Annotated in this window: 92 protein-coding genes and 6 tRNA genes (1 of these 98 running past the window's edge); 34 read left to right on the forward strand and 64 right to left on the reverse strand. The window is 63.5% G+C overall.

Translation table 11 applies throughout. The features are described 5' to 3' along the window. From BPHYT_RS12045 to ppsA, 3 genes are all read right to left on the reverse strand, one after another. A protein-coding gene (locus tag BPHYT_RS12045) for an SPFH domain-containing protein (RefSeq protein WP_012433429.1) crosses the window boundary here: on the reverse strand, window positions 1-715 show its 5' portion. It extends 218 nt beyond the left edge of the window; 715 of the gene's 933 nt are visible here — the first part of the coding sequence; its start codon is at window positions 713-715; the stop codon falls past the left edge of the window. 61 nt (window positions 716-776) lie between these two features. Continuing rightward, window positions 777-1,232, reverse strand: coding sequence for an NfeD family protein (locus BPHYT_RS12050; RefSeq protein ID WP_012433430.1), 456 nt, complete (start codon window positions 1,230-1,232; stop codon window positions 777-779). A gap of 166 nt (window positions 1,233-1,398) precedes the next feature. Beyond that, complete coding sequence (gene ppsA / locus BPHYT_RS12055; protein ID WP_012433431.1) at window positions 1,399-3,804, reverse strand: phosphoenolpyruvate synthase; 2,406 nt, start codon at window positions 3,802-3,804, stop codon at window positions 1,399-1,401. Window positions 3,805-4,318: 514 nt separating this feature from the next. Between ppsA and ppsR the strand changes: the two genes are divergently transcribed. After that, entirely contained in the window at window positions 4,319-5,134 is an 816-nt protein-coding gene (gene ppsR, locus BPHYT_RS12060; protein ID WP_012433432.1) for a posphoenolpyruvate synthetase regulatory kinase/phosphorylase PpsR, read from the forward strand. A 160-nt stretch (window positions 5,135-5,294) separates the two neighbouring features. On the opposite strand, the gene BPHYT_RS12065 is transcribed toward ppsR, so the two are convergent. From BPHYT_RS12065 to rpsB, 16 genes are all read right to left on the reverse strand, one after another. Beyond that, the gene (locus tag BPHYT_RS12065) at window positions 5,295-6,080 is read right to left on the reverse strand and encodes a TrmH family RNA methyltransferase (RefSeq protein ID WP_041758468.1); all 786 of its coding nucleotides are present in this window, start codon (window positions 6,078-6,080) and stop codon (window positions 5,295-5,297) included. 73 nt (window positions 6,081-6,153) lie between these two features. Further along, window positions 6,154-6,900: a ribonuclease HII gene (gene rnhB / locus BPHYT_RS12070; RefSeq protein ID WP_012433434.1), complete on the reverse strand. Its 747-nt coding sequence runs from the start codon at window positions 6,898-6,900 to the stop codon at window positions 6,154-6,156. Next, window positions 6,897-8,066, reverse strand: coding sequence for a lipid-A-disaccharide synthase (lpxB, locus tag BPHYT_RS12075; RefSeq protein WP_012433435.1), 1,170 nt, complete (start codon window positions 8,064-8,066; stop codon window positions 6,897-6,899). Before lpxB ends, rnhB begins: the two co-directional genes overlap by 4 nt. Before the next feature lie 3 nt (window positions 8,067-8,069). Further along, complete coding sequence (lpxA, locus tag BPHYT_RS12080; RefSeq protein ID WP_012433436.1) at window positions 8,070-8,858, reverse strand: acyl-ACP--UDP-N-acetylglucosamine O-acyltransferase; 789 nt, start codon at window positions 8,856-8,858, stop codon at window positions 8,070-8,072. 128 nt (window positions 8,859-8,986) lie between these two features. Continuing rightward, entirely contained in the window at window positions 8,987-9,451 is a 465-nt protein-coding gene (fabZ, locus tag BPHYT_RS12085) for a 3-hydroxyacyl-ACP dehydratase FabZ (protein ID WP_012433437.1), read from the reverse strand. A 209-nt stretch (window positions 9,452-9,660) separates the two neighbouring features. Continuing rightward, window positions 9,661-10,773: a UDP-3-O-(3-hydroxymyristoyl)glucosamine N-acyltransferase gene (gene lpxD / locus BPHYT_RS12090; RefSeq protein WP_012433438.1), complete on the reverse strand. Its 1,113-nt coding sequence runs from the start codon at window positions 10,771-10,773 to the stop codon at window positions 9,661-9,663. An 87-nt stretch (window positions 10,774-10,860) separates the two neighbouring features. Beyond that, the gene (locus tag BPHYT_RS12095) at window positions 10,861-11,382 is read right to left on the reverse strand and encodes an OmpH family outer membrane protein (protein WP_181916899.1); all 522 of its coding nucleotides are present in this window, start codon (window positions 11,380-11,382) and stop codon (window positions 10,861-10,863) included. 61 nt (window positions 11,383-11,443) lie between these two features. Then, a complete protein-coding gene (bamA, locus tag BPHYT_RS12100) occupies window positions 11,444-13,756 on the reverse strand; it encodes an outer membrane protein assembly factor BamA (protein ID WP_012433440.1) in 2,313 nt (770 codons plus the stop codon). Window positions 13,757-13,823: 67 nt separating this feature from the next. Beyond that, window positions 13,824-15,209: an RIP metalloprotease RseP gene (gene rseP / locus BPHYT_RS12105; protein WP_012433441.1), complete on the reverse strand. Its 1,386-nt coding sequence runs from the start codon at window positions 15,207-15,209 to the stop codon at window positions 13,824-13,826. Window positions 15,210-15,216: 7 nt separating this feature from the next. Then, the gene (locus tag BPHYT_RS12110; RefSeq protein ID WP_012433442.1) at window positions 15,217-16,422 is read right to left on the reverse strand and encodes a 1-deoxy-D-xylulose-5-phosphate reductoisomerase; all 1,206 of its coding nucleotides are present in this window, start codon (window positions 16,420-16,422) and stop codon (window positions 15,217-15,219) included. A 10-nt stretch (window positions 16,423-16,432) separates the two neighbouring features. After that, window positions 16,433-17,254 (reverse strand): phosphatidate cytidylyltransferase, encoded by an 822-nt coding sequence (locus BPHYT_RS12115; RefSeq protein ID WP_012433443.1) that lies wholly within the window; start codon window positions 17,252-17,254, stop codon window positions 16,433-16,435. After that, window positions 17,248-18,030, reverse strand: coding sequence for a polyprenyl diphosphate synthase (uppS, locus tag BPHYT_RS12120; RefSeq protein WP_012433444.1), 783 nt, complete (start codon window positions 18,028-18,030; stop codon window positions 17,248-17,250). The genes BPHYT_RS12115 and uppS overlap by 7 nt, the downstream gene beginning before the upstream one ends. Before the next feature lie 64 nt (window positions 18,031-18,094). Beyond that, window positions 18,095-18,655, reverse strand: coding sequence for a ribosome recycling factor (gene frr, locus BPHYT_RS12125; protein WP_012433445.1), 561 nt, complete (start codon window positions 18,653-18,655; stop codon window positions 18,095-18,097). A gap of 100 nt (window positions 18,656-18,755) precedes the next feature. Next, window positions 18,756-19,469 carry a UMP kinase gene (gene pyrH / locus BPHYT_RS12130; protein ID WP_012433446.1) on the reverse strand — a complete coding sequence of 238 codons (714 nt, stop codon included), beginning with the start codon at window positions 19,467-19,469 and terminating at the stop codon, window positions 18,756-18,758. A 219-nt stretch (window positions 19,470-19,688) separates the two neighbouring features. Beyond that, window positions 19,689-20,570 carry a translation elongation factor Ts gene (tsf, locus tag BPHYT_RS12135; RefSeq protein WP_012433447.1) on the reverse strand — a complete coding sequence of 294 codons (882 nt, stop codon included), beginning with the start codon at window positions 20,568-20,570 and terminating at the stop codon, window positions 19,689-19,691. Between the two features lie 204 nt (window positions 20,571-20,774). Further along, a complete protein-coding gene (rpsB, locus tag BPHYT_RS12140; protein ID WP_012433448.1) occupies window positions 20,775-21,527 on the reverse strand; it encodes a 30S ribosomal protein S2 in 753 nt (250 codons plus the stop codon). Window positions 21,528-21,990: 463 nt separating this feature from the next. On the opposite strand from rpsB, the gene map reads away from it, so the two are divergent. From map to BPHYT_RS36910, 3 genes are read left to right on the forward strand one after another with little or no spacing between them, the layout of a single operon-like run. Continuing rightward, window positions 21,991-22,800: a type I methionyl aminopeptidase gene (gene map / locus BPHYT_RS12145; protein WP_012433449.1), complete on the forward strand. Its 810-nt coding sequence runs from the start codon at window positions 21,991-21,993 to the stop codon at window positions 22,798-22,800. Between the two features lie 30 nt (window positions 22,801-22,830). Next, window positions 22,831-25,410 carry a [protein-PII] uridylyltransferase gene (locus BPHYT_RS12150; protein ID WP_012433450.1) on the forward strand — a complete coding sequence of 860 codons (2,580 nt, stop codon included), beginning with the start codon at window positions 22,831-22,833 and terminating at the stop codon, window positions 25,408-25,410. Between the two features lie 6 nt (window positions 25,411-25,416). Continuing rightward, window positions 25,417-27,681 carry a pseudouridine synthase gene (locus BPHYT_RS36910; RefSeq protein WP_063721780.1) on the forward strand — a complete coding sequence of 755 codons (2,265 nt, stop codon included), beginning with the start codon at window positions 25,417-25,419 and terminating at the stop codon, window positions 27,679-27,681. A gap of 128 nt (window positions 27,682-27,809) precedes the next feature. Here BPHYT_RS36910 and def read toward each other — a convergent pair whose 3' ends face one another. The 5 genes from def to BPHYT_RS12180 form a co-directional block, all read right to left on the reverse strand. After that, window positions 27,810-28,343 (reverse strand): peptide deformylase, encoded by a 534-nt coding sequence (gene def / locus BPHYT_RS12160; protein ID WP_012433453.1) that lies wholly within the window; start codon window positions 28,341-28,343, stop codon window positions 27,810-27,812. Next, on the reverse strand, window positions 28,340-30,406 hold the full coding sequence (gene ligA / locus BPHYT_RS12165; RefSeq protein WP_012433454.1) for an NAD-dependent DNA ligase LigA: 2,067 nt from the start codon (window positions 30,404-30,406) through the stop codon (window positions 28,340-28,342). The genes def and ligA overlap by 4 nt, the downstream gene beginning before the upstream one ends. Window positions 30,407-30,596: 190 nt before the next feature. Then, the gene (locus BPHYT_RS12170; protein ID WP_012433455.1) at window positions 30,597-31,886 is read right to left on the reverse strand and encodes a cell division protein ZipA C-terminal FtsZ-binding domain-containing protein; all 1,290 of its coding nucleotides are present in this window, start codon (window positions 31,884-31,886) and stop codon (window positions 30,597-30,599) included. Between the two features lie 116 nt (window positions 31,887-32,002). Beyond that, on the reverse strand, window positions 32,003-35,521 hold the full coding sequence (gene smc / locus BPHYT_RS12175) for a chromosome segregation protein SMC (protein WP_041758472.1): 3,519 nt from the start codon (window positions 35,519-35,521) through the stop codon (window positions 32,003-32,005). A gap of 148 nt (window positions 35,522-35,669) precedes the next feature. Further along, on the reverse strand, window positions 35,670-36,665 hold the full coding sequence (locus BPHYT_RS12180; RefSeq protein ID WP_012433457.1) for a DMT family transporter: 996 nt from the start codon (window positions 36,663-36,665) through the stop codon (window positions 35,670-35,672). Window positions 36,666-37,347: 682 nt separating this feature from the next. Between BPHYT_RS12180 and dapC the strand changes: the two genes are divergently transcribed. From dapC to cls, 6 genes are all read left to right on the forward strand, one after another. Further along, window positions 37,348-38,565 (forward strand): succinyldiaminopimelate transaminase, encoded by a 1,218-nt coding sequence (dapC, locus tag BPHYT_RS12185; RefSeq protein ID WP_012433459.1) that lies wholly within the window; start codon window positions 37,348-37,350, stop codon window positions 38,563-38,565. A gap of 70 nt (window positions 38,566-38,635) precedes the next feature. Continuing rightward, window positions 38,636-39,463 (forward strand): 2,3,4,5-tetrahydropyridine-2,6-dicarboxylate N-succinyltransferase, encoded by an 828-nt coding sequence (dapD, locus tag BPHYT_RS12190; protein WP_012433460.1) that lies wholly within the window; start codon window positions 38,636-38,638, stop codon window positions 39,461-39,463. Continuing rightward, a complete protein-coding gene (locus tag BPHYT_RS12195) occupies window positions 39,463-39,828 on the forward strand; it encodes an ArsC family reductase (RefSeq protein WP_012433461.1) in 366 nt (121 codons plus the stop codon). The genes dapD and BPHYT_RS12195 overlap by 1 nt, the downstream gene beginning before the upstream one ends. Window positions 39,829-40,071: 243 nt before the next feature. Further along, on the forward strand, window positions 40,072-41,211 hold the full coding sequence (dapE, locus tag BPHYT_RS12200) for a succinyl-diaminopimelate desuccinylase (protein ID WP_012433462.1): 1,140 nt from the start codon (window positions 40,072-40,074) through the stop codon (window positions 41,209-41,211). A 16-nt stretch (window positions 41,212-41,227) separates the two neighbouring features. Continuing rightward, window positions 41,228-42,112: a 50S ribosomal protein L3 N(5)-glutamine methyltransferase gene (prmB, locus tag BPHYT_RS12205; protein WP_012433463.1), complete on the forward strand. Its 885-nt coding sequence runs from the start codon at window positions 41,228-41,230 to the stop codon at window positions 42,110-42,112. 392 nt (window positions 42,113-42,504) lie between these two features. Beyond that, entirely contained in the window at window positions 42,505-43,956 is a 1,452-nt protein-coding gene (gene cls / locus BPHYT_RS12210; protein ID WP_012433464.1) for a cardiolipin synthase, read from the forward strand. A gap of 11 nt (window positions 43,957-43,967) precedes the next feature. On the opposite strand, the gene BPHYT_RS12215 is transcribed toward cls, so the two are convergent. Then, a complete protein-coding gene (locus BPHYT_RS12215) occupies window positions 43,968-44,447 on the reverse strand; it encodes a glutathione peroxidase (RefSeq protein WP_012433465.1) in 480 nt (159 codons plus the stop codon). Between the two features lie 134 nt (window positions 44,448-44,581). On the opposite strand from BPHYT_RS12215, the gene BPHYT_RS12220 reads away from it, so the two are divergent. Beyond that, entirely contained in the window at window positions 44,582-46,534 is a 1,953-nt protein-coding gene (locus BPHYT_RS12220; protein ID WP_012433466.1) for an ATP-binding cassette domain-containing protein, read from the forward strand. A 337-nt stretch (window positions 46,535-46,871) separates the two neighbouring features. After that, window positions 46,872-47,921: a CaiB/BaiF CoA transferase family protein gene (locus BPHYT_RS12225; RefSeq protein ID WP_274378465.1), complete on the forward strand. Its 1,050-nt coding sequence runs from the start codon at window positions 46,872-46,874 to the stop codon at window positions 47,919-47,921. 222 nt (window positions 47,922-48,143) lie between these two features. Here the strand turns inward: BPHYT_RS12225 and BPHYT_RS12230 are convergent, their stop codons facing one another. The 3 genes from BPHYT_RS12230 to alr all read right to left on the reverse strand — a co-directional run bounded on the left by BPHYT_RS12230 (window position 48,144) and on the right by alr (window position 51,103). Then, window positions 48,144-48,422, reverse strand: coding sequence for a DUF2866 domain-containing protein (locus BPHYT_RS12230; RefSeq protein ID WP_012433468.1), 279 nt, complete (start codon window positions 48,420-48,422; stop codon window positions 48,144-48,146). Window positions 48,423-48,565: 143 nt separating this feature from the next. Beyond that, entirely contained in the window at window positions 48,566-49,942 is a 1,377-nt protein-coding gene (radA, locus tag BPHYT_RS12235) for a DNA repair protein RadA (RefSeq protein WP_012433469.1), read from the reverse strand. A 90-nt stretch (window positions 49,943-50,032) separates the two neighbouring features. Then, entirely contained in the window at window positions 50,033-51,103 is a 1,071-nt protein-coding gene (gene alr, locus BPHYT_RS12240; protein ID WP_012433470.1) for an alanine racemase, read from the reverse strand. 221 nt (window positions 51,104-51,324) lie between these two features. On the opposite strand from alr, the gene lplT (BPHYT_RS12245) reads away from it, so the two are divergent. Both lplT (BPHYT_RS12245) and thiD read left to right on the forward strand, forming a co-directional pair. Beyond that, window positions 51,325-52,632: a lysophospholipid transporter LplT gene (gene lplT, locus BPHYT_RS12245; RefSeq protein WP_012433471.1), complete on the forward strand. Its 1,308-nt coding sequence runs from the start codon at window positions 51,325-51,327 to the stop codon at window positions 52,630-52,632. Window positions 52,633-52,691: 59 nt separating this feature from the next. Beyond that, entirely contained in the window at window positions 52,692-53,498 is an 807-nt protein-coding gene (gene thiD, locus BPHYT_RS12250; RefSeq protein WP_012433472.1) for a bifunctional hydroxymethylpyrimidine kinase/phosphomethylpyrimidine kinase, read from the forward strand. 246 nt (window positions 53,499-53,744) lie between these two features. Here thiD and BPHYT_RS12255 read toward each other — a convergent pair whose 3' ends face one another. Genes BPHYT_RS12255 through tsaB form a run of 4 tightly spaced genes read right to left on the reverse strand, consistent with a single transcriptional unit; the run spans window position 53,745 to window position 57,307 of the window. Then, entirely contained in the window at window positions 53,745-54,758 is a 1,014-nt protein-coding gene (locus BPHYT_RS12255; RefSeq protein WP_012433473.1) for a DUF1853 family protein, read from the reverse strand. After that, a complete protein-coding gene (locus BPHYT_RS12260) occupies window positions 54,755-55,999 on the reverse strand; it encodes a uracil-DNA glycosylase (RefSeq protein ID WP_012433474.1) in 1,245 nt (414 codons plus the stop codon). Before BPHYT_RS12260 ends, BPHYT_RS12255 begins: the two co-directional genes overlap by 4 nt. Further along, entirely contained in the window at window positions 55,986-56,480 is a 495-nt protein-coding gene (gene rimI, locus BPHYT_RS12265) for a ribosomal protein S18-alanine N-acetyltransferase (RefSeq protein ID WP_012433475.1), read from the reverse strand. The genes BPHYT_RS12260 and rimI overlap by 14 nt, the downstream gene beginning before the upstream one ends. After that, window positions 56,477-57,307, reverse strand: coding sequence for a tRNA (adenosine(37)-N6)-threonylcarbamoyltransferase complex dimerization subunit type 1 TsaB (gene tsaB / locus BPHYT_RS12270; RefSeq protein ID WP_012433476.1), 831 nt, complete (start codon window positions 57,305-57,307; stop codon window positions 56,477-56,479). The genes rimI and tsaB overlap by 4 nt, the downstream gene beginning before the upstream one ends. 560 nt (window positions 57,308-57,867) lie before the next feature. Between tsaB and BPHYT_RS12275 the strand changes: the two genes are divergently transcribed. From BPHYT_RS12275 to aceA, 3 genes are all read left to right on the forward strand, one after another. Beyond that, entirely contained in the window at window positions 57,868-58,137 is a 270-nt protein-coding gene (locus BPHYT_RS12275) for an acyl-CoA-binding protein (protein ID WP_012433477.1), read from the forward strand. Window positions 58,138-58,664: 527 nt separating this feature from the next. Further along, a complete protein-coding gene (locus tag BPHYT_RS12280) occupies window positions 58,665-60,293 on the forward strand; it encodes a DEAD/DEAH box helicase (protein ID WP_012433478.1) in 1,629 nt (542 codons plus the stop codon). Window positions 60,294-60,751: 458 nt separating this feature from the next. Beyond that, on the forward strand, window positions 60,752-62,056 hold the full coding sequence (gene aceA / locus BPHYT_RS12285) for an isocitrate lyase (protein WP_012433479.1): 1,305 nt from the start codon (window positions 60,752-60,754) through the stop codon (window positions 62,054-62,056). 249 nt (window positions 62,057-62,305) lie between these two features. Here the strand turns inward: aceA and BPHYT_RS12290 are convergent, their stop codons facing one another. Beyond that, a complete protein-coding gene (locus tag BPHYT_RS12290; protein WP_012433480.1) occupies window positions 62,306-62,740 on the reverse strand; it encodes a universal stress protein in 435 nt (144 codons plus the stop codon). Between the two features lie 182 nt (window positions 62,741-62,922). Further along, window positions 62,923-63,825, reverse strand: coding sequence for a LysR family transcriptional regulator (locus tag BPHYT_RS12295; RefSeq protein WP_012433481.1), 903 nt, complete (start codon window positions 63,823-63,825; stop codon window positions 62,923-62,925). A 151-nt stretch (window positions 63,826-63,976) separates the two neighbouring features. Between BPHYT_RS12295 and BPHYT_RS12300 the strand changes: the two genes are divergently transcribed. Together BPHYT_RS12300 and aceB are read left to right on the forward strand one after the other, a co-directional pair. Then, window positions 63,977-64,792: a haloacid dehalogenase type II gene (locus BPHYT_RS12300; protein WP_012433482.1), complete on the forward strand. Its 816-nt coding sequence runs from the start codon at window positions 63,977-63,979 to the stop codon at window positions 64,790-64,792. Window positions 64,793-64,875: 83 nt separating this feature from the next. Next, window positions 64,876-66,486 carry a malate synthase A gene (gene aceB / locus BPHYT_RS12305; protein WP_012433483.1) on the forward strand — a complete coding sequence of 537 codons (1,611 nt, stop codon included), beginning with the start codon at window positions 64,876-64,878 and terminating at the stop codon, window positions 66,484-66,486. 174 nt (window positions 66,487-66,660) lie between these two features. Here the strand turns inward: aceB and BPHYT_RS12310 are convergent, their stop codons facing one another. Together BPHYT_RS12310 and rraA are read right to left on the reverse strand one after the other, a co-directional pair. Beyond that, window positions 66,661-67,062, reverse strand: a complete 402-nt coding sequence (locus BPHYT_RS12310; RefSeq protein ID WP_012433484.1) for a gamma-glutamylcyclotransferase family protein — start codon at window positions 67,060-67,062, stop codon at window positions 66,661-66,663. A gap of 94 nt (window positions 67,063-67,156) precedes the next feature. Next, entirely contained in the window at window positions 67,157-67,651 is a 495-nt protein-coding gene (rraA, locus tag BPHYT_RS12315) for a ribonuclease E activity regulator RraA (protein WP_012433485.1), read from the reverse strand. A 169-nt stretch (window positions 67,652-67,820) separates the two neighbouring features. Here rraA and BPHYT_RS12320 point away from each other — a divergent pair, with 169 nt between their 5' ends. Further along, window positions 67,821-68,720 (forward strand): AraC family transcriptional regulator, encoded by a 900-nt coding sequence (locus BPHYT_RS12320; protein ID WP_012433486.1) that lies wholly within the window; start codon window positions 67,821-67,823, stop codon window positions 68,718-68,720. 176 nt (window positions 68,721-68,896) lie between these two features. On the opposite strand, the gene BPHYT_RS12325 is transcribed toward BPHYT_RS12320, so the two are convergent. The 7 genes from BPHYT_RS12325 to gltX all read right to left on the reverse strand — a co-directional run bounded on the left by BPHYT_RS12325 (window position 68,897) and on the right by gltX (window position 71,824). After that, on the reverse strand, window positions 68,897-69,361 hold the full coding sequence (locus BPHYT_RS12325; RefSeq protein WP_012433487.1) for a GNAT family N-acetyltransferase: 465 nt from the start codon (window positions 69,359-69,361) through the stop codon (window positions 68,897-68,899). Between the two features lie 142 nt (window positions 69,362-69,503). Continuing rightward, window positions 69,504-69,580: transfer RNA gene (locus BPHYT_RS12330), tRNA-Asp, on the reverse strand. A 94-nt stretch (window positions 69,581-69,674) separates the two neighbouring features. Next, window positions 69,675-69,750, reverse strand: a tRNA-Glu gene (locus BPHYT_RS12335). A 61-nt stretch (window positions 69,751-69,811) separates the two neighbouring features. After that, a tRNA-Asp gene (locus BPHYT_RS12340) sits at window positions 69,812-69,888 on the reverse strand. Between the two features lie 97 nt (window positions 69,889-69,985). After that, window positions 69,986-70,061 (reverse strand) — tRNA-Glu (locus BPHYT_RS12345). A 155-nt stretch (window positions 70,062-70,216) separates the two neighbouring features. After that, window positions 70,217-70,292: transfer RNA gene (locus BPHYT_RS12350), tRNA-Ala, on the reverse strand. Window positions 70,293-70,414: 122 nt separating this feature from the next. Next, complete coding sequence (gltX, locus tag BPHYT_RS12355) at window positions 70,415-71,824, reverse strand: glutamate--tRNA ligase (protein WP_012433488.1); 1,410 nt, start codon at window positions 71,822-71,824, stop codon at window positions 70,415-70,417. Between the two features lie 406 nt (window positions 71,825-72,230). Here gltX and BPHYT_RS12360 point away from each other — a divergent pair, with 406 nt between their 5' ends. Continuing rightward, a complete protein-coding gene (locus tag BPHYT_RS12360; RefSeq protein WP_012433489.1) occupies window positions 72,231-73,184 on the forward strand; it encodes a patatin-like phospholipase family protein in 954 nt (317 codons plus the stop codon). A 127-nt stretch (window positions 73,185-73,311) separates the two neighbouring features. On the opposite strand, the gene BPHYT_RS12365 is transcribed toward BPHYT_RS12360, so the two are convergent. From BPHYT_RS12365 to BPHYT_RS12385, 5 genes are all read right to left on the reverse strand, one after another. Beyond that, window positions 73,312-73,977 carry a C40 family peptidase gene (locus BPHYT_RS12365; RefSeq protein ID WP_012433490.1) on the reverse strand — a complete coding sequence of 222 codons (666 nt, stop codon included), beginning with the start codon at window positions 73,975-73,977 and terminating at the stop codon, window positions 73,312-73,314. A 137-nt stretch (window positions 73,978-74,114) separates the two neighbouring features. Further along, window positions 74,115-75,749: an ABC transporter ATP-binding protein gene (locus tag BPHYT_RS12370; protein ID WP_012433491.1), complete on the reverse strand. Its 1,635-nt coding sequence runs from the start codon at window positions 75,747-75,749 to the stop codon at window positions 74,115-74,117. Continuing rightward, the gene (locus BPHYT_RS12375) at window positions 75,746-76,852 is read right to left on the reverse strand and encodes an ABC transporter permease (RefSeq protein ID WP_012433492.1); all 1,107 of its coding nucleotides are present in this window, start codon (window positions 76,850-76,852) and stop codon (window positions 75,746-75,748) included. The genes BPHYT_RS12370 and BPHYT_RS12375 overlap by 4 nt, the downstream gene beginning before the upstream one ends. Then, window positions 76,852-77,889 carry a microcin C ABC transporter permease YejB gene (locus BPHYT_RS12380; RefSeq protein WP_012433493.1) on the reverse strand — a complete coding sequence of 346 codons (1,038 nt, stop codon included), beginning with the start codon at window positions 77,887-77,889 and terminating at the stop codon, window positions 76,852-76,854. Before BPHYT_RS12380 ends, BPHYT_RS12375 begins: the two co-directional genes overlap by 1 nt. Before the next feature lie 49 nt (window positions 77,890-77,938). Beyond that, window positions 77,939-79,900 carry an extracellular solute-binding protein gene (locus tag BPHYT_RS12385; RefSeq protein WP_083772051.1) on the reverse strand — a complete coding sequence of 654 codons (1,962 nt, stop codon included), beginning with the start codon at window positions 79,898-79,900 and terminating at the stop codon, window positions 77,939-77,941. 126 nt (window positions 79,901-80,026) lie between these two features. Here BPHYT_RS12385 and fabI point away from each other — a divergent pair, with 126 nt between their 5' ends. Then, window positions 80,027-80,818, forward strand: a complete 792-nt coding sequence (fabI, locus tag BPHYT_RS12390) for an enoyl-ACP reductase FabI (RefSeq protein ID WP_012433495.1) — start codon at window positions 80,027-80,029, stop codon at window positions 80,816-80,818. A gap of 145 nt (window positions 80,819-80,963) precedes the next feature. On the opposite strand, the gene BPHYT_RS12395 is transcribed toward fabI, so the two are convergent. Then, a complete protein-coding gene (locus tag BPHYT_RS12395) occupies window positions 80,964-81,311 on the reverse strand; it encodes a hypothetical protein (protein ID WP_012433496.1) in 348 nt (115 codons plus the stop codon). 778 nt (window positions 81,312-82,089) lie between these two features. Between BPHYT_RS12395 and BPHYT_RS12400 the strand changes: the two genes are divergently transcribed. Then, a complete protein-coding gene (locus BPHYT_RS12400; protein ID WP_012433497.1) occupies window positions 82,090-83,001 on the forward strand; it encodes an amidohydrolase family protein in 912 nt (303 codons plus the stop codon). A gap of 146 nt (window positions 83,002-83,147) precedes the next feature. Here the strand turns inward: BPHYT_RS12400 and BPHYT_RS12405 are convergent. The 6 genes from BPHYT_RS12405 to cysS form a co-directional block, all read right to left on the reverse strand. Continuing rightward, window positions 83,148-83,241, reverse strand: a tRNA-Ser gene (locus tag BPHYT_RS12405). A 182-nt stretch (window positions 83,242-83,423) separates the two neighbouring features. Continuing rightward, entirely contained in the window at window positions 83,424-84,674 is a 1,251-nt protein-coding gene (locus BPHYT_RS12410; protein WP_012433498.1) for an aspartate kinase, read from the reverse strand. A 385-nt stretch (window positions 84,675-85,059) separates the two neighbouring features. Beyond that, entirely contained in the window at window positions 85,060-86,505 is a 1,446-nt protein-coding gene (gene tilS, locus BPHYT_RS12415) for a tRNA lysidine(34) synthetase TilS (protein WP_012433499.1), read from the reverse strand. Between the two features lie 47 nt (window positions 86,506-86,552). Next, on the reverse strand, window positions 86,553-87,524 hold the full coding sequence (locus BPHYT_RS12420) for an acetyl-CoA carboxylase carboxyltransferase subunit alpha (RefSeq protein WP_007181378.1): 972 nt from the start codon (window positions 87,522-87,524) through the stop codon (window positions 86,553-86,555). Window positions 87,525-87,647: 123 nt separating this feature from the next. Then, window positions 87,648-88,697 (reverse strand): DNA-3-methyladenine glycosylase family protein, encoded by a 1,050-nt coding sequence (locus tag BPHYT_RS12425; protein ID WP_012433500.1) that lies wholly within the window; start codon window positions 88,695-88,697, stop codon window positions 87,648-87,650. A 47-nt stretch (window positions 88,698-88,744) separates the two neighbouring features. Continuing rightward, complete coding sequence (cysS, locus tag BPHYT_RS12430; protein WP_012433501.1) at window positions 88,745-90,142, reverse strand: cysteine--tRNA ligase; 1,398 nt, start codon at window positions 90,140-90,142, stop codon at window positions 88,745-88,747. 239 nt (window positions 90,143-90,381) lie between these two features. Between cysS and BPHYT_RS12435 the strand changes: the two genes are divergently transcribed. The 4 genes from BPHYT_RS12435 to BPHYT_RS12450 all read left to right on the forward strand — a co-directional run bounded on the left by BPHYT_RS12435 (window position 90,382) and on the right by BPHYT_RS12450 (window position 93,265). Then, a complete protein-coding gene (locus BPHYT_RS12435) occupies window positions 90,382-91,146 on the forward strand; it encodes a tetratricopeptide repeat protein (RefSeq protein ID WP_012433502.1) in 765 nt (254 codons plus the stop codon). Between the two features lie 48 nt (window positions 91,147-91,194). Then, window positions 91,195-91,776 carry a peptidylprolyl isomerase gene (locus BPHYT_RS12440; protein WP_012433503.1) on the forward strand — a complete coding sequence of 194 codons (582 nt, stop codon included), beginning with the start codon at window positions 91,195-91,197 and terminating at the stop codon, window positions 91,774-91,776. A 148-nt stretch (window positions 91,777-91,924) separates the two neighbouring features. After that, window positions 91,925-92,419 (forward strand): peptidylprolyl isomerase, encoded by a 495-nt coding sequence (locus BPHYT_RS12445; protein ID WP_012433504.1) that lies wholly within the window; start codon window positions 91,925-91,927, stop codon window positions 92,417-92,419. Window positions 92,420-92,467: 48 nt separating this feature from the next. Further along, complete coding sequence (locus BPHYT_RS12450; protein ID WP_012433505.1) at window positions 92,468-93,265, forward strand: UDP-2,3-diacylglucosamine diphosphatase; 798 nt, start codon at window positions 92,468-92,470, stop codon at window positions 93,263-93,265. Between the two features lie 147 nt (window positions 93,266-93,412). Here the strand turns inward: BPHYT_RS12450 and cysE are convergent, their stop codons facing one another. Both cysE and BPHYT_RS12460 read right to left on the reverse strand, forming a co-directional pair. Next, window positions 93,413-94,249, reverse strand: a complete 837-nt coding sequence (gene cysE / locus BPHYT_RS12455) for a serine O-acetyltransferase (protein WP_012433506.1) — start codon at window positions 94,247-94,249, stop codon at window positions 93,413-93,415. A 208-nt stretch (window positions 94,250-94,457) separates the two neighbouring features. Then, entirely contained in the window at window positions 94,458-95,291 is an 834-nt protein-coding gene (locus BPHYT_RS12460; RefSeq protein WP_041758477.1) for an RNA methyltransferase, read from the reverse strand. A 398-nt stretch (window positions 95,292-95,689) separates the two neighbouring features. On the opposite strand from BPHYT_RS12460, the gene BPHYT_RS12465 reads away from it, so the two are divergent. The 4 genes from BPHYT_RS12465 to BPHYT_RS12480 all read left to right on the forward strand — a co-directional run bounded on the left by BPHYT_RS12465 (window position 95,690) and on the right by BPHYT_RS12480 (window position 102,180). After that, window positions 95,690-96,493: an inositol monophosphatase family protein gene (locus tag BPHYT_RS12465; protein WP_012433509.1), complete on the forward strand. Its 804-nt coding sequence runs from the start codon at window positions 95,690-95,692 to the stop codon at window positions 96,491-96,493. Between the two features lie 201 nt (window positions 96,494-96,694). Then, window positions 96,695-97,993 carry a lysophospholipid transporter LplT gene (gene lplT / locus BPHYT_RS12470; RefSeq protein WP_012433510.1) on the forward strand — a complete coding sequence of 433 codons (1,299 nt, stop codon included), beginning with the start codon at window positions 96,695-96,697 and terminating at the stop codon, window positions 97,991-97,993. Window positions 97,994-98,150: 157 nt separating this feature from the next. Further along, entirely contained in the window at window positions 98,151-100,835 is a 2,685-nt protein-coding gene (gene mutS / locus BPHYT_RS12475; protein ID WP_012433511.1) for a DNA mismatch repair protein MutS, read from the forward strand. After that, complete coding sequence (locus BPHYT_RS12480; RefSeq protein WP_012433512.1) at window positions 100,822-102,180, forward strand: hypothetical protein; 1,359 nt, start codon at window positions 100,822-100,824, stop codon at window positions 102,178-102,180. The genes mutS and BPHYT_RS12480 overlap by 14 nt, the downstream gene beginning before the upstream one ends. On the opposite strand, the gene BPHYT_RS12485 is transcribed toward BPHYT_RS12480, so the two are convergent. Continuing rightward, on the reverse strand, window positions 102,160-102,702 hold the full coding sequence (locus BPHYT_RS12485; protein WP_012433513.1) for an FKBP-type peptidyl-prolyl cis-trans isomerase: 543 nt from the start codon (window positions 102,700-102,702) through the stop codon (window positions 102,160-102,162). The two genes, BPHYT_RS12480 and BPHYT_RS12485, sit on opposite strands and share 21 nt — an antisense overlap. A gap of 32 nt (window positions 102,703-102,734) precedes the next feature. Between BPHYT_RS12485 and BPHYT_RS12490 the strand changes: the two genes are divergently transcribed. After that, entirely contained in the window at window positions 102,735-103,985 is a 1,251-nt protein-coding gene (locus tag BPHYT_RS12490) for a cupin domain-containing protein (protein ID WP_041758479.1), read from the forward strand. A 232-nt stretch (window positions 103,986-104,217) separates the two neighbouring features. Then, window positions 104,218-104,493, forward strand: a complete 276-nt coding sequence (locus BPHYT_RS37255; protein ID WP_083772052.1) for a hypothetical protein — start codon at window positions 104,218-104,220, stop codon at window positions 104,491-104,493. Between the two features lie 144 nt (window positions 104,494-104,637). Here BPHYT_RS37255 and BPHYT_RS12495 read toward each other — a convergent pair whose 3' ends face one another. From BPHYT_RS12495 to BPHYT_RS12505, 3 genes are all read right to left on the reverse strand, one after another. Further along, complete coding sequence (locus BPHYT_RS12495; RefSeq protein WP_012433515.1) at window positions 104,638-106,905, reverse strand: ATP-dependent DNA helicase; 2,268 nt, start codon at window positions 106,903-106,905, stop codon at window positions 104,638-104,640. Window positions 106,906-106,969: 64 nt separating this feature from the next. Beyond that, window positions 106,970-107,188: a DUF465 domain-containing protein gene (locus tag BPHYT_RS12500; RefSeq protein WP_007181361.1), complete on the reverse strand. Its 219-nt coding sequence runs from the start codon at window positions 107,186-107,188 to the stop codon at window positions 106,970-106,972. A 127-nt stretch (window positions 107,189-107,315) separates the two neighbouring features. Beyond that, window positions 107,316-108,263 carry a hypothetical protein gene (locus tag BPHYT_RS12505; protein ID WP_012433516.1) on the reverse strand — a complete coding sequence of 316 codons (948 nt, stop codon included), beginning with the start codon at window positions 108,261-108,263 and terminating at the stop codon, window positions 107,316-107,318. Window positions 108,264-108,602: 339 nt separating this feature from the next. On the opposite strand from BPHYT_RS12505, the gene BPHYT_RS12510 reads away from it, so the two are divergent. Continuing rightward, window positions 108,603-110,951 carry a Tex family protein gene (locus BPHYT_RS12510; RefSeq protein ID WP_012433517.1) on the forward strand — a complete coding sequence of 783 codons (2,349 nt, stop codon included), beginning with the start codon at window positions 108,603-108,605 and terminating at the stop codon, window positions 110,949-110,951. A gap of 187 nt (window positions 110,952-111,138) precedes the next feature. Here BPHYT_RS12510 and BPHYT_RS12515 read toward each other — a convergent pair whose 3' ends face one another. From BPHYT_RS12515 to BPHYT_RS12525, 3 genes are all read right to left on the reverse strand, one after another. Beyond that, the gene (locus BPHYT_RS12515) at window positions 111,139-113,025 is read right to left on the reverse strand and encodes a potassium transporter Kup (RefSeq protein ID WP_012433518.1); all 1,887 of its coding nucleotides are present in this window, start codon (window positions 113,023-113,025) and stop codon (window positions 111,139-111,141) included. Window positions 113,026-113,316: 291 nt separating this feature from the next. Then, window positions 113,317-113,907, reverse strand: a complete 591-nt coding sequence (locus BPHYT_RS12520) for a phosphoribosyltransferase (RefSeq protein WP_012433519.1) — start codon at window positions 113,905-113,907, stop codon at window positions 113,317-113,319. Between the two features lie 3 nt (window positions 113,908-113,910). Next, window positions 113,911-115,257, reverse strand: coding sequence for an adenylosuccinate synthase (locus BPHYT_RS12525; protein ID WP_012433520.1), 1,347 nt, complete (start codon window positions 115,255-115,257; stop codon window positions 113,911-113,913). Window positions 115,258-115,343: the final 86 nt, after the last annotated feature.

The following is a 115,343-nucleotide window of genomic DNA, read 5'->3' on the forward strand; positions in this document are numbered from 1 at the left end:
AGTTGGCCTCGGCCACGGCCAGAATCGCCGACGCCTGACCTTGCGCCTGATTGATCGCTGCCTGCCGCTCGCCTTCGGACTTCTGGATCGCCGCCTCACGACCGCCGGACGCGATGTTGATCTGCTCCTGCTTGCGCCCTTCCGAAGCGGCGATCAGCGCGCGCTTCTCGCGCTCGGCGGTGATCTGCGCCTGCATCGCGTGGAGAATTTCCTTGGGCGGCGTCAGGTCCTTGATCTCGTAGCGCAGCACCTTCACACCCCAGTTCGTCGCGGCTTGATCGAGCGACGACACGATGCTGTGGTTGATGAAGTCGCGCTCCTCAAAGGTCTTGTCGAGTTCGAGCTTGCCGATCACCGAGCGCAGCGTGGTTTGCGACAACTGCGTGATCGCGAACACGAAGTTGCTCGACCCGTACGACGCCTTCATGGGATCGGTGACCTGAAAGTACAGCACGCCGTCCACCTGCAACTGCGTGTTGTCGCGCGTGATACAGACCTGGCTCGGCACTTCGAGCGGAATTTCCTTGAGGATGTGCTTATAGGCGATCCGATCGACGAACGGAAACGCAAAGCTCAACCCCGGTGTCAGCGTACGGTGATAGCGGCCGAGTCGCTCCAGAACCCACGCATGCTGCTGCGGCACGATCTTGATGGTCTGCGCCGCCAGTACGATCACGATGATCAGAAGCACCGCCCCGACGATGGTCGAATCCATTACTGCCCTCCGGTCCGTAGTTCGAATAGTTGTGTGTGATGCGCGTGTCCCGTGTTGATGCTCAGGCCGTAGTGGCCCGGGTGTTTGAACGACGCGCCGCCACCACGACGAGGCAACTGCCTCGCAACTCGGTAATTTCGTAGAGATGCGCGTCTTCCGGCTCGCCCGCGGCCAGTTCGACGTCCCAAGCCGCGCCGCGATAATCGGCGCGCGCTCGCCGCTCGTGCCACGCCGGCACGGCGAGCGTTTGACCGATGTCGAGATTGACGTCCGGGTTGCGCGACGCTTCCTTGCGCGTTCTGCGGCCGAACCGCGAACGCCTGAGCAGCAGCACCGCCGCCAGCGCCACCACGGCCGCGACCGCGAATTGCACGTCGGCTGGGGCGCCCGCGAGATTCGCGAGCGCGGCCGCTACGCAGCCCAACGCGATCATCAGCAGATAGAACGTGCCGCTGAGCAACTCCAGCACGACCAGCAAACCCGCCCCGATCCACCAGAACAATCCACCTGGCGCCACGTCGACCTCCACAAAGCAAAACACCCCGGATCTACCGGGGTGTTTATAGCACGAAGCAAGGGCGTTTAACGGGCGACACGGCAAGGTTTCACGTGCATTCAACGCGCGCTTGACCTACCGCATCGCACGTTATGCATGCCGTTTAGAAAACGGCACGCCGTTCGTGTTACTGCTTCGCCGACTTCGCCAGTTGCTGCCACGTCTCGACGATCGTGTCAGGGTTCAGCGAGATCGACTTGATGCCTTCATCGGTCAGCCATTGCGCGAAATCCGGATGATCCGACGGGCCCTGGCCGCAGATACCGACGTACTTGTCCAGTCGCAGACACGTGTCGATCGCGCGCTTCAACAGGAACTTGATTGCCGGATCGCGTTCGTCGAAATCCACCGCCAGCAGTTCCATACCGGAGTCGCGGTCGAGGCCGAGCGTGAGCTGCGTCAGGTCGTTCGAGCCGATCGAGAAACCGTCGAAGAATTGCAGGAATTCCTCAGCGAGAATCGCGTTCGACGGCACTTCGCACATCATGATCAGGCGCAGGCCATTCTCGCCGCGCTTCAGGCCGTACTTGGCCAGCAGCCCGACCACGCGTTCCGCCTGCTTCAGCGTACGCACGAACGGCACCATGATCTCAACGTTGTCGAGGCCCATCTCTTCGCGCACCTTCTTCAACGCGATGCATTCCATCTGGAACGCTTCGGCGAAATCGTCCGCGATGTAGCGCGACGCGCCGCGGAAACCCAGCATCGGGTTTTCTTCGTCCGGCTCGTAGCGCGAACCGCCGATCAGCTTCTTGTACTCGTTCGACTTGAAATCCGACAGACGCACGATCACGGGCTTCGGATAGAACGCCGCCGCGATCGTGGCGATCCCTTCGGTCAGCTTGTCGACGTAGAACGCGCGCGGCGAGGCGTGCCCGCGAGCGACGCTTTCCACGGCCTTCTTCAGGTCCTGATCGATGTTCGGGTACTCGAGAATCGCCTTCGGGTGAACGCCGATGTTGTTGTTGATGATGAACTCGAGCCGCGCGAGACCCACGCCTGCATTCGGCAGTTGCGAGAAGTCGAAGGCCAGTTGCGGGTTGCCCACGTTCATCATGATCTTCACCGGAATCGGCGGCAGTTCGCCGCGCTGCACTTCGGTAACTTCGGTTTCGAGCAGACCGTCGTAGATCCTGCCTTCGTCGCCTTCCGCGCACGATACCGTGACCAGCGCGCCTTCCTTCAGCACGTCGGTCGCGTCGCCGCAGCCGACCACCGCCGGCACGCCCAGCTCACGCGCAATAATCGCCGCGTGACAGGTCCGGCCGCCACGATTCGTGACGATTGCCGACGCGCGCTTCATGACCGGTTCCCAGTTCGGGTCGGTCATGTCGGCGACCAGCACGTCGCCCGGCTGCACACGGTCCATTTCCGACGGATCGTGAATCACGCGCACCGGACCCGCACCGATCTTCTGACCGATTGCGCGGCCGGTGGCCAGCACGTTCGACTGACCCTTCAGCTTGAAACGCTGTTCGGCCTTGCCCGCCGCCTGGCTCTTCACCGTTTCCGGACGCGCCTGCAGAATGAAGATCTTGCCGTCGCGGCCGTCCTTGCCCCACTCGATGTCCATCGGACGCTCGTAGTGCTTTTCGATGATGACGGCGTATTTGGCCAGTTCGATCACGTCTTCGTCCGTGATCGAGAAGCGGTTGCGCTGCTCGTGCGCCACGTCGACGGTCTTCACGCGGCCTTCTTCGCCCGCCTTGGTGAATTCCATCTTGATCAGCTTCGAGCCGATCGAGCGGCGGATGATCGGGTACTTGCCTTGCGCGAGCGTGGTCTTGTAGACGTAGAACTCGTCCGGATTCACCGCGCCTTGCACCACGGTTTCGCCCAGACCATAGCTCGACGTGATGAAGACAGCGTCCTTGAAGCCCGATTCCGTGTCCAGCGTGAACATCACGCCGGCCGCGCCGACGTCCGAGCGCACCATGCGCTGCACACCCGCCGACAACGCGACTTCAGCGTGCGTGAAGCCCTTGTGGACGCGATAGGAGATAGCGCGGTCGTTGTATAGCGAAGCGAACACGTGCTTCATGCGATCGAGCACGTCTTCCACACCGACCACGTTGAGGTAGCTTTCCTGCTGACCCGCGAACGATGCGTCCGGCAAGTCTTCCGCCGTGGCCGACGAACGCACGGCGAACGACAGCTCTTCAGGCGAGCTGTTTTGCAGGGTGTCGAAGCCCGCGCGGATATCCGCCTCGAGTTGTGGCTGGAACGGCGCGTCGACGATCCATTGGCGGATTTCCTTGCCCGCTTCGGCAAGCGACTTCACGTCGTCGACGTCGAGCGTCTCGAGACGTTTGGCAATGCGTTCGGTCAGGTTGTTGTGATGCAGGAAGTCGCGGAAAGCCAGCGCCGTGGTGGCGAAACCGGTCGGCACGCGCACGCCGGCCTCGGCGAGCTGACTGATCATCTCGCCAAGCGACGCGTTCTTGCCACCGACGATTTCCACGTCGGTCATCCGCAACTGCTCAAACGGAACTACATACGCCTTATCCTTTGCGACGGTAACTGCGTTAGTCATACAAGCCCCTAAGTGTGAAAGAAATTCACGGCTGTGCAAGTGGGCTCGAACACGAGACGCCCATTGGGAGCGTAACCTCGCGTCTTGCACAACCTGTTGGAGAAGCAATCGCTCGAAGCGCGAGGAAGAAGGCCAATGGACGGACTTACCGATCGATCCACCACGTTCCCGGCAACTTGACGACTAAAATACCGGCCAAAAGCGAGGCGTTGAACGACCGTTCGCGGTGAGTTAGACGCCAATCGCCTGCAATTGCTTATCCAACAGGTTGCCGCTATTCTACCGTGCCGACTTTGAAAATGTGACAGTCGGACGAGAATTGCGCCTCGAACCGCGCCCCGGACCGGCCAGCGGGCTTTTGCGAAGCCCCGCCGCCATCCGGGCGCAGTTGCGGTGCCCACGGCGCGCTGGTCGGACGCCGCTGCAGTTTCCGGTCAGCCACCGGGCAGCGTCGTCCAAACAGCGATGTTTCATTCGAGCGCTTTTTTTCGCTCACGTTCCCCAGCCCCCACTGATGCCGCCCACCGTATTCATCGTCTCCGACGGTACCGGGATCACTGCCGAAACTTTCGCGCATTCGATCCTCTCCCAGTTCGACCAGAAGTTCCGCCTGGTTCGCGTGCCCTTCGTCGACTCGACCGAGAAGGCCTACGCCACGCTCGAAAAGATCAACGAAGCGATCGTGCAGGACGGCCGCCGTCCGATCGTCTTCACCACGCTCGTGGACAGCGCGTCGAATCAGATCGTCAAAGGCTCGAATGCGCTCGTGCTGGACATGTTTCAGACCTTTGTCGAGCCGCTCGAACAGGAACTGGAACTGAAGTCGAGCCACGCGATGGGCCGCGGCCACCAGAACGCCGACACCGAGGAATACAAGAACCGGATTGAGGCGATCAACTTCTCGCTCGCTCACGACGACGGCCAATCGAACCGCAACCTGGCCGACGCCGACGTGATTCTGGTCGGCGTGTCGCGCAGCGGCAAGACGCCGACGAGCCTCTACCTGGCTATGCAGTACGGGGTGAAAGCGGCCAACTATCCGCTGATTCCGGAAGATTTCGAACGCGGCAAATTGCCCACGCCGCTGCTGGCGCATCGGCAGAAGATGTTCGGTTTGTCGATCGATCCGCAGCGGCTTTCGGAGATTCGCAACGAGCGCCGGCCCGGCAGCAAGTACGCCGCGCCGGAGAATTGCCGTTATGAGATCAACGAAGCCGAAGCGATGATGCGGCGTGAAGGGATCAAGTGGTTGTCGTCGACGCACAAGTCGATCGAAGAGATCGCGACGACGATCCTGCAGGAAATCAAGCTGGATAGGCCTTCCTATTGAGCCTGTGCGCATGGGTCGCGCGAGCCCGGCGTGCCTTGAACATGGGCACGTGCGGGGACTTGCATGTTGTCGTCGAGCCACCGCGTAAGCGCGATCTGAGCCCCGCAGCCTGAAACACGCTCCAGCGCTGACAAACGCCGGAACACGCACGTCCCCTGCGTCAACTACGGCCGCGCTGCTGCCGGCACTGCTCGAATACGCACACGGCCGCGGCGGCCGCTACATTCAGCGACTCCATGCCGCCCGGCTGTGGAATCGTCACCCGCAACGAAACCTTGTCGCGCCAGATCTGCGACACACCCGCGCCTTCATTGCCGAACACCCAGGCAAGCGGTCCGCTCAGGTCGCAATCGTAGATCGCCTCGGCGCCGTGCGAGTCCGTGATCACGATCGGCACCGCGAGGCGCTCGATCAGCGCCTGCGCTTCCGCGTCCTCGTGAATCTGCAGCAGGAAGTGCGCGCCCATGCCCGAACGCAGGACTTTCGACGACCACGCGTACGCCGTGCCCGGCGCGCAGAACACCTGCTGAATGCCGGCGGCGGCCGCGCTGCGCAGAATCGAGCCGACGTTGCCCGCGTCCTGTACGCCGTCGAGCACGAGGCAGGTTTGCGCGACCGTGTCGGGCAGCGGCGTATCGAGCTTTTCAACCAGCAGCAAAGTGCCCACACCGTGCACGACATTCGACAACTGCCCGAACAACGCATCCGGCAGCGTCACGACACGATGATCTTCGATGCGCGCAACGATCGCCTGCGCTTCGTCGTGGCGCAGCGCGCCATCGGTGACGATGCACATTTCCGGTTGCCCGGCGACGTCGAGATAGGCGCCCGCCAGATGAAACCCTTCGAGCAGCGCGTGGCCGCTTTTACGCTGTTGATGCGTCGAGCCGGCCAATGCCTTCAGGCGCTTGTAGAGCGGATTGTCCCGCGAGGTGATGGCTTTCACAGGCAGCGAAGAGACAGTGAGGATGAAGAAAAAGTGGGTCACACGCAGCGCTTATGAGGCGCCCGTGTGAAGCTCAGACGGCGCTGCCGCGTTCGCCGAAGGCGTCGTCGTCGAACATCACTTCGGATACGACGATCACTTCACCGGCCGGCAGCGGCATGCCCGTGCTCAGGCGCAGATGCGCCTCACGCACCGGCGCGAACGAACGCCGATGATGCTCGCAAGGTCCATGTTCGCGCAGCGCCTTGAGATGCTGCGGCGTGCCGTAACCGGCATGCGCGTTGAAGCCGTAGACGGGATGCGTCTGATGCAATTCGAGCAGCATCCGGTCGCGCGTGACTTTGGCGAGAATCGACGCCGCCGAAATGCTTTTGACGAGCGCGTCGCCGCCGATCACCGCTTCGCTGCGCACGCTCAGTGTCGGGCAGCGATTGCCGTCGATCTTGACGAGCGTCGGCACGACGGACAGGCCTTCGACGGCGCGCTTCATGGCCAGCATGGTCGCGTGCAGGATATTCAGAGAATCGATTTCTTCGACGGTGGCCGAAGCGATGCAGTAAGCGAGCGCGCGGTCGACGATCTTGTCGTACAGTTCGTCGCGCTTTTTCGCGGTCAATACTTTGGAATCGTCGAGGCCGCGAATCATCGGTTTGGACGGGTCGAAAATCACCGCCGCGGCCACGACTGGGCCGGCCAACGGGCCACGCCCTGCTTCGTCGACGCCGCAGACGATGTCATCCGGCGTCTCGAAGTTCAGGCCGACCTGTTGCGCCGACGCTCCTGCGACGGTTTTACGGCGCGGCGCGCGTGACAGGGTCACGGCCGCCCCTTGCGCTTTTCGATGACGCTCGCCACGACTTCCGCCGCACGCTGCGCGGTGTTTTGCTTCAGCACGTGATGCATCTCCGTGAAGATTTCCGTCAGCGTGCGCCGGTTGGTCTCGTCGCGCAACTGTTTCAGCGTGGCTTCGGCCAACGCCTGCGGGGTGGCGAAGTGCTGCAGGATCTCCGGCACCACGAAGCGCCCCGCCAGAATATTCGGCAGCCCAACATACGGCAGATAGCCCTGGCGGCGCATGATCTGGCCGGTCAGCCAGGGCACCTTGTACGAGATCACCATGGGCTTTTTCAGCAGCGCGGCTTCGAGCGTTACGGTGCCGCTCTTCACGAGGATCGCGTCGGCTGCGGTCATGGCGAGTTGAGCCTGGCCGTCGGTAATCGTCAGCGCAAGGCCCGGGTGCGAATCGACCAGCGGCCGCAGCATTTCGCGCAGCGCCGGCGTGGCCGCCGGCATCACGAAGCGCAGATTCGGCTCCTGGTGCTGCATCATTTCCATCGCGGCGAAGAACGTCGGGCCGATCAGATCGATCTCCGAGCGTCGGCTGCCCGGCAGCACCGCGATGATCGGACCGTCTTGTGCGAGACCGAGTGCCCGGCGCGCGCCGAGCGTGTCCGGCACGAGCGGAATTTCGTCAGCGAGCGGATGGCCCACATACGATGCCGCGACGCCCGCTTTTTCCAGCAGCGCCGTTTCGAACGGGAACACGCACAGCATGTGGTCGACCGCCTTGGCGATCTTCTTGATGCGGCCGCCGCGCCACGCCCAGATGGACGGGCACACGAAGTGAACGGTTGGAATCCCGGCCTCGCGCAACGGATGCTCGAGCCCGAAATTGAAATCGGGCGCGTCCACGCCGACGAACACCGACGGCGGCTCTGCCAGCAACTGCCTCTTCAGTTCGTTGCGAATGCCGAGAATGCCGGGAATATGCTTCAGCGCCTCGACATAGCCGCGCACCGAGAGCTTTTCCATCGGAAAGTGGGCGTCGAAGCCCGTCGCGATCATGCGTGGGCCGCCGATCCCGTAGTACTGGGTGCCGGCGGGCAGACGGCTCGTGAGGCCGTCGAGCAGCGAGGCCGCCAGCAGGTCGCCGGACGGCTCGCCGGCCACCATCGCGACGCGCAAGGGACTGGGTTGCAATGCCATCGCTTAGCGGATGATGCCGCGTTGCGACGCTTCGACGAACGCGAGCAGCGTCTGCACCGGCGCATCGCCATCGCCGCCCGCGGTCGCGAGTTCGCGCAACTGCACCTTCGCTTCTTCAAGCGAGAGGCCGTTCTTGTACAGCACGCGATACGCCGCGCGCAGCGCTGAAATCGCGTCCGGCGAGAAACCGCGGCGGCGCAAACCTTCCACATTGATGCCGTGCGGCTCGGCCTTGTTGCCGGCGGCGATCACGAACGGCGGAATGTCCTGCACCAGCGCCGAAGCGCCGCCCAGCATGGAATGCGCGCCGATGCGCACGAACTGATGCACGCCCGACATGCCCCCGACGATCGCGTGGTCGCCGATGGTCACGTGACCGGCCATCTGCGCGTTGCTCGACAGAATGACGTTGCTGCCGACGTGGCAATCGTGCCCGATGTGCACGTACGCCATGATCCAGTTGTCGTCGCCGAGCGTGGTGACGCCGGCGTCCTGCATCGTGCCGGTGTGGATCGTCGTGAATTCGCGGATCGTGTTGCGGTTGCCGATCACGAGCCGGGTCGGCTCGTCCTTGTACTTCATGTCCTGCGGACGGCCGCCGACCGATGCGTAGTGGCCGATCCGGTTGTCTTCGCCGAGCGTGGTGTGACCTTCGATCACGCTGTGCGACCCGACCGTGGTCCGCGCGCCGATCGTCACATGTGCGCCGATCACGGCATACGGTCCGACTTCGACGGACTCGTCGAGTTGTGCGCCCGGTTCGACGATCGCAGTGGGATGAATCCTGCTCATGCGTCCTCGCTTCTGATTCTGTTGCGTTGTCTGGATAGGCATCTGGCGGAAGGCCGGCGCGCGCATGACGCCGCCGGCCGCCCGGACGCTGGCTTAAGCGCCGCGCGCTCAAGTGCGCCTAAGCGCGTTTAAGCGTCCTTGTCCGTGTGCCGCACCGCGCACATCAGGTCGGCTTCCGCCGCTACCACGCCATCCACTTCGGCGCGCGCCTTGAACTTCCAGATGCCGCGCATATGACGTTCGAACGTGCAGTTCAGGATCAGCTGATCGCCCGGTTCCACCACGCGCTTGAAGCGCGCGTTGTCGATGCCGACGAACAGATACAGCGTGTTCGACGGATCGCTCGGCTCTTCCGAAAACGTCAGCAGGGCCGCCGTTTGCGCGAGTGCTTCGAGAATCAGCACGCCCGGCATCACCGGACGCGTCGGGAAGTGACCCTGGAAATACGGTTCGTTGATCGACACGTTCTTCAACGCTTTGATGCACTTGTGCGGCTCGAGTTCGAGCACCCGGTCGACCAGCAGGATCGGGTAACGATGTGGCAGCAGCGTGAGAATCTTATGAATGTCGAGATTGATTTTTTCGGTGCTCATGGTGTTTCTGCTCACGCATTGACTGCGCGGTGATGACTGCGGATGCTGGTGCAGGTGGATTGGTAAAGCGTGCTGCCGGCGCTCGCCGTGACCCGGCGGCCGCGCCACCCGGTCACGGCAACCGACTTTGCTTCCTGATGCTTGCCCGCCATTTTACGCGGTGCCGGCGGGGTTGCCCGGCGAAATGCTTAGCCAGTTGCCTCGATGTTTCAGACTTTGTCGCCTGTGGCCTTGCTTGCTGCGTTGGGCGCCGGGCCGTCCCGCTTCTCAGCCGCGGCGTTTTCAAGCGTCTTGATACGATCGCGGAGTTTGTCGATATTGCGCAGCAACGCCGCGCTCTTGTTCCAGTCTGCATGGTTCACGGCCGGGAAGGCACTGGTGTACATACCAGGCTTGAGCAGCGACTTCGAGACGCCCGACTTGGCGGTGACGATCACATAGTCGGCCAGCGTGACGTGTCCGGCGATCCCGACCGCGCCGCCGATCATGCAATGGCGGCCAATGGTCGTGCTGCCCGCAATGCCCGCGCAGCCGGCAATCACCGTATAAGCGCCGACTTTGCAGTTGTGGCCGATCTGCACGAGGTTGTCGATCTTCACGCACTCTTCGATGATCGTGTCCGCCATGGCGCCACGGTCGATGGTGGTGTTCGCGCCGATTTCGACGTCTGCCGCGATCGACACACCGCCGACCTGCGGAATCTTCACCCAGCTACCGGTACGCGCCTCACCTTCGCCGACGAAATCCGGCGCGAAGCCGAAACCGTCCGAGCCGATCACCGCGCCCGCGTGCACGATGACGCGCTCGGCAAGCTTGCAACCGTGATACACCGCGACATTGGGATAGAGATGCGACCCCGCGCCGATGCGCGTGCCACGGCCGATCACGACATTGGCGTCGAGCCGCACGTTGTCGCCGATCACCGCGCCCGCTTCCACGGTGACGTGCGGGCCGATCACCGCGCTCGCGGCGATCTGCGCCGACGGGTCGATAGTTGCGCTCGGATGCACGCCGGGCGCCGCCTTGGGCGCAGCGAGGTCGATGAAGGTTTGCGCGACGCGCGCGAAGTAAGCGTACGGATTGGGCGTGACGATGAAGTTACGATTTTCGCGGGAAGCGAGCTTGGCGAGGTCGTCGGCGTTAATCAACACCGCGCCCGCACGGGTCGTTTCGACCTGCGCCAGGTACTTCGGATTGGCGAGGAACGCCAGCTGGTCCGGGCCTGCCTGGTCGAGCGGCGCGAGACTGCCGACGCGCTGCGAACCGTCTCCGACTACTTCACCGCCGAACCGCTGGACGATGTCCTCGAGCGTAAATGCCATGCCTATCCTGTCTCCTGTGTCGATGGTTACTGCGCTCAGTCCACCGCGCCTGATTGACTATCGGACCATTCGGCCCGGCACCCGCATTCAGTTACCCGATGCCGCCAAAGCCTTGAGCACCTGATCGGTAATATCGATGCGCGGGCTCACGTACACCGCTTCCTGGACAATCAGATCGTAGTGCTGCGCCTCGGCAATCTGCTTGATCACCTTGTTGGCGCGGTCGAGCACCGCCGCCAGTTCTTCGTTGCGGCGCTGATTCAGATCCTCGCGAAACTCGCGTTGCTTGCGCTGGAAGTCCGTGTCCAGTTGCGACAGATCGCGCTGCTTCTGCGCGCGGTCGGCGGGCGACATGGACGCACCGTTCTTGTCGAGCGAATCGGACATCGACTTCAGCTTCTGCGCCATGTCGGCAAGGTCCTTGTCACGCTTGGCGAACTCGGCCTCGAGCTTGACCTGCGCGGCCTTCGCGGCAGCGGATTCGCGCAGGATGCGGTCGGAATTCACCGCCGCGATCCTCGCCTCCTGCCCATGCGCGACCCCGACACCCAAGGTCATTGCCAGCGCCAGCGCGCACGCCACACGTTTCGAAAACATACCGGTTAACAAAGTCATCCTCTCGATACTGTAGTTTGGCCGGACCGGCCGCCGGGCGCGTTCCGCCGCCCGATCAGAATGCCGTCCCGATCTGGAACTGGAATTTCTGGTACTGGTCGCCGGTGTGCTTCACAAGCGGGAAGCCCAGGCTCAGTTTCAACGGGCCGATAGGGGAAATCCATGCAAGGCCGATACCGTAGCCGTAGCGCAGACCGTTCGCGCCGGTCGACGTAGCGGCGCTGCTTGCATCCGCCCAGACGTTACCGGCGTCGAGGAACGTGAACACACGCAGCGTTCGATCGTAACCGGTGCCAGGCAACGGGAACGTCAACTCGATGTTACCCACGAGCAGTTTCGAGCCGCCAATCGGGTCGTTCGTCGTTGCATCGCGCGGGCCCAGCGAACTCGGCTCGTAGCCACGCACCGAACCGATACCGCCAGCGTAGTAGTTCTTGAAAATCGGATACGGCTTGCCGCCCATACCCTTGCCGTAGCCACCCTGGAAGTTGAAACCGAGCACGAAACCGCGCGCAAACGAGTAATAGTACTGCGCGTTGATGTCGGCCTTGTAGTACTGCGTACTGCCGATCGGCGTACCGTATTCCGCGTTGGCCTGCGCGAAGTAGCCGCGGCTCGGCACCAGCGCGCTGTCACGCGCGTCGCGCGACCAGCCGACGGTGATCGGCACGTTGTTCGACACGCGGCCGAAATCCTGCACGTACTGCCGGTAGGACGCCGGCGTATTCGCGTCGACATCCAGCTGGTTCTGCTCGAGGCCGGCACCGAAGTACACCGTGTCGACTTCCGAAAACGGAATACCGAATTTCAGATCGCCACCGATCGTAACGATCTTGAAGCTCGAGTCCGTCGAGTAGTACAGCGGCTGGTACGTGCGGTAGTAGACGTCGGTAATACGCTTGATGCCGTCGACCGTGAAGTACGGGTCGACCTGCGTGACCGTCAACGTACGGTACGTCTTGGCGGTATTCACGTTCACCGAGAGACTCGTGCCGGAGCCGAACACGTTGTCTTGCGACACGCCGGCCGAGAGCACCACCTTGTCCGTCGACGAGAAGCCCGCACCCAGCGTGATCGCGCCGGTCGGCTTTTCGGCCACCTTCACATCCACATCGACCTGGTCCGGCGTGCCTTCCACGGGCACCGTGGTCACGTCGACATCAGTAAAGTAGCCGAGACGGTTGATCCGGTCTTTCGACAGCGCGAGGCGATTCGAATCGAACCACGAGCTTTCGAGCTGGCGCATTTCGCGGCGTACCACTTCGTCACGCGTACGCGTATTGCCGACCACGTTGATGCGGCGCACGTAGACGCGGCGGCTCGGGTCCACCTGCAGCGTCAGGTCGACCTTATGGTTGGCCTGATCGATCTGCGGCTGCGCGTTGACCGTGGCGAACGCATAGCCGTATTCGCCCAGCTTGTCGACGATAGCCTTGGTGGTGGCCTGCAGCTTTTCAGCCGAGAAGCGGTCGCCCGGTTTGATCTTGATGAGCTTGGCCAGCTCCGGCTCGCGGTCGAGCAGATTGCCCGCCAGCTTGATATTCGAAATCGTGTACGGCTCGCCTTCATGCAGCGTGACCGTCAGATACATGTCCTTCTTGTCCGGCGTGATCGACACCTGGGTCGACTCGATGTTGAACTCGAGATAGCCGCGATTCAGGTAGTAAGAGCGAACGTTCTCGAGGTCGCCGGTCAGCTTGTCTTTCGCGTACAGGTCATTCTTCGTGTACCACGAGAACCAGTTCGGCGTGGACAACTGCATTTCGTCGCGCAGCGTACCCGTGCTGAACGCCTTGTTGCCGATGAAGTTGATCTGGCGGATCTTCGCGCTCGGACCTTCAGCCACCGCGAACAGCACCGACACGCGATTGCGGTCGATCGGCGTGATCGTGGTGGTGACTTCAGCGGCGTAGTAGCCGCGCGTCAGGTACTGGCGCTTCAGTTCCTGCTCGGCCTTGTCGACCAGCGCCTTGTCGTAATAACGGCCTTGCGACAAACCCACGGCGCGCAGCGCCTTGGTCAGGTTTTCCTTGTCGAACTCATGAATGCCGGCGAAGTCGATCGTGCCGATGGCCGGACGTTCCAGCACCTGCACGATGACGACGTTGCCTTCGGTCGCGATCTTGACGTCGTTGAAGAAGCCCGTGGCATACAGGGCGCGAATGGCCTCCGATGCCTTGTCGTCGCTGAAGGTGTCGCCTTGCTTGATGGGCAGATAGGCGAACACGGTACCAGGTTCGACGCGTTGCAATCCCTCGATCCGGATGTCTTGCACCACGAAGGGCGTCGTTGCGTGAGCAACCAGCCCATGCGCGGCGAATGCCGCGGCTATAACCGTCTTTGGAACAAAGCGATGAGGTTTAAACAACGTGCTTCCCCAGTGTGTATAGCTGCATCAGGTCGGGCGGTCGCCATCGTGAACGCCGCCGAACACTTTAAAAATGGATTAAACGAGCCAGATCGTTGAACAGCGCGATCGCCGACAATGCGACGATGCAGGCGAGACCCGCCCTCTGAAAAACGAGTTGCCAGCGATCGGAGACAACTTTACCGGTCACAGCTTCAACCAAATAATATAACAGATGACCCCCGTCCAATACCGGAATTGGTAACAGGTTCAGTACACCAAGGCTAATACTGACAAGGGCCAGGAACGACAGGAATGCAGAAGGACCTAGACGTGCGCTCTTTCCTGCGTAATCGGCGATCGTCACCGGACCGGAAAGATTTTTCAGCGATGCCTCGCCTACGATCATCCTGCCGAACATGCGCACCGAGTAAACCGCGAGATCCCACGTGCGGCGCGCACCCAACTGGAGGCTTTCAATCGGTCCGTAACGCACGTCGATCGACGGCACCTGCGTGGCCAGTTCCGCGCCGATGCGGCCGATCTGCTGCCCGGTCGTTTCATCGCGCTGTGCCTGCGGCACGATGTTCACGTCTTCGAGCTTGCCCGCCGCCTTACCGCCGCGCTCCACCTGCAGCGTCACCGCTTTGCCGGCGTGCGATTTTACATAAGCGATGAAGGCCGTGGCGTTATCGGTAGGAATACCATCAACGGCACGCAGACGATCGCCTGCGGCGAGACCCGCCTTTTGCGCCGCGCTACCCGGCTGCACACCCGCAACCGTCAGCTTGCCACCACCCGGTTCGAAACCGAGATGCGACATGAAGTCGTCGTCGACATCTTTTTCGGTGAGGCCGCGCAGATCGAGCTGGAAATCCGAGGTACCGTGTGCGTCTTTTGCACTCAGCACGACGCGCTTGTGATCGAATGCCGCACCGAGCAGCTTCCAGCGCAGGTCCGACCACGAACGCACCGGCTCGGATTCGCCGGCGTTCTCGGCACGCACGGCAACGATCGTTTCACCGCCGTCGAAACCGGCAACAGCCGCGGGCGTATTCGGCGCGGGCGCCGCGACCACCGCCGCAGGCTCCGTCACGCCGGTGGCGAAGACGAGCGCGAACAGCACGATGGCCAGCAGGAAGTTCGCGACCGGACCGGCCGCGACAATCGCAAAACGGCGCCACACGGACTGCCGGTTGAACGCGTGCGGCAGTGCTTCGGCAGGAATCGGTTCGGCGCTCGTTTCGCGCTCGTCGAGCATCTTCACGTAGCCGCCGAGCGGCAGCGCGGCAATGGTCCATTCGGTGCCCGTCTTCGGACTCACCCACTGGAATAGCGGCTTGCCGAAGCCGATCGAAAAGCGCAGCACCTTGACGCCGCACAGGCGTGCCACGCTGTAGTGCCCATATTCGTGGACGACCACGAGTACGCCAATCGCGACCGCGAAGGCGAGCAGTTCGATCAGCAGATTCATGAGCGCCTCACTGGACGGCGCGTTCCGTGCGACGGGCGCCGTCGGGCAGACGCGCGATGAATTCGGCCGCGGCGCGACGCGCGGCGGCATCGGCTTCGATCACGTCTTCGAGCGCGTGTGCGCTGCGGTTCGGCAACGCGTTGAGCACCGCGTCGACCACCTGGGCAATCGCCATGAAACCGATCTGGCGCGCGAGGAACGCTTCAACCGCAATCTCGTTCGCGGCGTTCAGTGCCGCGCTTGCCAAACCGCCTTCGGCCAGCGCCTTCACTGCCAGCGCCAGACATGGAAAGCGCGTGTAATCCGGCTTTTCGAACGAGAGGGACGCGACCTGCAGCAGATCGAGTTGCGCCACGCCCGAATCGACGCGATCCGGAAACGCCAGCGCATGCGCGATCGGCGTGCGCATATCGGGATTGCCGAGTTGCGCAAGCACCGAGCCGTCGGCGTAGGACACCATCGAATGGATCACGCTTTGCGGGTGAATCAGCACCTCGATGCGCTCGCCCGGCAGATTGAACAGCCAGTGCGCCTCGATCACTTCGAGGCCCTTGTTCATCATGGTGGCCGAGTCGACCGAAATCTTGCGGCCCATGACCCAGTTCGGATGCTTACAGGCTTCGTCCGGCGTGACCTCGACGAGCGTAGCCGGCTCGCGCGTGCGGAACGGGCCGCCCGACGCAGTCAGAATGATCTTGGAGACGCCGCCGTGCAGCGCGGCTTCGCGCGGCAGGCACTGGAAAATCGCGTTATGTTCGCTGTCGACCGGCAGCAGCACGGCGCCGTTGTCGCGCACCGCGTCCATGAAGATCGCGCCGGACATGACCAGCGCTTCCTTGTTGGCGAGCAGGATGCGCTTGCCGGCGCGCGCGGCGGCAAGGCTCGGCGCAAGGCCGGCCGCGCCGACGATCGCCGCGACCACCGTATCGCAGCCGTCGCTCTTCGACACGTCGACGAGCGCCTGCGGTCCATACGTGATCTCGGTCTTGCAACCCGCTTCGCGCAGTTTCGCCGCGACGCTCGCGGCCGTGTCGGCGTCGCCGACCACCGCAACTTCAGGCTGAAAGCGCAGGCATTGCTCGACGAGCTTGTCGCCGTTGCGATGCGCGGTGAGCGCATAAACCGAAAAACGCTCGGGATGACGCGCGACGACGTCGAGCGTGCTGTCTCCAATCGAGCCCGTGGAACCGAGCAATGTCAGACGTTTTTGCATATCTCTTTCTCTAGCCGAGCAGCAGCATGGCAAGCGGCAGCACCGGCAATAAGGCATCGATGCGGTCGAGCACGCCGCCGTGCCCCGGCAACAGGCCGCTTGAATCTTTCACACCGGCCTGGCGTTTCATCATCGATTCGAACAGGTCGCCCACCACGCTGAATGCCACCAGCAGGGTCAGCGCGAGTAGCGTGCGCACGGCGCCCCAATGCGCCAGCAGCGCAGAATACAGGGTCGGCTCGAACGCATGCAAAAACACCGCCGCCGCCGCGACGATCATCACCACCAGCCAGCCGCCGATCGCGCCCTCCCAAGTCTTACCCGGACTGATGGCAGGCGCCAGCTTGTGTTTTCCGAACGCTTTTCCGGAGAAGTATGCGCCGATATCGGCCAGCCATACCAATAGCAGCAGCGACAGCACGAACGGCACGCCCTGCATGCGCGCGGCGACGAGAGCATGCCAGCACGCGACGAATACCACAATGCCGGCAAGAAACAGGAAGGGACGCCAGACGCCCTGCGCGAGCGCGGGCTTGCGCAGCAGCACGAACGGACCGGCGATCCCCCAGAAAATAGCGGCCGCTTCAAAGAGCGGTCTGGCTTGTTCGATGCCGGTACCGAGACGCGTGCTGGCCACCAGCGCCACCGCGGCGATCAGCGCATAAATGACCGGGCCCGCGCCGCCCAGCTTGAGCAGGCGCGCCCACTCCCACGCGGCGAACACGACGACAAAAGCGATCAGCGCGCCGAACGCGCCCACCGGCGCGAACAACGTGACCGGCAGGAACACTGCCAGCAGGATGATCGCCGTGATGACACGGGTTTTTAGCATGGAAGCGAATCGACGTTTTGCGATTGCGGCTCGAGTTGAGCACTGGTGCGGCCGAAGCGGCGTTCGCGCTCCGCGTACGAAGCGATGGCATGGCCGAGCGCGTCGGCGTCGAAGTCCGGCCAGAACGTGTCGGTGAAGTAGAACTCGGTGTACGCGAGTTGCCACAGCAGGAAGTTGCTGACGCGGCGCTCGCCGCCGGTGCGGATGAAGAGATCCGGCTCCGGCGCATAAGCCATGGAGAGGTGTTCGGCGAACGAGTCTTCGGTCACCTCGACCGCCTTGCCCGCCAGCGCCGACTGTTCGGCGAGCTTGCGGGTGGCCTGCATGATGTCCCAGCGGCCGCCGTAGTTCGCCGCGATCGTGAGCGTAAGGCGGGTATTGCGCGCGGTCTTGGTCTCCGCGCGCTTGATCAGGTCGCGGATACGCGTATCGAAGCGGGCCAGATCGCCGACCACGCGCAAGCGGATGCCGTTCGCATGCAGCTTGCCGATCTCGCGTTCCAGCGCGGTCACGAACAGGCGCATCAGGAACGAGACTTCCTCGTTCGGACGGCGCCAGTTTTCCGAGCTGAAGGCGAACAGCGTCAGATATTCGACACCCTGACGGGCGCACGCCTCGACGGTCGCACGCACCGCGTCGACGCCGCGCGTATGGCCCGCCACGCGCGGCAAGCGCCGCTGGGTGGCCCAACGGCCGTTGCCGTCCATGATGATCGCGATATGTCGCGGCACCGCGGCGACATCAGGCACGCGCACGGTTGAGCTGGTATAGGTCATGGCCGTCGGGACAGTGACTGCAAATAAAAGAAGTGGAGAACGTGAGCAGCTGAGCCGGCCGGCCTCAGACCGTCATGATCTCGGCTTCTTTCGTCACGACGAGCTTGTCGATTTCGGCGACGAACTTGTCCGTCAGCTTCTGAACGTCGTCACCTGCACGACGCTCGTCGTCTTCCGAAATTTCTTTGTCTTTCACGAGCTTCTTCAGTTGCTCGTTGGCGTCACGGCGCAGGTTGCGCACCGCCACCTTGGCCGTTTCCGCTTCGCTCTTGACCACTTTGGTCAGTTCGCGGCGGCGTTCTTCGGTGAGCGCGGGCATCGGCACGCGGATCACGTCGCCTTGCGTGGCCGGGTTCAGACCCAGGTCCGATTCGCGGATCGCCTTTTCGACGACCTGCACCATCTTCTTTTCCCACGGCTGCACGCCGATCGTGCGAGCGTCGATCAGCGTCAGATTCGCGACTTGCGAAATCGGCACCGGCGAACCGTAGTAGTCGCACTGGATGTGATCGAGCAGGCCCGTGTGTGCACGGCCCGTGCGGATCTTCGACAGGTCGTTCTTGAACGCGTCGATGGAGCGCTGCATCTTTTGTTCAGCGCCCTTCCTGATATCAGCCACAGACATTTTTAAACCTCCGAACCTTCAAAACGGTGCGAGCCGGCCAGCACGCGCAAGATGCGGCGGCCCGGGCTCGCGCTAAAGCCCACGTTATGTGAACGAGAGTTTACACGTGGACGAGGGTACCCTCGTCATCACCTTGTACGATGCGCTTGAGCGCGCCCGGTTTGACGATCGAAAACACCCGGATCGGCAGCTTCTGATCGCGGCACAGCGCGAATGCCGTGGCGTCCATCACCTGCAGATTGCGGCCGATCGCCTCGTCGAAGCTGATCGTGGTGTAACGCGTCGCGCTCGGGTCTTTCTTCGGGTCGGCGGAATACACGCCGTCTACCTTGGTTGCTTTCAGCACGACTTCCGCACCGATTTCCGAGCCGCGCAAGGCGGCGGCCGTGTCGGTCGTGAAGAACGGGTTGCCGGTGCCGGCCGCGAAAATCACGACTTTGCCTTCTTCGAGCTGGCGAATCGCACGGGGCCGGATGTACGGCTCGACCACCTGGTCCATGCGCAGCGCCGATTGCACGCGCGCCTCGATGCCGGCGTGGCGCATGGCATCCTGCAGCGCCAGCGCGTTCATCATGGTAGCCAGCATGCCCATGTAGTCGGCCGTGGCGCGGTCCATACCCGCCGCGCCGCCCGCGACGCCGCGGAAAATATTGCCGCCGCCGATCACCACGGCCAACTGCGTTCCGAGACGGACCACTTCGGCCACGTCCGCCACCATTCGTTCGATGGTCGCGCGGTTGATGCCAAAGGCATCGTCGCCCATCAGAGCTTCACCGGAGAGTTTGAGCAGGACGCGTTTATAGGCAGTGGGCATAGAGGTATCCAGATCGCGCAGAACAGGGCAACAACAAGGGACTAATGTAGGGGTGAAATGCTGATTCGGGCAAGCGTCGCCAAATTGACGAACCCTGAAGTTCGCTGGCGGCGTGCGCCACGAGGGTCAACCCGCGCGCAGCCTTGCGACGCTGCCGACCGCGGCAAAGTCTTGCTCCGCCGCGGGTCCAACGATATTACAGTGAAGCTTGCGTGATACTTATTGTTGCTTTGCAGCAGCCACTTGCGCGGCCACTTCGGCTGCGAAGTCGTCCTGCTTCTTCTCGATGCCTTCGCCGACCACGAACAGCGCGAACTTCTGCACGCTCGAATTGCCAGCCTTCAGCATCTGTTCGATCGTCTGCTTGTCGTTCTTAACGAACGTCTGGTTCAGCAGCGACACTTCCTTCAGATACTTCTGCACGCTGCCCTCGACCATCTTGGCGACGATTTCAGCCGGCTTGCCCGATTCGGCGGCCTTCTGTTCAGCAATGCTGCGTTCCTTGGCGATCAGATCCGCCGGCACGTCGTCCGACGACAGCGAAACCGGCTTCATCGCGGCGATGTGCATTGCCACGTCCTTGCCGACCTGCTCGTCCGCGCCGGTGTACTCGACCAGCACGCCGATACGCGTGCCGTGCAGGTACGCTGCCAGCTTGTTCGAGGTTTCGAAGCGCACGAAACGGCGGATCGACAGGTTTTCACCGATCTTGCCGACCAGTGCCAGACGCACTGCGTCGACCGTCGAGCCGTCCAGCGGCAGTGCCGCCAGCGCTGCGACGTCAGCCGGATTTTGCGTGGCGACCAGCTCAGCGACCTTCTTCGAGAAACCCAGGAAGTCGTCGTTCTTCGAAACGAAGTCGGTTTCGCAGTTCAACTCGACCAGCGAACCCGCGTTGCCGCCGATGAACGAGGCGACCACGCCTTCAGCCGTCACGCGCGACGCTGCCTTGCTGGCCTTGTTGCCCAGCTTCACCCGCAGCAGCTCTTCAGCGCGCGCCATGTCGCCGTCGGCTTCCGTCAGCGCCTTCTTGCATTCCATCATCGGCGCGTCGGTCTTTGCGCGCAGTTCTGCAACCATGCTTGCGGTAATTGCCGCCATCATTTGCTCCTTGAGTTCCGTCTGTCACACGCCGCCCGGACTTCGATGCCGGCGGCAAGAATTCGTTTCAGCATTCCGCGTATTTTTTACGGAGAAGCTTCGAGCGCTGCTTCGGACACTACCGGCAGCGCCCCACTACAATGTCGCGGCTTAAAAAAAGGGGGCCTGTAGAAAGCCCCCTTTTTTGCCGGACACGGGGCAGCTTTACGCTTCCGAGTTGACCTCGACGAACTCGTCGCCGTCGCCACCACGTGCAGCTTGCACCACTTCGTTGACCGCGTTCGCACGGCCTTCGACGATCGCGTCAGCCACGCCAGCCGTGTACAGAGCGACAGCCTTCGAGGCGTCGTCGTTACCCGGGATCACGTAGTCGATGCCTTCCGGCGAGTGGTTCGTGTCGACCACGGCGATAACCGGGATGCCGAGCTTGTTCGCTTCGGTCACGGCAATCTTGTGGTAGCCGACGTCGACCACGAAAATCGCGTCCGGAATGCCGCCCATGTCTTTCACGCCGCCGATCGACTTGACCAGCTTGGCCATTTCGCGTTCGAACAGGAGCGCTTCCTTCTTGCTCATGCGTTCGGTTTCGCCTGCCTCCAGCGCTGCCTCCATGTCCTTCAGGCGCTTGATCGAGACCTTCAGCGTCTTGAAGTTGGTCAGCATGCCGCCGAGCCAGCGCGCGTTGACGAACGGCATGCCGGCGCGTTGTGCTTCTTCAGCGATCGTGTCGCGCGATTGACGCTTCGTGCCGACGAACAGGATCGTGCCGCGATTGGCTGCCAGTTGACGCGCGTACTTCAGCGCGTCGTTGTACATCGGCAGCGTCTTTTCGAGGTTGATAATGTGAATCTTGTTGCGATGACCGAAAATGAAGGGGGCCATCTTCGGGTTCCAGAAGCGGGTTTGGTGACCGAAGTGGACACCGGCTTCCAGCATTTGACGCATGGTAACTGCCATGAAAATCTCCGCGAGGGTTGGGTCTTAAGCCGGCTGCCGTATCGGCCGCGCTGCCATCTCTCTGGCTGAACGCGACGGACACCCTGGGTGCGCCGGCTTGCGAGTCTGCTGCTTTGTGTTGCCTTTTTATGCTTCCGCTTCGCTTCTGCATTACCTCATAGCGCAGGCAACCGGCGCCATGAGAAGCCATTTCTGCCGCTTTTTTGCCCGCATGGACAAATAATGCAAGACAGAGATCGACTTAGCCAAAGATTATAGCACGCGACTATGGCACGACTCAACCTGCCCGGTAGCCCTGAGGTAGTCCTGTTTATGGCCGGCGGGTTGCACCCTTGAGAACACCGGCCGCCTTGAACAAGCCCGCACGGGACTCAGCGAAAGCCGCCAGCCCGGTCGCAAAAGCCTGCGGCGGCGGGAATATGGTGCGATAATCCTGCAATAAATCGCATTTCAGGCCCGACTCATGGCTATTACGCTCAAAAACGAACACGATATCGCGCAGATGCGCGTCGCCTGCAAACTGGCAAGCGAAGTGCTCGACTACATCACTCCGTTCGTCACCGCCGGCATCACGACCGGCGAACTCGACCGTTTGTGTCACGAATACATGTTGAAGGAACAGGGCACGGTTCCGGCGCCGCTGAACTATCAGCCGCCCGGTTATCCGCCGTACCCGAAGGCCACCTGCATTTCCGTCAACGACGTGATCTGCCACGGCATTCCCGGCGACAAGACGCTGAAGAACGGCGACGCGCTCAATATCGACGTCACCGTCATCAAGGAAGGCTATTTCGGCGACACCAGCCGCATGTTCATTGTCGGCGAAGGCTCGATCATGGCGAAGCGGCTCGTGCAGACCACCTTCGAATGCATGTGGCTCGGCATCGACCAGGTGCGCCCGGGCGCGCATCTCGGCGACATCGGCTATGCGATCCAGAAACACGCGGAAGGCCAGGGCTACAGCGTGGTGCGCGAATACTGCGGTCACGGCATCGGCACGGTATTCCACGAAGACCCGCAAATCCTGCACTACGGCCGTCCCGGCACCGGGCTCGAACTGCAAACCGGCATGATCTTCACGATCGAGCCGATGATCAACGCCGGCCGCCGCGATATTCGCACCATGCCGGATCAGTGGACCGTCAAGACCAAGGACCGCAGCCTGTCGGCGCAGTGGGAACATACCGTCCTCGTCACCGAAACCGGCTACGACGTGCTGACCGTGTCCGCCGGCACGCCCGCGCGCCCGCCGGTCGTTGCGGCTACAGCCTGACCGACTTCCCACCTCTGCGCCTCCCTGCCAATGAGTAGTGTTCCAGCCGTCGCCCAATCCCCTGCCACGTCGCTCAAGGCGGAGTACAAAGTGGCCAAAGCCCAACTGCTGGAACGCTTCAGGACGGCCACCAACGTCGACGCGTTGATGGCCTCGCTGGCGCGCGCCACGGACGACTCCCTGCGCGCGGCCTGGAACACCTGCGAACTGCCGGCCGAGCTGGCGCTAGTAGCCGTGGGCGGTTACGGGCGCGGCGAACTGGCGCCGCATTCCGACATCGACATTCTGGTTCTGCTGCCCGACGCGCCGATCGAGCATCTCGAAGCGCGCATCGAACGCTTTATCAGCCTCGCCTGGGATTTGGGGCTGGAGCTCGGCAGCAGCGTGCGCAGCGTGTCGCAATGTCTCGAAGAAGCCGCCAACGACGTCACGGTGCGCACCTCGCTGCTCGAGGCACGGCGCATTACCGGTAGCGCCGAGCTGTTCGACGACTTCGCGAAGCGTTACCGCGAGGCGCTCGACCCGAAAGCCTTCTTCCAGGCCAAAGTGCTGGAAATGCGCCAGCGCCACGCGAAGTTTCAGGACACGCCCTACTCGCTTGAACCCAACATCAAGGAAAGCCCAGGTGGCCTGCGCGATCTGCAACTGATCCTGTGGATCACCCAGGCGGCCGGTTTCGGCAGTAGCTGGCGTGAACTCGAAGCACGCGGCCTGATCACCGAGCGCGAGGCGCGCGAACTGCGCCGCAACGAGAGTTTCCTGAAGGCATTGCGCGCCCGGCTGCATGTAATTGCCGGGCGTCGTCAGGACATCATGGTGTTCGACCTGCAAACGGCGGTGGCCGAGAGCTTCGGCTACAAGCCGACCGCGACCAAGCGCGCGAGCGAACAGCTCATGCGTCGCTATTACTGGTCCGCCAAGGCGGTCACGCAGCTCGCCACGATCCTGATCCAGAACATCGAAGCGCAGCTCTTCCCCAGCACGAGCGGCATTACGCGTGTGCTGTCGGACCGCTTCGTCGAAAAACAGGGCATGCTGGAAATCGCCAGCGACGACGTGTTCCAGCGCGAACCGAACGCGATTCTCGAGGCCTTCCTGCTGTACGAGCAGACGCCCGGCGTGAAGGGCCTGTCGGCGCGCACGCTGCGCGCGATCTACAACGCCCGTGACGTGATGGACCAGCACTGGCGGCGCGATCCGGAAAACGGGCGCCTCTTCATGGCCATCCTGAAACAGCCGGCGGGCATCACGCACGCGCTGCGTCTGATGAACCAGACCAGCGTGCTGGGGCGTTATCTGCTGAACTTCCGGCGCATTGTCGGACAGATGCAGCACGACCTGTATCACGTCTACACCGTCGACCAGCACATTCTGATGGTGCTGCGCAATCTGCGGCGCTTCGCGGTGGCCGAACACGCGCACGAATATCCGTTCTGCAGCCAGTTGATCGCCAACTTCGACCGGCCGTGGGTGCTGTACGTCGCAGCGCTGTTTCATGACATCGCCAAAGGCCGCGGCGGCGACCATTCCACGCTCGGCATGGCCGACGCGCGGCGCTTCTGCCGCAATCACGGCATCGAGGGCGAGGACGGCGAACTGGTGGTGTGGCTGGTTCAGCAGCATCTGACCATGAGCCAGGTCGCGCAAAAGCAGGATACGAGCGACCCGGAAGTCATCAAGCGGTTCGCCGAACTGGTCGGCACCGAGCGGCGCCTCACGGCACTTTATCTGCTGACCGTGGCCGACATTCGCGGCACCAGCCCGAAAGTCTGGAACACGTGGAAAGGCAAGCTGCTGGAAGACCTGTACCGCGCCACGCTCGCCGTGCTCGGCGGCGCGCGGCCGGATGCGCATTCGGAGCTGAAGTCGCGTCAGGAAGAAGCGCTCGCGCTGCTGCGCCTCGAAACCGTGCCGGAAGGCGCGCAAAAGGCGCTGTGGGATAAGCTCGACATCGGCTACTTCCTGCGTCACGACGCGGCGGATATCGCATGGCAAACACGTGTGCTCTACCGCCATGTGGAAACGCCGACGCCGATCGTGCGGGCCCGTCCGTCGCCGATCGGCGAGGCGCTTCAGGTGCTGGTGTACGTCAAGGACCAGCCCGATCTGTTCGCCGGGATTTGCGCGTATTTCGACCGCAACGGCCTGTCGGTGCTCGATGCGCGGGTCAGCACGACCCGTCACGGGTACGCGCTCGATAATTTCCTCGTCGCGCATACCGAAGAAGACGTGCATTATCGCGATATCGCCAATCTGGTCGAACAGGAACTGACCGCCCGCCTCACCGGTGACGGCACCCTGCTTCCGGGACCGTCGAAAGGCCGTTTGTCGCGGCTGTCGCGGACCTTCCCTGTGACCCCGCGCGTTGATCTTCGGGCCGACGAGCGCGGCCAATATTACATCCTGTCCGTGTCGGCGAACGACCGGCCAGGCCTTCTTTATTCGATCGCGCGCGTGCTGGCCGAGCATCGGGTCGGCGTCGCTTCGGCGCGGATCAATACGCTCGGCGAACGCGTCGAAGACGTGTTCCTGCTGGATGGACACGGTCTGTCGGACAACCGCCTGCAAATTCAGGTCGAGACCGAACTGCTGCGCGCGATCGCAGTGTGAGATTTCATGCGAGTCAAATTAACAGCCAAGCACCCGCGGCCGGCTTCGTCCGAACGCGCCCCTGTCCGTACCGGTAGCACGTCGGCACGTAAGTCGACGCGTCCGGCAGGACCCAGGCCGGCGACGCCGGCTCCTGGCGGGGCGCGGGGTGAACGCGCCGGCGCGGCCGGCGGCGGTAAGCGGCCGGCGGGTGCTGGCAAGCCAGCCGGTGCCGGTGCGCGTCCCGCAAGGGCTGAAGGGTCGTTTTCGCGCGAGCGGAACGCTGGTGGCGCACCGCGCGCGGCGTCGGATCGACCGCCGCGTCGCGAGGGCGCGGGTGGTGCGCCGCGTCGGTTCGAAGGCGGCGGCGAGCGTGCTCCGCGTCGGGATGATGGTGAGCGTACGGCGCGCCGGTTTGAAGGCGGCGCGGATCGTAGCGAACGCGCGCCGCGTAGAGCCGAGGGAGAACGGGCGCCGCGCAAGTTTGAAGGAAGCGGCGACCGTGCCCCGCGTCGGGACAATGCGGAACGCGCGCCGCGCCGGTATGAAGGCAGCACGGATCGCAACGAACGTGCGCCCCGCAGGGCCGATGGGGAGCGCAGCCAAGCCGCTCCGCGTCGGTTTGAAGGTGGTGGTGACCGTACCGATCGCGCGCCACGTCGCTTCGAAGGCGCAGGCGATCGTGGTGAACGGGCGCCGCGCCGGTTCGAGGGCGGTGTTGACCGCGCCGATCGCGCACCGCGCAGGTTTGAAGGCGCAGGCGATCGTTCCGAACGTGCACCGCGTCGCTTTGAAGGCAGTTCCGATCGCGGCGAGCGCGCCCCGCGCCGTTTCGAAGGCACGGCCGACCGCAATGATCGCGCGCCGCGTCGTGAAACCGGTGACCGGGCAGAACGCGCACCCCGCCGCTTCGAAGGCAGCACGGATCGCAGCGAACGCGCGCCGCGCAGCTTCAACGATCGCGCCCCGCGCCGCGACGACGGCGAACGCCGTCCGTTCAGTGGAGCGCGTCCGGGCGCAGGCCGTCCGTCGGAAGGCGCTCCGCGTGGCGAGCGGCCGGAACGCCGTGAACGCGACACATCCGACCGTCCGCGTTTCAGCAGCGACCGTGGCACGCCGCAAGACCGCCGCGGCGGCGAACGCGCGCCGCGTAGCGATAGCGCGCCGCGCCGTTTCGAAGGCGAACGCGGTTCATCCGAACGCGGCGAACGCATCTTCGCCAAGCCCGTCAAAACCGGCTTCGGCGGCCGCGCGGACCGCCCGGCACGCGCTCCGCGCGACGAGCGTGGCGAACGCGCCCCGGCCAAACGCGAATTTGGCGACCGTCCGGCGCGCAGCGCTGAGCGCAATGAACGTACCGAGCGTGGCGAGCGCCCGGCCCGCAGCTTCGACAAGACGCTGCCGGCCGCCGGCCGCCGCTTCGGCGACGACCGTCCCGCGCGCGCCGACAAGCCGCGTGGCGCGGCCCGAGCCGAGCGCGACAGCGAAATCGACGCCGCTCCGCGCAGCCCTCGTCGCGACTACGAAGACGCGCCGGGCATGCTGCGCCTGTCCAAGCTGATGTCCGAACTCGGCATGTGCTCACGCCGCGAAGCCGACGAGTGGATCGAAAAAGGCTGGGTGATGGTGGACGGCGAGCGCATCGACACGCTCGGCACCAAGGTCCGTCCGGACCAGCGCATCGAAATCGACCCCGCCGCCGAGGCCGCGCAGATGAGCCAGGTGACGGTGCTGATTCACAAGCCGGTGGGTCTGGTCTCAGGTCAGGCAGAAGACGGTTATCAACCGGCCATCACGCTGGTCACGCCGGAGAATCGCTGGGAAGGCGATCACGCGGACATCCGCTTTTCCGTCGCGCATTTGCGGCAGCTTGCGCCGGCCGGCCGCCTGGACATCGATTCCACGGGCCTGCTGGTGCTGACGCAAGACGGCCGGATCGCCAAGCAACTGATCGGCGGCCATTCCGAGATCGACAAGGAGTATCTGGTGCGCGTGGCATTCGGCGAGCACACCACCGACGTCGAAAGCCACTTCCCGCCAGAAAGCCTCGAACTGCTATGCCACGGCCTGTCGCTCGACGACGTGCCGCTGAAGCCCGCGCAAGTGAACTGGCAGAACGGCGAGCAGTTGCGTTTCGTGCTGCGCGAGGGCAAGAAGCGCCAGATTCGCCGCATGTGCGAGCTGGTCGGCCTCGAAGTGATCGGCCTGAAGCGCGTGCGCATGGGCCGAGTCATGCTGGGCGCATTGCCGCCGGGCCAATGGCGTTATCTGTCGCCGGACGAGTCGTTCTGAACCCGCTGCTTCGGGCCGACCGACGCTTCCAACAAAAAAACCCACGCAATCGCGTGGGTTTTTTTATCCCTGCGCTGCGCCAAGCCGAAAATCCCAGCGCCGCAGTGCCCGAAGCAGCACAAGCCGCCTTAATCGTCGCTATTCGGATCCATATCCGGAAACAGCACTTCCGTGAAGCCGAACTTCGCGAAGTCGTTGATCCGCATCGGATACAGCTTGCCGATCAGGTGATCGCACTCGTGCTGCACGACGCGCGCGTGAAAACCCTCGGCAACACGGTCGATCGGTTTGCCGTATTGATCGAAGCCGTGATACTTGATCATCGAAAAGCGGCTCACCGCGCCGCGCAGGCCCGGCACCGACAGGCAGCCCTCCCAGCCCTCTTCCATATCCAGCGAGACCGGCGTGATGGTCGGGTTGATCAGTACCGTCTCCGGCACCGGCGGCGCGTCCGGATAGCGCTCGTTGTGCCCGAAGCCGAAGATCACCACCTGCAGATTCACGCCGATCTGCGGCGCGGCAAGGCCCGCGCCGTTCGCGTCGTGCATGGTCTCGAACATGTCTTTGACGAGCTCATGCAGTTCGGGGGTGTCGAAGTGATCGACCGGATCGGCAATGCGCAAAAGGCGCGGATCACCCATCTTGAGAATTTCGCGGATCATAACTGCCCCTCCAGGAGCTTACGCATACCATCTTCGTCGAGTACGGGAACGCCGAGTTCCTCAGCCTTCGCCAACTTGCTGCCCGCGTCGGCGCCCGCCACCAGATAGTCCGTTTTCTTCGATACGGAGCCGGCCACTTTCGCGCCGGCCGCTTCCAGCATTTCCTTCGCCTCTTCGCGGGCCAGGCTCGGCAAGGTGCCGGTCAGTACGACCGTCTTGCCGGCCAGCACGCCTTGCGGCGCCTTCGGCGCGGGCGGGCCTTCGGGCCACGTGACTTTGCCCGGCGCGCGCAACTGCTCGATCACCGTGCGGTTGTGCTCCTCGGCGAAGAACTGATGGATCGATTCCGCGACCACCGGCCCTACGTCGTTGACTTCCAGCAAGGCTTCGACCGAGGCGTCCATGATCGGATCGAGCGAGCCGAAGTGCTTGGCGAGATCTTTCGCCGTGGATTCGCCCACATGCCGGATGCCGAGCGCGTAGATGAAGCGCGCCAACGTGGTGTGCTTGGCCTTTTCGAGCGAGTCGAGCAGATTTTGCGCGGACTTTTCGGCAAAGCGGTCGAGTTCGGCAAGCGTCGCAAAACCGATATTGAACAGATCGGCCGGCGTGCGCACGAGGTTCTGTTCGACCAGTTGATCGATGATTTTCTCGCCGAGGCCGTCGATATCCAGCGCGCGCCGCTGCGCGAAATGCCAGAGCGCCTGCTTGCGCTGCGCGGGGCAAAACAGGCCGCCGGTACAACGCGCGATCGCCTCGTCCGGCAGGCGCTCAATGCTCGAACCGCACACCGGACACTGCGTGGGCATCACGAATTCGCGTGCGTCGGAAGGACGACGATCGAGCAGCGCGCTCACCACTTCGGGTATCACGTCACCGGCGCGCCGAACGATCACCGTGTCGCCGATGCGGATATCCTTGCGGCGCACTTCGTCTTCGTTGTGCAGCGTGGCATTCGTGACCGTCGCGCCGCCGACGAACACCGGCTCCAGCCGCGCTACCGGCGTGATCGCGCCGGTCCGGCCGACTTGCACGTCGATCGCGACGAGTTTGGTCAGCGCCTCCTGCGCGGGGAATTTGTGCGCCAACGCGAAGCGCGGCGCGCGCGACACGAAGCCAAGCGCATCCTGCTCATCGCGCCGGTTGACCTTGTAGACCACGCCGTCGATGTCGTACGGCAGCTTCTCGCGTTTCTCGCCGACGCCGTGGAAAAAGCCCAGCAAGCCCTCGGCGCCCTGCACCACTGCTCGCTCGCTATTCACCGGCAAGCCGAGTTCCTTGTACCAGTCGAGCAGTTCGCTATGCGTGGCGGGCATCTCCATGCCTTCGAGCACGCCAATGCCATAAGCGAAAAACGACAGTGGCCGCTGCGCGGTGATCTTCGAATCGAGCTGCCGCAAACTGCCCGCCGCGGCGTTGCGCGGATTAGCGAATTCCTTCTGTTCCGCAGCCCGTTGACGCTCGTTCAGACGCTCGAAATCGCGCTTGAACATCAGCACTTCGCCGCGCACGTCGAGCACGTGCGGCACGCGTTTGCCCTTGAGCTTGAGCGGAATGGAGCGAATCGTGCGGACATTTTCGGTGACGTTCTCGCCAGTCGTGCCGTCGCCGCGCGTGGAGGCTTGCACGAACGCGCCGTCGACGTAACGCAGCGAGATGGCGAGGCCGTCGAATTTCAGTTCCGCCGCGTAGTCGACCGGCACCGGCGGCTCGCTCGCGTTCTTGCCGAGCGCGTCGCCGACGCGTTTGTCGAACGCGACGATGTCTTCGTCGGCGAAACCGTTGTTCAGCGACAGCATGGGCTGGTCGTGCACGACCGGCTCGAAGCCGCTCGCCGCCTCGCCGCCCACGCGCTGGGTGGGCGAATCCGGCACGATCAGATCCGGATGCTCCGTCTCGATACTTTCCAGCTCCTTGAACAGCTTGTCGTATTCCGCGTCGGGCAGGTCCGGCTGGTCGAGCACGTAGTACGCGTAGTTGGCGCGTTCGAGTTCCGCGCGCAGCCACGCGGCTCGCTCTGCCGGGGCGCTGGTTGCGGGATGTGAGGCGGAGGTTCGGGCCATGCTGTCGGAAGGTTCTTCAGTGAAGTTCAGACATTGGATTATCGCAGGAAGCGTGCCCCTTTACATCGGCCGAATGGCCAGTTTAGGCGCGTTGTCCGCCCGGTCCAAAGCAGAGCATGAAGCCGCGGCATGGAACGACAACGGCCGCACATCGTGCGGCCGTCGGAGATAATACTAAAACGTAGAAACTTTACTGGCTGAACAAGCGCCGCGTGGCCGGCGAGCCTGCCGGAATGCCCGCCTGTTCGAGCTTCGCGTAGAGCGTCATCAACTGCTTTTCGATGGCGAGCAGCGCGGTTTCCGGCAACGGACGGCGGCCGTCGTCGACCACTCGCCCACCGATGCGCTCGGCCAACGATTTCGCGTAGTCGCACATCAGACGGAACGGCAGAATGTCTTCATCGGCCACCGGCACGTCGAGCACCAGCGTGATCATCTGACCGCCCTTGTAGGTGAGGTCGTCGCGCAAAAAGTTGGTGTCGCCGAATTGCAGCATGAACACCGGGCTTTGCTTCGAGTCGAGCTTGACGAAACGCGTGCCGTCGCGCGAGAGCAGCAAGCCGTCTTGCGACGCGACCGCCTGCACGTAGTTGGCCGACCACGGCGCGCCGTCGGAGAGCACGTTGATCGACAACTGCGCGTCGCACTGCGCGGCAAAGCCGTCGAGCTCGCGCGCCATCGCCACCGTTTCGAGCATGTCCGGGAATTCCGGCGATGCATCCAGCGCGTCGGCGAACTGCTGCACGCCGGTCACGAATTCGGAAAACTCCAGTTCGTTGAGGGCACCGCTGCGATTGGCCAGTTGCGCGGCCGCGCGCAGTTCTTCGTAGCGCGCGCCGTTTTGCAGCAGCTCCCACGCGCCGCCTTCGAGCTTGCCCTCGATATGCACCGGCTTGCTGCCCGCGCGGCGCAGACGCTGCGCGAGCGGAATCACCTTGTCGCCCGCGACCGGACCGTTCAAACGGATCGGCACGATGCAGTCGATGCGGCGATCGACGATAGCCGGCGGCGCCGATGAGATCGTCGTGGCAGCGGGCAGAATCGGTTCGACGGGTTCGACGGGTTCGCCGGACTGGCGGGCCTGCGCGGTTTCGGCGCTCGCCTCGCGTTCGGCTTCGGCCACGCCCTCGGCTTCCGGATAACCGTTCGGCGTGGTCGTCTCGGCCTGAATATCGGCCGCCGTGTCGAGCGGCGCCGTGCCGGCCGCCTGGCCACCGAACGTTGGTTCGACGCGCGCCGCCGCGGGTTGCTCCGCGGTTTCGGCGCCCACCACCGGCTCACGGCGCGTGGTCGGCCGGGCCGGTTCGATGAACGGACTCTGTTCCTCCTGATCGTCCCGCGCGAGATTTTCGGCGGCGTCGGCCGGCATCGGCCGCGGCATCTTGCGGCGCACCTTCGCGCTCTGCCACGCGTTGTACACGACCACGCCCCCGACCACCACGGCACCCGCGCCGATCAAACCGAGTGTCAACTCGTCCATGCATGCTCCATCAGCAATTCTTTTATCTGCGCGGCTCTGCGCCCGCTCCACGTGTCGCGCGACCACCGGCCGCTGCGCTGAACGCGGACACCCGCGAGGCTCAATTCAAATCAAACTCAAACGATATTCTGGGCGAAACCAGCGGCCGACTCCATGTCGACGGCGACGATCCGCGACACGCCCTGCTCCTGCATGGTCACGCCGATCAACTGCTGCGCCATTTCCATTGCGATCTTGTTGTGCGAGATGAACAGGAACTGGGTTTTGTCCGACATCGCCCGCACGAGGTTCGCGAAACGTTCCGTGTTGGCGTCGTCGAGCGGCGCGTCCACTTCGTCCAGCAGACAGAACGGCGCGGGATTCAACTGGAACATCGCGAACACCAGCGCGGTCGCCGTCAGCGCTTTTTCGCCGCCCGACAGCAGGTGAATCGTCGAATTCTTCTTGCCCGGCGGTTGCGCCATCACCTGCACGCCGGCGTCGAGAATTTCGTCGCCGGTCATGATCAGCTTCGCCTGGCCGCCGCCGAACAAACGCGGGAACAGTTCGCCGAAATGATGGTTCACCTGGTCGAAGGTGCCCTGCAGGAGCGTGCGCGTTTCCGCGTCGATCTTGCGGATGGCGTCTTCGAGCGTTTCGATCGCGCTGTTCAGGTCGGTGGATTGCGCGTCGAGGAACGACTTGCGCTCGGTCGCCGCCTTCAGTTCGTCGAGCGCGGCCATATTGACCGGACCGAGCGCGGTGATGGCGTTGTTGATGCGCGTGACTTCGCCTTGCAGGTACGACGGCTTCATGTCCGGCGTGAGCTTGGCCTGCAATTGCGCCTCGTCGACACCGGCCGCGGCGAGTTGTTCGACGAACTGCTCGCCGTTCAGGCGCGCCGCCTGTTCCTTCAATTGCAATTCGTTGATGCGGTCGCGCAGCGGCTGCAGCGCGCGTTCGGCGGTCAGACGCGTTTCGTCGGCGGCACGCAGCTTGGCGGTGAGATCGTCCAGTTCGAGGCGTGCGGCGTGCAGCGCTTCTTCCTTGACGGCGCGAATGTCAAGCGCGTCCTGCAAACCGGTGTGCGCGGTCTGCTCGTTGATGGTTTCCAGCTCGGCGCGCGCATCTTCCAGCGACGCCGCGACACGCTCGCTCTGCTCGTGCGCGACCTGAATGCTGCGCTTCAGTTCGTCGATGCGGTTGGCCATGTTGCGCGCGGCAAAGCGCGCGTCGGTGGCGGCGCGGTCGAGGTCGCGCGCCTGGCCGCGAGCGGCGGTGAGTTGTTCGTCGAGCGCCTCGAAGGCCAGTTGATGATCTTCGAAACGCGCCTGCAATTCGGCGAGTTCGCCATCGTGACGCTCGAAGTTCGCTTCCGACTCCGCGCGCATGGCGCGCTGCTCTTCGATCTGCGCGGTGATCTCCGCGAGTTCCTCGCGAATCTGCGTGCTGCGCTGGGTGTAGCGCTCGTGCGCCTGCGTGAGTTTGAGCACGTCCATTTGCAGAGCGTGCACGCGCTGCGTAGCGCGCTCGGCCTGCTGACGCGCATCGGTCAGCACCTGGGCGGCTTGCGTGTGAGCGGCTTCGGCGCGGATCGCGGCGGCCTTCGCTTCGTCGGCGAGCAAGGCTTGCGCGCGAACCTGGCGGGCCAGATTTTCGATTTCCTGCTGACGGGCCAGCATGCCGGCCTGCTCGGAATCAGCGGCGTACAGTTGCACGCCGACGCGCGTCACCACGTGCCCCGCCTTGACGACGAACGAGCCGCCTTCCGGCAACTGCGAGCGCATGGCGAGCGCCTGCTGCAGATCGTCGGCGACGAACGAGAGGCCGAGCCAGTCGTTCAGCACCGCGCGGATGCCCGCGTCGTCGATCCGCACCAGCGACAGCAGCGGCCGCAATGCGGGCGGCGTGGCGGCGGGCTGACCGGCGACGGGCGGCGCGTAGAAGGCGAGCTTGGCGGGCGGCGCGTCGGTGGCGAAGGCCTTGACCCAGTCGAGGTTCGACACTTCCAGCGCGGCGAGCCGCTCGCGCAGCACGGCTTCGAGCGCGGCTTCCCAGCCGGCTTCGACATGCAGTTTTTTCCACAGACGCGGCAGGCTGCCCAACTCGTGCTTTTCGAGCCACGGCTGGATCTTGCCTTCGGTCTGGACGTTTTCCTGCAGTTGCTTGAGGGCGGCGAGGCGCGCGTCGAGCTGATGAATCTGGGCGCTTTCCGCCTGCACGCGTTCCTGCGCGGTGCGGCGTTCGCCGTCGAGGCGCGGCAGCGTTTCCTGCGCGTCGGACAAACGCGTTTGCGCGTCGTGCAGGATTTCCTCATGCTCGGCGAGCTGCATGCGCAGGTCTTCGAGCTGCGCTTCGTCGGGGGCGTCGAGACCGCCCGCTTCCGACTTCAACCGCTCGTGACGCGCCTGCAATTGCTGCAATTGCTGATCGGCATTGCGCTGATGCGCGGCTTCGAGCTTGAGCGCCTGTTCGGTCTGCGCGATACCGCCGCGCTCGGCGTTCAACTCCGTTTGTGCGTCGCGCCAGCGCGCTTCGAGCGCGGGCATCGCGTCGTGTTTGGCGGCGGCTTCGTCTTCGGCGAGCGCGGCTTTTTCTTCGGCGACGGCCAGTTGTTCCTCGGCGTCTTCGAGATCGTCCTGCGCTTTTTGCGCTTGCGATTGCCACTGCTCACGCTGCGCGTTCAGCGCGGCGATCTGCGCCTGCGCGCGATTGCGCGATTCGACGATGAACTTGATCTCGGCTTCGAGCCGGCTGACTTCCGAATTCGCCTCGTAGAGCGCGCCTTGCGCGCCTTGCATGGCGTCGCTGGCGGAGTAATGCGCGACGCGCAGCGTTTCGAGTTGCGCTTCGACTTCGCGCAGCTTCGCGGTGTGCGCTTCGAGATCGATCTGGGCCTGTTCGATCGCGCGTTGCTGGCGTTCCTGCTCGCTGCCGGCTTCGTTCTTGCGCAACAGCCACAGGAGGCGCTGCTTCTCTTCCCCGTCGGTCTGCAGTTCCTTGTAGCGCGTGGCGACCACGGCCTGCGCTTCCAGTTTCTCCAGATTCGAACTGAGTTCCCGGACGATATCTTCGACCCGCGTCAGATTTTCCCGCGTGTCGTGCAGACGGTTCTCAGTTTCGCGGCGACGCTCCTTATACTTCGACACGCCGGCGGCTTCTTCGAGAAACACGCGCAGCTCTTCCGGCTTCGCCTCGATCAGGCGCGCGATCATGCCCTGCCCGATGATCGCGTACGCGCGCGGCCCGAGGCCGGTGCCGAGGAAGATGTCCTGAATATCGCGGCGGCGCGCCGGCAGATTGTTGATGTAGTAGCTCGAGGTGCCGTCGCGCGTGAGCACGCGCTTCACGGCGATTTCGGCATACTGCCCCCACTGGCCGGCGGCACGGCCGTCGGCGTTGTCGAACACCAGTTCGACGCTGGCGCGGCTGCCGGGCTTGCGCGCGGTCGAGCCATTGAAGATCACGTCCTGCATCGACTCGCCGCGCAGCTCGGAGGCGCGCGATTCGCCGAGCACCCAGCGCACGGCGTCGATGATGTTGGACTTGCCGCACCCGTTCGGTCCCACCACGCCGACTAGCTGGCCCGGAACCTGGAAATGCGTGGGATCGACGAATGACTTGAAGCCAGCGAGTTTGATCGAGGTCAGACGCACGGCGATTTCGCTGTTTGAAAAGGGAAAAAATAGGTGGCTCGTGAAGGCCGCGCCAGCCGTTCGCCGACAGAGCGACACGGCCCGCGAACCCTCGCGCCTCGGGCGCCGGCTTCATGCGGTGAGGCATGCGCCGGCTAATGAGGGGCAATCATACCATCGCGCGTGGGCGGTTTTTGCCGTCCTTACGGTCGTCGAGCCCGGTATCGCGCTGGTCGGCGAGGCTGGCCTCCTGAATGGCCGGATCGGGCGGCATGGCCTTGGTCCGATGCACCCAGCTGGACAGCGCCGAAGCCAGCACGATGCACACGCCGCCCGCCCATTCGCGTGGACCGGGCGTCTCGCCGGCGAACAGCCACGCGGACAGCGCCGTGACCACGATCTCGAACAGCATGATGATCGACGCGCGATTGGCCGGCACGCGCGCGAGCCCGTACTGCACCAGCATATTGTTCGACGCCAGCAGAAAGCCGAGTCCTAGCACCAGCCAGACGGCCGTCCCGAGATGCGCGCCGGTGGGCGGCGCGGGCATCGCCTCGAACAGCGAGGCGCAGGCGCTGAACAGCGCCGCGCCGCCGAAGATCGTCGCGGTGCGCATTTCCGGCTTCATGTTCGGCAACACGCGGCTCGTCTTGAGAATCAGCACGTTGCTCATGGCGAAGCCCATGCCGCCCGCGAGACCCGCCCATTCGGCGAGATTGCCGGGCACTGGAATCCCGAGTTGCGGCGACCACAGCATGGTCATGGCGCCGGCCAGCGACAGCGCGGCGAGTGCCGCGCCGGCCCAGGTCAAGCGTTCATGCAGGATGAAGTGCGCGAAAAGCGCGGTCCACGCGGGGGTGAGATAGAACAGCAGCAGCACGCGCATCACCTGGCCGTGAATCGAGCCCCATACGAAGCCGAGGTTGGTGATGCCCGCTGCCAACGCGAGCGCCGGCAGCAGCCAGTGCCAGCGCACGGTCTTAAGCGCGCGATAGCGCACCAGCAGCACGAACAGGCAGCCGGCGCCGCTCGTCAGCGCGCTGGCCGCCGTGCCGGTCACGCCGAGCGCGTTCAGCATGCGCAACGGGTACCAGATCATCCCCCATACCGACGCGCCCAGCATGATCGCGAGCGTCGGCCAACCATTGCGAAGCCAGTTGCTCATGGTGCGGGGCTCCTTGCGGAGGTGATCGGGGTGTGTCTGTCGCGGGCCGCGATGCTTGTCGCGCGGGCGCTGAGGACAGCGCCGTTTCTCGCACATGCACTTGAGAAGTTGCGTTTGAGGACCCCAGCGTTTCCGGCGAAGGCGCTAGTGACGTTCCGGCCAAGGACTGCTGCGTTTCTCGCTAAGGTGCTGGTGGCGTTGCGGCCGAGAACTATGGCGTTTCTGGCAAACGCGCCGGCGGCGTTCAGGCCGTGGACCGCGGCGCTCCTGCGCCTGTTGTGTCCGGATGTCTCCAAGACTGCTGCGTACATTGCTGCTCCTGCTTCTTCTTTCGCGAACCGTCGGCGGCTCGCGTCGTTCCCGCTGCAGCGCATTGCCTGCGCCGCCTGGCGGGTTGCGCCGTCGCTCGACGGCGCGCTGTCCTTTATCTGCTCAACTGCTTCAACTTGCCTTCACCGACCAGCCGAGAATCGCCTGCGCTACGCCGCCGTGCCATGCTTACCCACAAACCGCCACGCCGCCGTATGCCCGCCATGCCAGGCTCGCCACGCTATAATCATCCGCTCGCCGCTGCTGCCGGCCGTTCAGCGTGTTTTACCGCCGCCGGCGCGTGCCCAGCTTGTCGCTGCATCCTTTTCCGCATCCGTCTCTCGCCCATCTTCGATCAGGCTCGATCCGCCCCGTGAATCCGCTACTCGACTCCCTTCAGCCCTACCCGTTCGAAAAGCTGCGCGCGCTTTTCGCGGACGTCACGCCGAGCGCCGGCCTCGCGCATATCAGCTTCGGCATCGGCGAGCCGAAACATCCGACGCCCGAATTGATCCGTGACGCCGTGGTGGCTTCGCTCGGCGGCTTGTCGTCGTATCCGGCCACGATCGGATCGCCGGCGCTGCGCGAGTCGATCGCGAAGTGGGTCACGCGGCGCTACAACCTGCCGCCGGTCGATCCGGCCACCCAGGTGCTGCCGGTGTCGGGTTCGCGCGAGGCGTTGTTCGCGCTCGCCCAGACCGTGCTCGACCCGAAAAAGAATGCTGACGGCGAGCCTGCGATCGTACTCTGTCCGAACCCGTTCTACCAAATCTACGAAGGCGCCGCGATTCTGGCCGGCGCGCAGCCGTACTTCGTGAATAGCGACCCGGCGCGCAACTTCGCCTGCGACTATTCTGCGGTGCCGGCCGACATCTGGGCGCGCACGCAACTGCTGTATGTCTGCTCACCGGGCAATCCGACCGGCGCGGTGCTCACGCTCGACGACTGGCGCGAACTGTTCGCGCTGTCGGACCGCTACGGCTTCGTGATCGCTTCGGACGAGTGCTACTCCGAAATCTATTTCGACGAAGCCAACCCACCGCTCGGCGGCCTGGAAGCGGCGCACAAGCTCGGCCGAGGCTTCGAGCGCCTTGTGATGCTGTCGAGCCTGTCCAAGCGCTCGAACGTGCCGGGCATGCGCTCAGGCTTCGTCGCGGGCGACGCGGCGATTCTCAAGGACTTCCTGCTATACCGGACATACCACGGCGCGGCCTTGTCGACGGTGTTCCAGAGTGCCAGCATCGTGGCCTGGAACGACGAGACGCACGTGCGCGAGAACCGCGCGAAGTACGTGCAGAAGTTTTCCACCGTCACGCCGATGCTCGCCGAGGTGCTCGACGTGCGCCTGCCGGACGCCGCGTTCTACCTGTGGGCGGACGTCTCGCGCACGGGCCTCACGGATACCGAGTTCGCCCAGCGCCTCTACGCCGACTATAATGTGACGGTTCTGCCGGGCTCGTTCCTCGCGCGCACTGCGCACGGCGTGAACCCCGGCCGCAATTTCGTGCGCATGGCGCTCGTCGCCGGCGTCGACGAATGCACACAGGGCGCGCAGCGAATCGTCGATTTTTGCCGCGCGCTGGCAGGTTGAGTTTTCGTCGATCGCAACCCCGCGCACCGCATCCCTTCTTCCGATTTCAACTCTTCGATAAAGCACGCATATGTCGCAACAACTTCAGCAGATCATTGACACCGCCTGGGAAAATCGCGCCGAACTGTCGCCCAAGGCCGCTCCGGCCGACGTGCGCGAAGCCGTCGCCCACGCCATCGAGCAACTGGACAAGGGCCTGCTCCGCGTCGCGGAAAAGAAGGACGGCGACTGGGTCGTCAATCAGTGGCTGAAGAAAGCCGTGCTGCTGTCGTTCCGCCTGGAAGACAACGCGCCGATGCCGGCTGGCGGTTACAGCCAGTTCTACGACAAGGTGCCCTCGAAGTTCGCGAACTACACCGCTGAAGACTTCGCCGCCGGCGGCTTCCGCGTGGTGCCGCCCGCCATCGCGCGCCGCGGCTCGTTCATCGCGAAGAACGTCGTGCTGATGCCGTCGTACACCAACATCGGCGCGTATGTCGACGAAGGCTCGATGGTCGACACGTGGGCCACCGTCGGTTCGTGCGCGCAGATCGGCAAGAACGTGCACCTGTCGGGTGGCGTGGGCATCGGCGGCGTGCTGGAGCCGCTGCAGGCGAACCCGGTCATCATCGAAGACAACTGCTTTATCGGCGCGCGTTCGGAAGTGGTGGAAGGCGTGATCGTCGAAGAAAACTCGGTGATCTCGATGGGCGTGTACCTCGGCCAGAGCACCAAGATTTACGACCGCGAAACCGGCGAAGTCACGTATGGCCGCATTCCGGCCGGCTCGGTGGTGGTGGCGGGCAACCTGCCGTCGAAAGATGGCACGCATAGTCTCTACTGCGCCGTGATCGTCAAGAAGGTCGACGCCAAGACGCGCGCGAAGGTCGGCCTGAACGAGCTGCTGCGAGGCGACTGATGGCGCGCGGCACCAAAACCGTCGTCTACGGCATCCCGAACTGCGACACCGTGAAGAAGGCCCGCGTGTGGCTGGAAGAACATGGCGTCGAGTTCGAGTTCCACGACTTCAAGAAGCATGGCGTGACCGAACCGCTCGTGCAGGACTGGCTCAAAGACGTGAAGCTCGACGCCTTGCTGAACCGGCGCGGCACCACTTGGCGCGCGCTGTCCGACGACATGAAAGCGGCCGCGGACACGCAGTCGGGCGCGATCGCGTTGATGATTCACAAGCCGTCGGTGATCAAGCGGCCGGTGCTGGTGGTCAACGGGCGCGTCAAGTCGCTCGGTTTTTCCGCGGACGAGTACACGGCGCTGTTCGCCTGAGAAAAGTATTGTTGCCTGAGCGCGGAGCTGTTTGTTCAGGCAGGGCGCGACTCGCCTGGTTTGGCGTGCAGTGCTGGATACTGGGGCTCGCGGCCAGTCCACGCGAGTCTCAGTGCATGCGCCGAACGCATCGCGCCATGTAGTAAAACGCGGCCCGGCCGCGTGACTCAAAAAGCTGTTGCCGGCTGCGGTGTTCAACCGCCAGCCGGCATTTTTTCATTTCAAAGTGGCTGTATCGAATCCATGTCCGGCACCCTCGCCCTTACCGAACAACTGATCGCGCGCGCGTCCGTCACGCCCGACGACCAGCATTGCCAGCGCCTCCTGATCGAGCGCCTCGCCGCACTCGGCTTCGAGCACGAGACCATCGAATCGAACGGCGTGACCAACCTGTGGGCCGTCAAACGCGGCGTCGACGGCACTGCGGGGAAGCTGCTCGCGTTCGCCGGCCACACTGACGTGGTGCCGACCGGCCCGCTCGAACAATGGCGCTCGGCGCCGTTCGAGCCGACCCATCGCGACGGCAAACTTTACGGCCGCGGCGCGGCGGACATGAAAGCGTCGATCGCGGGCTTCGTGGTGGCGAGCGAGGAGTTCGTCGCCGCGCACCCGGCGCACCGCGGCACGATCGCCTTCCTGATCACGAGCGACGAAGAAGGCCCCGCCACCGACGGCACCGTGAAGGTCGTCGAAGCCTTGCAGGAACGCGGCGAGCGCATGGACTACTGCATCGTCGGCGAGCCGACTTCGAGCGCGCAGTTCGGCGACATGGTGAAGAACGGCCGGCGCGGTTCGATGTCGGGCAAGCTGATCGTCAAGGGCGTACAAGGCCATATCGCCTATCCGCATCTGGCGAAGAATCCGGTGCATCTGCTCGCGCCCGCGCTGGCCGAACTGGTCGCCGAACGCTGGGACGACGGCAACGAATATTTTCCGCCCACCACATGGCAGGTGTCGAATATTCACAGCGGCACCGGCGCGACCAACGTGATTCCGGGCCATGCGGACGTGATGTTCAACTTCCGCTTCTCGACGGCGAGCACGGTGGAAGGTCTGCAAGCCCGCGTGCATGCGATCCTCGACAAACACGGCCTCGAATACGATCTGCAATGGACCGTGAGCGGGCTGCCGTTCCTCACGCCGCGCGGCGATCTGTCGAACGCGCTCGCCAAAGCCATCAAGGACGAAACCGGCCTGAACACCGAACTGTCCACCACCGGCGGCACTTCAGACGGCCGCTTCATCGCGCGCATCTGCAAGCAGGTGATCGAGTTCGGCCCGTTGAACGCCAGCATCCACAAGATCGACGAACATATCGAAGTCGCACACATCGAGCCGCTGAAGAACGTGTATCGCCGCGTGCTCGAACAACTGATTGCCTGAACCAAGGACTATTGCGATGACGCTCCCGTTTTCCACCGTTCGCGACCTGCTGCGTTTCGCTGTGTCGCGCTTCAACCAGGCCGAACTGTCGTTCGGCCACGGCTCGGCCAATGCCTACGACGAAGCCGTCTATCTGGTCCTGCACACGCTGCATCTGCCGCTCGATCTGCTGGACCCGTTTCTCGACGCGCGCCTGACCGCGGCTGAAATCGACGCCGTGCTGAACGTGATCGAGCGCCGCGCCACCGAACGCGTGCCGGCTGCCTACATCACGCAGGAAGCCTGGATGCACGGCTTCCGCTTCCACGTGGACGAGCGCGTGATCGTGCCGCGTTCGTTCATCGGCGAATTGCTGCAGGACGGTTTGCAGCCCTACGTGGAAGATCCCGAGCAGGTGAGCGCCGTGCTGGAGTTGTGCACCGGTTCCGGGTGCCTCGCGATTCTCGCCGCGCACGCGTTCCCGAATGCGGATATCGACGCCGTGGATCTGTCCGCGCCCGCGCTGGAAGTCGCCGCGCGCAACGTCGCGGACTACAAGCTCGATGACCGCATCGCCCTGTTCGAAGGCGATCTGTACGCGCCGCTCGCCGAGCGCCGCTACGACGTGATCATCAGCAACCCGCCGTACGTGAACGCGGCGTCGATGCAGGATCTGCCGGCCGAATACAAGCACGAGCCGAATATGGCGCTGGCCGGTGGCGTCGACGGCATGGACATCGTGCGCCGGATCATCGCCGACGCGCGCAACTGGCTGACCGACGAAGGCGTGCTGGTCGTCGAAATCGGCAACGAGCGGCAACACGTGGAAGCGGCATTCGGCGGGCTCGATCTCGTCTGGCTTTCGACCAGTGCCGGCGACGACAACGTGTTCCTGATTCAGGCGGCTGATTTGCCGGTTTGAGGTCTTGTCGCTTCTTCCGGACGCGGTGTGCATGGCGAGGTTGTTAAGCCGCGCGCACCGCGTCGGAGCGAAGCTGCTTTCCCGGTCGTTCGCAATCGCCCGTAATCGAAGCGTCTCGCGCTTCCGAGCAAAGCCGCCTTCACGAGCGCTGCATTCGAGCGCCCAGCTTGACCAGACTTCCCAAGGCCAACTCGGGGCCTTTTCGACGAGGCAAACGCAAAAAATGTTGCCACGTCGACCACGCCGTATTCACGCCCTCGCCCTCCAGGTCTGAGCGCAGCTCGACCATTCCCCACCCCCAACGCACGCACGTTCGGTAAGATGAGCGCGGTCAGCTGCCCGGCACTCATCGAGCCAGCCCAAGCAGCGCTTCGCCAACCCAACGCCTGCCTATGCAATTCGACCTGCTTCACATCGGCACGCTGGTCGCCCTCTGCCATATTCTCGGCGTGGCCGCGGCATGTCACGCGATTCTCAACACGCGCACTTCGCAAGGTGCGATTGCGTGGGCCGTGTCGCTGGTCGCGATGCCTTATCTGACGCTCGTGCCGTATCTGTTCCTCGGCCGCAGCAAGTTTGCCGGCTACGCGGACGCACGCCGCGTCGAAAACGAACTGCTGCGCACGCGCGCGCATCCGCCGGAATGGGACACGCGCGCTTCGTCGGCGGGACTGCCGACGCTGGAACTCGGCGGCCGGCTCGTGCATTCGCTCACGCACCTCGGCGGCATGCCGTTTCTGCCCGGCAACTCGGTGCGCACGCTGGTGAACGGCGCGGCGACTTTCGAGGCTATCTTCGACGCCATCGAGAACGCGCGCCGCTACGTCATCGTGCAGTTCTTCATCGTGCGCGACGATGCGCTCGGCGAGATGCTCAAGGACGCGCTGATCGCGAAAGCGCAACAAGGCGTGCGCGTGTACTTCCTGTACGACAGCATCGGCAGCTTCGATCTGCCGCACCGTTATGTGGCGGCGCTGCGCGCGGGCGGCGTGGAGACGCATCCGTTCGCCACCAATCGCCGCTTCGTCAACCGTCTGCAACTGAACTTCCGCAATCACCGTAAGATCGTCTCGGTGGACGGCGAACGCGCGTTTGTCGGCGGGCACAACGTGGGCGTGGAATATCTCGGCGGCAAGCCGCCGCTCTCGCCGTGGCGCGATACCCATATCGAGGTGCGCGGACCGGCGGTCGCAAGCATCCAGTTCGTGTTCACGGAAGACTGGCACTGGGCCACGCAGCAGTTGCCCGAGTTTGACATGCCGCCCGCCCCGGCCACCGGGTCCGCAGCGGGACACAACATGCACTGTCTCGTCGTGCCGAGCGGTCCGGCGGACAAGCAGGAGACCTGCTCGCTCTTCTTCGTCGAAGCGATCAACGCGGCGCGCGAGCGAGTCTGGATCACCTCGCCCTACCTGATCCCCGACGAGGCGGTGTTCTCGGCCTTGCGGCTCGCGGCGCTGCGCGGCGTGGACGTGCGCATTCTGATTCCGAGCCGGCGCGATCACCTCGTGGTGTTCGCCGCCTCGAAACTGTATGCGTACGACTCGCTACGCGCGGGAATCCGGATCTTCCGCTACCAGCCGGGTTTTCTGCATCAGAAGGTCGTACTGATCGACAGCGCGGCCGCGGCGATCGGCAGCGCGAATCTCGACAACCGCTCGTTCCGGCTGAACTTTGAGATCATGGTGCTGACCGTGGACCGCGGCTTCGCCAAAGAGGTCGAAACAATGCTGCTGGCCGACTTCGCCGAATCGCGCGAAATCGACCGCAACGAATACCGCAAGGCAACCGCCTTGAAACGCGTGCTCATGCATGTGGCGCGTCTCTTCTCGCCGATCCTCTAGCAGCCGCCGCTTTAAAGCAGTTTTTCGATGTCCTCGGTGATCGCCTCGGGCTTCGTCAGCGGCGCATAGCGCTTCACCACGTTGCCGTCGCGGCCGATCAGGAACTTGGTGAAGTTCCACTTGATCGCTTCCAGGCCGAGCAGACCGGGCGCCTCGCCCGTCAGATAGCGGAACAGCGGATGCGCGTTCGCACCGTTGACGTCCACTTTGTCGAACATCGGGAACGTCACGCCGTAGTTCTTTTCGCAGAAGCTGCCGATCTGCGCGGCGTCGCCCGGCTCCTGTTTGCCGAACTGGTTGCAGGGAAACCCGAGCACCGTCAGCCCGCGTGCGGCGTAGGTGTCGTACAGCTTCTGCAAGCCCGCGTACTGCGGCGTGAACCCGCATTCGCTCGCCGTGTTGACGATCAGCAGAACCTTGCCTTCATACTGCCCAAGGCTGACTTCCTCGCCGGCCAACGTGTGTGCCGAAAACGAATAAATCGATGTCATGTGCTCCCCCGTGAAAGCCGTCAGTCTATGCCAAAAGCCTCGGCGGTACAGTCGGCCGAATGGCCGATGCCCGTTGAGCGCCCGGTGTCAGTCCCGGCAGTCTAAAATAGAGGTTTTCTTCGGCCGGCCTCTTCGTGATCCGCTTTAACCAGTTCAGTCTCGCGCGCGGCACCAAGCCGCTCTTCGACAACACCACGTTCACCCTCAACCCCGGCGAGAAGGCCGGGCTGGTGGGGGCGAACGGCGCGGGCAAGTCGACGCTGTTCGCCGTGCTGCTCGGCGAATTGCACGCGGACGGCGGCGATTTTTCGATCCCGCCGAACTGGCAGATCGCCCACGTCGCGCAGGAAACGCCCGCCGCGGACAAAACCGCCCTCGCCTACACGCTGGACGGCGACGCCGCCTTGCGCGTGATCGAAGCGGCGATTGCCGCCGCCTCCGCCGCGCACGACGGCGCGGCTGAAGGCGAAGCGCACGCCGCGTTCGCCGACGCCGACGGCTACACCGCGCCCGCGCGCGCCGAAGCCCTGCTGCTCGGCCTCGGCTTCACGCTCGACCAGACCCGCGAGCCGGTCAGCAGCTTCTCGGGCGGCTGGCGCATGCGGTTGAATCTGGCGCAGGCGCTGATGTGCCGCTCCGATCTGCTGCTGCTCGACGAACCGACCAACCACCTGGATCTCGACGCGATCGTCTGGCTGGAAGACTGGCTGGCCCGCTACCCCGGCACGCTGATCGTGATCTCGCACGACCGCGAATTTCTCGATTCGGTCTGCAATGTCACGCTGCATCTGGAGCAGCAGCAGATCAAACGCTACGGCGGCAACTACTCGCAATTCGAAGTGCTGCGCGCGCAGCAGATCGCGCTGCAGCAAAGCGCGTACGAGAAACAGCAGCGCACGGTCGAGCATTTGCAGAGCTACATCAACCGCTTCAAGGCACAGGCCACCAAAGCGCGCCAGGCGCAGAGCCGCGTCAAGGCGTTGGAAAAGATGGAACTGATCGCGCCGGCGCACGCGTCCTCGCCATTCACGTTCGAATTCCGCACGCCCGATTCCGCACCGAACCCGATGATGGTGATGGAAGACGTGCGCTGCGGTTACCGTAGCGAGGGCGAACCCGTTGTCGAGATTCCGATCGTCGATCACGTCATGCTGTCGATCCAGAACGGTCAGCGCATCGGGCTGCTCGGCGCGAACGGCCAAGGCAAGTCCACGCTGATCAAGACGCTTGCCGGCACGCTCGAGGCGCTCGGCGGCCATGTGCGCGAAGGCAAGGGGCTGCGGATCGGCTACTTCGCGCAGCATCAGCTCGAAACACTGCGTCCGGACGACACCCCGTTGCAGCACCTCGCGCGTCTCGCACCGGACACGCGCGAGCAGGAATTGCGCGACTTCCTCGGCAGCTTCAATTTTTCCGGCGAGATGGCGACGTCGAAAATCGCACCCTTCTCCGGCGGAGAAAAGGCCCGCCTCGCGCTCGCGCTGATCATCTGGCAAAAGCCGAACCTGCTGCTTCTCGACGAACCGACCAACCACCTGGACCTCGAAACGCGTCACGCGCTGACCATGGCGCTCGCGCAGTTCGAGGGCACGCTGATTCTGGTGTCGCACGACCGGCATCTACTGCGCGCCACCACGGATCAATTCATGCTGGTCGCGAAACATCGACTGCAGGAATTCGATGGCGACCTCGACGACTATCGCGACTGGCTGCTCCAGCATGCGGCTGAGCAACGCGCGGCGCTCAAGGCGGGCGCGGCGTCGAGCGGCGCGAATGGCGGTGATGGCGCGGACAACGGCGTGAACCGCAAGGAACAGCGGCGCCTCGAGGCGGAAACGCGTCAGAAGCTTGCGCATCTGAAAAAACCGCTGCAAAGCCGGATCTCGAAGATCGAGAAGGAAATGGACGCGCTCAACGCGGAGAAGGCGACGCTCGATGCGTTCGTCGTCGATCCGGCGAGTTATGAGCCCGAGCAGAAAAGCAAACTGACGGAGGCGATTCGCCGTCAGGCAGATGTGAACGCGCGCCTCGAAGCGCTCGAAGCCGAATGGCTCGAGACTCACGAGGAACTCGAACAAATCGGCTAGCGGCACGCTGTTGCAGGTCCGCGCCGGCATCGACGGGAGCTTGGCTTTGTCATCCACGACATCATCGGTTTCAATGCCAGGGGCGTCGGCTGGGTCATTGGCGACGGGTTCGGCCGGGTCGTCTGCTAACCCGTCGGCGACGGCTTCGGCCGCGTCTCCGGCGGCTGCTTCGGCCGGGGGTTCGGCTGCCGCATCTTCGGGTACCCCTTCGGCCGCATCCTCGGGCACTTCACGGGCCGCATCTTCGGCTACTTCACGGTCCAAGTCTTCGGCCACTTCACCCGCATCGGGCTCGGCCGCTTCGCCGACCGCCTCCGCGCCGCCCGCGCTACAGGGTCTGCGCGTGCTCGACCTCACGCGCCTGCTGCCGGGCCCGGTCGCCGCCTTGCGGCTTGCCGAACTGGGCGCCGACGTGCTGAAGATCGAAGCCCCCGGCGCGGGCGACCCCACCCGCACGATGATGCAATCGTCGAGCGATCGCGTGGCCGGGCGGCCCGGCGCGTTTTACCGGCTGGTGAATCGCGGCAAGCGCGAGACGCGCCTCGACCTCAAGTCCGAAGCGGGACGCAACGTGCTGTGCGCGCTTGCCGCCGAAGCGGACGTGCTGATCGAGAGTTTCCGGCCCGGCGTGATGGAGCGGCTGGGCCTCGGCTACGAAACGCTGCACGCGCTCAATCCGCGGCTGGTTTACTGCGCAATCAGCGGATACGGCGCGAGCGGTCCATTCGTCGACCATGCGGGACACGATCTGAACTACATCGGCTACGCCGGCGTGCTCGATCAACTGGCGGGCCGTGACGGCGCGCCCATCCTGCCGAATTTCCAGATTGCCGACCTGCTCGGCGGCGCGCTGAGCGCGGTCACGCAGATCCTCGCGGCGCTGTGGCATGTTTCGCGCGGCGGCGAGGGCCGCTTCGTCGATGTCTCCATGACACATGTCACTTACGCGCACAACGTGGTGGCTCAGGTATCGCTCGCCAATGATGGCGTGGCGCCCGGCGTCGGCGCCGGGCTGCTGAATGGCGGCGTGCCCTGCTACAACCTGTACCGCACGCTCGATAACCGCTGGCTCGCGGTCGGCGCACTTGAACTGAAGTTCTGGGAAACGCTCTGCATGGCGCTCGACCGGCCCGAGTGGGCCACGCGCCATTGGAGTCTCGGCCAGGCGATCGGCGGCCCGGACGCCGCCGCGCTCACGCAAGAACTCGCCGATGTGATCGGCAAGCGTCCGCTGGAAGAATGGGTTTTGCTGCTGGAGCCGCTCGACTGCTGTGTGTCGCCGGTGCTGACGGCGGCGGAAGCCGCGCGTCATCCGCTGTTCAATCCGCAGGCTTACGAGACGGCGGGCGCGGACGGTGCAGACGAGAAAGACAGGTTGATCACCTAGGGCGCGGGTGAATTGGTTTCGCGGGCCGGCCGGGGCTCATCGGCAAACGGCGTTTGATATGAAGCGCATTTGCTCCCGTTAGCCTGACCGGGCTCACTCGTCGCGTTGGCGGAGTTGCCCACGTCGGACCATTTGCGGCATTGGCCTCAAGTGACATGACCGGCCACTTGGGCACAAAACCGATCACCAACCCCGCACCCGCAAGTGCACGCCCCGGAGCCGTTAGCGCCGCGCGACCGTCTGCCGCGGCAACGTCTGACGCGGTGTCTTTTCGTCGTCGTACAGCACATGCTTGCGGCCTTCCACATGACGGTTGATCGTCGCGCGGACTTCGGCGGGCGTGGCGTCTTCCGCCACCACGCGCCGGGATATCTGCCCCGCCGTGTCGATCCACTCGACAATCCGGCAAGCGCCGCCCCATGGCTGGTGAATAGGCGCGGAGACGCGGCAGCCGCGCACCTGTATCGGCCGTTCGGCTCCGGTTTCATGTGACTGTTTCAAGGCGCGATCCTTTTTCGGGCATCAGAAGGGATGCAAACCCTTGCAGCTTAGGAAAAAGGAATGTCGGGTAGGTTACAGCCAATATGGGGATATTTACCGCCCATTACGGAACGTCGGGCGCCGCCAGGACGCCCGAACCCCGTCTATTCAAGCGTGCGGACCCGGTCGATGGCCTGTTCGATCCGCTCGACCGCAACGACCTGTAAGCCTTCGATCGGCTGTTTCGGCGCATTGGCCTTGGGAATCACCGCAACCGAAAAGCCCAGCTTGGCGGCTTCCTTCAGGCGCTCCTGACCGCGCGGCGACGGCCGGATCTCGCCGGCGAGGCCCACTTCCCCGAACACCACCAGCCCCTTGGGCAGCGGCTTGTTGCGCATGGACGAATGAATCGCGAGCAGCACGGCCAGGTCGGCGGCGGGCTCGGTGATCTTCACGCCGCCCACCGCGTTCAGGAACACGTCCTGATCGAAACACGCAATGCCGGCATGCCGGTGCAGCACCGCCAGCAGCATCGCGAGCCGGTTCTGCTCCAGGCCGACCGCAAGACGGCGCGGATTCGGCGCGTTGGCCGAGTCCACGAGGGCCTGCACTTCGACCAGCAGCGGCCGCGTGCCCTCCTGCGTCACCAGCACGCATGAGCCTGGCACCGACTGCTCGTGCTGCGACAGAAACAGCGCCGACGGATTGGCCACGCCGCGCAAGCCGCGCTCGGTCATGGCGAACACGCCGAGTTCGTTGACCGCGCCGAAGCGGTTCTTGATCGCGCGCACCAGACGATACGAGGAATGCGTGTCGCCCTCGAAGTACAACACCGTGTCGACGATGTGTTCGAGCACGCGCGGCCCGGCCAGCGCGCCTTCCTTGGTCACGTGGCCGACCATGATGATGGTGGTGCCCGACTGCTTGGCAATGCGCGTGAGTTGCGCCGCGCATTCGCGCACCTGGGCGACCGAACCCGGCGCTGAAGTCAGCGCGTCGGAATAGACCGTTTGGATCGAGTCGATCACCGCGACATCGGGCCGCTGCTCGGAGATCGTCGCCTGGATTTTTTCGAGCTGGATTTCCGCCAGCAATTGCAGCTCGCTTGCCTTCGAACCCGGCTCCAGCAACGAAAGCCGTTGCGCGCGCAACGCAATTTGCGCAGCCGACTCTTCGCCGCTGATATAAAGCGCGCGTTTGTCGGCAGCGATTTCCGCGAGCGATTGCAGCAGCAGCGTCGATTTGCCGATGCCCGGATCGCCGCCGATCAGCACCACGCCGCCCGGCACGAGACCGCCGCCGAGCACGCGGTCGAACTCGCTCACCCCGGTGGAAAAGCGCGGCACATCGGATGCCTCGATATCGGCGAGACGGCGCACCGGCGCGCTCTTCGCGAGCGCCTGGAAACGGTGCGTGGACGGCGCTTCCGCCACCGACTCGACCAGCGTGTTCCACGCATTGCACGAGGGGCACTGGCCGGCCCATTTCGGCGATTGCCCGCCGCATTCACTGCAGATGTACAACGTTTTGGGTTTTGCCACGCGTTATTGCCTGTGTTGCTGTTCTTTGGATTGAAACGCTTGCTGCGGGGCCTGGCGCGCGCCCGGGTTGCGTGCCTCGGTTGCGGGCCTTTACTCCGCCCGCACCGGTACGCGCGGCGCCACGGCGCACATCAGCTCATAGCCGATGGTGCCGCACGCCTGCGCGACGTCATCGATCGGCAGCGAGGTACCCCACAGTTCGACGCGCGAGCCGACGTTGGCGGTCGGCACCGGCGTCAGGTCGACGGTGAGCATGTCCATCGAGACGCGCCCGACGACCCGCGTGCGCACGCCGTCGACGATCACCGGCGTGCCCTCCGGCGCGACACGCGGATAGCCGTCCGCATAGCCGCACGCCACCACGCCGATGCGCATCGACCCGCGCGCCTTGAACGACGACCCGTAGCCGACCGTATGACCTTCGCTGAGCGTCTGCACGGCGATCAGTTCCGAGGCGAGCGTCATGGCGGGCTGCAGGCCGGTGCCTTCGATCGCCGCCGTGACGCCGGACGGCGACGCGCCGTACATGATGATGCCCGGTCGCACCCAGTCGAAGTGCGTGGCCGGATGCCACAACGTGGCCGCCGAGTTGGCGAGGCTGCGCGCGCCGGCAATGCCTTGCGCGCCGCGCTCGAACGCCTGCACCTGATAGTCCACGCCGCGATCGCCGTCGGCGTCCGAGAAATGGGTCATCAACGTGATCTGGCCGACGCCTTGGGCAGCGCGCGCCCGTTCCCACGCGGCGCGGAACTTCTCCGGCGTGTAACCGAGGCGATTCATGCCGGTGTTCATCTTCAACTGGATATTGACCGGTTTGGACAGACGCGCCATTTCGAGCATGCGCAACTGTTCGTCCGAATGCAGCGCGGTGGTCAGGCTGTAGCGGTCGATCACGTCGATATCGGTCGGACGAAAGAAGCCTTCGAGCAAAAGAATCGGGCCGGCCCAGCCCAATTCACGCAACTTCACGGCTTCTTCGAGGTCCAGCAACCCAAAGCCGTCGGTTGCGCGCAGGCCCGGAAAAACGCGTGCAAGGCCGTGCCCGTAGGCGTTGGCCTTGACGACGGCCCAGATTTTCGATTTCGGCGCGTAGCGCCGGGCAACGGCGAGATTATTGGCGAGAGCGGAGGTATGAATCGTGGCTGAGAGCGGGCGCGGCATGGGATATTTTCGTAAAGACGCTTGCGAATCAGCGGCTTACAGGGCGTTTTCAGCGCTCCGTAGCCCGCTGGGCGGTGCGATCAAGGATTCTGCTAGTCCGAATCCATCTATTTTCATGATATAAAGCCGTGCGCACAACCCATTTCGACGAACGGCATAAGCCCGGACGCTCAACCAGCGGCCGGGGCGGACAGACCGCAGCGAGGACAGCATCGCATCAGATGAAAAAAGGTTTTTACACCATCATGGCCGCGCAGTTTTTTTCGTCGCTGGCCGACAATGCGCTTCTGATCGCTGCTATCGCACTGCTGAAAGATCTTCACGCCCCGAACTGGATGACGCCGCTGCTCAAGCTGTTCTTTGTGCTGTCGTACGTCGTTCTCGCCGCCTTCGTGGGCGCCTTCGCCGACTCCCGTCCGAAAGGACGCGTGATGTTCATCACCAACACCATCAAGGTGCTCGGTTGCATCACGATGCTGGTGGGCGCGCATCCGCTGCTCGCGTATGGGATCGTCGGCTTCGGCGCGGCGGCCTACTCGCCCGCCAAATACGGCATTCTCACCGAGCTGCTGCCGCCTGACCGGCTGGTCGCCGCGAACGGCTGGATCGAAGGCACCACTGTGGGCTCGATCATTCTCGGCACTGTGCTAGGCGGCGCGCTCATCAGCCCGCACATTGCCGCGCCGATCCTGCGGCACCACATTCCCTCGGTCAACACGCCCGCCGAAGCCGCGATGCTGGTCATCATGGCCATCTACGTGGTCGCCGCGCTGTTCAATCTGCGCATTCCCGACACCGGCGCGCGCTATCCGAAACAGGAACGCGGCCCGATCAAACTCGTCACCGATTTCGCCGACTGTTTCCTCGTGCTGTGGCGCGACAAGCTCGGCCAGATTTCGCTTGCCGTCACCACGCTCTTCTGGGGCGCGGGCGCAACGCTGCAATTCATCGTGCTGAAGTGGGCCGAAGTGTCGCTGAACATGTCGCTCTCCGAAGCGGCCATTCTGCAGGCGGTGGTGGCCGTGGGCGTGGCGGCCGGCGCGATTTTCGCAGCCTCGCGCGTGCCGCTGAAGAAGTCGCTCTCGGTATTGCCGGTCGGCATCATGATGGGCATTGCCGTGATGCTGATGGCGTTCTACACGCGCGACCTGTTCCCCGCGCATTGGGGCATCTATTTCGGCCGCTTGCATGTGCCGGGCTATCTGATCGTCGCGTACATTTTCCTGATGATCGTCGGCGGCCTGTCGGGCTTTTTTGTCGTGCCGATGAACGCGCTGCTGCAGCATCGCGGGCACGTGCTGCTGTCGGCCGGTCACTCGATCGCCGTGCAGAACTTCAACGAAAACCTCTCCGTGCTCGTGATGCTGTGCCTCTATGCCGTGCTGGTGTGGCTCGATGTGCCGGTCACGGCGGTGATCGTGCTGTTCGGGACCTTCGTCTGCGTGATGATGTGGTTCGTGATGCGGCGCCACCAGGCCAACCAGCGCGCGTTCGACTCGGTCGCGCTGATCGGCGAAGTCAAGCACTGATCCGCGGCGGGCTGTGCGCTCATGTCGCGGCCCGCGCCTTCCTCCTTCCTCGCTTTGCCATGACTCAACCGATTCCCAATGTGCTGACGATCGCCGGTTCCGATTCCGGCGGCGGCGCCGGCATTCAGGCCGACCTCAAGGCTTTCTCGGCGCTCGGCGCGTACGGCGCGAGCGTGATTACCGCGCTCACGGCGCAGAACACGCGCGGCGTCACCGCGATTCACGCGCCGGACCCCGGCTTCATTACCGCACAACTCGACACGGTGTTCGACGACATCCGCATCGACGCCGTGAAGATCGGCATGCTGGCGAACGCGCCGATCGCGCGCGCGGTCGCTGACGCGCTGCGCCGGCACAAGCCGAAGCACATCGTGCTCGACACGGTGATGATTTCGAAGAGCAACCACGCGTTGCTGCTGCCGGACGCGGTCGCTGCGGTGCGCGACGAATTGCTGCCGCTCGCCGATCTGCTGACGCCCAATCTGCCGGAAGCGGCCGCGTTGCTCGGCGTGCAAGCCACGACCGATGAAGCCGGCATGGTCGAGCAAGGCGAAGCGCTGCGCGCGCTCGGCGCACGCGCGGTGCTGATGAAGGGGGGCCATTTGAGCGCGACGGATAGTCCGGACTGGCTCGTGCAGGACAGCGGCACGCTTCGTTTAGGCGGGCCGCGGGTGCCGGTGAAGAATACGCATGGGACAGGCTGCACGCTGTCGTCGGCGATTGCGGCGCTGATTCCGCAGCGTGGGGATCTGGCGAGCGCGGTCGCCGATGCGAAGCTGTATTTGACCGGCGCGCTGCAGGCGAGCGATCGGCTGGACGTCGGCGGCGGCGTGGGGCCGGTGCATCATTTTTATCGGTGGTGGTGAGCGCGGCTGGGCGTAGTAGTGGTCTGGCTGCGTTCGCCTAGTCCAAGGGGCTTGGCCGATGTTTGTGCGGCGCTTGCGCGTAGTAGCGGGCCCGCGGCGTTGCCCGGCCCTAGTGCGTACTTTTATCGATGCTGGAGAGGGTTTTGTGCGTCTCAGCCGACAGGCTACGTTCGTCGAGCCTGCGCGTTGGCCTTGGCCTTTTCATCGCCTCTGGCCCTGGCCCGCCTCTTTCCCGTTCACCCACCGCTACTGCTGCGCGTAGCTTTGCGCCAACTCCGGCCACTCGTCCGGCACGATAAAGCCGCGCGAACGTTCCACTAGGTTGCCCACGCTGTCCTCGGTGAACGCGGCGACCATCGACGGTCCATGCTGACGCGACGTTTGCCCGGCGAGCGTTTCCGCATCGACGAACGCGAGTCCCGCGGTCTGCACTTCAAGAGACGTATGGCGTCGCGGCGCTAGCCACTCCAGCCGAGGCAATGTCCGCCATTTCTGCGCATGCGCCGCCGCGAACGCCGGCCAGTCACTGCGCGTCACCCACCAGCCGCGGCCATGCGCCGGATCGAGCTCGACCGGATCGAGCGGCGTCTCGCCATCCCGGTAAAACAGCCAGCCTTTGATGAACATCTGCGGCGTCCACGGACCCGCGTAGCCGACCGAAGCAAACTCCTCGCGCGCGCTCAACGGCAACTGATGATTCAGCACATGCGCCAGCTTGAGGTCGAAGCGGTCTTTTAAATTCGGGCCGACGTAGTCGGATAACCGAGCGGGTAACTGCGCGCGCCCTTCGCCGGCGTGCAAGTAGCACTTCACGGCCAGCTCCCAATGCAGCCGCGCGCCCTGTCGCGTCCGCACCAGAAAATCACATTCGCCGAGCGTGACGCCCGCTCGCCGTAACGGCACGCCTGCGGCCACCAGCCGCGCCGCCGGACCCTGTTGCAGGAACCAGCCGAGCAGCCGCTCAGCATAGCGGCCGAGGCGCGTGATGCGCGTCGCCGCGAGTTCCTGATGCAGGGCTTCGGGCGCGGCGTCCAGCGCGCGCAGCCAGTCACAGGTCGCCCGCGCTTCCTGAGGCGTGTCGAAGGGATTTGCCAGCGCGCCGACCGGTGGTTGCGGACGCAACAGATCGGCGCTCAGCAGCAGCCACGCGAGATCGCGCACGGCAGCGTCGTGCAAGGTATCGAGCAGCGTAGCGCGGCTCGCGGCATCGATGCCGGGCGCCGCGGCGGAACCGGCCGCCGGACCCTCCCCGGCCGTCACTTCGGCGCGTTCGACGGCGCACCGCCCGCCGCCCGCCACGTGTCGCGGGCGAGGCACAGGTCGGCCCAGGCCTTCGCCTTATCGGGCAGGCTGCGCAACAGATACGCCGGGTGATAGGTGACGATCACGGGCACGCCTTCGTATTCGTGCACGCGGCCGCGCAGCGACGAAATGCTCGCCTCGGTCTTCAGCAAACTCTGCGCCGCGAAGCGGCCGAGCGCGACGATCAGCTTCGGCTTGACCAGCGCGACCTGACGTTGCAGATATGGCTCGCAACGCGCGACTTCGTCCGGTTCGGGATTGCGGTTGCCGGGCGGCCGGCATTTGATCACGTTGGCGATATAGACGTTGGTGTCGCGCGCGAGCGTCAGCGAACGCAGCATGTTGTCCAGCAGCTTGCCGGCCTGGCCGACGAACGGCTCGCCCAGACGATCCTCATTCTCGCCCGGCGCTTCGCCGATCAGCATCCAGTCGGCGCCGCGATCGCCGACGCCGAATACGGTGTTCGTGCGCTTCTCGCACAGACGGCAAAGCTGGCAGGCGGCGACGCGCTCGCTCAGTGCGTCCCAGTCGAGCGTGTGGATTGCCGGCGGTGCGGGGGCTTCGAGGCGTGCGTCTGCGGGTGCTTGAGTCGGCAGATCGTCGAACCATGCGAAATCGTCGCTGGGTGGCGCGTCGAATGTCGGCGGCTCGGGGCTGCGGGGTTGCTGGGGACGCGATGACTGCGGTGTCTGCGGCTCGTTTGCCTCGACCGAGGCTTGCATCCGGGCTTGCGTCGGTGGTTGCGCTGGGCCTTGCGTTGGGACGCGCGTTGGGCCTTGTGAAGGCTGCCTTTGACCTTCAGCCTGTTCACCGTTCAGCTCGGAACGCGGCGACTCGTCTGAGCGCCTCTCTGCCGCCAACTGGCGATCAGCGAACCGGTCGCGTGCGCCGGCTACGGGCGATGCCTGATCCTGACGGCCAGACGTGCCGCGTTCGCCCGGCGCCGGCGCGGCGTTGGCTTGTTGAACGCCGGCCGCGCGCATCGCGGGCTGCGAGGTTTCCTGCGCGCGAGCAGCCGGCGGCATCGCTGATGCCACGCCACGCGCCTCATCACGATGCGCACCCGCACCCTGCCCGACCTCGGCTGCGGCTTGCGCTTGCGGTTGTCCAGCAACCGGCTCCGGCGCCGCTGCCATCCCACGACGCACCCACAGCGGTGTGAGTCCGAACTCTTCCAGAACCGATTCATGCAGCGCCATCTGCGCCCTCCGTGGCAAACGAGAAACGCATCACGATGGCGTCCTCCCGGCTGCGATGCCGCGCCGGATAATAGTTTTTGCGCCGGCCGATCGAAGCAAAGCCGAAGCGCTCATAAAGCCGGATCGCCCGATGATTCGACGGCCGCACTTCCAGCAACAGCCCCTCGAGTTTTTCAGCGCGGGTAATGCGTACGGCTTCGCGCAGCAGCGCGAGCCCGGCGCCGGCGCCTTGCGCCGCGGGCGTCACGCATAGATTGAGCAGATGCATTTCGTCGACGACCGGCATCAGCACGCAATAGCCGATCAGCGTGCCCGTGACATGGCGCAGACAGACGCCGAAGTAGCCGTTGCGCAGCGAGTCGCCGAAATTGCCCCGGCTCCATGGAAACTCATAAGCGATTTTTTCGATGGCGGCGACTTCATCCAGATCGCCTTCAGTCATCGGCGACATATAGCGGTCCGCGAGCAGCACGCCACTCATTGCCGGCCCTCGCCTTGCGCTGCGTCATGCGCGAGTCGGGCAGCCTGTTCGGCCCTGGCGGCTTTCTCCGCTTTTTCGGCTTTGTCGGCGACCCGCTCGGCGGTGGTCTGGGCAACCTTGTCGCGCACATATTCCGGCGCGGCCTGATCGGCGGGCACCGTGCGGCCCGCGCGCAACGCGCGCAGCGCGGCGTGCGCGAGCGGCACGGCGTGCGGCAACGCTTCGCTATCGACGCTGCGCGCCGCGGCGAGCGCCGGCAGCCGCGCACCGAAGGCAGCGGCGGCATTGCCTGCCAGCGTGAACGGGACGTCGGGCAAAACGAGCCGGTCCGGCGCATCGAGCGAAGCCGCCTGCAGCGTGCGCCATTCACCTTGCGCGTCGTCCCAGGCGTAGTCGGCCCAATAGATTTCGTCCATGCGGGCGTCGAGCGCGGCGAGCACGCGCGTCGCCGACGGATCGCGTAGACGGGCGCTCTCGGCACAGGCAAGCAGCGTACTGACCGGCACGACCGGCAGATTCAGGCCGAACGCGAGGCCTTGGGCGACGCCGGTCGCGGTGCGCAACCCGGTGAACGAGCCCGGGCCGGAACCGAACGCGATGGCGTCGCAGTCCGCCAGTGACAGGCCGGCTTCGTCGAAAAGTTCGCGGATGGCGGGGAGCAGGCGCGTGCTGGAAACCGCGCCGGTCTGCTCGTGGCGCACCCACAGACGCGGTTCGGCGCGTGCCTCTTCAGGTGTCGCGCCGGAAGCGTTGCCGGCGGCGGACAGAAGCGCTACCGAGCAGAATTCGGTCGAGGTATCGAGGGCGAGGAGCACAGTTTGAGTCATGGACCGTATTGTAATCGGCACGGCGCGCGCAAATGTGGTTTGGCATGCGCCAAGGATGGTTTGGTCGCGCCGGAATGGTTTGCCTTGAGCGAGGGCGGTTTGGGTCGCGCGAAGGTGGATTGTCCCGCGCCAACTGGATTGCCATGCTCCGAGGCGGTTGTCCCGCGCCAACTCGATAGGCAATGCGCCGAGGTGGGTTTGCCTGGAGCCAAGGCGGTTTGGGTCACGCGAAAATGGGTTGTCCCGCGCCAGGTGGCGCGGCATGCGCCAAGATGGTTTGCCTTGAGTCAAAAGTGGCTTGGGTCGAGCGAAGCGGTTTGCCGTGCGTCACGTGAGTTGCGTCGCGCGAAAGCGGTTTGCTGCACGCGAGGGGCATATGGCTTGCGTCTGCACGCGGTACGGTTTGCGCCCAAGCAATCCGCCTCGCGCCCGAGACCGTCCGTCTTGCGCCAGATCGCCGTCCGGTGTTTGGAATAAGCCCTCGGCCCCCGCGGCGGCATCCAGTTGTTATGATCGTCGGCCGAGTTCAATCCCGATCCCGCCCGGCGGGCACAACGACAATGACCGACATCGACACCCAGTTCACCCAAGCCCATGAAGACGTCCAGCAGTTGCCGGAGCGTCCGGGCAATCTCACGCTGCTGCGCCTCTACGCGCTCTACAAGCAGGCCACTCGCGGCGATGTTCAGGGCGACAAACCCGGCTTCACGGATATCGTCGGCAAGTACAAGTACGACGCGTGGGCCGCGCTCAAAGGCACCGCGCAGGACGCCGCGAAGCAGCAATACGTTGAACTGGTCGAATCGCTCAAGAGCGGCGCGTCGGCCTGACTCCCAGATCGACGGCGGCCGGCTGCAGTCGGCCGCTCCCGCCTGGCACCAGGCTACTGAGAAGCGGCCTGAGCCACGGCGGCGCTGCGATGGCCGACCGATACAGCCGTCCATCGAGCCGCCCGGGCTGCGCCCGGCACAATTTTTTCCGCCAGGAAAACTCCTAATAGTGGCGCAGTGCAACAAAAGGCTATACAATGCTGCCTGCGCTTCACTGCTTTGCCCGGCTTTCTTCTAGCGGCCTTTGCGGCGCAGCGCCTCGTAGCGTTTAGCTCCAATCCAGTTTAGAACCTGTCCCCTCCTGCCTAGCCCCCTACGGGCGATCATGTCCCAGGCTGGCGGCACGCCGTGTTGGCATGTCGCATCCGATACAGCTTCTAACGAAAAGCTCGCCTTCATTGTCGCGAGCTGCCCCCGTTTTTCGATTTGCTCGCTGCTTCTTTGCTCGCTGAATCCGACGACTTGGGTATGCCGATTGGCGCCGACGTTTTAATTCCGTGTGTACCAAGGATTTACCAAGGATTCTCATGACTTCGAGCAATACCCCCAGCAGCCCGTTGAACGCCATCGCCGATCAAGCCCTCGGTCTCGCCGACGCACCCGTACAAGCCGCAGCCGTTGCTGCCGCTCCGGAAGCCGTCGCCGCGGAAGCCGCAGCGCCCACCGGCCCGTCGTTCGCGTCGCTCGGTCTCTCCGCGGATGTCGTCTCCGCGCTGACCGCCGCTGGCTATCAAAACCCGACTCCGGTTCAGCAACGCGCAATCCCGGCTGGCATCGCCGGCCGCGATCTGATGGTCTCGAGCCCGACCGGTTCGGGCAAGACCGCCGCGTTCATGCTGCCCGCCATCGAGCGTTTCTCGCAGCTGCAAAAAGCACAAGCCAGCCAGCCGCGTGAACCGCGTCCGGCTGACGGTGCCCGCACGCGTCGTCCGCAACCGGTTGCCCGTCCGACCATGCTGGTTCTGACGCCGACCCGCGAACTCGCCATGCAGGTCACTACCGCCGCTGCCACGTACGGCAAGCACCTCAAGCGTCTGCGCACCGTCAGCATTCTGGGCGGCGTCGCTTATGGTCAACAGCTGATGCTGCTGGCCAAGAACCCGGAAATCCTGGTCGCCACGCCGGGCCGTTTGATCGACCACCTGGAACGCGGCCGCATCGATCTGTCGCAACTGCAGATCCTCGTGCTCGACGAAGCCGACCGCATGCTCGACATGGGCTTCATCGAAGACATCGAGACGATCGTCGCCGCTACGCCGGCTACGCGTCAAACCATGCTGTTCTCGGCCACGCTCGACGGCAAGATCACCTCGCTGACGGGCCGCCTGCTGAAGGATCCGGAACGCATCGAGATCGTTCAGCGTCTGGAACAGCGCACCAACATCGCGCAAACCGTCCATTACGTGGATGACCGCGATCACAAGGATCGTCTGCTCGACCATCTGCTGCGCGACGAAGGCCTCGACCAGGCGATCGTCTTCACGGCAACCAAGATGGACGCGGACCAACTGGCAGGCCGTCTGGCCGACGCCGGTTTCGAATCGGCCGCCCTGCACGGCGATCTGCCGCAAGGCGCGCGTAACCGCACGATCCGTGCGCTGCGCGAGCGCCGTGTGCGCGTGCTGGTGGCAACGGACGTCGCCGCTCGCGGTATCGACATTCCGGGCATCACGCACGTGTTCAACTACGACCTGCCGAAGTTCGCCGAAGATTACGTGCACCGCATCGGCCGTACCGGCCGTGCTGGCCGCTCGGGTATCGCGGTGAGCCTCGTGCATCACGCCGAGCAAGGCGCGTTGAAGCGCATCGAGCGTTTCGTGCGTACTCCGCTGCCGGTCAATGTCGTCGAAGGCTTCGAGCCGCGCAAGTCGGCTCCGTCGGGTAACGGCCGTCCTGGCTTTGGCGGCCGCGGCCGTCCGGGCGGCGGCAACGGCGGTGGCCGTCGCTTTGGCAGCGGTTCGGGCAAGCCGGCTGGTAGCGGCGGTGCGCGCAGCGGCAGCGGCAATGGCAGCAGCTGGGCCGGCAAGTCGGCTGGCGGCGGTTCGCGTGACGGCGGCTTCGGCGGCGGTTCGCGCGAAGGCTACGGCGGCTCGCGCGACGGCGGCTACGGCGCACGCCGCAGCGACGGCCCGCGTACGGCGCGTCGCGGCAGCTAAGTACTGAGACGGGCGTACTCTGCTTCAGGGCCTTCGGTCCGTTGCAGCGCCTATGCAGTACTGTCAGCAGTCAGCTTGAAAGACCCGAACGGCCTCGCGCCGTTCGTCAGTCGGAAAAAACCGGTGCTCTTGCGCCGGTTTTTTTTCGCCCTTCAGTCGGCGCGCCCCAAATTTCACGATGTGGAAAATTTTTTTGCGTCGTAAAAAATCGTGCTGCACGGCACAAGACGACCTATTGCAACATGGGAAAAATCGTTTCTTAATGTGAAACAAGCAACGTAATTAATTGATTTTAAACATAAATAAATATTCAAAAAGGCTGTTCGGGCGGCTGTTGCGCGATCATTGATTTGCCTAGACTCTTATACAAGACTTCACGAAACGAAACGCCTCAACCGGCTGGCCGCTTCGACGAAGAAAAGAGTCACCCATCCATACAGGCAACCAAGGAGCACACCATGTCCCGTCAAGAACAAGTCAAGCAACTCCAACAGCAATGGGAAACCGATCCGCGCTGGAAAGGCGTGAAGCGCACTTACACGGCGGAAGACGTGATCCGCCTGCGCGGTTCGGTGCAAGTCGAGCACACGCTCGCCAAGCGCGGTGCGGAAAAGCTCTGGGAAAGCGTGAACAACGAGCCGTTCGTCAACTCGCTCGGCGCGCTGACCGGCAACCAGGCCATGCAGCAGGTCAAGGCCGGCCTCAAGGCGATCTATCTGTCGGGCTGGCAAGTGGCGGGCGATGCGAACGTCGCCGGTGAAATGTACCCGGACCAGTCGCTGTATCCGGCGAACTCGGTGCCGCTCGTCGTGAAGCGCATCAACAACACGTTGACGCGCGCCGACCAGATCCAGTGGTCGGAAGGCAAGAACCCGGGCGACGAGGGCTACGTGGACTACTTCCAGCCGATCGTGGCGGATGCGGAAGCCGGCTTCGGCGGCGTGCTGAACGCGTTCGAACTGATGAAGGCGATGATCGAAGCGGGCGCCGCGGGCGTGCACTTCGAAGATCAACTGGCTTCGGTGAAGAAGTGCGGTCACATGGGCGGCAAGGTGCTCGTGCCGACGCGCGAAAACATCGCCAAGCTGACGGCCGCGCGTCTGGCCGCCGACGTCTCCGGCACGCCGACCGTGCTGCTGGCGCGCACCGACGCGGAAGCCGCCGACCTGATCACGTCGGACATCGACGAAAACGACAAGCCCTTCCTGACGGGCGAGCGCACGGTGGAAGGTTTCTACCGCACCAAGCCGGGTCTCGAGCAGGCAATCTCGCGTGGCCTCGCCTACGCGCCGTACGCCGACATGATCTGGTGCGAAACCGGCAAGCCGGACCTCGAGTTTGCGAAGAAATTCGCCGACGCGATCCACAAGGAGTACCCGGATCAGCTGCTGTCGTACAACTGCTCGCCGTCGTTCAACTGGAAGAAGAACCTGGACGACGCGACCATCGCCAAGTTCCAGCGCGAACTCGGCGCGATGGGCTACAAGTTCCAGTTCATCACGCTGGCCGGCTTCCATGCGCTGAACTACTCGATGTTCAACCTCGCGCACGGCTATGCCCGCAACCAGATGACGGCCTTCGTCGAAATGCAGCAGGCTGAATTCGCCGCGGCCGAAAAGGGCTTCACCGCGGTGAAACATCAACGCGAAGTCGGCACCGGCTACTTCGACGCGGTGACGCAAACGGTCGAACGCGAGGCTTCGACGACCGCGCTGCACGGCTCGACGGAAGACGAACAGTTCTTCGACAAGAAGGTCGCGTAAGCAACCGCGCGGTCTGATCGCTGGAACAAGGCAGATAGACGGTCTAAACGGCTCCGTCAAAGAGCCGCCGTCACAGGGAGGAGCAAGGCTGTCGGGGCGGGAATCGAACCGCACTCGACAGCTGAAGTCTCGCAGAGGAACTTGGGAGAGCTCGCAGCAGCAGTGGAGAGAAAGCCAGCACAACGAATTGTGCGGCGAACACAGCGCGCGCCGGCCTCACCGCCGGCGCGTTTTTTTTCGCTCGCGATTTCAGCGATACACGATCACCGGAATCTTTGTATGCGTGAGCACCCGCTGCGTTTCGCTGCCGATCAGCAGACTGCCCAGACCGCGACGGCCATGCGACGCCATGAAGATCACATCGCAGCCGCCCTGCTCCGCTGCTTCGATGATGCCGAGATATGGCGCCGGGTGCACGCTGGTCCGGCTGTCGACCGTGACGCCGACGCGGCGCGCCGCCATCTCCACTTCGCGCAGATGCACGCGCGCTTCACGCTCGCTGCGCTGCAGGAATTCCGAAGGCGGTTCGACCACGACGTCGGAGAACGGCGAGTACGGGTATTGCGGCAGACACGCGTAGGCGGTCACGTGGGCGTTGACGGCTTGCGCGAGATCGATGGCGCCGTCGATTGCCTTGCGTGACAGGTCGGAACCGTCGGTCGGAACCAGGATGTGCCTGAACATGATGCCATCCGTCGCCGGCTGCGCAGAGCGCGGCGTGAGCGTCCAACGAGGCTCGGCTTGCAAGCCGCTTGAATCGATTGTAGGTCGCGGAATTGAGCGCATGAATCCGTTGAGGGTCTGTCCGCATATCGGAAACCCCTTGTTCGCGGCGATGCCATCAGCTGCGCGCCTCGCCTCCGCATTCAACCCCAGTAGTCAGGGTGCCCATACGTATGCTTGAGAAAATCCAGAAACAATCGCACCCGCAGCGGCAAATGACGGCGCTGCGGAAACACCGCGTGAATGCCGATGGGCGGCGCGGCGAATTCGTCGAGCACGCTGACGAGCCGTCCGGCCGCGATGTCCGTGCCGACTTCCCACCACGAGCGCCACGCGAGTCCGTAGCCTTCGAGACACCATTCATGCAGCACCGCGCCGTCGGAGCATTCCATCGTGCCGGACACCTTGATCGACACGACTTTGTCGCCCTGCTGGAACATCCAGCCACGTTGCTGATTAGCGCTCGCGCCGAGCGCGAGACAGTTGTGATGCGCGAGATCGGCGAGGCTGTGCGGCGCGCCGCGCCGGCTCAGATACGACGGCGACGCCACGCAGACACGGCGGTTCTCGCCGAGCTTGAGCGACACCAGCGACGAATCCGGCAACTCGCCGAGACGCACCGCGCAGTCGAAACCCTCGTTGACCAGATCGACGAGGCGGTCGGACAGGTCGAGCGTGATCGACACGTCCGGATGCGCGACCGTGAACGCCGGCACCAGCGGCGCGACGTGCCGCCGGCCGAAGCCCGCCGGCGCGGACAGCCGCAAGTGGCCACTCGCCTTGACACCCCCCGCCGACACACTGGCTTCGGCGTTCTGCATGTCGTGAATGATGCGCTGGCAATCCTCCAGGAAGGCCGAACCTTCGAAGGTCAGCGTGATCTTGCGCGTGGTGCGCACCAGCAGCTTGACGCCGAGACGTTCTTCGAGCGCGTCGATGCGCCGTCCGATGATGGCGGGCGCGACGCCTTCGGCCGAAGCCGCGGCGGACAGGCTGCCTTTGGCCGCGACGGTCACGAAAGTTTCGATCTGCTTGAAACGGTCCATGAGCGATGGGCGCCGCGTTTAGGCGGGAAAGTGGCCGGTGCGCGTCAGATTAGGTGGATGAAAGTAAAAGATCAAGTGATGTTTAGGCTCTTTTTTAGCGCCCTGTGTCACTAATACAATCCATCCTGACCTCTGACAGGAGTGCACGGCAATGTCGGCCACAACGACACTCTCCCCTAAAGCGGTGATTTTCGACGCCTACGGCACGCTTTTCGACGTGCATTCGGTGATCGCTGCCGCAGAGCAAATGTTCCCCGGCCACGGCGACGCACTCTCGCAGTTGTGGCGGCAAAAACAGATCGAATACACGCAGCTGCGCACGCTCGCCGATTCCGCGGATGCAGCCGGCGCGCACTACCGACCGTTCTGGGACATCACGCTCGACGCGTTGCGCTTCGCCGCAAAAAAACTTCAGCTTTCGCTGGGGCGCGCGGCCGAGAAGCGTCTGATGGACGAATACGCGTGCCTCTCCGCTTTCCCCGATGCCGTGCCCGCGCTGCGCCAGTTGCGCGAAGCTGCCCCTGACCCGGCAGCGCGCGCGGGTGGCGAATCCGCCCCACGTCCACGCCTCGCGATTCTCTCGAACGGCAATCCGCAAATGCTCGACATCGCCGTGAAGAGCGCCGGCATGACGCGCCTGTTCGACCGCGTTCTATCCGTCGACACCGTGCGCGCCTACAAACCCTCGCCCGCCGCTTACGCGCTCGGCACGCAAGCCTTTGACGCGCAGCCGCGCGAGATCGTCTTCGTGTCGTCGAACGGTTGGGACGTGGCGGGCGCGACGTGGTTCGGCTTCACCACTTTCTGGCTCAACCGGCAAAACGCCCCAGCCGAAGAACTGGGCGTCACGCCGCACGGCGTGGGCGGAGGCATGGCCGATCTGCTCGCTTTTCTGAAGAACCCCGCGTCGTCCGGCCGCAGCAGCGGCGCCGGCGGCAGCCGCACGCGCCACAGCCCTGGCGCATGACGGTTACCACCCGCTAACGCGACGCATAGCAAACCGCATTTCAACATTGGCATCTTTGCAATCTGACCGACCAAGGAGAAAACATGGCAAGCCCGCAGTCCTCGCATTCATCGTTGCAGTTGCCGCAGGGCATGGAAATCACGGCTGAAATCAAGCCGGGCTATGACGCGATTCTCTCGCGCGAAGCGCTCGAACTCGTCGCCGCGCTGCATCGCACGTTCGAGCCGCGCCGCCAGCAGTTGTTGCAGGCGCGCGCGGAACGCACAAAGCGCCTCGATGCCGGCGAGCGTCCGGACTTCCTCGCCGAAACAAAAAGCGTGCGTGACGGCGACTGGACAATCGCGCCGCTGCCGCAGGACCTGCAATGCCGACGCGTGGAAATCACCGGTCCGGTCGAGCGCAAGATGATCATCAACGCGCTGAATTCGGGCGCGGATTCCTACATGACCGACTTCGAAGATTCGAATGCGCCGAGCTGGGATAATCAGATCACCGGCCATATCAATCTGAAGGACGCGGTGCGCCGCACGATTTCGCTGGAACAGAACGGCAAGTCGTACACGCTGAACGACAAGGTCGCCACGCTGATCGTGCGCCCGCGCGGCTGGCATCTGGACGAGAAGCACGTGAAGGTGGACGGCAAGCGCGTGTCGGGCGGCATCTTCGATTTCGCGCTCTTCATGGTGCACAACGCGAAGGAGCTGGTCGCGCGCGGCTCGGGCCCGTACTTCTATCTGCCGAAGATGGAAAGCCATCTCGAAGCACGTCTTTGGAACGACATTTTCGTGGCCGCGCAGGAAGCCGTCGGTGTGCCGCGCGGCACGATTCGCGCAACGGTGCTGATCGAGACAATCGTCGCCGCTTTCGAAATGGATGAGATCCTCTACGAGCTGCGCGAACATAGCTCGGGCCTGAATGCCGGCCGCTGGGACTACATCTTTTCGGCGATCAAGAAGTTCAAGGCCGACCGCGACTTCTGTCTCGCCGACCGCTCGCAGATCACGATGACCTCGCCGTTCATGCGCGCCTACGCGCTGCTGTTGCTGAAGACTTGCCATCGCCGCAATGCGCCGGCGATCGGCGGCATGAGCGCGCTGATTCCGATCAAGAACGATCCGGCGGCGAACGACAAGGCGATGAGCGGCGTGCGCTCGGACAAGGCGCGCGATGCCGGCGACGGCTACGACGGCGGCTGGGTCGCGCATCCGGGTCTCGTGCCGATCGCAATGGAAGAGTTCGTCAAGGTGCTCGGCGACAAGCCGAACCAGATCGGCAAGCAACGCGACGACGTACTCGTCACGGCCACCGACCTGACGGACTTCCGTCCGGAAGCGCCGATCACCGAAGGCGGTCTGCGCAACAACATCAACGTCGGCATTCACTACCTGGGCGCGTGGCTCGCAGGCAATGGCTGTGTGCCGATTCACAATCTGATGGAAGACGCCGCCACCGCGGAAATCTCGCGCTCGCAGGTGTGGCAGTGGATCCGCTCGCCGAAGGGCAAGCTCGAAGACGGCCGCAAGGTGACGGCGGAACTGGTGCGCGAGTTATCGGCGCAGGAGCTCGAGAAGGTGAAGCAGGCCGTGGGCGGCGATACCAAGCCGTATGAGCGCGCCGCGCAGATCTTCGAAGAGATGTCGACATCGGAGCAGTTCACCGACTTCCTCACGCTGCCGCTGTACGAAGAAATTTGAGGCTGGCGTCAGGCCTCGTGGATGCATGAGTTACGGACGACGCAGTAACAAGCCCGCTTTCGCGCGTCTTTAGCACGCGGCGTGAAGTGGCTTGAGTCGCAAGGCTGACCGACCGGACGGCCCGACAGGCGTATGCCTGCCGGGCCGTTTTTTTGCGCGCGTCGCGCGTTTTAGTCAGCGCGTGCTGCGGTACTCGATCCAGTCGCCCGATTTGATTTCGGGCAAGCCCTTCACCACATTCGGCGCAACCGGATAAAAGCGGCAGTTCACGACGTTGCCGTCGACTTTCACCATCACTTCGCGCGCGAGGAAACGATCCTCGACGCCCGGATAGACCGCCTCGATTTCGTCGAGCACGGCGACCAGTTCGTCGTCGATCTCGTAGACGTCGCCGATCACGTCGACGCCGGCTTCGTCGACCACGAGGCCCGGATACGAGCCGAAGTCGAACAGGTGGCCACGGACCGTGGCCGTGCCGAGCAGATTGGGCGCGGCGATCTCGTTGCGCGCCGCGGCGTGGCGGATGTCGTTCACTTCGCCGGCCCGCAATGTGCCGTATACAAAGACGGTCTGCATCGTCGTTTGCTCTCCTTGAATCAGGGTTTGGGTGGAGGTGTTGCTGGGTCTGTTTCTGGGTCTGTTCGAGTTCGAGTCGCCGCAGCGGTTCAGTTCAGTTGAGCGCCGCGCTTGCCACGAGCACGCCGTCGATATCCGCGTAGACCCATTCGCCAGGACGCACCAGCGCACCGGGCAAGTGCACCGCCACGTCGCGCTCGCCGGTGCCGAGCTTCTGGCCGCGCCGCGGCGAGGTGGTCAACGCCGCAATGCCGACGTTCACCTCGTTGAGTTCGAGCGCATCGCGCACGCAGCCGTTCAGCACGATGCCCGCCCAGCCGTTCTGTTCCGCAAGCTGCGCGAGGTTGCCGCCGACCAGCGCGCAACGCAGGCTGCCGCCGCCGTCGATCACCAGCACACGGCCCGCGCCCTTCTCCTCGAGCGTGGCCCGCACGAGCGCATTGTCTTCGAAGACCTTCAGCGTCACCGCCTCCCCGCTGAAACACTCGGCGCGGCTGAACAGGTGGAAGACCGGTTCGAGCACGCGCAACGTGCCCAGCGCCAGTTGATCCTCGTGCGCGTCGCACAAGTCGGCTGTGGCAAAGCTCATGGCGTTCTCCTCGGGTCCAGTAGTCGGGACATTATGCAACGCCCTGTCCCTTGCAACACCTACAATGAGAAGCCCGCGGCGGTTTGCCCGCCCGCACGGGGTTTTGCCTTGCGGCGTTTTCGGCGCACTTTTGGGAGCCCGCGTTCCGTTATCGGGATCGACTTTCACCATGACTTCGTCCACCGATTCAAATCTGTCGAGCCTCGTGCGCTTCGCCGATATTCCGCCCGAGTTCCAGCCGAACGACACGCATCCGATCCGTGTACGCTCGCGGCAAATGCCGTCGGGCTGGCGCATCGCGCGTCACACGCATGCGTGGGCGCAGGTGGCTTACGCGTCGCGCGGCGTACTGCGGGTCGCGACCACCGGCACGACGTGGATGGTGCCGCCCTCGCGGGCGATCTGGGTGCCGCCGCACGTGACGCACGAAGTGGTCGCCGTCGAAGACGCGTTCCTGCGCACGCTTTACATCACCGAAAGCACCGTGCCGGCCGGCCTCGATACGCCACGCGTGGTCGAAGTCTCGGATTTGCTGCGCGAAGTGATTGCCGCGCTCGACACGCCCGGCATCTCGGCTACGCGCGAGCAGTTGCTGGGCGCCCTCGCACTCGACGAACTGACTCGCTCGGAGCCGCTGCCGCTGTCGGTGCCGATGCCTAACGAAAAGCGTCTGCGCGCGCTGTGCGAAGCGGTGATCGCGGACCCGACGCATGGCGAGTCGCTCGAACAATGGGCGTCCAGTGTGGGCGCGAGCACGCGCACGATTGCGCGGCTGTTTCGTCAGGAATTGGGCGTGAGTTTTTCGCAATGGCGCCAGCAGGCGATTCTGGCGCGCGCTATTCCGCTATTGAGCCAGGGACGGCCGCTTTCGCATGTCGCCTTGGAACTGGGCTATCAAAGTCAGAGCGCTTTCTCCGCGATGTTCCGCCGTGCCTTCGGTGAAAGTCCGCGCGCGTTCATCGAGCGTGGCTCGGAACATCGGCCGGGGCATGGCGAGCACGGCGATACGGAACTGGACGACGAAACTGCGCGGGATCGCGCGGATGCGCAGAGCGATAGTGGGCGTTGAGTGAGCGTGGAAAACTGCGGCGTCAAGCGCGCGCTTCAGACGCGGCCCGCCCAGTTCGGCGCCGCAAACACTGCGGGTGAATCACCAGCGCCTCAGACCCCGCCGGTCAAACTCGACGCATCAAAACCAGCGTGCCGAACACCCGCGCGGCAGACTTCGCGTGTGTTCGGCACGCCTTAAACCCGCCGCGCCAAATGGCGAATCGCACCGAGTTGCGCAAGACGCGGCCCTGCCAGCTTGTAGCCTTTGCGCTGATAGAGCCGAGCCGCAGGGTTGTCGACGAACACGCGCAATTGCAACTCCCGCAAGCCGCGCTCACGCGCCCACTGATGCGAGACATCGAGCAGATACGTGCCGGCGCCGAGCCGACGATGGCCTTCGGCAATCTGCACGTCGCGGATATGCAGCGAATCGCCCTCTTGCGTGATGCGCAACACGCCGATCGGCGTGCCGTCCATTTCGAGAATGAAATTCTCCGACTCGCGCCAGCTGCCGAGAAACAGATCGCCACGCCAGACGAGATGATGGCGGCGGTAGTAACCGCCCATGTTGTTGCGAGTCAGCGCCTCGGCGAACTCGAAATCGTCCATGCTGGCTTTGCGCAGATGAAACGGCAACGGAGCTTCGGTGGGATCGAACATGGCGGGGCGACAAGGGAGAGTCGGGTCAACGGTAAAACAGGCCGCGCGCGCTGGCAATGGCTGTTTGTCCCGAGCATACCCAGGCGCGCTGGACAGTGGAATAAAAAAAGCCCACTTCTTTCGAAGTGGGCTTTCTCAAATCTGGCGGAGCGGACGGGACTCGAACCCGCGACCCCCGGCGTGACAGGCCGGTATTCTAACCAACTGAACTACCGCTCCAGATTTTTTTGCACCGCGGCTGATGAGACCGGCTCATTCACCACTGCGTTACCGCTGCACCGTTCAAACTTCCAACCGAACGACGCCGATGTGCTGGCGTCCCCTAGGGGATTCGAACCCCTGTACTCACCGTGAAAGGGTGATGTCCTAGGCCTCTAGACGAAGGGGACAACGTACTGCTTACACCTTTAATGAAAAAGCCCGTTCAAGTTCGTATGAACGGGCTTTGTCTGGCGGAGCGGACGGGACTCGAACCCGCGACCCCCGGCGTGACAGGCCGGTATTCTAACCAACTGAACTACCGCTCCAGTTTGCCTATCAATGACTTGCGAGCGTTGGTTTTCTCTCTGCAAGCTGCGCTGCTTACCACTCGAATAAATCGAACACTAAAGCGACGCTGATGTTTGGCGTCCCCTAGGGGATTCGAACCCCTGTACTCACCGTGAAAGGGTGATGTCCTAGGCCTCTAGACGAAGGGGACATAATCTTTTCAGATTTGTCTTTATCTTGCCGCTAACTCACGCTAACTTCTTTTTCGCCAGCAGCAAAGACCGATATTCTAACTACGTTACCGCTGTTTGTGAAGTCTTTTTTGCTACAAGTTCCAGACTTCGGAACAACTTCACTCTGCTCTGATGGTGGAGGTAAGCGGGATCGAACCGCTGACCTCTTGCATGCCATGCAAGCGCTCTCCCAGCTGAGCTATACCCCCCTTGCAGAACAGAAACGAGATTCTAGAGGCCAATTTGCGCTTTGTAAATACCCTTTGAGCAATTGCATGCGACTTTTTTCAGAAGCCGCATGCAATCCCGCTCAAGGCACGCGCGAACGCGCTCAGACCAGCGCTTTTTCGATACGGCCCACGACGACATCACGCCCGAACAGCATCAGCACGCTGTCGATGGACGGCGTATGAGTAGTGCCCGCCACCAGCAGACGCACCGGCATGGCCAGTTGCGGCATCTTGAGCTTGTGCGCGCCGAGCGTCGCCTTCAAGGCGGCGGCGATGGCTTCCTTGGTCCACTCCACGGTCTTGAGCGCGGCGGCCAGATCGGCGAGCGCCGGGCGCACCACGTCGGTCACGTGCTGCGCGAGGGACTCGGCATCCGGCGCGGGCGTGCGATAGAACATCGCGGCGTTCTCGGCGATTTCCTTCACCGTCGACGCGCGGTCCTTCAGCAAGCCCACCACCGCCGCCAGATCGGCGCCTTGGGCGAGTGCGGCTTCGTCGATGCCCAGTTCGGCGAAGAACGGCTTGGCCAGTTCTGCGAGACGTGCGTTATCCGCTTCCTTGATGTAGTGCGCGTTCAGCCAGGCCAGCTTGTCGTGGTCGTATTGGGCTGGGGACTTGCCCAGATGCTCCAGATCGAACCATTCCACAAACTGTTCGCGCGAAAAGATTTCCGCGTCGCCATGCGACCAGCCGAGGCGCGCCAGATAGTTGACCACCGCCTCCGGCAGGAAACCGGCGTCGCGATAACCCACCACGCTCATCGCGCCGTGGCGCTTGCTCATCTTCTCGCCCTGCTCGTTCAGCACGGTCGGCAAATGCGCGTAGACCGGCGGCTCGCCGCCGAGCGCGCGCAGAATGTTGATCTGCCGCGGCGTGTTGTTGACGTGATCGTCGCCGCGAATCACGTGCGTGATGCGCATGTCCAGATCGTCCACCACCACGCAGAAGTTGTAGGTCGGCGTGCCGTCCGGACGCGCGATCACGAGGTCGTCGAGCTCTTCGTTCGAGATCTCGATGCGGCCCTTCACGGCGTCGTCCCACGCCACTACACCCGTCAGCGGGTTACGGAAGCGCAGCACCGGCTGCACGCCAGCCGGCGGCTCCGGCAGAACCTTGCCCGGCTCCGGACGCCACGTGCCGTCATAACGCGGCTTTTCGCCGGCTTCGCGCTGACGCTCGCGCAGCGCGTCGAGTTCTTCCGTCGACATGTAGCACGGGTACACGAGCCCCGCGTCCTGCATCTGTTTGAGCACTTCGCGGTAACGGTCCATGCGCTGCATCTGGTAGAACGGGCCTTCGTCGAAATCGAGGCCGAGCCACGCCATGCCTTCGAGAATGGCGTCGACGGATTCGCTGGTGGAGCGCTCCACGTCGGTGTCCTCGATCCGCAGCACGAAGGTCCCTTTCATCTTGCGCGCGAACGCCCACGGATAAAGCGCGGAGCGAATGTTGCCGAGGTGGATGAAGCCGGTGGGACTCGGTGCGAAACGGGTACGAACGGAGGTGGTCATTAGCGGTTACTCGGAAGACAGGCGCCGGCGCTCGGGGCGGACATCACCCGCAAAGCGCGGCAGCGGAGCGCGCCCATTCGGCAAAACAGCGCCGTGCATGGGCACGAAGGAAATAAATGCGAGAGGCGAATTATACCTTCGGGAAGCGTCTTACCTGCCCTCGTCCGAACGGCCAGGTGCCGCGTGAGTGCGGCGCCGAACAGCGTCCGTGCGCTTCCTCTGCAACGTTTCATTACCGCGCCGCCGCGCGCGCGGAGCTTTGCATTATGATGTGCGCGCGCTGCGGCCGGAGATAGATCCACAGCGCATGGAATCGCCGCCGGCGATGCCGTCCGTCTGACTATCCGCCTGATCGCGGCCACCAGCGACGCCGACTGCGTTGCTCGCGCCGTTGCTGGAGAACTCGTTGAAGCCCTCATCGCCTAGCCTCGCCCGCCGCAACTTTTCACTGGCCGCCGCCTCCGCGGTGCTGGCCGCCTGCACCACGACCGGCGGCAAAACCGACTCTACGCCCGTCGCCGCCACGCCCGTTACGCCCACAGCCACACCGTCGCTCGACAAGCCGCAGCGGCCGTTGCGCGTCGCGCTCGCGCTGGGCGGCGGCGCGGCGCGAGGCTTCGCGCACATCGGCGTAATCAAGGGGCTCGAGGCGCGCAATATCCAGATCGATCTCGTGGCCGGCACCAGCGCCGGCTCGGTGGTGGGCGCGCTGTACGCGTCGGGCATGAACGGCTTTGCGCTGAACAAGCTCGCCCTGACCATGGACGAAGCGTCGATCAGCGACTGGGCCATGCCGTTTCGCACGCGCGGTTTTCTGCAAGGCGTCGCGTTGCAGAACTATCTCAACACGACGCTCAACAACCGCCCGATCGAGAAGATGGCCAAGCCGCTGGGCGTGGTCGCCACCGACCTGAGGTCGGGCCAGCCGATCCTGTTCCAGCGCGGCAATACGGGTATCGCGGTGCGTGCGTCGTGCAGCGTGCCGTCGATTTTCGAGCCGGTGAAGATCGGCGGCCGCGAGTATGTGGACGGCGGGCTGGTGAGCCCGGTGCCGGCGTCGTTCGCGCGCAAGATGGGCGCGGACTTCGTGATCGCCGTGGATATCTCGCAGCGCCCAGAAAGCGGTCTGACGGCCAGTTCGTTCGACGTGCTGATGCAGACCTTCACGATCATGGGCCAGACGATCAAGGCCTATGAACTCGACAAATACGCCGACATCGTGATCCGCCCGAATCTGGCCGCCATGAGCGGCAGCGATTTCTCGCAACGCAACGCGGCGATTCTGGCCGGCGAGGAAGTGGTGGCGAAGATGATGCCGGAATTGCAACGCAAGCTAGCGGCAAGCCGGGCCGCGGCCTGAGCGGACCTGAACGGACCTGAACGCCCCTGCGCGAGCCCTGAAGCCGCCTCGTCCGCTGCTCAAACGCAAAAAAGCCTGCTTCGAACGAAGCAGGCTTTTTTATGCGGGGAACCGCCGACTCAATCGCTTACTGATTGCCGCCGATCGTCGCGTTCACGCGCTTGCGCAGATCCTCGCCGTCCTGATACGACGTCTCGATCCGACGCGCGCCGGTGAAGCGCTTTTCCCAGTAGCCGTCATCCATGTCGTCGACACGGATCGTGCTGCCCGTGGAGGGCGAGTGCACGAACTTGTTGTCGCCGATATAGATGCCGACGTGCGAGAACGTGCGGCGCATGGTGTTGAAGAACACCAGATCGCCCGGCTTCAGGTCGCTCACGCGCACCTTTTCGCCGACGCGGCTCATTTCCTCGGCCCGGCGCGGCAGCGCCATACCGAGCGTGTCCTGGAACACATAGCGCACGAAGCCGCTGCAGTCGAGCCCCGAATCCGGGGTGTTGCCACCCCAGCGGTAGCGCACGCCGATCATGTTCAGCGCGCCGACGACCACGTCGCCCGCCTTGCCGGCCATGCCGGAGAGGAACGATTTGGCGCCGCTGTCGCTAGCTGGAGCGGTGGTTTGCGAACTGGGAGCGGACAAAGAATTCGACCCGTTGAGGGTCGAATATGAGGCATTCTGATTGAAACTGCTTACTTCGTCGGCGAACGCGCCGGGAGCTGCTGCCATCAAGACGCCAATGAACATCCCGGCGACGACGCGCGTGCAAGCCTGGGTTAGGTTTCTGTGCTGCATTGGTCGGTATTTTTTGCCTAAAAATCAGGGGTCTACGGAAAAAAGTTTGGTCGATACTAGCCAGTAAGTATTCACATGTCAAAAGAAATAGAAAAATACAATCGAGACACGCACCCAATTGGTGAAAAAGCGGTAAATCAATGGTCCAGCGCTGCTTTCAGCAGCTTTCGAGTGTACGGGTGGGCGGGTGTCGAAAAAATCTCCTCAACCTCGCCGCTTTCGACGATCGAACCGTTTTGCATGACCGCAACACGATGCGCCATTGCCCCGATGACCGCTAAGTCGTGGCTAATAAAAACGAAGCCAAGGTTGTACTTCTGTTGCAATCCGGCGAGCAGTTTCAGCACCTGCTGTTGAATGGAAACATCGAGCGCGCTGGTCGGTTCGTCGAGGATCAGGATGCGCGGTTCGAGCACCAGCGCGCGCGCGATCGCGATCCGTTGGCGCTGCCCGCCGGAAAATTCATGCGGATAGCGTTGCAGCACCGTGCGGTCGAGGCCGACTTCGCGCAACACCGAGATCACCTTGTCGCGGCGTGCTTGCGGCGTCATGGCCGGCCGGTGCAGCGCGAGCCCTTCGCCGACGATCCGCTCAATGGTCTGGCGCGGCGAAAGCGAACTGAACGGATCCTGGAAGACCACCTGCATGTTCGACCGTAAGGCGGTCTGTTCGGCGCCGCGATAACTGCCGAGCGCCCTGCCCTGAAACTCGATTTCGCCGTGCACGGTACGTTGCAGCCCGAGCAAGGCCATCGCCAGCGTCGACTTGCCTGAACCCGATTCGCCGACGATTCCGAGCGTCTCGCCCTGGCGCACGGACACATTCGCGTCCGCCACGGCGCGAAAGCGCCCCGAACGGAACCAGCCGCTGAAGCCCGGCAGCTTCGTTTTGAAATCGACCGAGATTTCGCGCGCTTCGAGCAGCACCGGCGAAATCGGCAGTACCGGCACCACCGTGCGCTGCGGGCGGCTCGCCAGCAGACGTTGCGTGTACGGATGCTGCGGCGATTCGAACACCTGCTCGACCGGCCCGCTCTCCACCAGAACGCCCTTCTCCATCACCGCGATGCGCTGCGCGAAATGGCGCACCAGGTTCAGGTCGTGCGTGATCAGCAGCACGGCCATGCCGCGTTTTTCCGCCTCGTCGCGTTGCAGCTCCAGCAGCAGGTCGACAATCTGCGCGCGGATCGTCACGTCGAGCGCCGTGGTCGGCTCGTCGGCGAGCAGCAGACGCGGCCGGCACGCCAGCGCCATAGCGATCATCGCGCGCTGCCGTTGGCCGCCTGAAAGTTGATGCGGATAACTGTTCACGCGCTTGCCCGGTTCGGCGATACCCGTGCGTCCCAGCAGCGCCACGGCACGCTTGCGCGCCTCGTTCGCGCTCACGCCGTCATGCACGACGATGGTTTCCGCGATCTGGTCGCCGACCGTGTAGAGCGGATTGAGCGCGGTCATCGGCTCCTGAAAGATCATCGCGATGTCCGAGCCGCGCATACCGCGCATCTCGCGCTCGGTTTTCCCGAGCAGGTCCTCGCCGTCGAAACGGATCGAGCCGCTCACCTGCGCGTCGCTCAGCAACCGCAGGATCGACAGCGCGGTCACGCTCTTGCCCGAACCCGATTCACCGACCAGCGCCACGCGTTCGCCGCGCTGGATCGCGAGCGTGACGTCGCTCACCGCGACGGTGTCGCCGAAACGCACGTGCAAATGGTCCAGTTCGAGCAGCGGCGGTGGCGTGGTCCGTGACGCCGTGTTTTGCAAGTTCGCGCTCATTGATTGCCTCCGGCGCGCATCGCATCGGAGATGCGCGTATCGAGCGCATTGCGCAGCGCGTCGCCCATGAACGTCAGCAGCAACAGCATTGCCACCAGCACGCCGAAGGTGGACAGAGAAATCCACCACGCGTCGAGATTCGCCTTGCCTTGCGCGAGCAGCTCGCCGAGGCTCGGCGTCGGCGACGGCACGCCCAGGCCGAGAAAGTCGAGGCTCGTCAGCGCGAGAATGGCGCCGCTCATGCGAAACGGCAGGAAGGTGATCACCGGCGTGAGGCTATTGGGCAACACATGCCGCCACATGATCTGCCAGTTCGACAGCCCCATCGCGCGTGCCGCGCGCACGTAGTCCTGGTGGCGATTGCGCAGGAACTCCGCGCGCACGTAGTCCGACAGGCCGATCCAGCCGAACAGCGAAAGCAGCACGATCAGCAGGATGAAGCCCGGCTCGAAGATCGATGAAAAGATGATCAGCAGGTAAAGCTCGGGCATGGCGCTCCAGATTTCGATCAGACGCTGTCCGACGATATCGGTACGTCCTCCGAAATAACCCTGCACGGCGCCCGCCGCGATGCCGAGTATCGTGCCGATCAGCGTCAGCACGAGTCCGAACTCCACCGACACCCGGAAGCCGTAGAGCAGACGCGCGAACAGATCGCGGCCGCGGTCGTCGGTGCCGAGCCAGTTGTCGCGTGACGGCGGCGCCGGGTTCGGCGCCTTCGAAAAGTAATTCAGCGTGTCGTAGTAGTAGCGATTCGGCGGATACAGCGCGAAATTACCCGGCGCGTCGAAACGATGCTTGATATACGGATCGAGATAATCTGCCGGCGTCGGAAAGTCGCCGCCGAAGGTGGTCTCGGCGTACGTCTTGAACATCGGAAAATACAGGCTGCCTTCGTAGCGAACTACCAACGGTTTGTCGTTCGACCAGAGCGGTCCGGCCAGACTCGCCGCGAATGCCACGACGAACACGATCAGGCTCCAGTAGCCCAAACGCTGCTGCCGAAAACGCTGCCACACACGGCGCGCCGGCGAAGGCGAGACGAACGCGCGCGCCGGTTCGGTGCGCGCCGACGCATCGGTGGAAAGACGGGCTCGATTCATCAGCGCTCCAGTTGTTCGAATTGGATGCGGGGATCGACCCACACATAGCAAAGATCGGAGATCAGCTTGGTCGCGAGCCCGATCAGCGTGAACAGATACAGCGTGCCGAGCACGACCGGGTAGTCGCGCCGCACCACCGATTCGTACGACAGCAGCCCAAGGCCGTCGAGCGAAAACAGTGTTTCGATCAGCAGACTGCCGGTAAAGAACGCGCCGATAAACGCCGCCGGAAAACCGACGATCAGCGGCAACAACGCATTGCGAAACACATGTTTCCACAGCACGCGCTTTTCGGACAAACCTTTGGCACGCGCGGTCAGCACGTATTGCTTGCGGATCTCATCGAGAAAAGCGTTTTTCGTCAGCATGGTGACGACCGCGAAACTGCCCACCACCGAGGCCGTGATCGGCAACGCGATATGCCACAGATAGTCGAGAATCCTGCCGGCCACGCTCAACTGCGCCCAGTTGTCCGAAGTAAGATTGCGCAGCGGAAACAGTTGCAGGAACGTGCCGCCGCCGAACAGCACGAGCAGCAAAACGCCCAGCACGAAACCCGGAATCGCGTAGCCGACCAGCACGACAAGGCTCGTTGCGACATCGAAGCGCGAGCCGTTGCGCACCGCCTTTGCAATGCCGAGCGGCACCGATATCAGATAGGTCAGGAAGAACGTCCACAAGCCAATGCTGATCGAGACCGGCAGCTTGGAGACGATCAGCGACCACACGCTTTGATGGCGGAAATAACTCTGGCCGAGATCGAAAGTCGAGAAGCGCTTGAGCATCAGCACATAGCGTTCGAGCGGCGGTTTATCGAACCCGTATAGCGCTTTGAGTTGCGCGATCTGCTGCGCGTCGACGCCGTTATGCGCGCGCAAACCGAACGGCGCGCCGTTTTCCGCGCCTTTGCGCAACTCGTGCTGCATCTGCTCGACCGGGCCACCGGGAACAAACTGGATCACGACGAAGGTCAGCGTCAGCACGCCGAGCAAGGTCGGGATCATCAGCAGCAGGCGTTTGAGGATGTAGCTCCACATGGCGGTGTTTCCGGTGCGAAGGCGGTGAATGAATGAGGCGTCAGCGGGGTTAAGGTTGCGCCGGCGGTTGCGATTGCGATGGTGGCTGCGCGAACCACCACATCGATGTAATCCAGCCTTCCGCTGAATAGTACAGGGGTAGCGTTTTCGGCCACGCAAGACCGCGCTTGAACGCCACCCGATGCGTGGCGCTGTACCAATGCGGCACGACATAGTAGCCATGCATCAGCACACGGTCGAGCGCGTGCGTGGCGTCGACCAGTTGCTCGCGTGTTTGCGCATGCACAAGCGCATTCAGGATCGCATCCACGACAGGCGACTTCAGCCCGATCATGTTATCGGAACCCTGCGTATCGGCCGCCTTGCTGCCGAATCGTTCGATCTGCTCGGAGCCGGGCACCTGCACGTCCGGCATGCGGATCGTGGTGGTGTCAAAGTCGAAGGCGTCCAGACGCTTCTGATAGACCGCGAAATCCGACACGCGAAACGTGGCCTGGATGCCCAGCTTCTGCAGATTGCGGATGAAGGTCGCGACGATCGGCTCCATCTGCGCGGACGAACCGGAGTCGTCGAGAATCTCGAAGCGGAACGGCTCGCCCTTGGCGTTGCGCAACGCGCCGTCGCGATAGGTCCAGCCGGCCTGCTGCAACAGCGCGCGCGCCTCCAGCAGATTGGCGCGCAGCGAGCCGGGCGGGTCGGTGTCCGGCTGCTTCGGCGGCGGACCGAACACGGCCGGGTCAAGCTTCGCGCGCCACGGTTCGAGCAAGGCCAACTCGCCCGGTGAAGGCAGACCCTTCGCCTGCAGATCGGTGTTGGCGAAGAAACTGTCGATACGCGTGTACTGATTGAAGAACAACTGGCGATTGAGCCATTGAAAGTCGAGCGCGAGATCGAGTGCCTTGCGCACGCGCACATCCTGAAACAAGGACCGCCGCGTGTTCAGCATGAAGCCCTGCATGCCGGTGCCGTTATGTTGAGGAAACACCTGCTTGATCAGTTCGCCGCTGTCGAATTTCTTGCCGACGTCACGCCGCACCCAATTGCGCGCGACGTACTCGACCAGTGCGTCGTACTCGCCTGCCTTGAACGCCTCCAGCCGCGCCGTGTTATCCGAATACAGCTTGTAGACGATGCGATCGAAGTTATTCATGCCGACGCGCACCGGCAGCGCCGCGCCCCAGTAATTCGGGTCGCGCCGATAGGTGATGGTGCGGCCGTTATCGTACTGCTCGATCAGATAAGGCCCGCTGCCGATCGGCTTTTCGAACGCGAGCTGGTCGAATGCAATGCGGCTGCCGTCCGGCTTCATCCCCCACTTGCGCGAGAACACCGGTATGCCGCCCGCGAGAAGAGGCAACTCGCGATTGCGCTGGTGAAACTCGAAGCGGATCGTATGCGGATCGACCACCACCGCGCGCGTGATTTCGCCGAAGATCGATGCGAATTGCGGCGCGGCCTGCGGGCTTTTCAGCGTGTCGAGCGAGAACTTGACGTCGTCGGCGGTGACCGGATCGCCGTTCGAAAAGCGTGCGAGCGGATTGATGTGGAACGTCACCGAGAGGCCGTCCGGCGCGATGCTGATGTCGTCGGCGAGCAGCCCGTAGGCGGACGCCACTTCGTCGCTGCTGCCGACGGTGAGGCTTTCGAACATCAGGTCGACACCGGGCGCCGTATTGCCGCGCAGCGTGAACGGATTGAATTTGTCGAAGCTGGTGAGGCGGCTCGGATTGGCTAGCACCAGCGTGCCGCCCTTGGGCGCATTCGGATTGACGTAATCGAAGTGCTTGAAATCCGCCAGATACTTCGGCTCGCCGTATTGCGCGATCGCATAGACCGCGTGCGCCCGCGGCGCCACGAGAAGACCAGCCACGGCCAGCACGCCGCACATCATCGCGGTGCTGGCGGCGCGCCATGCACGCGGCGCAATCGCGAGGCCGGCACGCGAGGGTCGATGAAGCACGCTGCACCAGAGTGCATGAGGCGTTGGAACCCGTCGCGAGCCAGTTGTCATAGGGGCCTTGTTGGTCAGGGGGCAAGTGCAGTGTGAGAGAATTCTACCCAATAAACCTGCGCGATCCGCACGTCTGTTGCGCACGACGTCGACGGGCGCGGCGTGCCGATCCGACCGGGAGATTCCATGGGCTTTCTTGCTGGCAAACGCATCCTGCTGACCGGCTTGCTGTCGAACCGATCGATTGCCTACGGCATCGCGCAAGCCTGCAAGCGCGAAGGCGCCGAACTGGCGTTCACCTATGTCGGCGAGCGCTTCAAGGACCGCATCACCGAGTTCGCCGGCGAGTTCGGCAGCGACCTGGTGTTCGCCTGCGACGTCGCCGACGACGCCCAGATCGACGCCCTCTTCGTCTCGCTCAGGCAACGCTGGGACGGCCTCGACGGTCTTGTCCATTCGATCGGCTTTGCGCCGCGCGAAGCGATTGCCGGCGACTTCCTCGACGGCATGACGCGCGAAAATTTCCGCATCGCACACGACATCTCCGCGTACAGCTTTCCGGCGCTCGCCAAGGCCGCGCAGTCCATGTTCACGCCGGACGCGTCGTTGCTCACGCTGACTTATCTCGGCGCCGAACGCGCGATCCCGAATTACAACACCATGGGTCTTGCCAAGGCTTCGCTCGAAGCCAGCGTGCGTTATCTGGCAGTCTCGCTCGGCGCGAAGGGCGTGCGCGTCAACGGTATTTCGGCGGGCCCGATCAAGACGCTGGCCGCGAGCGGTATCAAGGGCTTCGGCAAGATTCTCGAGTTCGTCGAACAGAACGCGCCGCTCAAGCGCAACGTGACGATCGAACAGGTCGGCAATACGGCGGCGTTTCTGCTATCGGATCTGGCGGCCGGTGTGACGGCGGAAATCGTGCACGTCGATAGCGGCTTTAGCGCGGTGGTGGGCGGCATGGCTGCCGTGGCGGAGTGAACGACTAATCTTGTGCGCGAACACGTGGCGCTTTGTTCAATGCGCGCCGCGCTATTTCGCGGGCTCGTTGCTGAAGCCCAACAAAAAACCGCCCGAGGGCGGTTTTTCTTTGACTCTGCGATTCGATCAACCGCAGCCTAGACGCTTAGTGCCAGCCGCGATGATTGTCGTAATGGTCGCGGCCGTAGTTGTAATGGCCCGGGGGATGGTGACGGTACCAGTCATCGCGAGCCCAGTAACGGCGGCCGTCCCAGTAACGGTCGCCGTGCCAGCCGATCACGATCGCCGGACCGCCGTAGTACACGGGTGCCGGTTGATAGACGACCGGCGGCGGAGGCGGCGGAGGCGGCGCGTAGACCGGTGCCGGTGCTACGTAAACTGGCGCCGGAATGCCGATGTTGACACCAATATTAAGGCCGCCGGCCATTGCAGCACCCGACGCGCCCAGCGCGAAAACCCCGATCAAAAGTGGAACAAGACGAGCGGACTTCATTGATCACCCTTTGGAAGAATGTGTTGTTGGCGGAAATATAGCGCAAGGCGTCGCACCGCGTATTTCAACTTTGTAATAACTGATGCATAACATCGCGCCGATACGCGCCTGGTTACGTCTCGTTACATTGGATAGGGTTTCGGTGAAAAAGCCGTGGCGTGGTAATCAAAGCAAGGTGCAATGGGAGACGGCTTTGCTCGCAGCGCGTTTATACAGCGGGGGATTCGGCATGCTGCGCATAGACACAGGCAGGCGCATGGTATTTGCGCAACTCACGTTGTACCGTGCCGTCGATAGACGTGCTCACCTATCTCAACAATCAGCGCGGTCGCCAGCTTCCACATGAGCCAGAGCAACCTGCAGGCGAGCACGCTCGGCCTGCCCGCAAACCACGCCCTACTTCCAGTTGGTCGACGCGCTCGGGACGGCCGGCGCGCAGCACGCGATGTCGACTCGTCCGACACCACGTCGCGCCTTAATAATTCGGTAACCTATCTATCGCCGAATGCCGTGGACGCGCGATTTAACGCATTGGCGTTGGTCGGGGATTCGCAGAATACAACCCCTTCGTCGGTGCCTTCGCAGTTTGTCGGAACGGTGGGGTTAAGGCTCGTATTTTAAGAGTGATCTGGAGGGGCAATTACTGAATGGCGGACCCGCTGGAGGAATCGACTGCGTGAAACCGCCAAGAGACTTCGAGGATGCACAAGCGAGTCGTGCTAACCTCACTGGACAAGCACTGCGCTTCAGTGCTGGCTCTCGTACGGAGACCTGGACGATGGACTGCGCCGCCCTGCCGATCCTTGACTGTCACCAACACTTCTACGACGCCCGACGCTTGCATTACCCCGTGTTCGCGACGCGCAGCGAAGGCTTTGAAGCGCTTGTCGGCGACTACGGCGCGCTCCCCCGCATCTATTTGCCCGAAGACTACGCGCGCGATACGAGCGCATTGAATGTCGTGGGCACAGTCTGGGCGGAATTTATTTCGACCGACCCGGTGGACGAAGCACGCTGGGCGCAAAAGCTTGCGAACGCCACAGGACGCCCGGACGGCATCATCGCTCTGGTCGATTTTTCGAGTCCTGATCTGCCAGCCACGCTGGAAGCGTATGCGTCAGCGCAACGAATCCGTTGCGTTCGCCAACATCTGGGCTGGCATCCGAAGAACCCGCTGCTTCGCTATGCGCCGAGGCCGGACCTCATGTCGGACCCGGCATGGCGACATGGACTCGCGTCGCTGCGGGGGCGTGGCCTGATCTGCGAACTGGAAATGTTCGCGCCGCAACTGCCCGAACTTGCGTCGCTGGCAAGTGCGTTTCCCGACATTCAGTTCGTGCTGCCCGTCATGGGTTGGCCACTCGATCTGACCAGCGATGGCCAGGCAGCATGGAAACGTGAAATGACCGCCGTGGGCGCGTGTCCCAATGTGGCGGTGAAAATATTCGGACTGGAGTGCATCTTCGGCATTCATTGGACGGTCGCTCAGGTCCGATCCTGGATACTCGAAACCATTGAAGTCTTTGGCCCCGATCGATGCATGTTCGCCAGTCATATGCCGATCAGCAAGCTAGCCTGCAGCTTCGAAAAACTGTATAGAGCGTACTTCGACGTGATCGCGAAGTTCACCGTAGCGGAGCAGCGAAGACTCCTGCATGACACGGCGGCGGCGATTTACAAGCTGAGCTAAATGTTGGTTTCGGGAGGACCGGAACGTTCATGCTCGCGCGAGCGAGGTTAAAGCGACCCATGTCAGTACAGACCCGCCCAGCTGCAACGCCCCAAAAAACAAAACCCCGCAGAGCCTAGACTCTGCGGGGTTCTCTCTACCACTTCTGGCGGAGACGGAGGGATTCGAACCCTCGATCCAGGTTTTGGCCCAGATGCTCCCTTAGCAGGGGAGTGCCTTCGACCTCTCGGCCACGTCTCCCAAACTTTCGGTCGCGCAGGGAGTCAGCGCGACGAAGCCAAGATAATAGCGGGCCGAACCGCGAAGGTCAATGTCTGGCGAACAGTTTTTGTGCCAGTTTCGTCATTGGCGACGCAATTTATTCACCTCGGCCACGCAAAACAAACGGGACGCTCTTGTACGCCCCGTTTATTCAAAACCACTTACGCCTGATCCAGTTCGAATGCCTTATGCAGCGCGCGCACGGCGAGCTCCATATACTTCTCGTCGATCAGCACCGAGATCTTGATTTCCGAGGTCGAGATCATCTGAATGTTGATGCCCTCTTCCGACAGCGTGCGGAACATCGTGCTCGCGATACCCACATGCGAGCGCATGCCGACGCCCACCACCGAGACCTTCGACACCTTCGGATCGCCCAGCACCTGCTCGGCCTGCACATGGCCCTTCACCTGGGTCGTGAGGATGTCCATGGCGCGCTGATAGTCGCCGCGGCCGACCGTGAACGTGAACGCCGTTTTGCCTTCCACGCTCTGGTTCTGGATGATCATGTCGACGTCGATATTCGCGTCCGCCACCGGGCCGAGAATCTGATACGCGATGCCCGGCTTGTCGGGCACACCCATCACGGCGATGCGAGCTTCGTCGCGCTGAAACGCGATGCCCGAGATGACTGCTTTTTCCATGGTCTCGTCTTCTTCAAAAGTAATCAGGGTGCCCGACTTCATTTCAGCGTCGAGCGGCATCAGCGGATCGGTCAGGCTCGACAACACACGTGTCTTCACCTGATATTTGCCGGCGAATTCCACCGAGCGGATCTGCAGCACCTTCGAACCCAGGCTTGCCATTTCCAGCATTTCTTCGAACGTCACGCGATCGAGCCGGCGCGCTTCTTCCACCACGCGCGGGTCGGTCGTGTAGACCCCGTCGACGTCAGTGTAAATCAGGCACTCATCGGCTTTCAACGCGGCCGCGACCGCGACCGCCGACGTATCCGAACCGCCGCGGCCGAGCGTAGTGATATGGCCGTCGGGATCGATACCCTGGAAGCCTGTGATCACCACCACCTTGCCCGCGTCGAGATCGCGCAGCACGCGCTCGCCGTCGATCTCGCTAATGCGCGCTTTGGTGAACGCGCTATCCGTTTTGACCGGCACTTGCCAGCCGGCGTAGCTGACCGCGTCGACGCCGGCTTCCTGCAGCGCGATGGCGAGCAGGCCCGAGCTGACCTGCTCGCCCGTGGCGGCGATCATGTCGAGTTCGCGCGGGCTCGGCTGACCCGTAATTTCTTTCGCGAGGCCGAGCAAGCGGTTGGTTTCGCCGGACATCGCCGACGGCACGACGACCATCTTGTGGCCAGCCTTGTGCCATTTCGCGACGCGCTTGGCGACGTTCTTGATGCGCTCGACCGAGCCCATCGAGGTGCCGCCGTATTTGTGTACGATGAGTGCCATTGTCGTTCTGAACTGGAGGAGAAACCGCGCTGGCGCGCTGGAGACGACCGCACAAAAGCACAGAAGCGCAACGTCTTGTGAACGACGGCAGAGTGTGTGGCGGCGTAAATGCAGCACGCGTGCAGCACGCGCGGATTTGCCCGGGAATGATCGCTGATGGCTTACCGGAAACGACGGATCACGATCGAAAACCGACTAATTCAACAAAAGCGAAGGCGAAATCGGGTCGGGCAAACAAGTTAACGTACCCGATCGAGCGCAAAAAGACAAGCCGGAAAGGCTATTGGAATGCGCTGAATAGGCGCTGCAAAGGGCTTCTTCGTGTGAGATTTGCGCCCTATTTCCGGATTCGCCGCACGGACACCCGAGGTGTCCGACCGGCCGGTCAGGCGATCAGCAGATCCTCACGCCAGACGATCCTGACACACGGTTCGGCCTCGTCGATCTGCTCCGGCAACGCCACGCGATTGACGCCAAGCCTTGGCACGAACAGCAGGTCGCCGCCTATGTAAAGCAGCGGAACATCGCGCTTCCACGCGGGAACGCCGCGCTCCTGAAACAGGTTTTTCAACGTGCGGCTCGGTGCGCGCGGCGCGTCGCTCGTGCGCATGCGTTCGCCGCCGCTGCGCGAACGCGCGCTCAACACGGCACGTTGCAAAACGCTCACGGGAATCATTGCGTCGCCCTCGCCAAAGGCGGCGTCGGCGTGGGCCTGGGCGAATACGAACGTGCCGCGCCATTGCGGCAAGCGCCAGATCGACTCGCCTTGCCACGCGAGTTCGCTGACTGCGCGCGCGGCGAGCGCGGTTTCATCGGCGGGATCGCTGCTGTCTCCCGCTTCCCAATAGACCAGGCCGCGATAGCTGCGCAACGCCTGGCCTGCGTGATCGATCCGCAGACCATGGCCCTCTCCCGCCGCGCCGGTCTCACGCAACTGACGCAGCGCATCGCCGAGACGCGCGCTCGATGCGGCGACGAGACCCAACGTACGCATCCAGTAACGCAGAAGATTGAGCGCGCGGTCGTCGTCGAATGCTAGCAATGCATCGTGCGAGAGAGCGCGTCCTTCGTCGCGTGACGCTTCTTGCATATCGATGCGCGCCAGCGCGTCGAGCAAACGCTGCGCCGACGCCGCGTGCGCCGCCGTGCGCGCGAGCGCGTCGCGAAAACCCGGAAAGTGGACGGCCAGCGCCGGCGTCACTTCGTGGCGCAACGCATTGCGCGCGTAGCGTGTATCGGCGTTCGACTCATCGTCGATCCAGCGTAACGCACGCCCGCTAGCGTATTGTTCGAGCTGCGCGCGCAGCAGATGAAGCAAAGGCCGCACGCGTGTTGCCAGCGCCCCCGCCGGCAAATACTCCGGCGCCATCGCGGCAAGTCCAGCGAGACCAGCGCCGCGCAGCAATTGCAACAATACAGTCTCAGCCTGATCGTCCGCGTGTTGCGCGAGCCACAGCGTGGCGACACCACGCGAAGCGCACATGTCGTCCAGCGCGCGATAACGCGCATCGCGAGCGGCGGCTTCGACGCTCACGCCCGCGTCACGCGACAGCTCGACGCGCTCTGCCGCAAACTCGACGCCACGCTCCCGCGCGAACGCCTCGCAGTGCGCGAGCCACGCATCGGCATGCGCGCTCAGCCCGTGATGCACGTGCAACGCAATACAACGCGACGCGCCCGCGACACGCACTACGGCATCGAGCAGCACACTCGAATCCACGCCGCCACTGAAAGCGACCGCGATACGCGCGTTAGCTGAAAGCGTAGATAAAGAAAAGCCGACCGCCTCAAGTACGAGGCGGTCGGCTGGCGTTTCGGCGGAGAGAGTCACGTCGCTAGCGCGTTAAGCGCTGAAGGCGAAAGAGAACGCGCGCGGGCTTAAGCACCCGGCGTCGTTTCCTTGAACTTGCCATACGACATGAGCCGTTCGAAACGACGCTGACGCAGGTCGTTGATGCTCATGCCCTGGAACTGACGCAGCGAATCGGCGAGCGCGCGGCGCAACATGGCGGCCATGCCCTTCGGATCGCGATGCGCGCCGCCCAGCGGCTCGTTGACGATCTTGTCGATCAGGCCGAGCGCCTTCAGACGATGCGCCGTCAGACCAAGTGCTTCCGCGGCTTCCGGCGCTTTCGCGGCGCTCTTCCAGAGAATCGACGCGCAGCCTTCCGGCGAGATCACCGAATAGGTCGAGAATTGCAGCATCAGCACGCTGTCGCCGACCGCAATGGCCAACGCGCCGCCCGAACCGCCCTCGCCGATGATCGTCGCGATCAGCGGCGTCTTCAGCTCGGCCATCACGTACAGATTGCGGCCGATCGCTTCCGACTGGCCGCGCTCTTCCGCGCCGATGCCCGGGTACGCGCCCGGCGTGTCGATGAACGTAAAAATCGGCAAGCCGAATTTTTCGGCGAGGCGCATCAGACGCTCAGCCTTGCGATAACCCTCCGGACGCGGCATGCCGAAGTTGCGCAGCGCGCGCTCCTTGGTATCGCGGCCCTTCTGATGGCCGATCACCATGCACGCCTGGCCGTTAAAACGCGCGAGGCCACCGACGATAGACAGGTCGTCCGCATAGTTGCGGTCGCCATGCAGTTCGTGGAAATCGGTGAACAGCTCGTTCACGTAGTCGAACGTGTACGGACGTTGCGGATGACGGGCGATTTGCGAAACCTGCCACGGCGTGAGGTTCGCGTACAGATCTTTGGTGAGCTGTTGACTCTTCTTGGACAGCCGCTCGATCTCTTCCGAAATATCGACGGCCGAATCGTCCTGCACGAAGCGCAATTCTTCGATCTTCGCTTCGAGTTCAGCGATCGGCTGTTCGAAATCCAGAAACGTGGTCTTCATTGTTTGTAATCCTTGGACTTACCGGCAGCGCGTATTCTAACCGCGCGCGCCGATGTCAAAACCATCTCGCAACTATCAATTCTTAATAATTGATAGCTTTTGGAATGGTCCCGTTTCTTTTTCTCAGTAGTCGACCGGCAACGGGTCGAGACTACGCCACATATACCAGGTGGCGACGGTGCGCCACGGCTCCCAGTTGGCGGCGACTTCGCGCGCTTCGCTGCGTGTGACCGGCTCGCCACTGAAGTAGTTGACGCTGATCGCACGAATCAGGCCCAAATCGTCGAGCGGCAGGACGTCGGGGCGCGACAGGTTGAAGATCAGGAACATCTCCGCTGTCCAGCGGCCGATGCCGCGAATCTGCGTGAGTTCGGCGATCACCGCCTCGTCTTCCATCGACGTCCATTTGCCGACGTGCAGCGCGCCCGAAACGAAATGCTGCGCGAGATCGAGCACGTATTCGGCTTTGCGCTTGGACAGCCCGCACGTGGTCAGCTTTTCGAGACCGAGCTTGATGAACTGCTGCGGCACGAGCTTCGGACACGCGGCCTCGACCTTCGCCCAAACGGCTTGCGCGGACGCGACCGAAATCTGCTGCCCGACCACCGACCGCGCGAGCGTGACGAACGGATCGCCGCGACTCAGCAGATGCACCGGGCCGAACTTCGGAATCAGTTTCTTCAGAATGCGATCGCGCTTGACGAGGTCGGCACACGCCTTGTCCCAGTAGGCCGGACGCGTGACTTCAGGCGTGAGGCCAGCGATCTGCACCGGCACCGCGACTTCGCTCGCGCTCGCCGCTTCGCCGCCCGCGGTTGCCGACGCGCGTGTCTTGCGCACGACTTCGCCTTCGTGCCCCTCGACGGTGATGCGGGCGAGTTCCTGCACGTCGCCGGGCAGTTCTGCCGGCAACGCGCCATTGCTCTTCGCACGCGGCGCCTTCGCGCGTTTCGCGACAGGCGCATGCGCCGACGCGCCGTTGAGCGCGCGCTTCGCGGCAGATTTTTTCGCTGCGCCCGCTGCGGTCTTGGCCGCCACCCCGGCGACTTTCGACGATGCTTTCCTTACCGCGCCGCTGCCCGTGCGAGCCGACGTGCGTGTCGACTTTGCCGCGGCTGACGCGTTTGTTTGAGACGCGGCTCGTTTAGCCGGCGTCTTCGTGGCCGTTGCCATCCTGCCTCCTGCCTGGCGAGTCGATCAAAGGGTAAGTCGAGGTGCGCTCACACGCGCCGCCACTCGGTCGACCCGCCGGGTTTGTCTTCAAGTGCAACGCCGGCCTCGAGCAATTCAGCCCGGATCCGGTCTGCTGCCGCATAGTCCTTCGCCTGCTTGGCGGCCACGCGCGCCGCGATCTTCGCTTCGATCGCGGCGGGCTCGAGCGCGCCCTCAGCTGCAGCCCCCGCTGCCTGCTGCAGGTATGCACGCGGCTCGCGGCCGAGCAGTCCGATCACCGCGCCTAGCGAGCGCAATTGACGGGCCAGCGCGGGGTCGCGCGTGCGGTTCACTTCTGTTGCCAACTCGAACAACACCGACACTGCAACCGGCGTGTTGAAGTCGTCGTTCATTGCTGCCTGAAAACGCTGTGCATGCGCTTCGTTCCAGTCGAGTTCGGCGGCGTCCGGCGTGACGTCTTTCAGCGCGGTGTACAAACGCGCGAGGGCGTTGCGGGCGTCGTCGATATGCACGTCGCTGTAGTTCAACGGCGAGCGGTAGTGCGCGCGTGCGATAAAGAAACGCACGACCTCGGCATCGTACTGCGCCAATACTTCGCGGATCGTAAAGAAGTTGTTCAACGACTTCGACATCTTCTCATTGTCGATCTGTACGTAGCCGTTGTGCATCCAGAAATTGACGAAGGTTTGACCGGTAGCAGCTTCACTTTGCGCTATTTCGTTTTCGTGGTGCGGAAACTGCAGGTCCTGGCCGCCGCCGTGAATGTCGAAATGTTCGCCGAGCAATGTACAGCCCATTGCGGAGCATTCGATATGCCAGCCGGGACGGCCGCGCCCATACTTCGAATCCCAGCCTGTATCCGCCGGCTCGTCCGGCTTGGCCTGTTTCCACAGCACGAAGTCGAGCGGATCCTGCTTCGCGTCGTTCGCCGCGACGCGTTCGCCCGCGCGCAGATCTTCGAGCGACTTGCCCGACAGCTTGCCGTAGTTCGCGAACTTGCGCACCGCATAGTTCACGTCGCCGTCGCTCGCCTGATAGGCGTAGCCGTTTGCTTCGAGCTGCTCGATCATGCCGAGCATCTGCGGAATGAAATCCGTGGCGCGCGGTTCGAGGTCGGGCCGCTGGATGCCGAGCGCGTCCGCGTCTTCGTGCAATGCGTCGATGAAGCGATCGGTCAGCGCCTTGATGGTCTCGCCGTTCTCCACGGCGCGCCGGATGATCTTGTCGTCGATATCCGTGATATTGCGCACGTAGGTCACGTCGTAGCCGAGCGTGCGCAACCAGCGCTGCACGATGTCGAACACGACCATCACCCGCGCATGACCGACGTGACAATAGTCGTACACGGTCATCCCGCAGACGTACATCCGCACGACGCCTTCTTGCAGCGGCACGAAAGTTTGCTTGTCACGCGCGAGCGTGTTGTAGATGCGCAGTGATTCCATAGAGAACGGTGCGTGGGCCGAAAGAAATCCGCAATGTGTTTCATGCGCGGCGCGCCCCGCCAGTCAAGAACCGGACGGCGGGCGTGTCGCATACAGCAAAACCGGTGCACCTGGTGCGGCGGTCAGGCTGCGATCAAGGCGGAGACGACCACGAGTGGCGAAAAGACAGTTTGCGGTTCGACGGAACGCGCAGACCTTTTGTTAGAATGGGTCGGAGTATAACATCCAGACCTGAGCCTATGAAACCTTCAAGCGGCCGCGCGCGCAGCGCTGCGACCCTCGCCGCGACGGCCTTCGGTAGCGCCACGCGGGCCCTCACCTTGCGCGTCACCGTGGCGCTCGCCCTCGCGGCCGTGCCGGCCGCGGCCGCCTTTGCGCAGAAGACCGCCACGCTGCCACAGGGCCCCGCCGTGCGCGACAACACGCCGGAGATCGACGCGTCGATCGCGCAGAAAAACTGGGCGGCCTCGCTGACCCAGCTCGACGCGCGCATCGCCTCGAATCCGCGCGACGCGCAAGCCAAATTCAAGCGCGGCACGGTGCTCGCCCATCTGAATCGCGACGACGAAGCCATCGCCGCGTTCACCGAACTCACGCAGACATACCCCGAGTTGCCCGAGCCTTATAACAACCTCGCCGCGCTTTACGCGAAGCATGGTCAATATGCCGAAGCGCGCGCCGCGCTCGAAACGGCGACCAAGGTCAACCCGGGCTACGGCCTCGCCTACGAGAATCTCGGCGACCTGTATCTGCGCATGGCCAACGAGGCCTATCGCCGCGCGCAGAGCCTCGGCAAGGTGAGCCCTACCACCACGCAGCGTCTCGCGGACATTCAGAAAGTCATCTCGCCGGTCAGGACCGCGGGCCAGGCGAAACAGGCCGCCAGCGCGGAAGACGACTACACCGCCCGCGCCACCTCGAACATGACGCAAACGCCGAGCTTCCAGTACGGCGGCGCGAATGGCTCGCTGGCCATGCCGCCCTACATGGCGCCGTCGAAGTAAAGCCATTACGTCTCGCGCAATACGTTTTTTCCAACCCTGAGGATCTTCATGAAATGGTTGATGTTGGCGCTCGGCAGCGCCGCCCTGATCGCAAACGCTCCCGCATTTGCCCAGTCCGGTTCGCAAGCCGCGCATCCGTCCGTCCTCTTCAAGACATCGGAAGGCGACATCCGCGTCGAGTTGTATCCTGAGAAGGCGCCCAAGACGGTCGCCAACTTCCTCGACTATGTGAAGTCCGGCCAGTACAGCGGCACGATTTTCCATCGCGTGATTCGTGGCTTCATGATTCAGGGCGGCGGCTACACGCAGAGCTTCGCGGAGAAGCCGACGCGCGCGCCGATTCCGCTCGAAAGCCGTAACGGTCTGAAGAACATGACGGGCACGCTCGCCATGGCGCGCACCAGCGACCCGAATTCGGCCACCGCGCAATTCTTCATCAACACGGTGGACAATGCCGGCCTCGACTATCCGAATCCGGACGGCAACGGCTATGCGGTGTTCGGCAAGGTCACGAGCGGCATGGACGTCGTGAAGAAGATCGAAGGCACGCCCACCACCTCGCGCGGCCCGATGGGCGACGTGCCGCAAAAGCCGGTCGTGATCGAGTCGGCCACGGTCGTCGGCAAATAATTGCAGGACCAGCGCGCCGTAGTCAGGCGCGCGAGAGAAAAAGCGTCAGCGCTCAATCCACGCCCCGGCGCGGCTGAAAGTCAGATCATGACAAATCATGACGACTGGCCGCGCCTTTTATCCACCCTGTTCATCAAAGGATTCCATCATGGTTGAACTGCATACGAACCACGGCGTCATCAAACTCGAACTGGACGCTGAAAAGGCGCCGAAGTCGGTTGAGAACTTCCTTAACTACGTGAAGGCCGGCCACTACGACAACACGGTGTTTCACCGCGTGATCGACGGCTTCATGATCCAGGGCGGCGGCTTCGAACCCGGCATGAAGCAGAAGCCGACGGGCGAGCCGATCACCAACGAAGCGAACAACGGTCTGAAGAACGTCAACGGCTCGGTCGCCATGGCGCGCACGAACGACCCGCACTCGGCCACGGCGCAATTCTTCATCAACGTGAACGACAACGACTTCCTGAACCACTCGTCGCCGACGCCGCAAGGCTGGGGTTACGCCGTGTTCGGCAAGGTGGTCGAAGGCCTCGACATCGTCGAGAAGATCAAGAAGGTCAAGACGGGTTCGAAGGGCTTCCATCAGGACGTGCCGGCGGACGACGTGGTGATCGAAAAGGCTGTGATCGTCGACTAAGTGTCGTAGCGAGCATCGATTCGTTCGAACTGATATCAGGCACCTTCAATGCTGCAAGAAACGCCGCTGCGAAGCGTCGCCGCGGGCGTGCCTGGCGAGGGCAAACGCCCGCACGCCGCACGCCCGTTTTTTTTCCTCTCCGATATTCATCTGAGCGAGGCGATCCCGCACACGGTCGCCGCGTTCGAGCATTTCATCCGCTTCACGGCCGAGCAGGCCGATTCGGTGTTCATACTCGGCGATCTGTTCGAGTACTGGATCGGCGACGATATGCTCGTCGAACCGTTCGCCGCGCGCATGGCGGCGCTGCTGCATACGTTGTCGGAGCGCGGCATCGCGCTCTACATCATGCACGGCAACCGCGATTTCCTGCTGGGCAAGCGCTTCATGAAAGCAGCCGGCGCGATCTGGCTGCCCGACCCGTTCGTGATCACCGCGTTCGGCACGCGTCTCGTGCTTGCGCACGGCGATGCCTTGTGCACGGCGGATCGTGGCTATCAAACATTCCGGCGTTTTGCGCGCAACCGTTTCGCGCAGATGCTGTTTCTCGCGTGGCCGTTGCGCTGGCGTCAGAGGCTCGCCGAAAACATGCGCTCGAAAAGCGAGCAAGGCCGCGCGCGGCCGGTTTCGCCGAAGTACGACGTGACGGCGGCAGCCGTGGCTGCGTTATTCAAATCGTCGAAAACGGCGACGCTCATTCATGGGCACACGCACCGGCCGGCGCGGCATCGCGAGCCGGGCGGCACGCGCTGGGTTCTGCCGGATTGGGATCTCGACCACGGCGAGCGCCGTGGTGGATATTTGCGTATCGACGCTGAAGGGATTCGGGCGTTGCCGTTGGGTTGAAGGTGATGGCGGTTGATTGCGCCCGTGTCGATGGATCACGTGCGCAAGGTAGTTCGGCACTGCTACGAGCCACGCGTGTCAGCGTTGTGGCTGGCCTCGCTCTACGCCGCGTTTAGCGCCGGCCTCGACGGCGCACACGAATAACTTTCACCGCTCCGCTGCCGCCGCTTCCACTTTCCCTGCAATCGCCGCAGACAACCGTCGCAGATCGAGCAACGCCGCATCCGCCCCTTGCAGTCCTTCGAGACTCGTACCCAGCCGCTCCAGCGCATCGACGATTTCGTCGATGCGTTTAGCTTGCGTCGCGGCGTGATCGATCAGCCCATGAATCGCCAGCGACACCGGATCGTCCGCGTTCGGCGTGATGCCATAGGCGCAGAAGCCGCTGCTTGCGGCGGTGCGTTTGACGTCGCACGCGGCGCCGTTGGAAACGGCGTTGACCGCCGCTTCCGGAGCCACCGCGGCCGCCGCCGGCACGATGATCCGCGCCGGATTGCCCACCGCCGTGCCACGCGCCGGCACGGGCTTGGTCACCACCGCGTTCGAGCCGATCTTCGCGTCCGCGCCGATCGTGAAACCGCCGAGCACCTTCGCGCCCGCGCCGACGATCACGCCGCGCTCGAGCGTCGGATGCCGCTTCGCGCCGCGCGTGAGCGAGGTGCCGCCGAGCGTGACGCCCTGATAGATCGTGCAGTCGTCGCCGATCTGCGCGGTCTCGCCGATCACCACGCCCATGCCGTGATCGATAAACACGCGCCGCCCGAGCGTTGCGCCCGGATGGATTTCGATGCCGGTCATGAAGCGCGCCATCTGCGAGACGAAACGGGCGAACCAGCGGCGTTTGGCTCGCCAGCACGCATGCGCGAGCCGGTGCAGCACGAGCGCGTGCAGACCCGGGTAACACGTGAGGACTTCCCAGGCGCTGCGGGCGGCGGGGTCGCGCTCGCGGATCGTGGCGATGTCTTCGCGAAGTCTCGTGAACATGGCAGGGACTGTGTTGTGGGAGAAAGCGCCGCACGCGCAACCTGGCGCGCACGACGGCGTGGCTCGCCGCATAGCACGGCGGCAGCTTTGCTTAGAACGTCCTAGGGATTGTAGGGGGATTGCGGAAAACCTGCCGGAAGTCCACGCTGCCGGCGGGGTCGTCGCCGGCCAGCGGGGAAGCATTCAGTTCAGGTACGACACGCAGCATTCAGGACGCGTCGTCTTTGGACTTGCTCTTCAACAGAATGTGCTTGGCGATGCCGCGCACGATATTCACTTCCTCGCGCTCGAGACCCGAGCGCGCAAAGAGACGCCGCAGGCGCGACATCAGCTTCTTCGGATTCGCCGGATCGAGAAATTCGAGCGCGACGAGCGCGCTTTCCAGATGCGTGAACATGCTTTCGATTTCGTCGCTCGCGGCGCGCGCACCGACGGCTTCGCCCTCGCCCGCTGCCGCCTGAGGCGCGGTTTGCGCCGCAGCGGCGCCGCTCCCGGCCGACAGATACATCGTGCGCAGTTCATACGCCAGCACCTGTACGGCCTGCGCGAGATTGAGCGAGCTATAGGCCGGATTGGCGGGAATATGCGCGAGCGCGCTGCATCGCTCGACGTCCTCGTTCGACAAACCCGTGCGCTCATTGCCGAACACCAGTGCGATCTCGCCATGCAACGCCTGTTCACGCGCAATGCCGGCCGCGGCACGCGGCGTCCATTGCGGCGGCCCGTATTCGCGCAACCGCGCGGTCAGCGCGATCGACCAGTGCACGCCGCTCAAGGCATCGGCGAGGGTCGGCACGACGTGCGCGGACGCCAGCACGTCGTCGGCACCGCTTGCCATGGCGATGGCTTCCGGGTCGCTTTGCACGTGCGGCACGCGCGGCGACACCAGGACGAGCCGCGAGAAACCCATGGTTTTCAGCGCGCGCGCCGCGGCGCCGACGTTGCCCGGATGGCTCGGCTCGACCAGCACGAAGCGCGTCGAGGTGAAGCCGCCGCGCAGTTCGGCTACGGCAGGATCGGAGGAATGGTGGGTGTGGTCCACGATGGAATTCTGCAAGCTAAAGACGCGTATGGTAGCGCCAACGCCGCGGGCGGTCCGAAATCGGCGCAGATGCGCATGCCGATGCGTACGGCAATGCGCCTGCGAGTGCCGGGCCGAGCCGCGTAAAACTTCGGCAGGCTGGCCGCGGGCCCCGCAAACGCTGCCGCGGCGTCCGGACTCAGGTAAAATAACGAAATTCGCGTCCTGCTTTGCCGTCCGGCACTGCATGAACGCCTCGTTCTTATCCAATTCGTCTCCGTCGGCGGAATGCGCACCGGTTGTACCGGGCGAGCGTTCCGTGCTGTTTTTCGCGCCTCTTAGAGGGCGCCCAATTAGCGCAGGTTAGCGCTCATTTACCGGCCAGCAGCCGTGCTGCCCCGGCACAAGGATCCAGTCTCATGCATCCCATGCTCAATATCGCTGTGAAAGCCGCGCGCCGCGCTTCACAGATCATCACCCGCGCCTCGCTCGATCTCGATCTGGTTCAGGTCAGCAAGAAACAGCACAACGATTTCGTCACGGAGGTCGACAAAGCGTCTGAAGCGGCGATCATCGACACGCTCAAGACCGCCTACCCCGATCACGCCATCCTCGCCGAAGAATCCGGCAAGTCGGATAACGAATCCGAGTACCAGTGGATCATCGATCCGCTCGACGGCACCACCAATTTCATTCACGGTTTTCCGTACTACTGCATCTCGATCGCGCTCGCTCACAAGGGCATCGTGACGCAGGCCGTGGTCTACGATCCGACCCGCAACGACCTGTTCACCGCCTCGCGCGGCCGTGGCGCGTTCCTCAACGATCGCCGCATCCGCGTGGCCAAGCGCGACCGTCTGGCCGACGGCCTGATCGGCACCGGCTTCCCGTTCCGCGAAAAGGACGGCCTCGAAGCGTACGGCCGCCAGTTCGCTGAAATGACCGAAGCGTGCGCCGGCCTGCGCCGTCCGGGCGCCGCCGCGCTCGATCTGGCGAACGTCGCCGCCGGGCGCATGGACGGCTTCTTCGAGCAAGGCCTGAATGCGTGGGACGTCGCCGCGGGCAGCCTGCTGATCACGGAAGCCGGTGGCCTGGTGGGCAACTACACGGGCGATTCGGATTTCCTGCACGTCGGCGAAATCGTCGCGGGCAACGCGAAGGTCTACGCGCAGATGATCCCGATCCTGTCGCGCTACAGCCGCACTCGTCAGCAAGCGGCATAAGCCCTGCGAGGGCGGCGCCGGCAAGCGGAACATGAAAAAGCGGCTTCGGCCGCTTTTTCGTTGGCGCGCCTGCATGCAGCGGGCGTTCGTGCTACAAAGCGGGAGGCCGCGCCGGCCTACGTCATTGCCGGCTGCGTTTCGCGCGTTTTTCGCTGCGCCCTGCTTTGCGCCTGACCTCTCGCGCAGCTTCCAATCCGCTTCATGAAAAAAGGCTTCTACACAATCATCGCGGCGCAGTTTGTTTCGTCGCTGGCGGACAACGCACTGTTGATCGCGGCCATCGCGCTGCTCTCCGTGATTCGCTCGGCCGCGTGGGTCACGCCGCTGCTGCAGATTTTCTTCACCGTTTCGTACGTGCTGCTCGCGCCGTTCGTCGGCGCTTTTGCCGACTCGATGCAAAAGCGGCACGTTATGTTCATCTCCAACGCGTTGAAGGCGAGCGGCTGCCTGATGATGATCGCGGGCGTTCATCCGATGATTGCCTACGGCGTGGTCGGCTTCGGCGCGGCCGCGTATTCGCCGGCCAAATACGGCATCCTTACTGAACTGCTGCCCGCGGAAAAACTCGTCAAGGCCAACGCGTGGCTCGAATCGGCCACCGTGCTGTCGACCATCGTCGGCACGATGGTGGGCGGCGCGTTGATCAGCACCTTCGCCGACAAATTCGTCGCGCACGCGCATCTGCCGCTGATCCGTTCCTCCGCCGATCTCGCCATGTTCGCGACGATGGTGACCTATGCGATCGCCGCCGCGATCAACATCTTCATTCCCGACACGGGCGCGCGTTATGAAAATCGCCTGAGCGAACCGAAGAAACTGGTCGGCGATTTCTATCATTGCTTCAACGTGCTGTGGGCCGACAAACTCGCGCAGATCGCACTGTGGGTGACGACCCTGATGTGGGGCGGCGCGGTCACGCTGCAATTGCTGGTGCTCAAATGGGCCAACGTGAATCTCGGGCTGTCGCTCTCGAAGGCGGCGATCATGCAAGGCGTCACGGGGCTCGGCATCGCGGTCGGCGCAGCGGCGGCGGCTGCGCTGATCCCGTTGCGCAAATCGCTGCGCGTGTTGCCGATCGGCATACTGACCGGCGCGGTGGCGATCGCCATGGCCTTCTACAACAAGGATCTGTTCCCGCCGGGCTCGGGCATTCGTATCGGCACATACGTGCTGCCGTTTTACATTCTGCTCGCCTATCCGCTGATGATTCTGCTCGGCGCGCTGTCAGGCTTTTTCATCGTGCCGATGAACGCGATTCTTCAGCATCGCGGCGCGACGCTGCTCTCCGCGGGGCATTCGATCGCGGTGCAGAATTTCAACCAGAACCTCGCGGTGCTGCTGATGCTCGGCGTCTACGCGCTGCTGCTTACGGCGAAGATGCCGGCGCAGTGGATCATCGTCGTGTTCGGCACGTTCATCACCTTCATGATGTGGCTTGCAAAGCGGCGTAGCGCGGTGAATGAACGCGCGGTGGATATGCGGGCCATGGTGGAAGAATGACGCCTTCATGCCGGTGAAGCGGGCACGGCGCGGCGTAGGGCTGCAATGCGCTGCAATGCGGACTAGCAGCGCAGATTGGCCATCCGGCCAGGGTCCGCTCGCCGCGCCGGCAGGTTAAACTCACGCCCTGAACAGCTAACGCAAGAAGATACCGAGGATGGGCATTCAAACCGCAGCGGCCAACGACGTCGCACAGCACACGCCGATGATGCAGCAGTATCTGCGCATTAAAGCGGACCATCCGGGCACGCTGGTGTTCTATCGGATGGGCGACTTCTACGAACTCTTTTTCGAAGACGCGGAAAAAGCCGCACGTCTGCTCGATCTGACACTCACGCAGCGGGGCGCGTCGGCGGGCAATCCGATCAAGATGGCCGGCGTGCCGCATCACGCGGTCGAACAGTATCTCGCCAAGCTCGTGAAGCTCGGCGAATCCGTCGCAATCTGCGAGCAGATCGGCGACCCGGCTACGTCGAAGGGCCCGGTCGAGCGCAAGGTGGTGCGCGTGGTCACGCCGGGCACGCTCACGGACGCAGCGCTCCTGTCCGACAAGAGCGATGTCTATCTGCTGGCCATGTGCGTCGCGCATAACCGGCGCGGCGTGGCGACCAGCGTCGGCCTTGCATGGCTGAATCTGGCGAGCGGCGCGCTGCGCCTCGCGGAGGTCGCGCCCGACCAGGTGGCGGCTGCGCTTGAGCGCATTCGTCCTGCGGAAATTCTGGTTGCCGACACGCCTAGCGACTCGGCGAGCTGGACGCCGCCGGTCAATGCGGGCGCGCTCACCCGCGTGCCGGTCTGGCACTTCGACGTCACCTCGGGCACGCAACGCTTGTGCGATCAGCTGGAAGTGGCGGGCCTCGACGGCTTCGGCGCGCATTCGCTGACCTGCGCATGCGGCGCGGCCGGCGCGCTGCTGCTGTATGCCGCGGCCACACAAGGTCAGCAGTTGCGTCATGTGCGCAGCCTGAAGGTCGAATACGAATCCGAATATATCGGCCTCGACCCCGCCACGCGCCGCAACCTCGAACTCACGGAAACACTGCGCGGCACTGAATCGCCCACGCTGTGTTCCCTGCTCGACACCTGCTGCACGACCATGGGCAGCCGGCTGCTGCGTCACTGGCTGCATCATCCGCCGCGCGAATCGGCGGTGGCGCAGGCGCGTCAGCAGGCGATCGGCGCCTTGCTCGACGCGCCGCCGGGCGCGAGCATCGATTCGTTGCGCGGCGCGTTGCGGCAGATCTCGGACATCGAGCGCATCACCGGGCGTCTTGCGCTGCTGTCCGCGCGGCCTCGCGATCTGTCGAGCCTGCGCGATACCTTCATTGCATTGCCCGAGTTGCGCACGCAAGTCGCAGCCGTTGCGCCGAATGCGGATTCGCTGGCCCGCATCGACGCATCCCTTGAACCGCCGCAAGCCTGCGTCGAACTGCTCAAGCGCGCGGTTGCGCAGGAACCGTCGGCCATGGTGCGCGACGGCGGCGTGATCGCGCGCGGCTACGATGCGGAACTGGACGAACTGCGCGATATTTCGGAGAACTGCGGGCAGTTCCTGATCGACCTCGAGACACGCGAGCGCGCACGCACGGGCATCGGCAATCTGCGCGTCGAATACAACAAGGTGCATGGCTTTTATATCGAAGTCACGCGCGGCCAGACCGACAAGGTGCCCGACGACTATCGCCGCCGGCAGACACTGAAAAATGCCGAACGCTACATCACGCCGGAACTGAAAACGTTCGAGGACAAAGCCCTGTCCGCGCAGGAACGCGCCCTCGCCCGCGAACGCTCGCTCTACGACGCGCTGCTGCAGGCGCTGCTGCCCTTCATCCCGGATTGTCAGCGGGTCGCCTCGGCGCTCGCCGAACTCGATCTACTGGCGGCCTTCGGCGAGCGCGCCCGCGCGCTCGATTGGGTCGCGCCCACGTTTTCGGCAAATGCCGGCATCGAAATCGAACAGGGGCGGCATCCGGTTGTCGAGGCGCAGGTCGAGCAGTTCATCGCCAACGACTGCTCGCTCACGCCCGAACGCAAACTGCTGCTGATCACCGGCCCGAACATGGGCGGTAAATCGACCTTCATGCGCCAGACCGCGCTGATCGCGCTGCTCGCTTATGTGGGCAGTTATGTGCCCGCGCGACGCGCCGCCTTCGGGCCGATCGACCGCATCTTCACGCGCATCGGCGCAGCGGACGATCTCGCCGGCGGCCGCTCGACCTTCATGGTCGAGATGACCGAAGCCGCCGCGATCCTGAACGACGCCACGCCGCAAAGTCTCGTGCTGATGGACGAGATCGGCCGCGGCACGTCCACGTTCGACGGGCTCGCGCTGGCGTGGGCCATCGCGCGGCATCTGCTCGCGCACAACGGTTGCCATACGCTATTTGCCACGCACTACTTCGAATTGACGCAGTTGCCCGCGGAATTTCCACAGGCGGCCAACGTGCATTTGTCGGCGGTCGAGCATGGGCACGGCATCGTGTTCCTGCACGCGGTCAGCGAAGGCCCGGCGAATCAGAGCTACGGCCTGCAGGTTGCGCAACTCGCCGGCGTGCCGAACGCGGTGATTCGCGCGGCGCGCAAGCATCTTGCGCATCTGGAACAGCAGTCGGCCGCGCAACCCGCGCCGCAACTCGATCTGTTCGCCACGCCCATGCCGATGCTGCTCGAAGACGCAGACGACGAGCGCGATGCGAAGGCAGAGCCCGCGGTGCCACCTGCCATGCAGGAGCTCGTCGAGCGTCTGCGCGGCATCGATCCGAACGATCTGCGACCGCGCGAAGCACTCGATCTGCTGTACGAATTGCACGAACTGGCCGCCGCGCCGGATGCGGATCATTGACTCACACAAGCCCCCGCAACGTCCGCGCAAACTCCGCGCGGCGCTGACCCTCGCCCTCACACTCTCGGGCGGCGGCGTGCCGCTCGCGGGACTGTTCGCGGGCTTGTCAGGATTCGCGCCGGCGGCGTACGCCGATACCTCGCGCTACAGCTTCGCGGTCATCGCCAACACGATGCAGAGCGTCGCCGACGAAGCGCCCACGCAGCGGTTGATCGAAGCGATCAGCCGCGAGCGCGACATGTCGTTCATCGTGTACGACGGCAATCTGAAAGGCGCGAAAGAGGCTTGCCGCGACGCACTTTACGAACGCCGCCACGCGCTGCTCGAAACCTCGCGGCCCGCCCTCTTCTTCATTCCCGGCCAGCACGACTGGGCCGATTGCGGCACGGCCGAAGCCGGCGGCTTCGATCCGACCGAACGGCTCGATCAGTTGCGCCAAACGCTTTTTGCCGACGCTACCTCCATGGGCCAGAACCCGATCGCGTTGACGCGCGAAAGCGAAGTCTCGCGCTTTCGTCCGTATCGCGAGAACGTGCGTTGGCAAATGGGCGATACGGTGTTCGTCGGCCTGAATGCGCCGAGTCCGAACAATCACTATCTGACCGCGGGCGGACGCAACGGCGAATTCGAAGACCGCGTGATCGCCAATGCATTCTGGCTGGAACATGCCGGCGAATACGCGAAACGCCGCGACGCGCGTGCGATCGTCGTGTTCATCCAGGGCGATCCGGACCCCGAGCGTTACGAACGGCCCGACCGTTTCGCGTGGCTGCGCTTTGCGCGCAACACCCGTCGCGACGGTTTTCTGGAATTCAAACGCAGCCTCGTGAAGCTCGCGCAGATTTTCCGTGGACCGGTGCTCGTGATTCATTGCGACGACGAACGTGCAAGCGCCGGCTTCGTGATCGATCAGCCGCTACGCAATGACAAAGGAATGCTGGTGACGAATCTCACGCGCGTCGCGCTCGCGCCGCATGATCGTCTTAACCAGTGGATTCAGGTGGATGCGGATTTCGGCAGGAAACCACCGTTCCGCGTCAGTGTGCGCGATGTGCCGAAGCAAATGCCGATGCCCACCGCGCAACCCGTGCTGCCGCGCGACGAACCGGCTGCTTCGATGCCGGCTGTGCCCGCGCTCGGACCCGCGTCGGAACTGCCGCCACTGTTGCAGACGCCCGGAGAGTCGCAACTGGATCAGCAACCGCGCATACCGGCGGATCAGGGTGGCGGCGGTTACGGGCCGGCCACGTCGACGCCGCCCGCCTCGGCCACTCAACCACGCATGCCAGGCGTTTCTTCAAGCGTGCCCGGCATGCCTGCAAGCTCAGTGCAGCGTGGGCCCTGACTTGCCCTCTTCTTCGTCGTCCTCGTCTTCGTCGAGAACTTCGAGGCCGTCGGCGCCATGCGCGTGCTCGTGCTGGATTTCGTCTTCAGTAGCCGGACGCACGTCTTTCACCGTCAGCGCGAAACGCAGCGCCATGCCGGCAAGCGGATGGTTGCCGTCGAGCACGACTTTGTCTTCGGCGACGTCGGTCACCACGTAGACGAGCGAGTCGAGATCCTCGTCGCCTTCTTCCGGCGTGCCTTCGAATTGCATGCCGACTTCGAGCGGTTCCGGGAAGCGATTGCGCGGCTCGATCTTCACGAGATCAGGGTCGTACTCACCGAACGCGTCTTGCGGCTCGAGCTGGATCTGGGTCTCGAAGCCGGCCTCGTGGCCGTCGAGCTCTTCCTCGATCTTGGGGAACGTGCCATCATAGCCGCCGTGCAGATAGACCATCGGCTCGTCGCTTTCTTCAATCAGATTGCCCTGCGCATCCGACAGCTTGTAAGCGACCGACACGACGGTGTTCTTTGCGATTTTCATTCGATTCTCCAGAATACAACTCACATTATACGATGCCCAAGCGGCCCACTGACCACCCGGCCGACGCAGCTTCGGCACGGAATTCGTCGCCGGCTTCAAAGCCGGCTGTTCCGGTTCTCCCGCCTTCGCCAGACACGCCCACACCGCTGCTCGGCAATCTGACGCCGTCGCAATTCATGCGCCGCTACTGGCAAAAAAAGCCGCTCCTGATTCGCCAGGCGATTCCGAACGTCGAGGCGCCGCTCTCACGCGACGAATTTTTCGAGCTGGCCGATCAGGACGAAGTCGAAGCGCGCCTGATCACGCATTTCCGCAATAAATGGCAGCTCGAACACGGGCCGTTCGCGCCTGACGAACTGCCTTCGGTCAAGCAGCGCGCATGGACGCTGCTCGTGCAAGGGGTCGATCTTCACGACGATCGCGCGCGCGCCCTGCTCGACCGTTTCCGCTTCGTGCCGGACGCGCGTCTCGACGACTTGATGATTTCCTACGCAAGCGACGGCGGCGGCGTAGGGCCGCACTTCGATTCCTACGATGTGTTTCTTTTGCAAGTAAAAGGCAAGCGCCGTTGGCGCATTAGCGCGCAGAAAGATCTGACACTGCAACCCGGCTTGCCTTTGAAAGTTTTACAGAATTTCCAGCCCGAAGAGGAGTGGCTGCTCGAACCGGGCGACATGCTTTACCTGCCGCCGCACATCGCGCACGACGGCATTGCCGAAGGCGAATGCATGACCTGTTCGATCGGTTTTCGCGCGCCTTCGGCCAGCGAACTGACTGGCCAGTTCCTCTACCATCTGGCCGAGCGCGGCGATGCGGCGGATCGGCCGGGCGCACTTTATCGCGATCCGCAGCAACCTGCCGTGGAGCGCCCCGCCGAGCTCCCGGCGGCGTTAGTCGAAAGGGTTGGCGCGATCCTTGCTCGCATCAAATGGAATGAGCAGGATATTGCGTCGTTCCTTGGCACGTATCTCAGCGAACCCAAGCCGAGTGTCGTCTTTGATCCGCCGCAAAGGCCGCTTAATGAAGCCCGTTTCATCAGTCAGGCTTCGAAGTCAGGTATTCGGCTGGACCGCAAGACTAATTTGTTGTACAACCGCCGTTTTTTCTTCGTAAATGGAGAGGAAACGTCATTTGATGGCGCAAAAAAGTGGTTGTTTGACCTCGCAAATCACCGCTGCATGAGTGCGAAACGCTTTGTAACACTCTCACACGATTCGTCGGTGACAGCACGGCTGCACGAGTGGTATTGTGCGGGCTGGATACAAGTGGGCGAGCTTGCGTAACTCTGCCTGCCTGCTATACCGTACAGTGAAATTTTGTATGAGAAAGACAACGTATTGACCCCGGATTTATGGATTGTCAGTACGAAAGTGCATATAATTTCCGCCCAAGCCGTAGGGAAGATTCGAGCTCGTCAAAAGAGCTTCTCCACCAGCGGCCCAGGTCGGTGTTGGAGCACATTACCGGTTTTATTTTGCGCTGTTGCTTACCTTTAAACCATAAAAGGACGTGATCATGAAGAAATCCCTCCTCGTAGCATCCCTGTTGGCAGCTGTGGCACTGGCTGCATGCAACAAGAGCAACGACCAAGCCGCTGCCCCGGCTAGCGACGCAGCTGCTGCTTCGGCACCGGCTGCTGCTGCTTCGGATTCGGCTGCTGCTGCTTCGGGTGCTGCTGCTGCTGCGAGCGACGCTGCTGCTTCGGCTACGACCGCTGCTTCGGACGCAGGCGCTGCTGCTTCGGACGCTGCTGCTTCGGCTGCTGCTCCGGCTTCGGGCGCAAGCCAGTAAGCTGTCGCATAGGGTTCGCCTCTGGGCGAAAACTGTATCGGAAAATCATCGCGATTTTCCGGGCAGTAAAGCAAAACGCCACGGATTCACATCCGTGGCGTTTTGTCATTTAAGCGCCGCCTTTTACAGCGGCACTGACTCATTTTAATCAGCCCGATCAGCCTCTTGCGCCGGCGTGGCGCTCTCTTCAAAAAACTCCCGCACCACCTCGATCTCACGCGTGCGTTTGAAAGGCGGCAGGCTCTGCCAGATACGGCGCCCATACGGTTTGTCGACGAGTCGTGTGTCGCAGATCATCAGCACGCCACGATCGGTCTCAGCGCGGATCAGACGGCCTGCGCCCTGCTTCAGGGTGATGACGGCCTGCGGCAACTGATGCACGGCGAATGGGCTCAAGCCCTTCTTGGTGAGCGCTTCGAGTCGAGCTGACAAAACCGGATCGTCGGGCGGCGCGAACGGCAGCTTGTCGATCACCACCAGCGACAAAGCGTCGCCGCGCACGTCCACGCCTTCCCAGAAGCTCTGGCTGCCCACCAGGATTGCGTTGCCATATGAGCGGAAGCGATCCAGCAATTCGGTGCGGCTCGCATCGCCCTGCACGAGCAGTGGATAGTCCCAGCCGCGCGCTTCGATCGTGTCGCGCAGCTTGGCCGAGATGCGGTCCACCGCGCGCAGCGTCGTGCACAGCATGAAGACGCCGCCGCCCGATGCTTCGATCGCAGGCAATGCGGCGTCGAATACGGCGTCGGTGAACATCGGCGAAGATGGCTGCGGCAAATTGCGCGGCACGTAGAGCAGCCCCTGCGTCGGATAGTCGAAGGGACTGGGCAGCGTCATCGAGCGCTTCGCGTTCAGGCCCATCTGCGCGGCATAGTGCGTGAAATCGCCGCGCACCGACAGCGTGGCCGACGTAAAGATCCACGCGCGCGGCACACCGGCGCGCTGTTTCGCGAAGATCGGCGCGACCGACAACGGCGTTTCGTGCAGCTGCACCGTATGCGAGAAGACTTCGATCCAGCGCACCTTTTCGTTCGGATCGGCGCGCTCTGTTTTGCCGTCAGTAGAGGCGACGTCAGCGGCTTCGCGCTCGGTCGGCGTGGGTGGCGTGGTCCAGCCGGCCAGCACGCCTTGCAGCTCGCGTGCGCGGCGCAGACACGCACCGATCGATTCGGCGCGCTCAGCTTGACCGGCCAACGCGGACGCCAATGCATCGAGTTCGGTTTCGAGGGTTTCGAGCGCGGGGAACAGCGGATGATCGTCAGCCAACTGGCCGATCGACAAACGCACCGAATCTTCCTTGAAGGCGAGCCGCACATCGCGCGCCGCGCGCTCGAGCGTGGCGCCGAGCTTGACCCAATCGACCGTTTCACGCGCATGGCCCAAACCTTCGGCGACCGAATCGCGCGCGAGCTCGAGAAACTGCGTAGTCGAGAGCGTTTCGCCGAAAAACAGCGTAGCTGTCTCGGGCAATTGATGCGCTTCGTCGAAAATCACGGTGTTGGCGGTGGGCAGCAACTCGGCCATGCCCGTATCGCGCAACATGATGTCGGCGAAAAACAGATGGTGATTCACCACCACGATATCCGCCTGCTGCGCCTCGCGGCGCGCCTGCATTACAAAGCAGTCCTTGTAATGCGGACATTCCTGGCCGAGACAGTTTTCGCGCGTGGACGTGACCATCGACCACACCGCGGCCGTTTCCGGCACGCTCGCCAGTTCGGCCTTGTCGCCGGTGCGCGTGATCTTGGCGAAGCGCACGATATCCTGCAGGTACGAGGTTTCCTGGCGCGACGGCAGACGGCCGTTATCCGCAGTGCGCTGCAGATAGTAGTGGCACAGGTAATTCGCACGGCCCTTGAGCATAGCGACCGAGACCGGCACCGCGAGCGCATCGCGCACGGTCGGAATGTCGCGCTGAAAGAGCTGATCCTGCAAATGTTTCGTGCCGGTCGAGACGATCACTTTGCCGCCCCACAGCATGGCCGGCACCAGGTACGCGTAGGTCTTGCCGGTGCCGGTACCAGCTTCGACGATCAGCGTGTTTTCGCTGCCGTCGAGGCCGCCCGCTTCGACGCCCTCAGCGGCCTCGGCGGCGGTATCGGCTGCGCCCTGCAGACGCCGCGCCGGACGCTTCTGCGCCTCGAACATGGCGGGCTCGGGCATTGCGCGACCCGACGCCTCCATGGCGGCAGCCACGGCGCGCGACATTTCGATCTGCGACGCGCGCGAGCGGTAGCCGTCGATCTGACGGGCCAGCAAACCATTGGCGGCGAAAATCTCGTCCAGTTCGGCGACGCGGCGTGGATTCAGCGACGCGCTCAGTGCGGACGCGGCAGGACGCGGCGCCGGTGCGACGGCTCCAGATGCGTCGCCCGGCGTGGCACGGGATGAAGTTTCAAGCGGTGAATTCAAGGCAAGCGTTTCCTGCAAAGTCCGGCTCGCGCGGCGCGCGCCCGGCGCCTGCCAGGCCGCGAACTCAGGCGCGTGCGTCCGGTTCGAGCTGCAATTGCAGCAAGATGATGGTGTCCTTGACTTTGAGTTTGCGCTTTTTCAGGCGCTGCAACTCGAAGTCGTCGATGCCGGGCTCATCCGACATTCGGTCGATCAAGCGATCGAGCCCACTATGCTCCGATTCCAGTTGCAGAATGCGGTCGCGAAGTGTGTCCGCGTTGATGACGTGATGTTGATCGCGCATGCTCGCCTCCTCTCGTCTACGGCGCGGGCTGCGTGTGCGGCCCGATGCCTGAGGTTGCTGTCCGGCTTAAAACGCGTTACGGCGGCTACGGCCCTGCCACGCTCGCTCAGGGCCCCCTTCAGCACGCTTACTGCTGTTGTTGCTGCTGCTTTTGCTGCTCTTCGATTTGCTGCTGTTTCAGCGCATCCTGACGCTTCTGCTCGGCCTTCTCGGCCGCCTGCTTCTGACGCGCCTCGACGTCGGCCTTGTGCTGCGCGGCGTCCGCCTGCTTCTTCTGGAAGCTCTGCTGTTTCTCCACGCGCTCCTGGGCCTTCTGCGCGCCTTGCGCACGCGCCTCGTCGAGCTTGCGCTGGAAGTCGCCCTGCTTCTGATCGTACGCCTGCCGATTGGCCGCCGCCTGCGACGGGCTGATGCCGCGCTGCGCCTGATCCAGCGCGTGCTGACGCAGTTTGTCCTGATAGGCCTGCGCATTCGCGCTGCGCTGCGGCGCCTCGGCGGCGCGCTGCGCCTGATCGATCTGATGCTGCTTCTGCTTGTCTTCGTACGCCTGCGCGTTGCGCGCGTCGTCGGCGGCACGCTGCGGCGCGCTCGCTTCATCCTGCGCGCGCTTGATCGCCGCCTGTTCGTCACGCACGCGAGCGCGCTGCGTGCGTTGTTCGCCGTCGAGCGCGAGCTGCTCCTTGCGAATGTCGGCCTGCACCGTGCGCATGCTGTCGCGCGCCTTGTTCAGGCAGGAATTGACGAAGAACTTTGCATAGCAGTCGTGTTCCGCGACGCCGTAGCGGTAGTTGTTCTCCTCGGTGCGCTGATCGAGGGCTTTTTGCCGCGCGTCGAAGTCGCTATCCGACGTTACCGCGTTGCCGGCGCTATCCGTGTTCTCGGCGTTCGCGGGGCCTTTGGCCGTCGTGGCCTGCGCACCCGACGCGGCGGCCGGCGCCGAAGCGCCCGCGGGCCGCGCGCTGCTGTTGCTCGCCGGCGTAACGGACTGCGCCATGGCCGGCGTCGACACCGCCAGCGCCACGGCCAGTAGACACGACGCGCACGACGCGAAAAACACGCCACGTGAGAGGAACACGGAGCGCGGCGCCGATACGAGCGAAGAGAGCGAAGAACGTGGCGAACCCGGTGCCAGACCCGGCGACAAAAACGGCGGCAGTTGTGACAAGCGAGAGACCAAGCGGGAGCCCAGGCAGTTGAGGAACAAGGAGATCGGCAACGTCGTAGAGGGTCAGCGGAACATGCCCGAAATTCTATCACCCTGCGGTTGAGCCCTTTTGCATTTATGGCAAAATGCCCCGCTCCAGCAACCTGGTCGCAGCGTGCACGCCCGGCGTGCCCCGACGTGCCTCACGTGGACCTCACGTAGCGTCAGCGCGCGGCCCCCGAACTGAGTCCGCAGGAACACCAAGACCTTATGACGGAAACCGTAGCACTCAAGATCGTACAGCGCATCGCCGCCGAACTGTCCGTCCAGCCGCGCCAGGTCGCGGCCGCGGTGCAACTTCTCGACGAAGGAGCGACTGTTCCGTTCATCGCCCGCTACCGTAAGGAAGTGACCGACAATCTCGACGACACGCAACTGCGTAACCTCGAGGAACGCCTGCTGTATCTGCGCGAGCTGGAAGACCGGCGCGCCGCGATCATCGCGAGCATCGACGAACAGGGCAAGCTCACCGACGAGCTACGCACCGCGATCGAAGGCGCCGACAGCAAGCAGGTGCTGGAAGACCTGTATCTCCCGTATAAGCCGAAGCGCCGCACGCGCGCGCAGATCGCCCGTGAAGCCGGCCTGCAGCCGCTCGCCGACGCGTTGCTGGCCAATCCCCTGCTCGACCCGCAAACCGAAGCCGCCGCCTACGTGGACGCCGAGAAAGGCGTCGCCGACCTCAAGGCCGCGCTCGACGGCGCGCGCGACATTCTCTCGGAACAGTTCGGCGAAACCGCCGAATTGCTCGGCAAGCTGCGCGACTACCTGTTCAACCAGGGCGTGGTGTCGTCGAAAGTGGTGGAAGGTAAGGAAAACGCCGAAGAAGAGAAATTCCGCGACTACTACGACTACTCGGAAACCATCCGCACCGTGCCGTCGCATCGCGCGCTGGCGCTGTTCCGCGGCCGCAATGCGGGCGTGCTGATGGTCAAGCTGGGGCTGGGCGAAGAACTCGACGCGCAGGTGCCGCATCCGGGCGAAGCGCTGATTGCGCGCCATTTCGGCATCGCCAATCAGAACCGTCCGGCCGACAAGTGGCTCTCCGACGTGTGCCGCTGGTGCTGGCGCGTGAAGGTACAGCCGCATATCGAAAACGAACTGCTGACCAATCTGCGCGACGAAGCCGAGCATGAGGCGATTCGCGTGTTCGCGCGCAATCTGAAGGACTTGCTGCTGGCGGCGCCCGCCGGCCCGAAGGCCGTGATCGGCCTCGATCCGGGTATGCGCACCGGCGTGAAAGTCGCGGTGGTCGACCGGACCGGCAAGGTGCTCGCCACCGATGTGATCTATCCGCACGAACCGCGCCGCGACTGGGACGGCTCGATCGCGAAACTCGCGCGCATCTGCGCGCAGACGCAGGCTGAATTGATCAGCATCGGCAACGGTACGGCGTCGCGTGAAACGGACAAGCTCGCGAGCGAACTGATTGCGCGCCATCCGGAATTCAAGTTGCAGAAGATCGTCGTGTCCGAAGCGGGCGCGTCGGTGTACTCGGCCTCCGAACTCGCGGCGAAGGAATTCCCCGACATGGACGTGTCGCTGCGCGGCGCTGTGTCGATTGCGCGGCGTTTGCAAGACCCGCTCGCCGAGTTGGTGAAGATTGAGCCAAAGGCGATCGGTGTCGGCCAGTATCAGCACGACGTGAATCAGCGCGAATTGGCACGTTCGCTCGATGCGGTGGTCGAGGACTGCGTGAACGCGGTCGGCGTGGATGCGAATACGGCGTCGGTCGCTTTGCTTGCGCGCGTGTCGGGTCTGAATGCCACGTTGGCGCGCAATATCGTCGACTATCGCGATGCGAACGGTCCGTTCCCATCGCGCGAGCATTTGCGCAAAGTGCCGCGTCTGGGCGACAAGACGTTCGAGCAGGCCGCCGGGTTCCTGCGCATCAATAACGGTGAGAATCCGCTCGACCGCTCGTCGGTTCACCCGGAAGCGTATCCGGTCGTCGAACGCATGCTGGCGAAAATCAGCAAGCACGTCGGCGAAGTGCTGGGCAATCGCGACGCGTTGCGCGGCCTCTCGCCCGCGGAATTCGTCGACGATCGTTTCGGCCTGCCGACCGTGCGTGACATTCTGCTCGAACTCGAAAAGCCGGGCCGCGATCCGCGCCCCGAGTTCAAGACCGCGACGTTCCGTGAAGGCGTCGAAAAGGTCAGCGATCTGACGCCAGGCATGGTGCTCGAAGGCGTCGTGACGAACGTGGCGGCATTCGGCGCGTTTATCGATATCGGCGTGCATCAGGACGGTCTCGTGCACGTGTCGGCTATGTCGACCAAGTTCATCAAGGACCCGCATGAAGTCGTCAAGGCCGGTCAGATCGTCAAGGTGAAGGTGCTGGAAGTGGACGTGAAACGCCAGCGTATCGCTTTGACGATGCGCATGGACGACGAGGTCGGTGTGGCGGCGGCACGCAGCGGTGGCGGCGCGCAGCAGGATCGCGGCGGCTCGGGCCGTTCAGGCGGCGGTGGACGCGGCGCGCAGCAACAACGCTCGCGTGAGCCGGAAGCGGGCGGCGCGATGGCCGCTGCATTCGCCAAGCTCAAGCAGAAGTAAGTTTGCTGCGTTAGAGGCGCGTGATTCGCTCGCGCGCTTGTTGAGCTTGTTGAGCTTGTTGAGCAACGCGCGGTACAGATCCAGTCGGTCGCCCGCTCCAGCGCCAAACAAAAAGCCCACGCATTCATTGCGTGGGCTTTTTGTTTGGCACCTCGGGCGTGAGGCGCTCGACTACCAGCGGCTAAGTTCAGATCTCGATCTTGGTCCCCAACTCCACCACCCGATTAGCCGGAATACTAAAGAAGTCCGTCGGCTTGGCGGCATTCTGATGCATCCATGCGAACACACGTTCGCGCCACACCGACATGCCGGGCAGTTGCGTGGGCACCACCGTTTCGCGCGCGAGGAAAAACGACGTGTCCATCATCTCGAAGGTCATGTCACGCGTACGTCCGACTTCGAGCAGCACCGCCTTCACGTCCGGCGTTTCGTTGAAGCCGTAGGCCGCCTTGACGAGATACAGGCCGCCGTCGATATCCTTGACCGTCACACGCTCCGAGTCGTTCACGTACGGAATATCGCGCGTCACGAAGGTCAGGAAGATGGTGCGCTCATGCAGCACCTTGTTGTGCTTCAGATTGTGCAGCAGACTCACCGGCACGAGCGAATCGCTGCCGGTCAGATAGATCGCCGTGCCCGACACGCGATGCGGCGGATGCGCGAGCAAGCCCTGCAGGAACGGCATGAGAGGAATACCGTCCGCGGCCGTGCGTTCCTTGACGATCATACGGCCCTTGAACCAGGTCATCAGCAGGAAGAACAGCAACGCGCCGATGCCGAGCGGCAACCACCCGCCTTCTTCCACCTTCAGCAGGTTCGCGCCGAAAAATCCTAAATCGACGGTCATGAACACGCCGATGATCAGCGCCACCAGCAGCTTGTTCCAGTTCCACACGTTCACCATCACGACGCAGGCGAGAATTGTGGTGATCACCATGGTGGCCGTCACCGCGATACCGTACGCGGCCGCAAGATTGTCCGAGCTCTTGAAGGCAATCACGATGCACAGAATGATGAACAGCAGCATCCAGTTCACCACCGGCACATAGATCTGGCCGATCGCCAGTTCCGACGTGTGCAGGATCTTCATGCGCGGCACGTAGCCGAGCTGGATCGCCTGGCTCGTGAGCGAATAAGCGCCAGAAATCACGGCCTGCGAGGCGATCACGGTCGCCACGGTCGAGAGCACGACGAGCGGCAGCAAGGCCCAGTCCGGCGCAAGCAGGAAGAACGGATTTTCGATGGCCTTCGGATCGTGCATCAGCAGCGCGCCCTGGCCGAAGTAGTTCAGCACCAGCGAAGGCATCACGAGGAAATACCACGCCATACGGATCGGCTTGGCGCCGAAGTGGCCCATGTCGGCATATAGCGCTTCGGCGCCGGTCAGCACCAGCACGACCGAGCCGAGCACCACGTAGGCCTGCAGCACGTGCGCGGCCATGAAGGTGTACGCGTAATACGGGTTCAGTGCGCGGATCACGTTCGGCGACTGCAGGATATGCCACAGGCCGAGCACCGCGAGCACGGCGAACCACACCACCATGATCGGACCGAACAGACGGCCGACCATCGCCGTGCCGTGCCGCTGAATCCAGAACAGCAGCACGAGGATCACCATGGTGAGCGGCAGCACCAGATGCGAGAGATGCGGTGCGGCGATTTCCAGACCCTCGACTGCCGAGATCACCGAGATGGCCGGCGTGATCACCGCGTCGCCATAGAACATGCAGGCGCCGAAAATGCCGAGCATCACCAGCACGCCGGCCATTTTCGACTTCTCGTCGAGCGAGCGCAGCGCCAGCGCCATCAGCGCGAGCACACCGCCCTCGCCGTTGTTGTCCGCACGCATGACGAACAACACGTACTTGATGCCGACCACGATCACGATCGCCCAGAACAGCAGCGAGATCACACCGAGGATTGATTGATCGGTCAGCGGAATGCCGTGAGAGGGGCTGAAGGCTTCTTTCAGCGAGTACAACGGGCTCGTGCCGATATCGCCGAACACCACACCGATCGCAGCGAGAGCGAGGGAAGGCAGAGGCTGTTTGTGCACGTGATTGTTATCTGTCATAAACGCGAGGAAGTCCGTTCCCTGAGCGGAAAAACGACCGCCATTCTAAACTGCCAGCATGGCGCCGCCCGGCTTGTTGTGGATACACCACGTGATGGTCCGCGCAGTGTAGCACTGCGATATGGGCGCGTCTGCTGCGCGAGCCGCATTGCCGGCGTCGGCGATGCGCGGTTTGCGAAGCGCGCGCGCATCGCCCGCACATAAAAAAACGGAGCCCAATGGGCTCCGTTTTGCGAGATACGCAGGGTAAGGCGCGGCGAAGATGCAGCACGTTCGGCGCCGAAGTGCGCATCACTTCTCCGACGACTCCTGCGCTTGCTGCATGCCGCGCTTGATCCACGCGCCGAGGTTATGCGGACGCACCGTGTCCCACTCCTCGAACGGCTGATGGATCCACGGATTGGTGGGCAGATACTGCACGTGATAATCGGGCTTCACCTTCGAACAGCCCTTGTACCAGAGCACCGCCGAACGCACCGCGGTGATCGCCGGATAACGCTCTTTCAGATGCTGCTGAACACGCGCGAGCGTCACGCCCGAGTCGACCAGGTCGTCCACCAGCAGCACGTTGCCGTGCAGCTCGCCACGCGTCATGGTGATGTATTGCGCGATGTCGAGTTCGCCCTGTTCCGTGCCGGCCGCTTCACGATACGAACTCGTGGCGAGAATCGCCAACGGCAGATCGTAAATGCGCGAGAGCTGATCGCCGACGCGCAAACCGCCGCGCGCGAGGCACAGAATCTTGTCGAACTTCCAGCCCGACTCGTGGACCTGCAACGCCAGCATTTCAATCAGCCGGTGATACTCGTCCCAGCCGACCCAGAGGTTCTTGTCGTCGTTGCGCGGATCTTTCATCGCAATCATGGGTACACCTTGCACCATGGCTTAAACCTTGAACGGATGACGAAGCAGAATCGTTTCGTCGCGATCCGGACCGGTCGACACCATGTCGATCGGAATGCCCGCGACTTCCTGCACACGCGACAAATAAGCGCGCGCGTTCGCGGGCAGCTTGTCCCATTCCTTGATGCCGACGGTGCTTTCCTTCCAGCCCGCGAAGGTTTCGTACACCGGCTCACAACGCGCGACTTCCGATGAGCCGCGCGGCAGCAGATCGACATGGTTGCCGTCGACCGTGTAGCCGACGCACAGCTTCACTTCGTCGAGACCGTCGAGCACGTCGAGCTTGGTCATGCACAGACCCGACACACCATTGATCTGGATCGAGCGGCGCAGCGCGGCGACGTCGAGCCAGCCGGTGCGGCGCGGACGGCCGGTGACCGAGCCGAATTCCTTGCCGACGGTAGCCAGCTCGAGGCCGATCGCTTCCTGACGGGCGGCGTTGTCCGCGTCGTACAGTTCGCTCGGGAACGGGCCCGAACCGACGCGCGTGCAGTACGCCTTGGTGATGCCGAGAATGTAGTTGAGCTTTTGCGGACCGACGCCCGCGCCCGCCGTGGCCGCACCCGCCACGCAATTGCTCGACGTGACGTACGGATATGTGCCGTGGTCGATGTCCAGCAGTGTGCCTTGCGCGCCTTCGAACAGCAGGTTGCTGCCGGCCGCGTTCGCGTCGTACAGACGGCGCGACACGTCGGTGACCATGGGCTTCAGACGGTCGGCATAGCTGAGCATCGTGTCGAGCGTTTGCTGGAAGTCGACAGCGGCGACGCCCAGGTATTGCGTCAACACGAAGTTGTGATAATCGAGATTTTCACGCAGACGTTCGGCGAAAGTTTCCGGCTCGAACAGGTCTTGTACGCGCAAACCGCGGCGCGCGACCTTGTCTTCGTAAGCCGGGCCGATGCCGCGGCCGGTGGTGCCGATCTTGCCCGCGCCACGGCGCGCTTCGCGGCCCTGGTCGATGGCGATGTGATACGGCAGGATCAGGGTGGTGGCTTCGGAAATGAACAGGCGATTCTGAACGTCGACCCCGGCGGCTTCGAGCTCGCCGATTTCCTTGAACAGCGCTTCCGGCGACAACACGACGCCATTGCCGATGTAGCACGCGACGCCGGGATGCATGATGCCCGACGGAATCAGACGCAAGATGGTTTTCTTGCCGCCGATGATAAGCGTGTGACCGGCATTGTGACCGCCCTGAAAGCGAACGACGCCTTGAGCGTGGTCCGTCAGCCAGTCGACGATCTTGCCCTTGCCTTCATCACCCCACTGGGTTCCCACGACGACGACGTTACGCCCGGGGTTCACATTCACTGCGCTGGCAGACATGTTGTTTCGTAAGCTGGTTAAAAACGTATTCTACCTAGGTTCGCGGAACCTTCCGAATTTTTCCGTTTCCGCTCAACGGTATGCAC

Source organism: Paraburkholderia phytofirmans PsJN (assembly GCF_000020125.1).
GTDB lineage: Bacteria > Pseudomonadota > Gammaproteobacteria > Burkholderiales > Burkholderiaceae > Paraburkholderia > Paraburkholderia phytofirmans.

Bases quoted from the DNA above. Each gene is read 5' to 3' on its own strand.
- ppsA (WP_012433431.1), bottom strand. From the start codon at position 3,804: ATGACTAACGCAGTTACCGTCGCAAAGGATAAGGCGTATGTAGTTCCG.
- ppsR (WP_012433432.1), top strand. From the start codon at position 4,319: ATGCCGCCCACCGTATTCATCGTCTCCGACGGTACCGGGATCACTGCC.
- lpxB (WP_012433435.1), bottom strand. From the start codon at position 8,066: ATGGCATTGCAACCCAGTCCCTTGCGCGTCGCGATGGTGGCCGGCGAG.
- lpxA (WP_012433436.1), bottom strand. From the start codon at position 8,858: ATGAGCAGGATTCATCCCACTGCGATCGTCGAACCGGGCGCACAACTC.
- fabZ (WP_012433437.1), bottom strand. From the start codon at position 9,451: ATGAGCACCGAAAAAATCAATCTCGACATTCATAAGATTCTCACGCTG.
- lpxD (WP_012433438.1), bottom strand. From the start codon at position 10,773: ATGGCATTTACGCTCGAGGACATCGTCCAGCGGTTCGGCGGTGAAGTA.
- rseP (WP_012433441.1), bottom strand. From the start codon at position 15,209: ATGAATCTGCTGATCGAACTGCTCGCCTTCGCGGTCGCGATTGGCGTA.
- BPHYT_RS12110 (WP_012433442.1), bottom strand. From the start codon at position 16,422: ATGCAAAAACGTCTGACATTGCTCGGTTCCACGGGCTCGATTGGAGAC.
- BPHYT_RS12115 (WP_012433443.1), bottom strand. From the start codon at position 17,254: ATGCTAAAAACCCGTGTCATCACGGCGATCATCCTGCTGGCAGTGTTC.
- uppS (WP_012433444.1), bottom strand. From the start codon at position 18,030: ATGACCTATACCAGCTCAACCGTGCGCGTGCCTGATGTCGCCGCGGTG.
- frr (WP_012433445.1), bottom strand. From the start codon at position 18,655: ATGTCTGTGGCTGATATCAGGAAGGGCGCTGAACAAAAGATGCAGCGC.
- pyrH (WP_012433446.1), bottom strand. From the start codon at position 19,469: ATGCCCACTGCCTATAAACGCGTCCTGCTCAAACTCTCCGGTGAAGCT.
- tsf (WP_012433447.1), bottom strand. From the start codon at position 20,570: ATGGCGGCAATTACCGCAAGCATGGTTGCAGAACTGCGCGCAAAGACC.
- rpsB (WP_012433448.1), bottom strand. From the start codon at position 21,527: ATGGCAGTTACCATGCGTCAAATGCTGGAAGCCGGTGTCCACTTCGGT.
- map (WP_012433449.1), top strand. From the start codon at position 21,991: ATGGCTATTACGCTCAAAAACGAACACGATATCGCGCAGATGCGCGTC.
- BPHYT_RS12150 (WP_012433450.1), top strand. From the start codon at position 22,831: ATGAGTAGTGTTCCAGCCGTCGCCCAATCCCCTGCCACGTCGCTCAAG.
- BPHYT_RS36910 (WP_063721780.1), top strand. From the start codon at position 25,417: ATGCGAGTCAAATTAACAGCCAAGCACCCGCGGCCGGCTTCGTCCGAA.
- def (WP_012433453.1), bottom strand. From the start codon at position 28,343: ATGATCCGCGAAATTCTCAAGATGGGTGATCCGCGCCTTTTGCGCATT.
- ligA (WP_012433454.1), bottom strand. From the start codon at position 30,406: ATGGCCCGAACCTCCGCCTCACATCCCGCAACCAGCGCCCCGGCAGAG.
- BPHYT_RS12170 (WP_012433455.1), bottom strand. From the start codon at position 31,886: ATGGACGAGTTGACACTCGGTTTGATCGGCGCGGGTGCCGTGGTGGTC.
- BPHYT_RS12180 (WP_012433457.1), bottom strand. From the start codon at position 36,665: ATGAGCAACTGGCTTCGCAATGGTTGGCCGACGCTCGCGATCATGCTG.
- dapD (WP_012433460.1), top strand. From the start codon at position 38,636: ATGTCGCAACAACTTCAGCAGATCATTGACACCGCCTGGGAAAATCGC.
- BPHYT_RS12195 (WP_012433461.1), top strand. From the start codon at position 39,463: ATGGCGCGCGGCACCAAAACCGTCGTCTACGGCATCCCGAACTGCGAC.
- dapE (WP_012433462.1), top strand. From the start codon at position 40,072: ATGTCCGGCACCCTCGCCCTTACCGAACAACTGATCGCGCGCGCGTCC.
- prmB (WP_012433463.1), top strand. From the start codon at position 41,228: ATGACGCTCCCGTTTTCCACCGTTCGCGACCTGCTGCGTTTCGCTGTG.
- cls (WP_012433464.1), top strand. From the start codon at position 42,505: ATGCAATTCGACCTGCTTCACATCGGCACGCTGGTCGCCCTCTGCCAT.
- BPHYT_RS12215 (WP_012433465.1), bottom strand. From the start codon at position 44,447: ATGACATCGATTTATTCGTTTTCGGCACACACGTTGGCCGGCGAGGAA.
- alr (WP_012433470.1), bottom strand. From the start codon at position 51,103: ATGCCGCGCCCGCTCTCAGCCACGATTCATACCTCCGCTCTCGCCAAT.
- lplT (WP_012433471.1), top strand. From the start codon at position 51,325: ATGAAAAAAGGTTTTTACACCATCATGGCCGCGCAGTTTTTTTCGTCG.
- thiD (WP_012433472.1), top strand. From the start codon at position 52,692: ATGACTCAACCGATTCCCAATGTGCTGACGATCGCCGGTTCCGATTCC.
- BPHYT_RS12260 (WP_012433474.1), bottom strand. From the start codon at position 55,999: ATGGCGCTGCATGAATCGGTTCTGGAAGAGTTCGGACTCACACCGCTG.
- rimI (WP_012433475.1), bottom strand. From the start codon at position 56,480: ATGAGTGGCGTGCTGCTCGCGGACCGCTATATGTCGCCGATGACTGAA.
- tsaB (WP_012433476.1), bottom strand. From the start codon at position 57,307: ATGACTCAAACTGTGCTCCTCGCCCTCGATACCTCGACCGAATTCTGC.
- BPHYT_RS12275 (WP_012433477.1), top strand. From the start codon at position 57,868: ATGACCGACATCGACACCCAGTTCACCCAAGCCCATGAAGACGTCCAG.
- BPHYT_RS12280 (WP_012433478.1), top strand. From the start codon at position 58,665: ATGACTTCGAGCAATACCCCCAGCAGCCCGTTGAACGCCATCGCCGAT.
- aceA (WP_012433479.1), top strand. From the start codon at position 60,752: ATGTCCCGTCAAGAACAAGTCAAGCAACTCCAACAGCAATGGGAAACC.
- BPHYT_RS12290 (WP_012433480.1), bottom strand. From the start codon at position 62,740: ATGTTCAGGCACATCCTGGTTCCGACCGACGGTTCCGACCTGTCACGC.
- BPHYT_RS12295 (WP_012433481.1), bottom strand. From the start codon at position 63,825: ATGGACCGTTTCAAGCAGATCGAAACTTTCGTGACCGTCGCGGCCAAA.
- BPHYT_RS12300 (WP_012433482.1), top strand. From the start codon at position 63,977: ATGTCGGCCACAACGACACTCTCCCCTAAAGCGGTGATTTTCGACGCC.
- aceB (WP_012433483.1), top strand. From the start codon at position 64,876: ATGGCAAGCCCGCAGTCCTCGCATTCATCGTTGCAGTTGCCGCAGGGC.
- BPHYT_RS12310 (WP_012433484.1), bottom strand. From the start codon at position 67,062: ATGCAGACCGTCTTTGTATACGGCACATTGCGGGCCGGCGAAGTGAAC.
- rraA (WP_012433485.1), bottom strand. From the start codon at position 67,651: ATGAGCTTTGCCACAGCCGACTTGTGCGACGCGCACGAGGATCAACTG.
- BPHYT_RS12320 (WP_012433486.1), top strand. From the start codon at position 67,821: ATGACTTCGTCCACCGATTCAAATCTGTCGAGCCTCGTGCGCTTCGCC.
- BPHYT_RS12325 (WP_012433487.1), bottom strand. From the start codon at position 69,361: ATGTTCGATCCCACCGAAGCTCCGTTGCCGTTTCATCTGCGCAAAGCC.
- gltX (WP_012433488.1), bottom strand. From the start codon at position 71,824: ATGACCACCTCCGTTCGTACCCGTTTCGCACCGAGTCCCACCGGCTTC.
- BPHYT_RS12365 (WP_012433490.1), bottom strand. From the start codon at position 73,977: ATGCAGCACAGAAACCTAACCCAGGCTTGCACGCGCGTCGTCGCCGGG.
- BPHYT_RS12370 (WP_012433491.1), bottom strand. From the start codon at position 75,749: ATGAGCGCGAACTTGCAAAACACGGCGTCACGGACCACGCCACCGCCG.
- BPHYT_RS12375 (WP_012433492.1), bottom strand. From the start codon at position 76,852: ATGAATCGAGCCCGTCTTTCCACCGATGCGTCGGCGCGCACCGAACCG.
- BPHYT_RS12380 (WP_012433493.1), bottom strand. From the start codon at position 77,889: ATGTGGAGCTACATCCTCAAACGCCTGCTGCTGATGATCCCGACCTTG.
- BPHYT_RS12385 (WP_083772051.1), bottom strand. From the start codon at position 79,900: ATGACAACTGGCTCGCGACGGGTTCCAACGCCTCATGCACTCTGGTGC.
- fabI (WP_012433495.1), top strand. From the start codon at position 80,027: ATGGGCTTTCTTGCTGGCAAACGCATCCTGCTGACCGGCTTGCTGTCG.
- BPHYT_RS12395 (WP_012433496.1), bottom strand. From the start codon at position 81,311: ATGAAGTCCGCTCGTCTTGTTCCACTTTTGATCGGGGTTTTCGCGCTG.
- BPHYT_RS12400 (WP_012433497.1), top strand. From the start codon at position 82,090: ATGGACTGCGCCGCCCTGCCGATCCTTGACTGTCACCAACACTTCTAC.
- BPHYT_RS12410 (WP_012433498.1), bottom strand. From the start codon at position 84,674: ATGGCACTCATCGTACACAAATACGGCGGCACCTCGATGGGCTCGGTC.
- BPHYT_RS12420 (WP_007181378.1), bottom strand. From the start codon at position 87,524: ATGAAGACCACGTTTCTGGATTTCGAACAGCCGATCGCTGAACTCGAA.
- BPHYT_RS12425 (WP_012433500.1), bottom strand. From the start codon at position 88,697: ATGGCAACGGCCACGAAGACGCCGGCTAAACGAGCCGCGTCTCAAACA.
- cysS (WP_012433501.1), bottom strand. From the start codon at position 90,142: ATGGAATCACTGCGCATCTACAACACGCTCGCGCGTGACAAGCAAACT.
- BPHYT_RS12435 (WP_012433502.1), top strand. From the start codon at position 90,382: ATGAAACCTTCAAGCGGCCGCGCGCGCAGCGCTGCGACCCTCGCCGCG.
- BPHYT_RS12440 (WP_012433503.1), top strand. From the start codon at position 91,195: ATGAAATGGTTGATGTTGGCGCTCGGCAGCGCCGCCCTGATCGCAAAC.
- BPHYT_RS12445 (WP_012433504.1), top strand. From the start codon at position 91,925: ATGGTTGAACTGCATACGAACCACGGCGTCATCAAACTCGAACTGGAC.
- BPHYT_RS12450 (WP_012433505.1), top strand. From the start codon at position 92,468: ATGCTGCAAGAAACGCCGCTGCGAAGCGTCGCCGCGGGCGTGCCTGGC.
- cysE (WP_012433506.1), bottom strand. From the start codon at position 94,249: ATGTTCACGAGACTTCGCGAAGACATCGCCACGATCCGCGAGCGCGAC.
- BPHYT_RS12465 (WP_012433509.1), top strand. From the start codon at position 95,690: ATGCATCCCATGCTCAATATCGCTGTGAAAGCCGCGCGCCGCGCTTCA.
- lplT (WP_012433510.1), top strand. From the start codon at position 96,695: ATGAAAAAAGGCTTCTACACAATCATCGCGGCGCAGTTTGTTTCGTCG.
- mutS (WP_012433511.1), top strand. From the start codon at position 98,151: ATGGGCATTCAAACCGCAGCGGCCAACGACGTCGCACAGCACACGCCG.
- BPHYT_RS12480 (WP_012433512.1), top strand. From the start codon at position 100,822: ATGCGGATCATTGACTCACACAAGCCCCCGCAACGTCCGCGCAAACTC.
- BPHYT_RS12485 (WP_012433513.1), bottom strand. From the start codon at position 102,702: ATGAAAATCGCAAAGAACACCGTCGTGTCGGTCGCTTACAAGCTGTCG.
- BPHYT_RS12490 (WP_041758479.1), top strand. From the start codon at position 102,735: ATGCCCAAGCGGCCCACTGACCACCCGGCCGACGCAGCTTCGGCACGG.
- BPHYT_RS37255 (WP_083772052.1), top strand. From the start codon at position 104,218: ATGAAGAAATCCCTCCTCGTAGCATCCCTGTTGGCAGCTGTGGCACTG.
- BPHYT_RS12500 (WP_007181361.1), bottom strand. From the start codon at position 107,188: ATGCGCGATCAACATCACGTCATCAACGCGGACACACTTCGCGACCGC.
- BPHYT_RS12510 (WP_012433517.1), top strand. From the start codon at position 108,603: ATGACGGAAACCGTAGCACTCAAGATCGTACAGCGCATCGCCGCCGAA.
- BPHYT_RS12515 (WP_012433518.1), bottom strand. From the start codon at position 113,025: ATGACAGATAACAATCACGTGCACAAACAGCCTCTGCCTTCCCTCGCT.
- BPHYT_RS12520 (WP_012433519.1), bottom strand. From the start codon at position 113,907: ATGGTGCAAGGTGTACCCATGATTGCGATGAAAGATCCGCGCAACGAC.
- BPHYT_RS12525 (WP_012433520.1), bottom strand. From the start codon at position 115,257: ATGTCTGCCAGCGCAGTGAATGTGAACCCCGGGCGTAACGTCGTCGTC.